The 115,343-nt window shown below is 31.3% G+C and carries 109 protein-coding genes, 2 tRNA genes and 8 pseudogenes (2 of these 119 running past the window's edge); 55 read left to right on the top strand and 64 right to left on the bottom strand.

From position 1 onward, the window contains the following. The 3 genes in view from MJ_RS04895 to MJ_RS04885 are tightly spaced (at most 4 nt apart) and all read left to right on the top strand, a layout consistent with a single transcriptional unit that may run on beyond the window. On the top strand, positions 1–144 hold the end of the coding sequence (locus MJ_RS04895) for a type II toxin-antitoxin system VapC family toxin (protein WP_010870428.1). It extends 267 nt beyond the left edge of the window; only the last 144 of its 411 coding nucleotides appear in the window; its start codon lies off the left edge, out of view; its stop codon occupies positions 142–144. 4 nt (positions 145–148) lie between these two features. Continuing rightward, positions 149–1,345, top strand: a complete 1,197-nt coding sequence (gene coaBC, locus MJ_RS04890) for a bifunctional phosphopantothenoylcysteine decarboxylase/phosphopantothenate--cysteine ligase CoaBC (RefSeq protein WP_064496663.1) — start codon at positions 149–151, stop codon at positions 1,343–1,345. Then, the gene (locus tag MJ_RS04885; protein WP_064496662.1) at positions 1,342–1,503 is read left to right on the top strand and encodes a preprotein translocase subunit Sec61beta; all 162 of its coding nucleotides are present in this window, start codon (positions 1,342–1,344) and stop codon (positions 1,501–1,503) included. The genes coaBC and MJ_RS04885 overlap by 4 nt, the downstream gene beginning before the upstream one ends. A 1-nt stretch (position 1,504) precedes the next feature. On the opposite strand, the gene MJ_RS04880 is transcribed toward MJ_RS04885, so the two are convergent. Then, on the bottom strand, positions 1,505–2,224 hold the full coding sequence (locus MJ_RS04880) for a metallophosphoesterase family protein (protein WP_064496661.1): 720 nt from the start codon (positions 2,222–2,224) through the stop codon (positions 1,505–1,507). 225 nt (positions 2,225–2,449) lie between these two features. Between MJ_RS04880 and MJ_RS04875 the strand changes: the two genes are divergently transcribed. Together MJ_RS04875 and MJ_RS09950 are read left to right on the top strand one after the other, a co-directional pair. Beyond that, positions 2,450–3,538, top strand: coding sequence for an ATP-binding protein (locus tag MJ_RS04875; RefSeq protein ID WP_064496660.1), 1,089 nt, complete (start codon positions 2,450–2,452; stop codon positions 3,536–3,538). A gap of 431 nt (positions 3,539–3,969) precedes the next feature. Continuing rightward, positions 3,970–4,494: a VWA domain-containing protein gene (locus tag MJ_RS09950; RefSeq protein ID WP_010870424.1), complete on the top strand. Its 525-nt coding sequence runs from the start codon at positions 3,970–3,972 to the stop codon at positions 4,492–4,494. 62 nt (positions 4,495–4,556) lie between these two features. On the opposite strand, the gene MJ_RS09335 is transcribed toward MJ_RS09950, so the two are convergent. Genes MJ_RS09335 through cobN form a run of 4 tightly spaced genes read right to left on the bottom strand, consistent with a single transcriptional unit; the run spans position 4,557 to position 8,893 of the window. Next, positions 4,557–4,679, bottom strand: coding sequence for an antitoxin family protein (locus MJ_RS09335; RefSeq protein ID WP_083774544.1), 123 nt, complete (start codon positions 4,677–4,679; stop codon positions 4,557–4,559). 21 nt (positions 4,680–4,700) lie between these two features. Continuing rightward, positions 4,701–4,976 (bottom strand): type II toxin-antitoxin system RelE family toxin, encoded by a 276-nt coding sequence (locus MJ_RS04860; RefSeq protein ID WP_010870423.1) that lies wholly within the window; start codon positions 4,974–4,976, stop codon positions 4,701–4,703. Continuing rightward, positions 4,973–5,158 (bottom strand): antitoxin, encoded by a 186-nt coding sequence (locus MJ_RS04855; RefSeq protein ID WP_064496658.1) that lies wholly within the window; start codon positions 5,156–5,158, stop codon positions 4,973–4,975. The genes MJ_RS04860 and MJ_RS04855 overlap by 4 nt, the downstream gene beginning before the upstream one ends. A 48-nt stretch (positions 5,159–5,206) precedes the next feature. Further along, positions 5,207–8,893: a cobaltochelatase subunit CobN gene (gene cobN, locus MJ_RS04850; RefSeq protein ID WP_064496657.1), complete on the bottom strand. Its 3,687-nt coding sequence runs from the start codon at positions 8,891–8,893 to the stop codon at positions 5,207–5,209. Positions 8,894–9,006: 113 nt separating this feature from the next. Here cobN and MJ_RS04845 point away from each other — a divergent pair, with 113 nt between their 5' ends. Further along, entirely contained in the window at positions 9,007–9,855 is an 849-nt protein-coding gene (locus MJ_RS04845; protein ID WP_064496656.1) for a radical SAM protein, read from the top strand. Positions 9,856–9,864: 9 nt separating this feature from the next. On the opposite strand, the gene MJ_RS04840 is transcribed toward MJ_RS04845, so the two are convergent. The 16 genes from MJ_RS04840 to MJ_RS04765 form a co-directional block, all read right to left on the bottom strand. Further along, the gene (locus tag MJ_RS04840) at positions 9,865–10,965 is read right to left on the bottom strand and encodes a class I SAM-dependent DNA methyltransferase (protein WP_010870420.1); all 1,101 of its coding nucleotides are present in this window, start codon (positions 10,963–10,965) and stop codon (positions 9,865–9,867) included. Position 10,966: 1 nt separating this feature from the next. Further along, the gene (locus tag MJ_RS04835; RefSeq protein ID WP_010870419.1) at positions 10,967–11,302 is read right to left on the bottom strand and encodes a helix-turn-helix domain-containing protein; all 336 of its coding nucleotides are present in this window, start codon (positions 11,300–11,302) and stop codon (positions 10,967–10,969) included. A gap of 71 nt (positions 11,303–11,373) precedes the next feature. Next, entirely contained in the window at positions 11,374–11,961 is a 588-nt protein-coding gene (locus tag MJ_RS04830) for a hypothetical protein (protein ID WP_010870418.1), read from the bottom strand. A gap of 104 nt (positions 11,962–12,065) precedes the next feature. Then, positions 12,066–13,982, bottom strand: a complete 1,917-nt coding sequence (locus MJ_RS04825) for a hypothetical protein (RefSeq protein WP_244409518.1) — start codon at positions 13,980–13,982, stop codon at positions 12,066–12,068. A 209-nt stretch (positions 13,983–14,191) separates the two neighbouring features. Next, on the bottom strand, positions 14,192–14,896 hold the full coding sequence (gene flaK / locus MJ_RS04820; RefSeq protein ID WP_064496655.1) for a preflagellin peptidase FlaK: 705 nt from the start codon (positions 14,894–14,896) through the stop codon (positions 14,192–14,194). A gap of 26 nt (positions 14,897–14,922) precedes the next feature. After that, on the bottom strand, positions 14,923–16,602 hold the full coding sequence (gene flaJ, locus MJ_RS04815) for an archaellar assembly protein FlaJ (RefSeq protein WP_064496654.1): 1,680 nt from the start codon (positions 16,600–16,602) through the stop codon (positions 14,923–14,925). Between the two features lie 10 nt (positions 16,603–16,612). Next, positions 16,613–18,256 (bottom strand): type II/IV secretion system ATPase subunit, encoded by a 1,644-nt coding sequence (locus MJ_RS04810; protein WP_064496653.1) that lies wholly within the window; start codon positions 18,254–18,256, stop codon positions 16,613–16,615. A gap of 21 nt (positions 18,257–18,277) precedes the next feature. After that, a complete protein-coding gene (locus MJ_RS04805) occupies positions 18,278–18,970 on the bottom strand; it encodes an ATPase domain-containing protein (RefSeq protein WP_064496652.1) in 693 nt (230 codons plus the stop codon). Positions 18,971–18,988: 18 nt separating this feature from the next. Then, a complete protein-coding gene (locus MJ_RS04800) occupies positions 18,989–19,444 on the bottom strand; it encodes a flagellar protein G (protein WP_064496651.1) in 456 nt (151 codons plus the stop codon). A gap of 114 nt (positions 19,445–19,558) precedes the next feature. Then, entirely contained in the window at positions 19,559–19,978 is a 420-nt protein-coding gene (locus MJ_RS04795) for a flagellar protein F (protein ID WP_010870411.1), read from the bottom strand. Then, a complete protein-coding gene (locus MJ_RS04790; protein ID WP_064496650.1) occupies positions 19,968–20,372 on the bottom strand; it encodes a FlaD/FlaE family flagellar protein in 405 nt (134 codons plus the stop codon). The genes MJ_RS04795 and MJ_RS04790 overlap by 11 nt, the downstream gene beginning before the upstream one ends. 56 nt (positions 20,373–20,428) lie before the next feature. Then, the gene (locus MJ_RS04785) at positions 20,429–21,457 is read right to left on the bottom strand and encodes a FlaD/FlaE family flagellar protein (RefSeq protein WP_010870409.1); all 1,029 of its coding nucleotides are present in this window, start codon (positions 21,455–21,457) and stop codon (positions 20,429–20,431) included. Next, positions 21,435–21,860: a flagella accessory protein C gene (locus tag MJ_RS04780; RefSeq protein ID WP_010870408.1), complete on the bottom strand. Its 426-nt coding sequence runs from the start codon at positions 21,858–21,860 to the stop codon at positions 21,435–21,437. Before MJ_RS04780 ends, MJ_RS04785 begins: the two co-directional genes overlap by 23 nt. Positions 21,861–22,075: 215 nt before the next feature. After that, positions 22,076–22,726 (bottom strand): flagellin, encoded by a 651-nt coding sequence (locus MJ_RS04775; protein WP_209320038.1) that lies wholly within the window; start codon positions 22,724–22,726, stop codon positions 22,076–22,078. A gap of 102 nt (positions 22,727–22,828) precedes the next feature. Beyond that, positions 22,829–23,482 carry a flagellin gene (locus MJ_RS04770; RefSeq protein WP_010870406.1) on the bottom strand — a complete coding sequence of 218 codons (654 nt, stop codon included), beginning with the start codon at positions 23,480–23,482 and terminating at the stop codon, positions 22,829–22,831. Positions 23,483–23,564: 82 nt separating this feature from the next. Continuing rightward, positions 23,565–24,218: a flagellin gene (locus MJ_RS04765; RefSeq protein ID WP_010870405.1), complete on the bottom strand. Its 654-nt coding sequence runs from the start codon at positions 24,216–24,218 to the stop codon at positions 23,565–23,567. 324 nt (positions 24,219–24,542) lie between these two features. On the opposite strand from MJ_RS04765, the gene MJ_RS04760 reads away from it, so the two are divergent. Continuing rightward, the gene (locus MJ_RS04760) at positions 24,543–24,908 is read left to right on the top strand and encodes an Sjogren's syndrome/scleroderma autoantigen 1 family protein (protein WP_064496649.1); all 366 of its coding nucleotides are present in this window, start codon (positions 24,543–24,545) and stop codon (positions 24,906–24,908) included. A 12-nt stretch (positions 24,909–24,920) separates the two neighbouring features. On the opposite strand, the gene MJ_RS04755 is transcribed toward MJ_RS04760, so the two are convergent. Further along, positions 24,921–26,318: a hypothetical protein gene (locus tag MJ_RS04755; protein WP_064496648.1), complete on the bottom strand. Its 1,398-nt coding sequence runs from the start codon at positions 26,316–26,318 to the stop codon at positions 24,921–24,923. 100 nt (positions 26,319–26,418) lie between these two features. Here MJ_RS04755 and MJ_RS04750 point away from each other — a divergent pair, with 100 nt between their 5' ends. The 4 genes from MJ_RS04750 to MJ_RS04735 are packed head-to-tail and all read left to right on the top strand — an operon-like array spanning position 26,419 to position 34,526. Beyond that, positions 26,419–27,039, top strand: coding sequence for an MBL fold metallo-hydrolase (locus MJ_RS04750; RefSeq protein ID WP_010870402.1), 621 nt, complete (start codon positions 26,419–26,421; stop codon positions 27,037–27,039). A 22-nt stretch (positions 27,040–27,061) separates the two neighbouring features. Continuing rightward, positions 27,062–27,718, top strand: a complete 657-nt coding sequence (cofC, locus tag MJ_RS04745; protein ID WP_064496647.1) for a 2-phospho-L-lactate guanylyltransferase — start codon at positions 27,062–27,064, stop codon at positions 27,716–27,718. A 2-nt stretch (positions 27,719–27,720) separates the two neighbouring features. Next, positions 27,721–29,583 (top strand): molybdopterin biosynthesis protein, encoded by a 1,863-nt coding sequence (locus MJ_RS04740; protein WP_010870400.1) that lies wholly within the window; start codon positions 27,721–27,723, stop codon positions 29,581–29,583. 50 nt (positions 29,584–29,633) lie between these two features. Continuing rightward, complete coding sequence (locus tag MJ_RS04735; protein WP_064496646.1) at positions 29,634–34,526, top strand: DNA polymerase domain-containing protein; 4,893 nt, start codon at positions 29,634–29,636, stop codon at positions 34,524–34,526. 2 nt (positions 34,527–34,528) lie between these two features. On the opposite strand, the gene MJ_RS04730 is transcribed toward MJ_RS04735, so the two are convergent. The 4 genes and pseudogenes from MJ_RS04730 to MJ_RS04715 form a co-directional block, all read right to left on the bottom strand. Next, positions 34,529–36,079, bottom strand: coding sequence for a replication factor C large subunit (locus MJ_RS04730; protein WP_010870398.1), 1,551 nt, complete (start codon positions 36,077–36,079; stop codon positions 34,529–34,531). A gap of 22 nt (positions 36,080–36,101) precedes the next feature. Further along, positions 36,102–36,483 (bottom strand): annotated as a pseudogene (locus tag MJ_RS04725) (hypothetical protein). Between the two features lie 33 nt (positions 36,484–36,516). Further along, entirely contained in the window at positions 36,517–37,527 is a 1,011-nt protein-coding gene (gene trm5b / locus MJ_RS04720) for a tRNA (guanine(37)-N1)-methyltransferase Trm5b (RefSeq protein ID WP_010870397.1), read from the bottom strand. Positions 37,528–37,551: 24 nt separating this feature from the next. Then, positions 37,552–38,145: a class I SAM-dependent methyltransferase gene (locus MJ_RS04715; protein WP_010870396.1), complete on the bottom strand. Its 594-nt coding sequence runs from the start codon at positions 38,143–38,145 to the stop codon at positions 37,552–37,554. A 348-nt stretch (positions 38,146–38,493) separates the two neighbouring features. Between MJ_RS04715 and argF the strand changes: the two genes are divergently transcribed. Next, positions 38,494–39,411, top strand: coding sequence for an ornithine carbamoyltransferase (argF, locus tag MJ_RS04710; protein WP_010870395.1), 918 nt, complete (start codon positions 38,494–38,496; stop codon positions 39,409–39,411). Between the two features lie 184 nt (positions 39,412–39,595). Here the strand turns inward: argF and MJ_RS04705 are convergent, their stop codons facing one another. The 3 genes from MJ_RS04705 to MJ_RS04695 all read right to left on the bottom strand — a co-directional run bounded on the left by MJ_RS04705 (position 39,596) and on the right by MJ_RS04695 (position 42,777). Next, on the bottom strand, positions 39,596–40,522 hold the full coding sequence (locus tag MJ_RS04705; protein WP_010870394.1) for a nucleoside recognition domain-containing protein: 927 nt from the start codon (positions 40,520–40,522) through the stop codon (positions 39,596–39,598). Between the two features lie 21 nt (positions 40,523–40,543). Next, positions 40,544–41,383: a nitrogenase iron protein gene (gene nifH / locus MJ_RS04700; RefSeq protein WP_010870393.1), complete on the bottom strand. Its 840-nt coding sequence runs from the start codon at positions 41,381–41,383 to the stop codon at positions 40,544–40,546. A gap of 149 nt (positions 41,384–41,532) precedes the next feature. Further along, complete coding sequence (locus MJ_RS04695; protein ID WP_010870392.1) at positions 41,533–42,777, bottom strand: ABC transporter substrate-binding protein; 1,245 nt, start codon at positions 42,775–42,777, stop codon at positions 41,533–41,535. A 183-nt stretch (positions 42,778–42,960) separates the two neighbouring features. Between MJ_RS04695 and MJ_RS04690 the strand changes: the two are divergent. Both MJ_RS04690 and MJ_RS04685 read left to right on the top strand, forming a co-directional pair. Continuing rightward, a pseudogene (locus tag MJ_RS04690) lies at positions 42,961–44,008 on the top strand (FecCD family ABC transporter permease). After that, positions 44,009–45,064 (top strand): FecCD family ABC transporter permease, encoded by a 1,056-nt coding sequence (locus MJ_RS04685; protein ID WP_010870391.1) that lies wholly within the window; start codon positions 44,009–44,011, stop codon positions 45,062–45,064. Between the two features lie 2 nt (positions 45,065–45,066). On the opposite strand, the gene MJ_RS04680 is transcribed toward MJ_RS04685, so the two are convergent. Both MJ_RS04680 and MJ_RS04675 read right to left on the bottom strand, forming a co-directional pair. Next, positions 45,067–47,313, bottom strand: a complete 2,247-nt coding sequence (locus tag MJ_RS04680; protein ID WP_010870390.1) for a tetratricopeptide repeat protein — start codon at positions 47,311–47,313, stop codon at positions 45,067–45,069. A gap of 116 nt (positions 47,314–47,429) precedes the next feature. Beyond that, positions 47,430–48,555, bottom strand: a pseudogene (locus tag MJ_RS04675) (ABC transporter ATP-binding protein). A 174-nt stretch (positions 48,556–48,729) separates the two neighbouring features. Here MJ_RS04675 and MJ_RS04670 point away from each other — a divergent pair. After that, on the top strand, positions 48,730–49,905 hold the full coding sequence (locus tag MJ_RS04670) for an ABC transporter substrate-binding protein (protein ID WP_064496645.1): 1,176 nt from the start codon (positions 48,730–48,732) through the stop codon (positions 49,903–49,905). 40 nt (positions 49,906–49,945) lie between these two features. Here the strand turns inward: MJ_RS04670 and MJ_RS04665 are convergent, their stop codons facing one another. Next, positions 49,946–50,869 carry a nucleoside recognition domain-containing protein gene (locus MJ_RS04665; protein WP_162484778.1) on the bottom strand — a complete coding sequence of 308 codons (924 nt, stop codon included), beginning with the start codon at positions 50,867–50,869 and terminating at the stop codon, positions 49,946–49,948. A 206-nt stretch (positions 50,870–51,075) separates the two neighbouring features. On the opposite strand from MJ_RS04665, the gene fsr reads away from it, so the two are divergent. Continuing rightward, positions 51,076–52,938, top strand: a complete 1,863-nt coding sequence (gene fsr, locus MJ_RS04660; protein WP_010870385.1) for a coenzyme F420-dependent sulfite reductase — start codon at positions 51,076–51,078, stop codon at positions 52,936–52,938. Between the two features lie 66 nt (positions 52,939–53,004). On the opposite strand, the gene radA is transcribed toward fsr, so the two are convergent. Continuing rightward, entirely contained in the window at positions 53,005–53,970 is a 966-nt protein-coding gene (radA, locus tag MJ_RS04655; protein ID WP_209320042.1) for a DNA repair and recombination protein RadA, read from the bottom strand. Positions 53,971–54,182: 212 nt separating this feature from the next. Here radA and MJ_RS04650 point away from each other — a divergent pair, with 212 nt between their 5' ends. Together MJ_RS04650 and MJ_RS04645 are read left to right on the top strand one after the other, a co-directional pair. Continuing rightward, positions 54,183–54,566, top strand: a complete 384-nt coding sequence (locus tag MJ_RS04650) for a CBS domain-containing protein (RefSeq protein WP_010870383.1) — start codon at positions 54,183–54,185, stop codon at positions 54,564–54,566. A gap of 120 nt (positions 54,567–54,686) precedes the next feature. Next, positions 54,687–55,937: a tRNA (N(6)-L-threonylcarbamoyladenosine(37)-C(2))-methylthiotransferase gene (locus tag MJ_RS04645; RefSeq protein WP_064496643.1), complete on the top strand. Its 1,251-nt coding sequence runs from the start codon at positions 54,687–54,689 to the stop codon at positions 55,935–55,937. On the opposite strand, the gene MJ_RS04640 is transcribed toward MJ_RS04645, so the two are convergent. Both MJ_RS04640 and MJ_RS04635 read right to left on the bottom strand, forming a co-directional pair. Continuing rightward, positions 55,927–56,316 (bottom strand): HIT family protein, encoded by a 390-nt coding sequence (locus MJ_RS04640; RefSeq protein ID WP_010870381.1) that lies wholly within the window; start codon positions 56,314–56,316, stop codon positions 55,927–55,929. The two genes, MJ_RS04645 and MJ_RS04640, sit on opposite strands and share 11 nt — an antisense overlap. Positions 56,317–56,335: 19 nt before the next feature. Further along, complete coding sequence (locus MJ_RS04635) at positions 56,336–57,658, bottom strand: methyl-coenzyme M reductase glutamine C-methyltransferase (protein ID WP_064496936.1); 1,323 nt, start codon at positions 57,656–57,658, stop codon at positions 56,336–56,338. A gap of 187 nt (positions 57,659–57,845) precedes the next feature. Between MJ_RS04635 and hdrC the strand changes: the two genes are divergently transcribed. The 10 genes from hdrC (at position 57,846) to MJ_RS04590 (ending at position 65,931) form a co-directional block, all read left to right on the top strand. Then, positions 57,846–58,406 carry a CoB--CoM heterodisulfide reductase subunit C gene (hdrC, locus tag MJ_RS04630; RefSeq protein WP_010870379.1) on the top strand — a complete coding sequence of 187 codons (561 nt, stop codon included), beginning with the start codon at positions 57,846–57,848 and terminating at the stop codon, positions 58,404–58,406. A 70-nt stretch (positions 58,407–58,476) separates the two neighbouring features. After that, on the top strand, positions 58,477–59,364 hold the full coding sequence (hdrB, locus tag MJ_RS04625; RefSeq protein WP_010870378.1) for a CoB--CoM heterodisulfide reductase subunit B: 888 nt from the start codon (positions 58,477–58,479) through the stop codon (positions 59,362–59,364). A gap of 176 nt (positions 59,365–59,540) precedes the next feature. Next, positions 59,541–60,620, top strand: coding sequence for a type 2 isopentenyl-diphosphate Delta-isomerase (gene fni, locus MJ_RS04620; RefSeq protein ID WP_010870377.1), 1,080 nt, complete (start codon positions 59,541–59,543; stop codon positions 60,618–60,620). A 131-nt stretch (positions 60,621–60,751) separates the two neighbouring features. Beyond that, positions 60,752–62,098 carry an RNase J family beta-CASP ribonuclease gene (locus MJ_RS04615; RefSeq protein ID WP_010870376.1) on the top strand — a complete coding sequence of 449 codons (1,347 nt, stop codon included), beginning with the start codon at positions 60,752–60,754 and terminating at the stop codon, positions 62,096–62,098. A gap of 13 nt (positions 62,099–62,111) precedes the next feature. Continuing rightward, the gene (locus tag MJ_RS04610; RefSeq protein WP_064496935.1) at positions 62,112–63,065 is read left to right on the top strand and encodes a polyprenyl synthetase family protein; all 954 of its coding nucleotides are present in this window, start codon (positions 62,112–62,114) and stop codon (positions 63,063–63,065) included. Positions 63,066–63,086: 21 nt separating this feature from the next. Next, positions 63,087–63,572, top strand: a complete 486-nt coding sequence (locus tag MJ_RS04605; RefSeq protein WP_064496642.1) for a DUF2118 family protein — start codon at positions 63,087–63,089, stop codon at positions 63,570–63,572. A 33-nt stretch (positions 63,573–63,605) separates the two neighbouring features. Continuing rightward, a complete protein-coding gene (locus tag MJ_RS04600) occupies positions 63,606–63,947 on the top strand; it encodes a DUF749 domain-containing protein (RefSeq protein WP_010870373.1) in 342 nt (113 codons plus the stop codon). Positions 63,948–64,003: 56 nt separating this feature from the next. Beyond that, a complete protein-coding gene (locus tag MJ_RS04595) occupies positions 64,004–64,828 on the top strand; it encodes a hypothetical protein (protein ID WP_010870372.1) in 825 nt (274 codons plus the stop codon). Further along, entirely contained in the window at positions 64,795–65,307 is a 513-nt protein-coding gene (locus MJ_RS09735; protein WP_341871964.1) for an IS200/IS605 family accessory protein TnpB-related protein, read from the top strand. The genes MJ_RS04595 and MJ_RS09735 overlap by 34 nt, the downstream gene beginning before the upstream one ends. Positions 65,308–65,403: 96 nt before the next feature. After that, positions 65,404–65,931, top strand: coding sequence for a DUF2096 domain-containing protein (locus MJ_RS04590; RefSeq protein WP_064496641.1), 528 nt, complete (start codon positions 65,404–65,406; stop codon positions 65,929–65,931). Positions 65,932–66,045: 114 nt separating this feature from the next. Here the strand turns inward: MJ_RS04590 and MJ_RS04585 are convergent, their stop codons facing one another. The 14 genes from MJ_RS04585 to mcrB all read right to left on the bottom strand — a co-directional run bounded on the left by MJ_RS04585 (position 66,046) and on the right by mcrB (position 77,470). Beyond that, a complete protein-coding gene (locus tag MJ_RS04585) occupies positions 66,046–66,732 on the bottom strand; it encodes a V4R domain-containing protein (protein WP_010870369.1) in 687 nt (228 codons plus the stop codon). A 478-nt stretch (positions 66,733–67,210) separates the two neighbouring features. Then, positions 67,211–68,170, bottom strand: coding sequence for a tetrahydromethanopterin S-methyltransferase subunit H (gene mtrH, locus MJ_RS04580; protein WP_010870368.1), 960 nt, complete (start codon positions 68,168–68,170; stop codon positions 67,211–67,213). Positions 68,171–68,198: 28 nt separating this feature from the next. Next, complete coding sequence (mtrG, locus tag MJ_RS04575; RefSeq protein ID WP_010870367.1) at positions 68,199–68,453, bottom strand: tetrahydromethanopterin S-methyltransferase subunit MtrG; 255 nt, start codon at positions 68,451–68,453, stop codon at positions 68,199–68,201. A 20-nt stretch (positions 68,454–68,473) separates the two neighbouring features. Then, a complete protein-coding gene (locus tag MJ_RS04570) occupies positions 68,474–68,680 on the bottom strand; it encodes a tetrahydromethanopterin S-methyltransferase subunit F (RefSeq protein ID WP_010870366.1) in 207 nt (68 codons plus the stop codon). A 17-nt stretch (positions 68,681–68,697) separates the two neighbouring features. Continuing rightward, positions 68,698–69,423, bottom strand: coding sequence for a tetrahydromethanopterin S-methyltransferase subunit A (mtrA, locus tag MJ_RS04565; protein ID WP_064496640.1), 726 nt, complete (start codon positions 69,421–69,423; stop codon positions 68,698–68,700). Between the two features lie 31 nt (positions 69,424–69,454). Further along, a complete protein-coding gene (locus MJ_RS04560) occupies positions 69,455–69,766 on the bottom strand; it encodes a tetrahydromethanopterin S-methyltransferase subunit B (protein ID WP_010870364.1) in 312 nt (103 codons plus the stop codon). A gap of 9 nt (positions 69,767–69,775) precedes the next feature. After that, positions 69,776–70,573, bottom strand: coding sequence for a tetrahydromethanopterin S-methyltransferase subunit MtrC (gene mtrC / locus MJ_RS04555; protein WP_010870363.1), 798 nt, complete (start codon positions 70,571–70,573; stop codon positions 69,776–69,778). Positions 70,574–70,602: 29 nt separating this feature from the next. Further along, a complete protein-coding gene (gene mtrD, locus MJ_RS04550; protein ID WP_010870362.1) occupies positions 70,603–71,295 on the bottom strand; it encodes a tetrahydromethanopterin S-methyltransferase subunit D in 693 nt (230 codons plus the stop codon). A gap of 13 nt (positions 71,296–71,308) precedes the next feature. Further along, complete coding sequence (mtrE, locus tag MJ_RS04545; protein ID WP_010870361.1) at positions 71,309–72,220, bottom strand: tetrahydromethanopterin S-methyltransferase subunit E; 912 nt, start codon at positions 72,218–72,220, stop codon at positions 71,309–71,311. Between the two features lie 219 nt (positions 72,221–72,439). Continuing rightward, on the bottom strand, positions 72,440–74,101 hold the full coding sequence (gene mcrA / locus MJ_RS04540; RefSeq protein ID WP_010870360.1) for a coenzyme-B sulfoethylthiotransferase subunit alpha: 1,662 nt from the start codon (positions 74,099–74,101) through the stop codon (positions 72,440–72,442). A gap of 131 nt (positions 74,102–74,232) precedes the next feature. Then, positions 74,233–75,015 (bottom strand): coenzyme-B sulfoethylthiotransferase subunit gamma, encoded by a 783-nt coding sequence (gene mcrG / locus MJ_RS04535; protein ID WP_010870359.1) that lies wholly within the window; start codon positions 75,013–75,015, stop codon positions 74,233–74,235. Positions 75,016–75,024: 9 nt separating this feature from the next. Beyond that, complete coding sequence (gene mcrC, locus MJ_RS04530; protein ID WP_010870358.1) at positions 75,025–75,627, bottom strand: methyl-coenzyme M reductase I operon protein C; 603 nt, start codon at positions 75,625–75,627, stop codon at positions 75,025–75,027. 1 nt (position 75,628) lies between these two features. Continuing rightward, entirely contained in the window at positions 75,629–76,117 is a 489-nt protein-coding gene (gene mcrD / locus MJ_RS04525; RefSeq protein WP_209320037.1) for a methyl-coenzyme M reductase operon protein D, read from the bottom strand. 18 nt (positions 76,118–76,135) lie between these two features. Next, positions 76,136–77,470, bottom strand: a complete 1,335-nt coding sequence (gene mcrB / locus MJ_RS04520) for a coenzyme-B sulfoethylthiotransferase subunit beta (protein ID WP_064496639.1) — start codon at positions 77,468–77,470, stop codon at positions 76,136–76,138. A 228-nt stretch (positions 77,471–77,698) separates the two neighbouring features. On the opposite strand from mcrB, the gene mmp10 reads away from it, so the two are divergent. Then, the gene (gene mmp10 / locus MJ_RS04515; protein ID WP_010870355.1) at positions 77,699–78,946 is read left to right on the top strand and encodes a methyl coenzyme M reductase-arginine methyltransferase Mmp10; all 1,248 of its coding nucleotides are present in this window, start codon (positions 77,699–77,701) and stop codon (positions 78,944–78,946) included. 2 nt (positions 78,947–78,948) lie between these two features. Here the strand turns inward: mmp10 and mfnF are convergent, their stop codons facing one another. Continuing rightward, on the bottom strand, positions 78,949–79,932 hold the full coding sequence (mfnF, locus tag MJ_RS04510) for a (4-{4-[2-(gamma-L-glutamylamino)ethyl]phenoxymethyl}furan-2-yl)methanamine synthase (protein ID WP_209320036.1): 984 nt from the start codon (positions 79,930–79,932) through the stop codon (positions 78,949–78,951). A gap of 85 nt (positions 79,933–80,017) precedes the next feature. On the opposite strand from mfnF, the gene priS reads away from it, so the two are divergent. Next, complete coding sequence (gene priS, locus MJ_RS04505; protein WP_010870353.1) at positions 80,018–81,070, top strand: DNA primase catalytic subunit PriS; 1,053 nt, start codon at positions 80,018–80,020, stop codon at positions 81,068–81,070. Between the two features lie 34 nt (positions 81,071–81,104). On the opposite strand, the gene MJ_RS04500 is transcribed toward priS, so the two are convergent. Both MJ_RS04500 and MJ_RS04495 read right to left on the bottom strand, forming a co-directional pair. Next, a complete protein-coding gene (locus MJ_RS04500; RefSeq protein WP_010870352.1) occupies positions 81,105–81,776 on the bottom strand; it encodes a DUF166 domain-containing protein in 672 nt (223 codons plus the stop codon). A gap of 50 nt (positions 81,777–81,826) precedes the next feature. Beyond that, positions 81,827–81,902: transfer RNA gene (locus MJ_RS04495), tRNA-Gln, on the bottom strand. A 178-nt stretch (positions 81,903–82,080) separates the two neighbouring features. Between MJ_RS04495 and MJ_RS04490 the strand changes: the two genes are divergently transcribed. Then, positions 82,081–82,157 (top strand) — tRNA-Thr (locus tag MJ_RS04490). Between the two features lie 157 nt (positions 82,158–82,314). Here MJ_RS04490 and mptB read toward each other — a convergent pair. After that, complete coding sequence (gene mptB / locus MJ_RS04485; RefSeq protein WP_010870351.1) at positions 82,315–83,064, bottom strand: dihydroneopterin 2',3'-cyclic phosphate phosphodiesterase; 750 nt, start codon at positions 83,062–83,064, stop codon at positions 82,315–82,317. A gap of 73 nt (positions 83,065–83,137) precedes the next feature. On the opposite strand from mptB, the gene MJ_RS04480 reads away from it, so the two are divergent. From MJ_RS04480 to MJ_RS04450, 7 genes are read left to right on the top strand one after another with little or no spacing between them, the layout of a single operon-like run. Next, a complete protein-coding gene (locus MJ_RS04480) occupies positions 83,138–83,497 on the top strand; it encodes a cysteine-rich small domain-containing protein (protein ID WP_010870350.1) in 360 nt (119 codons plus the stop codon). Between the two features lie 4 nt (positions 83,498–83,501). Further along, positions 83,502–84,521, top strand: coding sequence for an A24 family peptidase C-terminal domain-containing protein (locus MJ_RS04475; protein WP_010870349.1), 1,020 nt, complete (start codon positions 83,502–83,504; stop codon positions 84,519–84,521). Between the two features lie 12 nt (positions 84,522–84,533). After that, a complete protein-coding gene (locus MJ_RS04470; protein WP_064496638.1) occupies positions 84,534–84,917 on the top strand; it encodes a class III signal peptide-containing protein in 384 nt (127 codons plus the stop codon). 54 nt (positions 84,918–84,971) lie between these two features. Further along, entirely contained in the window at positions 84,972–86,105 is a 1,134-nt protein-coding gene (locus tag MJ_RS04465; protein WP_010870347.1) for a DUF515 domain-containing protein, read from the top strand. A 28-nt stretch (positions 86,106–86,133) separates the two neighbouring features. Then, positions 86,134–86,844: a hypothetical protein gene (locus MJ_RS04460; protein ID WP_244409517.1), complete on the top strand. Its 711-nt coding sequence runs from the start codon at positions 86,134–86,136 to the stop codon at positions 86,842–86,844. Positions 86,845–86,860: 16 nt separating this feature from the next. After that, entirely contained in the window at positions 86,861–87,688 is an 828-nt protein-coding gene (locus MJ_RS04455) for a hypothetical protein (protein WP_244409516.1), read from the top strand. 15 nt (positions 87,689–87,703) lie between these two features. Continuing rightward, positions 87,704–88,132: a class III signal peptide-containing protein gene (locus tag MJ_RS04450; protein ID WP_010870344.1), complete on the top strand. Its 429-nt coding sequence runs from the start codon at positions 87,704–87,706 to the stop codon at positions 88,130–88,132. Positions 88,133–88,163: 31 nt separating this feature from the next. On the opposite strand, the gene nrdD is transcribed toward MJ_RS04450, so the two are convergent. After that, complete coding sequence (nrdD, locus tag MJ_RS09730; protein ID WP_010870343.1) at positions 88,164–93,416, bottom strand: anaerobic ribonucleoside-triphosphate reductase; 5,253 nt, start codon at positions 93,414–93,416, stop codon at positions 88,164–88,166. 259 nt (positions 93,417–93,675) lie between these two features. Next, entirely contained in the window at positions 93,676–94,974 is a 1,299-nt protein-coding gene (locus MJ_RS04435; protein ID WP_010870342.1) for a single-stranded-DNA-specific exonuclease RecJ, read from the bottom strand. Between the two features lie 93 nt (positions 94,975–95,067). Between MJ_RS04435 and larE the strand changes: the two genes are divergently transcribed. Next, positions 95,068–95,826, top strand: coding sequence for an ATP-dependent sacrificial sulfur transferase LarE (larE, locus tag MJ_RS04430; protein WP_010870341.1), 759 nt, complete (start codon positions 95,068–95,070; stop codon positions 95,824–95,826). Here larE and prf1 read toward each other — a convergent pair. The 3 genes and pseudogenes from prf1 to MJ_RS04415 all read right to left on the bottom strand — a co-directional run bounded on the left by prf1 (position 95,820) and on the right by MJ_RS04415 (position 98,462). Further along, positions 95,820–97,085 (bottom strand): peptide chain release factor aRF-1, encoded by a 1,266-nt coding sequence (gene prf1, locus MJ_RS04425; protein ID WP_244409515.1) that lies wholly within the window; start codon positions 97,083–97,085, stop codon positions 95,820–95,822. The two genes, larE and prf1, sit on opposite strands and share 7 nt — an antisense overlap. Before the next feature lie 142 nt (positions 97,086–97,227). Continuing rightward, a pseudogene (locus MJ_RS04420) lies at positions 97,228–98,044 on the bottom strand (SPFH domain-containing protein). A 1-nt stretch (position 98,045) separates the two neighbouring features. Then, on the bottom strand, positions 98,046–98,462 hold the full coding sequence (locus tag MJ_RS04415; RefSeq protein WP_010870337.1) for an NfeD family protein: 417 nt from the start codon (positions 98,460–98,462) through the stop codon (positions 98,046–98,048). 173 nt (positions 98,463–98,635) lie between these two features. Here MJ_RS04415 and MJ_RS04410 point away from each other — a divergent pair, with 173 nt between their 5' ends. Together MJ_RS04410 and moaA are read left to right on the top strand one after the other, a co-directional pair. After that, the gene (locus MJ_RS04410; protein WP_010870336.1) at positions 98,636–99,331 is read left to right on the top strand and encodes a peptidylprolyl isomerase; all 696 of its coding nucleotides are present in this window, start codon (positions 98,636–98,638) and stop codon (positions 99,329–99,331) included. Between the two features lie 100 nt (positions 99,332–99,431). Next, complete coding sequence (gene moaA / locus MJ_RS04405) at positions 99,432–100,328, top strand: GTP 3',8-cyclase MoaA (RefSeq protein WP_010870335.1); 897 nt, start codon at positions 99,432–99,434, stop codon at positions 100,326–100,328. On the opposite strand, the gene MJ_RS04400 is transcribed toward moaA, so the two are convergent. Next, a complete protein-coding gene (locus tag MJ_RS04400; protein ID WP_010870334.1) occupies positions 100,321–101,094 on the bottom strand; it encodes an ATP-binding protein in 774 nt (257 codons plus the stop codon). The two genes, moaA and MJ_RS04400, sit on opposite strands and share 8 nt — an antisense overlap. A gap of 317 nt (positions 101,095–101,411) precedes the next feature. On the opposite strand from MJ_RS04400, the gene sla reads away from it, so the two are divergent. Both sla and MJ_RS09945 read left to right on the top strand, forming a co-directional pair. Then, positions 101,412–103,088 carry an S-layer protein Sla gene (sla, locus tag MJ_RS04395; protein ID WP_010870333.1) on the top strand — a complete coding sequence of 559 codons (1,677 nt, stop codon included), beginning with the start codon at positions 101,412–101,414 and terminating at the stop codon, positions 103,086–103,088. A 70-nt stretch (positions 103,089–103,158) separates the two neighbouring features. After that, positions 103,159–103,272: pseudogene (locus MJ_RS09945) on the top strand (ATP-binding protein); the annotation flags it as partial. Here the strand turns inward: MJ_RS09945 and MJ_RS09940 are convergent. After that, positions 103,248–103,472: pseudogene (locus tag MJ_RS09940) on the bottom strand (radical SAM protein); the annotation flags it as partial. The pseudogenes MJ_RS09945 and MJ_RS09940 overlap by 25 nt on opposite strands. On the opposite strand from MJ_RS09940, the pseudogene MJ_RS09325 reads away from it, so the two are divergent. From MJ_RS09325 to MJ_RS04345, 10 genes and pseudogenes are all read left to right on the top strand, one after another. Beyond that, positions 103,467–104,028: pseudogene (locus MJ_RS09325) on the top strand (ATP-binding protein); the annotation flags it as partial. The pseudogenes MJ_RS09940 and MJ_RS09325 sit on opposite strands and share 6 nt — an antisense overlap. Positions 104,029–104,071: 43 nt before the next feature. Continuing rightward, positions 104,072–104,125, top strand: a pseudogene (locus tag MJ_RS09935) (hypothetical protein); the annotation flags it as partial. A 65-nt stretch (positions 104,126–104,190) separates the two neighbouring features. Further along, the gene (locus MJ_RS04380; RefSeq protein ID WP_010870329.1) at positions 104,191–104,802 is read left to right on the top strand and encodes an OB-fold nucleic acid binding domain-containing protein; all 612 of its coding nucleotides are present in this window, start codon (positions 104,191–104,193) and stop codon (positions 104,800–104,802) included. A 2-nt stretch (positions 104,803–104,804) separates the two neighbouring features. Then, positions 104,805–105,425 (top strand): archaetidylserine decarboxylase, encoded by a 621-nt coding sequence (locus MJ_RS04375; protein WP_010870328.1) that lies wholly within the window; start codon positions 104,805–104,807, stop codon positions 105,423–105,425. Further along, a complete protein-coding gene (locus tag MJ_RS04370; RefSeq protein WP_010870327.1) occupies positions 105,382–106,275 on the top strand; it encodes a hypothetical protein in 894 nt (297 codons plus the stop codon). The genes MJ_RS04375 and MJ_RS04370 overlap by 44 nt, the downstream gene beginning before the upstream one ends. A 76-nt stretch (positions 106,276–106,351) precedes the next feature. Continuing rightward, the gene (gene mfnD / locus MJ_RS04365; protein WP_064496636.1) at positions 106,352–107,230 is read left to right on the top strand and encodes a tyramine--L-glutamate ligase; all 879 of its coding nucleotides are present in this window, start codon (positions 106,352–106,354) and stop codon (positions 107,228–107,230) included. Between the two features lie 73 nt (positions 107,231–107,303). Beyond that, a complete protein-coding gene (locus tag MJ_RS04360; protein ID WP_064496932.1) occupies positions 107,304–108,359 on the top strand; it encodes a deoxyhypusine synthase in 1,056 nt (351 codons plus the stop codon). A 4-nt stretch (positions 108,360–108,363) separates the two neighbouring features. Next, on the top strand, positions 108,364–109,113 hold the full coding sequence (cobJ, locus tag MJ_RS04355) for a precorrin-3B C(17)-methyltransferase (protein WP_010870324.1): 750 nt from the start codon (positions 108,364–108,366) through the stop codon (positions 109,111–109,113). 10 nt (positions 109,114–109,123) lie between these two features. Further along, positions 109,124–110,245, top strand: a complete 1,122-nt coding sequence (locus MJ_RS04350; RefSeq protein WP_010870323.1) for an AAA family ATPase — start codon at positions 109,124–109,126, stop codon at positions 110,243–110,245. 3 nt (positions 110,246–110,248) lie between these two features. Further along, positions 110,249–111,568, top strand: coding sequence for a vWA domain-containing protein (locus MJ_RS04345; RefSeq protein ID WP_010870322.1), 1,320 nt, complete (start codon positions 110,249–110,251; stop codon positions 111,566–111,568). A gap of 97 nt (positions 111,569–111,665) precedes the next feature. Here the strand turns inward: MJ_RS04345 and MJ_RS04340 are convergent, their stop codons facing one another. After that, positions 111,666–112,271: a TIGR00296 family protein gene (locus MJ_RS04340; RefSeq protein ID WP_064496635.1), complete on the bottom strand. Its 606-nt coding sequence runs from the start codon at positions 112,269–112,271 to the stop codon at positions 111,666–111,668. Positions 112,272–112,395: 124 nt separating this feature from the next. Then, positions 112,396–112,887: an acylphosphatase gene (locus MJ_RS04335; RefSeq protein ID WP_064496634.1), complete on the bottom strand. Its 492-nt coding sequence runs from the start codon at positions 112,885–112,887 to the stop codon at positions 112,396–112,398. Between the two features lie 219 nt (positions 112,888–113,106). Here MJ_RS04335 and MJ_RS04330 point away from each other — a divergent pair, with 219 nt between their 5' ends. Together MJ_RS04330 and MJ_RS04325 are read left to right on the top strand one after the other, a co-directional pair. After that, positions 113,107–113,364 carry a hypothetical protein gene (locus MJ_RS04330; RefSeq protein WP_064496633.1) on the top strand — a complete coding sequence of 86 codons (258 nt, stop codon included), beginning with the start codon at positions 113,107–113,109 and terminating at the stop codon, positions 113,362–113,364. A gap of 204 nt (positions 113,365–113,568) precedes the next feature. Further along, positions 113,569–113,985, top strand: coding sequence for a hypothetical protein (locus MJ_RS04325; RefSeq protein ID WP_010870319.1), 417 nt, complete (start codon positions 113,569–113,571; stop codon positions 113,983–113,985). Between the two features lie 131 nt (positions 113,986–114,116). Here MJ_RS04325 and amrS read toward each other — a convergent pair whose 3' ends face one another. Both amrS and MJ_RS04315 read right to left on the bottom strand, forming a co-directional pair. After that, positions 114,117–115,118 carry an AmmeMemoRadiSam system radical SAM enzyme gene (amrS, locus tag MJ_RS04320; RefSeq protein ID WP_010870318.1) on the bottom strand — a complete coding sequence of 334 codons (1,002 nt, stop codon included), beginning with the start codon at positions 115,116–115,118 and terminating at the stop codon, positions 114,117–114,119. Between the two features lie 132 nt (positions 115,119–115,250). Next, on the bottom strand, positions 115,251–115,343 hold the 3' end of the coding sequence (locus MJ_RS04315; RefSeq protein ID WP_064496632.1) for a chorismate--pyruvate lyase family protein. 432 nt of this gene lie beyond the right edge of the window; only the last 93 of its 525 coding nucleotides appear in the window; its start codon lies off the right edge, out of view; its stop codon occupies positions 115,251–115,253.

Raw genomic sequence — 115,343 nt, 5'->3', positions numbered from 1 at the left:
TTAAAAAAGAGAGGTATGCTAATAGACGATGCTGACTTATATATTGCATGCACCGCAATAATCAAAAATTATCCATTATGGACTAAAAACAAAAAACATTTTGAGAGATTAAAAGAATTTGGTTTAAAAATATATGATAAGTGAAATCATGCACCCAACTAAATTATTAAAAGGAACTAAATCAAAGCTCTTAGAGAATAAAAAAATCTTAGTTGCTGTAACTTCATCAATAGCGGCTATTGAAACACCAAAGTTAATGAGAGAATTGATAAGGCATGGAGCAGAGGTTTATTGCATCATTACAGAAGAGACAAAGAAGATTATAGGCAAAGAGGCATTAAAATTTGGTTGTGGAAATGAGGTTTATGAAGAGATAACTGGAGATATTGAGCATATCCTTTTATACAATGAATGTGATTGCCTTTTAATATATCCAGCAACAGCCAATATAATCTCAAAAATAAATTTAGGAATTGCAGATAATATTGTAAATACAACTGCCTTAATGTTTTTTGGAAATAAACCGATATTTATTGTCCCAGCAATGCATGAAAATATGTTCAATGCAATTAAAAGACATATAGATAAGCTTAAAGAGAAAGATAAAATTTATATCATATCTCCAAAGTTTGAAGAAGGGAAGGCAAAAGTAGCAAATATTGAGGATGTTGTTAAAGCAGTTATTGAAAAAATCGGAAATAACTTAAAAAAAGAAGGAAATAGAGTTTTAATATTAAACGGAGGGACTGTTGAGTTTATAGACAAAGTTAGAGTTATATCTAATTTATCATCTGGAAAAATGGGTGTTGCTTTAGCTGAAGCTTTTTGCAAAGAAGGATTTTATGTTGAGGTTATAACCGCTATGGGTTTAGAGCCACCTTATTATATAAAAAATCATAAGGTTTTAACAGCTAAGGAGATGTTAAATAAAGCTATTGAGTTGGCTAAGGACTTTGATATAATTATTTCATCGGCAGCAATATCTGATTTTACTGTTGAGAGTTTTGAAGGTAAGCTAAGTTCTGAAGAAGAGCTAATATTAAAGTTAAAGAGAAATCCTAAAGTTTTAGAAGAGTTAAGAAGGATTTATAAGGATAAGGTAATTATTGGATTTAAAGCAGAATACAATTTAGATGAAAAGGAACTTATAAATAGGGCTAAGGAGCGACTAAATAAATACAATTTAAATATGATTATAGCCAATGATTTAAGTAAGCACTATTTTGGAGATGATTATATCGAGGTTTATATTATAACAAAATATGAAGTTGAGAAAATCTCTGGATCTAAAAAGGAAATTTCCGAAAGAATTGTTGAAAAAGTTAAAAAATTGGTGAAATCATGAGCAAAAGAGAAGAAACTGGATTAGCAACAAGTGCTGGGCTAATAAGATACATGGATGAGACATTTTCAAAAATTAGAGTTAAGCCAGAACATGTAATTGGAGTTACTGTGGCGTTTGTTATTATTGAAGCAATTTTAACATACGGAAGATTTCTTTAAATTATCTTCCTAAAAATAACCTCTCACCAAGCCATTCAGGTAATCTATTTTTAACAATCTTCTCATAAGCTTTTTTAATGTCATATTCTACCCTAACAATCTCTATTTTGAAATCTTTTTCATCAAATATACAGTAGCTTGCCTTATTTATCCCATCCCTTGGCTGTCCTACACTACCCGGATTTATCAGATACTTTTTATCCTCATCTAAGTATATTTTTCCTTCATGAAGCAATAAATTGCCTTCTTCAGAATTTACAAATGGTATGTGGGAATGTCCAACAAATATCAAATCTCCATAATTAAATACATCATCAACATAATCAGGAAATAGATATTCCCAAATCTCTGGATGCTTAGGATTTGCATGTGAGAAGATAACTTTTTTGCCCTTTATATTCTCTTCAATAATTAAAGGTAGAGAATCCAAGAATTTTAGATTTTCATTTTTTATTACCTTCTTAGTCCATAGTATTGCTATAGCCCCATATTTATTAAAGTAATCTAAGCTCTCCTTTCCTAAAACTCCATAATCATGATTTCCAACTACACTTAAACAGTTGAGGTCTCTTATTAATTCTACGCATTCGTTTGGATTAGCTCCATAACCAACAATATCTCCCAAACAAAAGATTTTTTTAATACCTCTATTTTTTATATCATTCAAAACTGCATTTAATGCCTCTAAATTTGAATGTATATCACTAATTACAGCAATCATTGATTTCACCATAAAATTGACATATTAATTTTATTAACAAACTTTTTTTATCTTTCCATCTCAGCCATTATTAAAATTAATTTTATCTCAGCAACATTAACGTTTAAATATAAGTTAATGCCTACCTAAAATAACGTAAAAAGTATTATAATACTCATAAAAATAAAAAATTAATATTAAATATTATTAAAATCTTCTATTAAAACCATTAAAAGTGTGATGATTATGCAGTATATTTACCCATTTACAGCAATAGTTGGACAGGAAAAGATGAAAAAAGCATTGATCTTAAATGCAATAAATCCAAAGATTGGTGGTGTCTTAATTAGAGGAGAGAAAGGGACAGCGAAATCTACAGCAGTTAGGGCTTTGGCTGATTTACTCCCAGAGATTGAAATTGTTGAAGGATGTCCATTCAACTGCGACCCAAATGGAAACCTATGTGATATTTGCAAAGAAAAGAAAAAGAGAGGAGAGTTAAAAACTACAAAAAAGAAGATGAAAGTAGTTAATCTCCCAATTGGAGCTACTGAAGATAGGGTTATCGGAACATTGGATATAGAGAAGGCAATAAAAGAAGGAATTAAAGCATTAGAGCCAGGAATTTTAGCAGAGGCAAATAGAAATATCCTATACATTGATGAAGTTAATTTACTGGATGACCATATAATTGATGTTTTGTTGGATGCTGCAGCAATGGGTTGGAATATCATTGAGAGAGAAGGAGTTAAGATAAAGCATCCTTCAAGATTTATATTAGTAGGGACTATGAACCCAGAGGAGGGAGAGTTGAGACCTCAAATCTTAGATAGATTTGGTTTAATGGTTGATGTTGAAGGATTAAATGATGTTAAAGATAGGGTAGAGGTTATAAAGAGAGTTGAGGAATTCAACGAAAATCCAGAGGCATTTTATAAGAAATTTGAGGAAGAGCAGAACAAATTAAGAGAGAGGATAATTAAAGCAAGAGAGCTTTTAAATAAAGTTGAGATAAGTGATGACCTCTTAGAATTTATATCTAAAGTTTGTATTGAGTTAGGAATTCAGACAAATAGAGCAGATATAACCGTTGTTAGAACAGCTAAGGCGTTAGCTGCTTACAATGGACGAACTTATGTAACTATAGATGATGTTAAAGAGGCTATGGAGTTGGCTCTACCACATAGAATGAGAAGAAAGCCATTTGAACCTCCACAACTAAATAAAGAGAAGTTGGAGCAGATGATTAATGAATTTAAACAGCAAAATAATAAAGATAATGAAGAGAAAGAAGAGCATAAAGATGATGACGTAAAAAAAAACATGATGAAATAAAGAATGAGTTTGAGGAAGAAACCAGTAACGATGAAAGAGATAATAATGACAACTCTAATAATCAAAATAACCAAAATGAAGATACTACTGGAGATTTTGAACAAACCTTTGGCATAGATGAGAGTGTTAAGGTAAATCCTAAGCTTATACAATTCAAACTTAAAGATAATATCCATAGATATGGTTCTGGAAGGCATATTAAAAGCTACAGCAGAAGAGGGAGGTATATTAAATTTAAACTTGCTAATGATAAAATTATAGATATTGCCTTCGATGCAACATTTAGAAGAGCGGCAATACATCAAAAAAAGAGAAGAGAAAAAGCCAACAAAAAATTAGCCATCTACTTAGAAAAAGAGGATATTGTTGAGAAAGTTAGACAGAGGAAGATATCCTCCCATATATTATTTGTTGTTGATGCAAGTGGCTCAATGGGAGCAATGAGAAGAATGGAAGCTGCTAAGGGGGCTATAATCTCTCTACTTTTAGATGCATATCAAAAGAGGAATAAAATTGGAATGATTGCATTTAGAAAGGATAAAGCTGAGTTAATCTTGCCATTCACATCTTCAGTAGAGTTGGGAGAGAAACTATTAAAAGATTTACCAACTGGAGGAAAAACACCTTTAGCTGATGCCTTTATTAAGAGTTATGAGGTCTTTGATAGAGAGATTAGAAAAAATCCAAATATTATCCCAATAATGATTGTAATTAGCGATTTCAAACCAAATGTAGCTGTTAAGGAGGATTATGTTAAAGAGGTTTTTGATGCATGTGAGAAGATAGCTGAAAAGGGCATTAACGTTATATTAATTGATACAGAACCACAATCATTTATAAAGATTGGGATTGGAAAGGAGATCGCTAATAGATTTGGATTTAAGTATTACAAAATAGAAGAGTTAAGCAAAGATAAAATCTTAGATATTTGTAAGAGTTTAGAAATTAACTTCTAATGTAGCATGCCTCTTTTGATTTTTTATATCAATACCCTTACACTTTTTTATTATCATGGATTTTAAAATTCTTCAACATCATCATCAACAATTTTAATTTTTAATCTCTTTTTATCCTTTATTTTTAATGGTTTTAATGGCTTTAAAACACCATCCTCATAAATAACCTCAATAATCTCTGACATTTAAACCACCAAAAATTTCATTTATGGAAATCTTTTATAAATTTGTTTTCTATGTAGAACTCTATAAAACACAATTTTTCCATTTTCATATTTAAAACCAATTCTATAATCTCCAACTCTAATTCGATAATAACTATCTGCACCTTTTAGCTTTTTTACATTGGGAATTTCAGGTGGATTATTTTTATTTGGAATCTCTTCAAAAACTAATTTTTTAATCTTTTCTTGAATATTTTTAGGTAACTCCTTTAAATCTTTAATAAAAGATTTTTTTAAAAGATACTTCCATTGTTTCACTGCTCTAACAACTTTTTAGCAGTTTCTAAATCAATTTCTTCCTCATTCTCAACTTCCTCCATAGCCTTTAAAAGCCCATAATCCAATAACAACTCTTCAATTTTCTTAAATGTCTTATAATCTAAAATAACTCCTTTGATATTTCCTTTTTCATCAGTAATATAAGATTGAACGATGCTCATTTAAAATCGCCCAAATTACTTTTTGTAACTTTTAAGATATAAAAAGTTTTATAGTTTTTCCTCAATCATTCCCTCTATTTCTAAATACTTCTTCCTTAACTTCTCTTTCATCTCCTCATCTGCCTTCCACATTCCTCTCTCTATTGCCTCCAACAACCTTTCAGTTATATTTAGCAGAGCATAAGGATTATTTTCTTTAAAAAACTCTTCCATATCTTTATCAAACACATACTTCTCAGCAATCTTCTCATACATCCAATCGTCTATTATGCCAGAGGTTGCATCCCATGCAAACATATGATCAACATACTTTGAAAAGTCAGCGGCTCCTTTATATCCATGCCTCTTCATTCCCTCAATCCACTTTGGATTCATGATTTTTGTTCTGAATATTTCTTTTCCTTCTTCTTTTAGATGTTTTGTTCTTATATCATTTGGATTTGATGTATCTCCAACATAACTCACTGGCTTTTTGCCAGAGTAATAGGTTACAGAGGCAATTAAACCACCATGATAGCTGTTGAAGTCATCCCCCTCAAATATATCCCATTCTTGGCTATCTTCATTTTTAACTGTTAATTCAATCTTTGATAGACGATTTATAAACTCTTCTTTTGCCTCTACTCCATAATAGCCCTTTCCATAAGCATAGCCTCCCCATTCAACATAAACCTTTGCAAAGTCCTCTATTGATTCCCAGTTTTTCTCATCTATTAAATGAGAGACACCAGCTCCATAACAACCCGGTTTATCACTGAATATCCTATATAATGAGGTTTCTTTGGCTGTTTTTTCATCAATACCCTTCTTTATCTTCTCTTCAACCTCCTCCCTATAATGCTTCTTTACATAGTTCATCTCGTCTGGCTCATCTAAATTAGCAACCATTTTTATTGCTTCATCTATAAGCTCAACAACGTTTGGAAAAGTGTCTCTAAACAACCCAGAGATTCTCAAAGTTACATCGATCCTTGGTCTCCCTAACTCTTCCAATGGGATAACTTCTAAACCAACAACTCTTCCCATCTTATTCCAAACTGGCTTAACTCCCAATAAATATAAAATCTCTCCAATATCATCTCCTTTTGTTCTCATAGTTGGAGATCCCCAGACGATAACGCCTATATATTCAGGATATTTCCCTTCTTCTTTTAGATACTTGTTAATTAAGTCCTCAGCCAATTTTTTACCCATCTCATATGCAGATTTTGTTGGAATCTCTTGCGGATTACATGAATAAAAGTTCCTTCCAGTTGGAAGGCAGTTTATATCTTTCGTAGGAGCTCCTGCAACTCTTGGAGGGATGTAAAAACCCTCTAAGGCATTTACTGCATTTATAATCTCTTCATCAACTTTCATTAGATTTTTATAGATTGTCGAGACGGTTTTTAAGACATCCCTTAATTTAGAGTTTATTTTAACTGTTTTTAGCTCATCAATCTTATTTTCATCGAAGTTGTATTGCATATACTCTTTTAGTAGATTTAATCCTATTTCATTTATTTCATCTAAGATTTTGTGATACTTTCCTTTATTTTCATTTAACTCTTCCCAACTGTAATCTAAAATCTCTGCCAAAATCTCCAAATAGTTGAATTGATACCTAATAATCATGAATAACATATTAACTAACTTATCTCCTTCCAATGGGACTCCCATTATATGCAATCCATCATTTATCTGCCTATTCTTTAAAGTTTCTAAGTAATCGTGGATTTTATTTAGGAGTTTTTCAAAATTCTCATCATTTATCTCTTCATCTATAACTTTTCCATCCAACAAATCTTCATCTAATTTTAGCTCTTTAATCTTCTTTAAAATCTCTTTCTTTAAAAATTCTTTTTTCTCTTTATTCTCTGTTTCATAATAGTCATCAATACTCTTTTCTAACTCTACTAAATCACCATACAAATCAGATATTGTCATTGGTGGGATTAAATGGCTTATAATTGTTGCATAACTCCTCCTCTTTGCTTGAGTTCCTTCTCCAGGATTATTTACAATAAATGGATAAATATTTGGCAATTCCATGCAGATGTCTGGATAGCATTCATTAGATAAGCCAACACACTTCCCAGGAAGCCATTCTAAGTTTCCATGCTTTCCTATATGCATAATTGCATCTGCTTTGAAAACATCCTTAATCCATTTATAAAATGCTATATAGTAATGAGTTGGTGGCAAATCTGGAGAGTGGTATATGGCAGAGGGATTCTCTCCAAATCCTCTTGGTGGCTGAACTGAGATAAAGACATTTCCATTAATTATTCCTGGGATTATTAGCTCTCCATCGAAGTTCATAACATCTCCAGGAATGGCTCCCCAATTTTTTATTAGCTCTTGCTTAACCTTTTCAGACAGAGAGTTAAACCACTTCTCGTAATCTTCTTTTTTTACTTTTCCAACTGCTTTTTTTATCATCTCTTCAGTTAGAAATCTCTTATCATTTGTGGCATAGTTTAACATCTTTTTTATTAACTCAGTTCCATTCTTTGGAATCTCATCAACTATAAATCCTCTTTTCTTCATCTCCTTCAAAATATTAACAACACTCTCTGGGCTATCTAAACCAAAGGCACTTGCTATCTTGTCATTCCTTGGTGGATAATTGTGGAAAATTATGGCTATTTTTTTATCTTTATTTGACTTTAATTTTAAATTTGCATATCTTAGGGCTAAATCAACTATCTTCTCAGCTCTATCTCTTATAGCTCTATACTTAATAATTGGAACTCCAACTTCTCCATCTTTTATCTTCTCCTTCCCACCAATTGGGAAATGTATTATTGCCCCATCAAACTCTGGCATTGCCATTCCTATAATTAAATCAATTGGATTTAATCCAGATACTGACTTTTTCCAATCCTCAATAAATCCAGTTGATATAATCCCCTGCAGTATTGGAACATTAAGCTCTTTCAAAAACTCCGGCTCATCTTTTAACAACTCTGCCTTAACACCCATTGAAAGAGTGAACATGGTAGTGTTAATTAAGGCATGAACTATTGGCTTCCCATCTTTGTAGAAAAATCTTTTGAATGTTTCTAAAGTTCCTATAGAGCCGAGTTCGTTCTTTAAATGAGAGCTAAAAACAGCTATTGGAATAGCTCCTTTATTCTCAATAATATCAATCAAATCATTAACATAATCAATGTTATTAGCTACAAACCAATTTCTATAAAATAAAACTCCTATAATTGGTTTATCTAAATCTCTGCCCAATTCTTTTAGATAGTTTAGATAATCATCTAATGTTTCAAAGTATTTTCCTTTATAGTAAATTCCTTGCCATGGCATTGGTCTTGGTTCTTCATACTCAACATTTAAATTTCCAAACCTATTTGCCAAATATAAAAGAAGATTTTTGTAATTATAAACCCCTTCATATCCCAAATATTTGACAACTTTATTCTTTACGTCATCATCTACTGTCCTATCCTTCTCTAAATCTGGATGAATTTCTGAGATTGTTGGTAGAGGGAGAAATGGGATGTTATGCCTTTTACAAAACTCAGCCAATTCATCGTAATACTTGAAGGCATTTTTCCCTCCCATGAGTTTTGTAAAAACAATATTAGCTTCTTTAATAAACTCTAAAAATTCTTCAAACTCCTTTCTGCTACATTTATAATCCAATATTTTAAATTCAATGCCATATTTTTTAATCTCTTTATATGCTTCTTCAAAAACTAAATCATCACTATCTATTGTTGAAACAAAGCCAATCTTTATCATAAGTATCACCAATTATATTAAATAAAATCTTAATTAACTTAACAATATCTTTAGTTTATTATTTAATTTATCATCTTTTTATCACTTTTTATAATAAAAATTTGGTGGATGGTATGAAACATTTAATATTAAAGGTAACAAACAGATGCAATCTAAATTGTATTTACTGCTATGCAAACAACAAAAATAATAAAGATATGGATTTTAAAACAGCTAAAAATGCTATAGATTATTTACTAAACTTAGATAATCAGATAAAAATACAATTCACAGGTGGAGAACCACTTTTAAATTTTAATTTAATTGAAAAGATTGTTGATTACTGTAATGATAATTATAGCAACTGCAATATTCAATATGCCATACAAACTAATGCAACCCTTATAAACGAAAAAATAGCTGAAAAAATTAAAGAACTTGACATAAAAGTTGGTATTAGCATAGATGGATTGGAAATAAATGATATCCTAAGACCTTATAAAAATGGAAAGCCATCAACATTAGATACTTTAAAGGGTATGTATATCTTAAAATCTTATAATATCCCTTTTGGAATAACAACTGTTGTTACAAATAAAAATCTTCCTTATTTAGAAGAATTTGTTAAATATCTAATTGCCTTTGGTGTAAAGAGCATAAGTTTTGATTTATTGAAACCAAAGAAAAAAGAACATTTAACATTAATGCCAAATATTGAAGAATTTAATAAATTGTTAAATAAATTGGGAAGATATCCCATCTACATAAAGAATCTACAAAAAAGGCCAAAAGATAAATATTGCTATTTAAACTCTGGGGATTTACTATTTGTTAATGAATTTGGGGATATTTATTTATGCCCTACATTGGAAGGACTTTCCTGTTTAGGAAATATAAACGATAAAAATAAAATAAAATTACCAAAGGTAAAAAGTAAAGGATGTTATGCGAGAGAGTTCTTGATAAAAACATTTAAAAAATAATGAAGTTATTTAAATCTTTTCAATAACTAAAATTCCATTTCCTAAGCTTTCAATTTTGAAATCATATCCTAATGATTCAAGAATATCGACTATATCCTTTTCTGAATAATACCCCCTAAACCTTTTATTCAACCTATTATAGAACTCAAATACTTCTTTGCAGATATTTTCATTCTTATCCAGTATAAATTCTTCTGAAATGAATATTTTTCCCCCACTATGTATAGAAGACATCATCTTATTTAGAAACTGCTTTAATGATGGAGCATATATCATTGTATGTGAGCATATAATATAATCATACTTTTCTTTAGGAATTATTTTAGTAAAATCTATATTTTTAAGTTCATAGGAGTCACAATACAATCTTTTAATCCTACATTCTGCAATCTGTAAAAGTCCCTTAGATATATCCACTCCCATGTAATGTCCTTCTGGATATATCATATCTATAAAGTATTTTGGAGACCTTGAACCACAACCAACATCTAATATATAATCTCCTTTATCAATCTTTAGATAGTCACTGGCAATCTCTCTGCATAATGAATAGTATGGACTACTTAATATCATATCCCAGATGTCAGGGTCTTTCTTAAAGCTTATAGCAATCTTTGGATGGCTATAACTTATTAGAGCGTATCTTGATACATGCGTTATAAAGTTATATTTCATCACATAATCACTAATAATCTTATCAAATTTTGGCATTTTTATATTTAGTTCAAAATCTTCGTTTATCTTAATTTTTTCATCTTCATATTTTAAAATTTCCAATTTCAAAGCTGTTTTTATATAGTCAAGGATAAACTGCTTATTTGGATATTTCACCAATAATGGAATATCATCTATTTTTGGTGAATATTTAGCAATAATTGGGAAAATCCCAAACTCAACACCATGCTTTATAAATGTAACGAGCAATTCATAACTTAAATACTCTATAGTGTTATCAATCATTTCTATTTTCTTTTTTAGTTTTATTTCAGATGGCATTATATCGTTTATAACTTCACTAATAATCTCATCCAATATTTTTGAGTCATCATCTCCTATCTCAAATGACCCTCCCCCAACCACATTCTCAATTTTTGCTGAATCAAATTTCATATTACCACCTTAAAGATTCTATAAAGTCACTATCCTGGTCTTTTAATACCTCAACTATTTTCTTTCCATAATCGGTTAGTTTATATATTTTTACTCCCCCTCTCTCCACACATTCAACTAATCCTAATTCTATAAGCGAGAAATGGCCGTTATACCTTCCATTCATACCTTTTAGACATCCAAGCACATTACTTGGGTCTGACCTTACCCTTCTCGAGATTTCAGATAGATAAATGCCATGAGGATACATTTTATACAGCAAATACAATATCTTCTTTCTTAATTTACTTTTATTTAGCGACCTAATAATCATTGGGTCAATAAACGCCAAGCTCATATTACTCCCTCCCCCACTGTAGTATTATTTTATAAAAACTTTTTTAGTGTTGTAGAGACTTGCATTATACTTTATCCGAACAGACTAAAAATCGTAGAAACAATACTTCCAAAAAACCCAGATATTTTACCTAATATTGAGTTATTATCAGCGCTTTTTTTAGTTTCTATGTTACTTTTAACATTTTTGGCAGTGGATTCCTCAATATTTGATTTGTTATCTTTATTATTGGAGAGATTTTTAATATCTATTGTCATGTTTTTGTGGGTTTCTGATGTTTCATTTATTATTTCATCACTCTCCTTGTTGGATTTCTGTTGCATCACCCCTTTACTTCCATTTATTTCTATAGATATTGATTTTTTTAAGATTACCGGAACTTTTTGATAATTAAAGAGTGCAAAGTTATTAACCCTCACATATAGAGTTATATTATAAATCCCACTCTCTAAATCCCCCAACGTCAAAGGAACTATCAATTCCTTCTCAGATTTTGGATAAATCTCTGTTTGGAAAATGGAGCTTTTATAGTAGATATTTGAACCTCTACTAACATCAACCCAATACTGAACTGTTAAATTCACTGGGAACTTATCATTTTTAATTTTTGCTTTTAATACATCACTACTACTGTTGTACGCTAAATTCTCAATATTCACTGGGGAAATAACCTCTGTAACTACATGTGTTCCTGTAGGTATTTTATTTCCTAATACATCAACTGCTGAATATCTCCCAACCCTGTAATAATCTGATATTTTAACTAAGTGGATTCCATAACTTCGGTATATATAATATCAACATTCTCTACAGATTTTGGAATTATATGAGCTACAGTATATCCTTCAAATCCTTCCTCGAAAAATATTGGAAATGCCACTTTAGCTTCTGAATAGTTATCTAATTTAACTGTTTTAATACCACTTTTTGCTCTAACCTTTCCATCTTTGTCAATAACTTCAATCCAAACGTCACAATCAACTTTAGAGTTCAAATTATTTCTTAATATAACTACACATGTGTTGTTAAATCCTGCAATAGGTTTGGCTGAGTATATTCCACTATTTTCCTTTATTACATTTATTTTTCCCAATAATAGTGTGTTATTGTAATATATTCTAACAATACCTATTGGAGATATTGCATAGAAATGAGCAAGGGATGTATAATCTTTAGCCCCTCCCTTAACTGAAACTGTGATTTTTAAGTCACCATTTACTTCCTTGTAAAAGATTATTGGAACATTTATCTCTTTAATTTGATGAGGTTCTATAGTAAATGGAATTTCCTTAGAATAATTTGCTATTCCATCTTTAAAATTATCATCTATGGTAATCTTTCCTGATAACGTTTTATTATAAATATTTTTTATAAATATCGTCATATTATATCTTTTTCCAATTATTACATATCCACTAATATTTGTTTCCTCACCTATTTCTTCATCTTTTGGCAAAATAATCTTTTCAATAATTACTGGTGGTATAGGTTTTGGGTCTATGTTAATACTGTATGACCTATTAAAGATTAAAGTATCTGCATCTATGGGGTTTATTGTTACCACTATATTCTTACTGCCTTTCTTTGTATATATTGGAATAAATACATCCTTCTTCTCTTTTTTATCAATATTAATTATCTTGGTAAATATTACATTATCATATTTAACAGTCAGTTTGGCCTTAACATCCCTATCATATTTATTTTCCACAGTAATTTTTAAAATAGCCAGTGTTGGGTCATCTATAACATAATATCTTGGTAATACATCATCCTTCTGTAAATACTTATCTGACAATATGTCTCTTATTTCATCATCTAATATATTTGCAGAGTCATAAAAATTCTTTACAAACTCTGAAGTGTTTTCATCAATCTTTCTATAAAGTTCTACATTCTTTATAACAACTGGAAAGTAATAATATTTTGTTACACTCTTATAGTCATAGTATATTCCAGAATCATCCCTCCTCTGAATAGTTTCTTCAACACCATCAATGGTATGGGTAACATTCATTATCTCTACATTTGTTTCAACTGTAAATTTCTCTTTATCAAGAACAATCTTAGGAACTTTAAAAGATACCGTTACTTCCTCTCCAAGAGGAATATATACTGTCTTAAAATCGTTTTTACCATTATAAATTATATTATCTCCATCTTTTACATTTATCCAAACTTTAGCAATATAATCGCTCTTTGCTGTAGGATTACTTTTTAGAGTTATATCAAACCAGTTAGAATAGCAAACTTCAGTATTTCCAATTTTGTATGAGTCCTCACATGTTACATTCTTAACATCCACTGGAAAATACGGTCTCACTTTAACTGTTGTTGAAGCTATAGTTTTTCCATTTTCAATTAACGATATTTTAGCATCATGTTCTTTGTCATCACTAATCGGAACTCTAACCTCCACAATTTTTTCTATATGACTATTTGGTGGCAAAGGTATTAAACCAGATCCCCATGTCTTTCCATTACACTCCACTTTAACTATAACATCATGCTCATATTCATCCTTATTTACAACACCCAAATATAGAACTTGCTCACTAATATCTACATGCAATATTGGTGAATTTGGTGGGTCATACGGTGACCATACCTTATATACACTAACATCCCCACAAACTACTGGCAATAACAATAATAAAAGAGCCAATACTATTTTTTTCATACCCCCTCCCCCCAATAAGACTATTTTCTAAGACTATTTTAATTGACACTAAATTCATTATAATTTGTATTTTCATTTTTTCATTTTTATAGAACTATAACAATAAACTTTGATTAACACCATATAAATCATTTAGCACAAATCAATTTCTACATTTATCGAAACCTGAATACTTAGTTATTGTTAAATATGGCTAAATATGCTCCAAATTACAATCCAAAGACTGATAAAAAGATACCTATGATTTTATCACCTATAATTGATGTTAGCAAATAAGATAGAAATATCGGAACAACAAATGGTATAGCAGGAGTTACCCAAATTTCTTCATTTTTATCAAACTTTGAAAAATCACAATCTTTCTCAGCACTTGGTAGTAATTTTAAATTTTCATGATTTCCAAGGATTAACCTTTCTTTTTTTATAGCTTCAGAAACTTTCATTTTTTCACCAAGAAACATACATAAGACCTCTTTTTTTGTCTTTGGTTTTACTCCTCTAATTACATTTCTTAAAAATATAATTATCGGAAGTGTTATTGAGAAAAACATTGCGTTAATTACTACCATTATTGGAAAGGAAGGAAGATAAAGATAATTTAATATTGCCCCTAATGGAGTGTGTATTGGCATGTTATATTTTGGAATTAAAGCTCCAAGTCCCATTATCAGTTTTCCATCACCTCCTCCAACACCCAATAAGAACATAAAAAACCCTAAGAAGAAACAGACTATAAATCCAACAATCGATTGAATGACATATAACATATCATGTGAAATGAATGATAAATAGCCATTATATATCAATCCAAAAATAACCATCGATACCCAAACATAATCTTCAATTTCCCTACTTTTTAAATCGTAGATTGAAGCTATTAACAGCCCTATTGCCCCAACAATAAAATTTATCATTTTTTCCCCCAAATTTTAATAATTTTTTAATAGAGAGGAACTGAAACTCCTAAAACCTGTGAAACTATTAGCTTTGTTATATAAGCTACTATAGCACATATCCAAAGTATAGCAACAAAGTGTAGTAGGGAGACAAACTTATGCCCTCCATCCATAATTTTGATTAATATAGCCGAAATTATAGAATAAACAATAAGAGAGCCAAAAATAATGTATTCTACTACATCAACATTAGATATTGGAGCAATATTAAGAATATGAATGACAGTTTCAGGAATACTTAATGATGAATACAAATCATTAATCATCTTAGCTACTCCTAATGAAGCAAATAATGCTAAAGCTAAACCTCCTCCAAGACCATAAACAACCCCAACAAATTGCTGTATATTTTGATATTTAGATTTTCTTAATTGCACTATTTTACGGAAATTCTTACTAATTATCTCAGCAGCTGTTTTTGGGTCACCTCCAAAGTATATACATCGTGAAAATATGTCAGAAAATAGCTGTATTAAATAACTACAAGAGTCAAAACCAAACAACCTCCAAGATTTATTTGAATCAATACCCAAAGCTAATCTTTTATATAATCTCTTGATATCATGAGTTAATGGTCCAAAATCATGGTTTGAGAGATATTCTAAAGAACTAACCATTCCTCCTCCCTTAGCACTTACTGAATCTCCTAAAGACCTCAAAAAGTCAGGAAATACAAATTCCTTTCTTTTTACTTTTTCTTCCTCTTTTAATGCAACAAACCCTCCAATAGCTAATGGTGTAAATCCCAAAGCTACCAATATCATATAAGGCATTTGGGAAAATGGAGATAACCCCACTATATACTTAGCCCATAAAAGAAATGGTAAAAGTATTACAACCAATATAACGGATATTATTAACCATTTTCTAAGTTTTATATCAGTTTCAGTAGGTTTCTCCCCTGTATGCCATAACCTATCAAATGGGAGTCTATTTCTTATCACAACAACGATAAGTAACTCAACAGCAAAAAATGCAAATAACGCTATAGTAGCCATAAAGACAAAATTATAAGGCAATAAGAATGGAACTAAAATTGAAAAAGCTAAGAAAAATGCTATTGAAGTCATTGCACTAACATATAATTCCTTATACATATCAAGCGAATATAACATTCTTTTGTAAAATGCAGCATAGTCATCCATAACAATATCCTGTTCTTTTATTAAAAACTCTTTAAGCTCCTCCCCACTGTCCAATGCATAAGCCAATCTATCCAAAAAATCTGCAAATTCACTACTTGGTGTTCTCTGAGCTAAAAATCTACAAGCTTCAGCTAATGAACGCCCCCACTTATCTGTCAAAACATACAATTTTTCAGATTCTTTTGCTAATTCTCCAAGTTCTTCTCTTTCTTCTGAAAGTATCTTTAATAAATCTTTTCTATTTAAGTCAGTTATAGATAATGTTCCAAATTTTGTAATAAAAATGTGTAACCTCTCATTTATCTTGTTTTTTTGAGAATCTAAAGCAATATATGGGTAACCAATTGCACTAACAAGTATTATAATTGGTAAAAGTAAATATATATACAAAATAATGCCACTAAATAACATAAAACCCAATAGGATTAAAACAATGGAAGTTATAAGTGCGGGCAATACAATTCTTAATAAATAATCTCTGGGCTTAAGCCCAACTCTTGGCAGTAAATCAAATACCACAATAACCACCTCAGATTGGGAATGGAAGTCCCTCCAATCCTTTTTCGTAAAATGCCCATATTATATCTCTAACTTGGTAGTAATCGAAAATTTCTCTTGCAATCATTTCCTCTAAGATTCTTGCTCTTAATTCTAACTCATTGTAAATATCTCTTGGGTCTTCATATCCCGCTGCCTTAGCTATCTTCTCCTCTAAGACATAACTGTTATTTCTTCCAGTAAATACATGCCTGTCTTTATCTGGCTCCCATTGGAACACCGCCCTTGTAACGACTCCATCTACCTCTTTATAATACCCCTCAATTTCTTCAATAGAAACTACTCTTCTCAAAACCTTACCTCTCTGATAGACGGCAAGCTGGAAGAGTGCAACGTTTAAGTTATCCATAAATGTTAATGGGACATTGATTGGGTCTCCATTCAACCTCTGTATCATCTTTCTAACATTAGCTGCGTGGAAAGTTGAGAGAACAGGGTGTCCAGTCTGCATAGCCTGGAAAGCAACTGCTGCCTCGACACTTCTAATCTCTCCAACAATAATATAGTTAGGTCTTGACCTCAATGCAGCCCTCAACAAATCAAAGAGTGTAACTCTACTCTCCTCTGGCCCTCTCTCTCTTGTAACTAACTGCTGCCATACTGGATGAGGTGGTTTAACTTCTGGAGTGTCTTCACAAGAGAATATCTTTGAATTTGGTTTTATAAATGGTAAGATTGCGTTTAATGTTGTTGTTTTACCTGATGCTGTCTCCCCACAAATAAAGATACTCATACCATACTCTAAACATAGCCATAAATATGCTGCAACTTCAGTTGAGAATGTCCCCCAGCTAATAAGTTGTGTAACACTGATAGGAACATCTGTGAATTTCCTAATTGTAAATGATGGACCCTTTGGAGAGACATCTGTAGAGTAGATAATGTTAATCCTTGAACCATCTGGTAGTGTTCCATCAACTATTGGGTTAGCATCTGAAACTGGCCTACCCATTCGTTCTCCTAAATTTTTTAAATAATCTGCAAGTTCAATCTCATCTTCCCATGTAATATTTGTAGGTAACATTCCAAAAATTTTGTGAACAACATGACAATTTTTTGGACCGATAACGTGAATATCCTCTAAGTATGGGTCTCTACCAATGGGCTCAAGATTACCTAAACCTATTAAATCCCTCTTTAATATGTAAAGGAATTTATCTCTCTCCTCTGGTGTGATTTTAATTTTATTGTCTGCAAACCTAAATATTCTTTGAAAAAACCCCTCCTCCCCAACTGCCTCAGTAACCTTTGTACAGGCATTAAATAATCTCGTTAAAACCTCTTCAAACTCTTCTACACTCTTAGGAGTTTCTTCATAAGGGGCGAGCTCTAAAATTTTGTTTAATATCATTTTATACTTTAATTTTTCTTCGGCAGTTTCTAATGTTGGTTCAATAACGATATATTTTGTCTTTGTTTCTGGAGTTCCAAATATATGAATAAAGATTGGGTCTCCAACGGGATAGATAATATTTGGATATTTTAGCTCCTTTAATTCTCTTGAGAGTGAGACCATAAAGTCTGGGATTCGCATATAGGTTCTTTTAAAGTTCTCGATGTATCTTCGTAAATGCGGATTTCGTTTCATTGCTTCTTTTAATTCCGCTTCACTCATTATTATCACCAAAATCTACAATTATGCAACAGATGCAATTTCAACAGCGATACCAATCTTAGGCTCAACTCTAAACACAATATTTTTCTGATATGACCCAGGAGCCATATTGTATTTTAATATCTTGGCTAAGTTCTTTAAATCCCCCCCAAATGTAAATAACTCAGTTCTTATTAACATTGTTGCTGATGTTCTTATAATAGTTAAAACCGATTCTGGCAATTCTTTTGGATTTACTGTGCAAATTATTATTTTCTTTAAAGCTGTAATTCTCTTAAAAAAAGCCATTAAATCATCAACATTAACTTCACTGGCATCGTTTGCAATTAATGCAGATATTGAATCAAATATGATAACATCTTTTTCATAAAATGCTCTTGTTTCCATAACTTTTTTTAAAAATCCATCCTTTTTTTTATTATCAGCAATTAGCGGATAAACTGGAATATATAATAAAGCTCCTGATAACAACTTTTTATTGATTGAATAATTCAAAGAATTCATCTGTTTTATAAATTCTAAAGTTGTGAGTTGAGTAGAAACGTATGTTACTGAGTATCTATTCTGTAAAAATCCATATGCCAACCTCTGGCATAAGACAGATTTACCTGTACTCTCCTCTCCCTCAATTATTATCAAGCTACCATGTGGAATACCACCCCCAATTCTTTTATCCAAATCATCTCTACTTAAATCAATTCTTGCTAATTCCATAATCCCCACCTAAAGAATTTAGGAAATATAACCCCTAATTATCCTTGAAATCCCACATTCAGAAATAACTTTTATCCTATGGTATCCAGTTTCGTTATAATTTACAACAATCTCCCCCACATCTCCAGGAGATAATATATTACTCCCAGGAGATGTTAACTGATTAGTAGTATTTATTTCTACAATACTTCCATCAATAATTACTGTAAATGAATCATTCGTAAATATAATTGGGTCTTTACCAGTATTTTTAATGTAAAGGGCAATAGTACCTGCTGAAGAATTTCTAACAATATCTCCTGGATCATTTATAATCTCAAAATCTTGAGATAGCTTTGTAGCTAATGCATCACCCTTTTTATTAATATTTAAAGAAATCTTATAGGTAGAGGTCGTTAAAATCCCTGCTACAAATGCAGCGATTAACAACACAGCAACGAACATAACTATTTCAGACATTGCACTTGATGCCAAATAAATCACCCTAAACCCACCAAGTCAGATTTATCTTTAATTTTTTAATAAAGAAGTAAATGTGATGAAGTAATTAATATGAAATAATAATAAATCATGCAGGGGTCGCCAAGTTTATGTTAATGAATAGAAATACTTATTACCATTATCTGAAACTATACATATCCTACTCGGCTGTGTCCAATTTACTACAATCGTTATACTATCCAATGGGACGAGATACTTTTTCAGTTTAGGATAATAAGAAATATTTTCTTCTGGCACTACAGTGCCATCAAACAGTATGGTAAATTTGTCCGGTTCTACTACAACTGAACCGTTATTATAGATGGTTATATTTGTTTGGGATGTACTGCTTTTAACATCAGTAATTACTAACTTTTCATTTAATTTGGCATGTACATGGCTGTAATACGTTGTATAAGCCTCATCAACATTTTCATAATAACTGTCCATTGTCACATAAAGATATGCTCCACATACAAGCAATGCAATAATCATTACTGTTGCCCCTACTACTGAACTAAATCCCATAGAACTGTTCAGCCCCCTTCTTTATTTTTCTTAATTCCCATTCAATTTTATCTAATAGTTCAGCAGATATCTTTTTTCCATTTAATCTTTCAATGAATAGAAGTGATATTATATGGTCAGTAATATTTAATTTCCCTGACCCTTCCACTACATTTTCTTCATCAACTTTTATTCCCTTTAAGAATTTTAATAGTTTTGCTAATGCTTTATCTCCCAGCCATCCTAACATGTAGTAGAAATCTAATATATCAGACACATTTTCAACGCCTGCTCTCTCACATAAATACTCCAACCATTTTAATGCTAATATAATCGCAATTGGGTCCTCATCAGGAATGTCCTCTAATTTAGCAGGTTTATGAACTTCCAATATTGTTGAAGCTAATCCATCCATTTTAAACACCTCCCCCACAATTTTTTAGATAAGCTTATAATCTTAATAGCATATTTTTAGATTGATTGTAATTCTATAGCCCATTTTTTTATTCTCCTAATTTCTATCTCCAACATCTCAAGAATCTCGGAATCTATTGGTCTTCCTGCAAGCTTTTCTATATATAGGAGAGACACTATATGGTCGCTTGGTGATAGCTTATCCCTTGGTCTTAATTCTTCCTCATCAAATGTTATTTTCATATTCTTAGCAAATCTTAATAGCTTTAATATAACTCTGTTGGATATCCATCCAATCTTATTGTAATAGTCTAAAATGTCTGGTAAATATGTCATACCGCCCCTACTAATCAAAAATTCCAGCCATTTAAATACCAGTGTCATGGAAACAGCATCTTCAGGAATGTCATTCAATCTATATTCTTTCTCTTCTTCAATAGGTGTCATAAAGCTTCCCCCCATAGGTGATTCTTTAGGTAGCTCATATTTTTTTAATTTAACTTCTTTTTTGACTTCTTTCTTAATCTCCCCCTTAGTCTTAGTTTCTTCAACTTTTTCATGGGTTTTTTCTACAGGTTTAGGAACCTCAATCTCTTTAACTTTCTCTTCAGTTTCAGTTTTTTTACCAGTATCCATAGTCTCTTTTTTCTTACTTACTTCAATTTCTACCGGCTTTTCAGGTTTTTCTTCACTTTTAATTTTAATAGGAGCATTTTCTATTTCTATTTTCTCATTAGTTTTAATTTTTTCAATTTCTTCTGAAGTTTTTGTTGAAACAGCCATTGTAGTAAGTTTCATTATAGCATCAAGCTTCTGTTCAAGAGTTTGAAGCTTTTTATTGAGCTCTTCTGTTTTATCATCCCTTCTTCCTTTTGATAGAACCTCTGTAATCCTCTCAACAATCTTATCCAGCTGTTTTTTTGTAACCCTCTTACCTCTTAAATTGTTTTTTAATAGGATGATAACAAAAGATGGCAATTTTGATTTTAAATTATCCAAATATTCCTCAATTTCATCCTCTGTAAGAATCTCCTCATCAGAGAACATAGGAGGGGGTGATGTTTCACTTATTGTCTTTTGTATCATGAGTATCCTCCCCGGACATTGACTTTATAATCTCCTCCTCCAAAACCTCTTCAATAATTTCATCAAGATTAATATCAAGTTGGTGCAAATAGAGAGAACCAAGAATTATTAAATCATTTGTAAGCTCTTCAACAGTTTTTTTAAGTCTTTTATATTCTGTTTCTAATCTCTCAAGTTTTTCTAAGCTTGTTGCAGTAATTTTTGAGACCCCAATAAAGGGATTTATTTGATTTGATACAACTTCATAGAGAGCCATTATATCCTGCAAATTTTCATTAATCTTATTAAGTTCAACTCTTAGCATTTCATTTTCTTTTCTTAAGTTGTTTATTGAAGATTCTAACTTTGGTAGTTTGGATTCAATATCATTAACTTTCGCTAACAAACCTTCTGTGGTTTCCATTAAGTCTTTAACTGTTTGTTCAAGTTCCTCGTATTTTTCAGTTTCTAATGGGTCTTCCAGTAAATTTTCCTCCTCTTCAGGAGGTCCTTCATCTAATTTTTTTTCTTTTTTTTTAATTTTGGAATCTTATTTTTTATTGAGGCGATTATATCTTTTAACCCCATAAGGATTCACCTTAAAAAGTTTAAGTGTAAAACACTTAAATTAAATAGAATTTATTGAAGTGTAACTACATGCTCACTAAATGTTGATGGTGCTCTAAACTCGATAATTCCAGAAGCTCCAAATTCTGGAATAACTTCTCCATATATTCTCTCTCTTGGCATAATACCTCCAAACACATCTCCAACATTTATAGCAATTATGGCTTTATCTCCAAAGTTCATTGTTGGATGCTCGGTATTGTTCATAGAACCATCAGCATCTTGTAAGACAATTACTCCAAATTCTGTTGTTGGATTGGCAATATTTGGCCAAGATTCATTAAATATGTCCCTAGTTCCATTAGTATTTACATAAGTAATTTGTCCTCCATAAACTAATGAAGCTTTATAATCCCCATTTGATATGGTAACTATTGTAGATGATAAATCAATTTCATCCCCAACATTTGGGGACACAAGTATTGCAAGCTTTGTTATATTTTTTGTATTTACCGCATAACCAGTAATCTTTAATACTTGTATTCCACTCGCTACCTGTCTTGTACTTTCCTCACCAACCCTCGCAGCTTTGTGCTGAAGGTTGGCTGCCGTGTTTATTATAACTGCCGCTGCTACTGCAGCGACTAATACTAAAGCGATGAAAATGATAAGCGTACCTATACCAATTGCCCCTCGGCGACTTTTAATATAGTCTAACAACATATTTGGCCACCTCAATCTCAAAAAATATTTATATTATATCACTAAATTATATAATGGAATTTCACAATCCAAACATCCAATAAAAAAAATTAAATTAGGGGCTTATTGTAATTGTATTACTTCTTGTGTGCTTAAGTATGCAGCTGGTGTTGTGAATTCAATAACTGCTGGAGCACCAAATTCTGGAATTACTGAACCAGTTACTGTTGTTCTTGGGACTAAGTTAAGTCCAACTGCTGAAGCATTTATTGTTAAAGCAACTATATCTCCTTTGTTAATTACTGGGGTTGTACTCTTACATGAACCATCAGCATCTTGCAAGACAATTATTCCAAATTCTCCACCACTTAAATTCCATGCAGCAAGAGAAGTATTAGTAACTTCTCCTCCAGTTGTTAAATCTGCATATGCATTTGAATTATATCTTAATACAGCTTTCTTTTCACCGTCAGTAATTAATATCTTAGTTTGATTTAAGTCTATTGCTGCACTTCCTGCATTTGGAGTTATATAGATAGCTAAATAATTGATAGCTTTGTTATCATGTATTCCAATTACTTGAAGTGTTGAAAGCCCACTTGCAACTTGTTCGGTGCTTTCTTTACCTGTAGCCATTGCTTTTTGTTGGAGGAATCCACTTGTGTTAATTAAGACTGCTGCTGCTACTGCAGCGACTAAGACCATGGCTATGAAGATTATCAAAGTTCCTATACCCATGGCCCCCCTCTTACCCTTTAAAAACTCAAAGACCTTCATCTCATATCACCTGAAAGTTGTTATTTAAGATATTTAAGTTAATTACACTTTTTAGGATGTGGAGTCAATTTTGATTAGGAATTTATTGTAACTCAATTACAGTTTGTGTATATGCAGCTGGTGTTGTAAATTGGATAACTGCTGGAGCACCAAATTCTGGCTGGAACTGTCCTGAGACTTCTGATCTTGTAGGTATTGCCTTATTAAATACTGCATTTGCATTAACTAATAAAACTGCAATATCTCCTTTGTTAATAACGCCATTTGATAATGAACCATCAGCATCTTGGATAACCCCCACAACATATGATGAGCTATCTGCTAATGACCAGTCAGTTATTGCTGATGAGTTAAATATATCATCAGCCCCTAAAGTTGCAGTTGTAACTGTACTGTAGTTTAAAACATGTGATTCCCCATCATATATCAAGAACAACTTAGCATTCTTTAAGTCAATTGGAGCACTTCCTGCATTTGGAGTTATATAGATAGCTAATTTGTCAATACCTCCTAAAGTTTTGTCATAGTGTCCTGTAACTCCAATACACATTAAACCACTTGCAACTTGTTCGGTGCTTTCTTTACCTGTAGCCATTGCTTTTTGTTGGAGGAATCCACTTGTGTTAATTAAGACTGCTGCTGCTACTGCAGCGACTAAGACCATGGCTATGAAGATTATCAAAGTTCCTATACCCATGGCCCCCCTCTTACCCTTTAAAAACTCAAAGACCTTCATCTCATATCACCTGAGTATATTAATCCCTCAATTGCTTGTAGTATTTTCCTCCCCCACACAATTCCCCCACACTTTCCTCAATCCACCTCACTATAAACTGTAATTTTCTTAAAATATATTCTTTTTGCGTAATTTATTGCGTAGTCAATTTTATCGGTGTTTATGTAGAGGTTTGTGTAGGTAAAACGATAGTCGAATCTTAAATAGCAAATTAACGTAATGATTATGCCAAATAAATTTAAACAAATCCAAATTTATATAAACTAATGGATAAACATGATAAAAACTGTTATTGACAACTTATGTTATAATTTTGGTGAAAACATGAAAAATGATGATGCAATAAAAGTTTTATCTAATGAATTGTTAAAAGGAGCAAAGATGCTTTCTACTCACTGTTCAAAGTGTGGATGTCCATTATTTGAAAAGGATGGAAAGATATATTGCCCCATATGTGAAAAATTGAAAAATAAAGAGACAATTGAAAAAGGTGAAAATGAAAAAGAAATTAAAAATGAAATTGAGAGGAAAAAATCTGAAATTAATGAGATATTGGATTTAAACAAGGTAGTAATGGATAAAATAAACTATTTAGTAATGAAACTAAAAGAAGAGGATGAAGTTAGTAGAATACGGGAGATAGCAGAGGCTATTTATGTATTAATCAAACTCAAAAAGAAGATTGAATAATAATTAACTACTTTACTTTATTATCTTTATTTCAAAGATTGAAATATTAATCCCCTTTTCTGAAGGTATCTCAGAACCGTTATACTCAACTATTAAGTTGTAGGTTTTTTCTTTTCCATCAATTTTTTCAAACAGTTCAATTAAGGTAGTGTTTTTATATACAACCTCTCCATTCTCTACATCAATCAGTTTTAAGTTACTATTTTCTGATTTTATTGAGATATAGTAATATCCTTGTTCTGGGAACATTATAGAGATTGGCAATTTCTTTATATCTTTTGAAATTTCACCCACTTGAAACTTTACTAATATTTTTAAACTATCTTTGTTTTTAGATTTAGTGATTGTATTATTCAAATCCAAATTATTTAGAGAAGAAACTGTCTTAACAGTTTGTATTGGATTTAGCGAAATATTTGTTGATTTATTTTCATTATTTACAGTTATTATTGAAATTTTTGAAGTATTTACTTGATATGATGAGTTATTGACAATATCACTATTATTTCCTCCATTTAAATTGTTATGACTTAACATTACAAACAGTCCAAATATAAGAATTAAAATTAAAATAAACGCCAATACCATATTTTTAATTATTTTTGGTTCAATATGCGGAGATGTTTCCTCTTTCTTTTTTGATAATATGGGAGTACATCCTCTTACTTTTAATTTTGGCTTTCCTACTTTAACAAGTTCATCATTTATTGGTTTTTCATCAAAAGATGCAACAAAAAGAGGAGTATTATCTTTTAAATTTAAATCAGTTTTTAGCTCTTCCTTTATTTTATCGATATTTTCTCTATTGGATATTATACTATTTATTAACTGTATAATCCTATATTTAAATGGTTCAGCAATTAGTTTGTTATTCTCATTTTTAAATTTAAACACCTTTCCATCGAGTTTGTTACTGCAAGCGACAACACTTTTCGGATTTTCTATTACTTCGCTGAATTTTATGAATTTCTTCCAATCTTTTAGATTGTAGTTTTTATTTAAATCAAATGGGCAATATAAGTAATAATCTTTATCAACAACAAATACTGGTGAATTTCCTAAAGAAAATAGCATTAATTTACCATTTCTATATACGCCTCCAGCAATAGATACATTTAAATCATTATAATCAAGACCTTTTTGTTTCAAAAATTTATCCATATTTTCAAGAGCCTCATAAATACCAACTTCTATAAGATTTTTTAAGTTGGTTATGTATCTGTTGTTATAAACTGCATTGCAAAAAACTCTTGAAAATATTTCAGATATTCTAAATCCACATTTTAATGTATTTGGCTCATCGCATATAACAAAGACAAGAAAGTCCTCATCATTATCCAATATATAGTAGGAATACTCACTATAATTATTATCGAGCAAATAACCACTTGAAACAGAGAGGGCAATCATAAACCCCACCACAATAAATTTGAAAATTTAATTAACTTAAGTTTTTAACAATATTTATACTTTATTTATTTATAATTTATACTTTTTAGTTGGTGAGAGAATGATTCTAAAACTTAATGGATACGGTTACAGCTCAAACTCTTACTTAATAATTGGAAAGAAAAATATTCTCATAGACCCAGGAACTTCTGGGACATTTAATATATTAATGGAGGAATTAGAAAGGAATGGAATAAAAGATATTGACTTAATAATAAACACACATTGCCACTTTGACCACACATCAGCAGATTATTTAATTGAGGAATATTTTAACTGTCCAACTATAATAGAAGATAAAGAAGTTAAGCATTTAAAAAATGGAGATGAAGTTACTGTATCATCCCTATTTGGAGCTAAGTTAAATCCTCCAAAAGAAATAATCCCCTTATCTGAAATTGAAGAGGAGTTAAAAAGTTATGGTTTAGAGATTATAAGAACTCCTGGACATACCTATGGTTCTATCTCAATAATCTATGAAAATAGTTTAATAACTGGAGACACAATCTTTGCCTATGGAGTTGGAAGATGGGACTTACCTACTGGAGATGTCATTCAGCTGAGAAACTCCATAAATTTATTGGAAAGAATAGCAAATGAAAGGAATATAGATAAATTATACCCCGGACATGGAGAAATTGGAGATAGGATGGCTTTTAGCTATGCAAAACTTTTTATATAAATAAATGAATTGTGGGATAAAAATGAAAGTTATAATCCCTGTATCACCAATAAACTCACTAAAAACCAGATTATCAGAATTTTTAAGTGGTGAGGAGAGGAAAAACCTATTATTAAATATGCTTAAAGATATTATTAAAGCTTTAGATGGTTTAGATATTGTTATAGTTAGCAGAGATGAGGAAATTTTGGATTTTGCTAAAAATGAATTAAAGGCAGAAACTATTAAAGAAAAATATAAAGGATTAAACAATGCAATAAAACAGGCATTTGAGGAAATTGAAGATAAAGAAGTTATCATTATTCCAGCAGACATCCCATTAATTAAGAAAAAGCATATTGAGGATATCTTAAAACTTTCTAAGAATTATGATTTAATTATAGCTCCATCAAGAGGAGGGGGAACTAACTTATTATATTTAAAATCTAAAGATTTAATTGAGATAAAATACGAGGGCTTTAGTTTTTTAAAACATTTAGAAGAGGCAAAAAAGAGAAATTTAAGATATTACATTTACGATTCCTTTTTAATCTCTGTTGATATAAACACACCAGAAGATTTGGGAGAGATATTCATCCATGGAAATGATACATATACAAAAAATTATCTAAAAAGCTTAGGAATTGATGTAGAGCCAAAGCATTCATCAGCTGGAAGATTTGTGGTAAAGAGGAGATAAATATGACAAGATATTTAACATTACACAGCATTGAAGAAGCAAAATCCATAATAAATGAGAGTTTAAAAAAATTAAAAAATGAAGTTGAAGAGGTTGATTTATTTAACGCCATTGGAAGAGTTTTGGCTGAAGATGTATTTTCTAATATAGATATCCCACCTTATGATAGGGCAAAGATGGATGGTTATGCAGTTAAAGCAGAAGATACCTATGAAGCAGATGAAGACAATCCAGTAGAGTTAAAGGTTATTGGTTCTTTAAAAGCTGGGGAGATTAAAGACTTAGAAATAAATAATGGAGAATGTGTAGAGATAGCTACGGGAGCAATAATTCCAAAAGGAGCTAATGCCGTTGTTATGGTTGAATACACTGAAAGAGATAATGATAGAGTTAAGATATACAGGGCAGTCCCCCCAATGGAAAACATCCAATTCACTGGTTCAGATATAATGGCTGGAGAGCTTGTTTTAAGAAAAAATACTAAATTAACCCCAAGAGATATTGGGGTTTTAGCTGCTATTGGTAAAAGCAAAGTTAAAGTTTATAAAAAACTAAAATTTGGAATAATATCAACTGGAAATGAGATTATAAGCCCAAATGAGCAGTTAGAGTTTGGAAAAATCTACGATATAAATTCTTATACATTAGTATCTTACATAAAAACTCTTGGCTATGATTTTGAATTCTTTGGAATAGCCAAAGATGATAAAGAAGAATTAAAAGAAAAGATTAAAAAAGCTCTAAAATGTGATATAATCTTATTAAGTGGGGGAACTTCTGCAGGTGTCGGGGATTTAACTGAAACAGCTATAAAAGAGCTTGGTGGGAAAATTTTAGTTCATGGAATAAAGATAAAGCCAGGAAAACCAACTATAATTGGGAAAATTGATAATAAGTTAATTGTCGGATTGCCTGGCTATCCGACCTCATGCCTAACTATATTCGATGTCCTATTTGGAGACGAAAAGAATGTTGTAAAGGCAAAATTCCCAGTGAGATATATTTCAGCAAAGGGGAGGGTGGAATATCTACCAGTTATATTAGTTAAGCATAAGAATGGATTCTCAGCTTATCCAATAACTAAAGGAAGCGGAGCTATAACCTCTTTATCAGAGGCAGATGGGTATATAATTATTGATGAAAATAAAGAGATTTTAGAGAATGAAGATGTAGAAGTTCATCTATTTGGAGATGTTAAAGTTGGATTAAATATTATTGGCAGTCATTGTATTGGTGTAGATATAATCTTAAAAGAGGCAAAGTTATTAGCAAAAACTATAAATGTTGGTTCTTTAGGTGGAGTATTATCAATAAAAAGAGGAGAGGCAGATATTGCCGGAATTCATTTGTTGGATGAAAAAACCAACACCTACAACATCCCTTTCTTAGAGAAGTATAAAGTTAAAGATGCTGTATTAGTTAGAGGATATATTAGGGAGCAAGGATTTATGTTTAGGAAAGAATTAGGCTTTAAATCTATAGAGGAGATTATAGAACATATTTATAAATTAGAGTTTATAAATAGAAATAAAGGTTCTGGAACAAGAATATTGTTTGATAAGTTTTTGAAAGATTATAATATAAATCCAAAAGAGATTAAAGGCTACAACATAGAGGCAAAGACACATTCAGCAGTTGCTACAGCTATAGCAATGAAAAAGGCAGATATTGGTTTAGGCATAAGGACAGTTGCAGAACAATATAATTTAGCTTTTATTCCATTGGCTAATGAACATTATGACTTCTTAATTAGAAAGGAGAGATTTAACGATGAGGATGTTCAAAACTTTATTAAAGCTTTAAAAACTGCCAAATTACCATTTAAAAAGCCAGATAACTGTGGAGAAATTATATGGGGAGGATAAAAATAAATTATTTAAACTATTGTCCCCAAAATTAACTATTGGGGATGAGTATGGGAAAAATAAAAATTGATGCTCTAATAGACAACACATACAAAACTATTGAGGATAAAGCAGTTATTTATCTTTATTTAATCAACTCTATTCTAAAAGATAGAGATTTTAAACCGTATTTCTACGTTGAACTACATAAAGAGAAAGTTGAAAATGAAGATATTGAGAAAATAAAGGAATTCCTTTTAAAAAATGACTTATTAAAGTTTGTTGAAAATATTGAGGTTGTTAAAAAAATAATTCTTAGAAAGGAAAAGGAAGTAATTAAAATCATAGCAACTCACCCACAGAAAGTTCCAAAACTTAGGAAAATTAAAGAGTGTGAAATAGTTAAAGAGATTTATGAACATGATATTCCATTTGCTAAAAGATACCTAATAGATAATGAAATAATCCCAATGACATACTGGGATTTTGAAAATAAAAAGCCAGTTAGCATAGAAATTCCTAAATTAAAATCAGTAGCTTTTGATATGGAGGTTTATAATAGAGATACTGAGCCAAACCCAGAGAGAGACCCTATTTTAATGGCAAGCTTTTGGGATGAGAACGGAGGAAAGGTTATAACTTACAAAGAATTTAATCACCCAAATATAGAAGTTGTTAAAAATGAAAAAGAACTAATCAAAAAAATTATTGAAACTCTAAAGGAGTATGATGTCATCTACACCTACAACGGAGATAACTTCGATTTTCCTTATTTAAAGGCAAGGGCTAAAATATATGGGATAGATATCAATTTAGGAAAGGATGGAGAGGAGCTAAAGATAAAAAGAGGAGGTATGGAGTATAGAAGCTACATTCCAGGGAGGGTGCATATTGATTTATATCCAATATCAAGAAGATTGCTAAAATTAACAAAATACACTTTGGAAGATGTTGTCTATAATTTATTTGGAATTGAAAAGCTAAAAATCCCACATACAAAGATTGTAGATTATTGGGCAAATAATGATAAAACTCTTATTGAATATTCCCTGCAAGATGCCAAATACACATACAAAATTGGAAAATACTTCTTCCCATTGGAAGTGATGTTCTCAAGGATTGTTAATCAAACACCTTTTGAGATTACAAGGATGAGTTCTGGACAGATGGTTGAATATCTATTGATGAAGCGAGCTTTTAAAGAAAATATGATTGTTCCAAACAAACCAGATGAAGAGGAGTATAGACGGAGGGTATTAACAACCTATGAGGGGGGATATGTTAAAGAACCAGAAAAGGGGATGTTTGAGGACATCATTTCAATGGATTTCAGATGTCATCCAAAAGGAACAAAGGTTGTTGTTAAAGGAAAAGGTATAGTTAATATTGAAGACGTTAAAGAGGGAAATTACGTTTTAGGAATAGATGGCTGGCAGAAAGTAAAGAAGGTTTGGAAGTATGAGTATGAAGGCGAATTAATAAATGTGAATGGATTAAAATGCACTCCAAACCATAAAATTCCACTGAGATATAAAATTAAACATAAAAAAATAAATAAAAATGATTATTTAGTTAGAGATATTTATGCAAAATCATTATTAACAAAATTCAAGGGAGAGGGGAAGCTAATTTTGTGTAAGGACTTTGAAACGATTGGAAACTACGAAAAATATATTAATGATATGGATGAGGACTTTATCTTAAAAAGTGAGCTTATTGGTATTTTATTGGCAGAAGGGCATTTGTTAAGGAGAGATATTGAATACTTCGACTCTTCAAGAGGCAAAAAAAGAATTTCTCATCAATACAGAGTTGAAATTACTGTCAATGAAGATGAAAAGGATTTTATTGAAAAAATAAAATATATATTTAAAAAACTGTTTAATTATGAGCTATATGTAAGAAGAAAAAAAGGAACTAAGGCAATAACACTTGGTTGTGCTAAAAAAGATATTTATTTGAAGATTGAAGAAATCTTAAAAAATAAAGAAAAATATCTTCCAAATGCGATATTAAGGGGATTCTTTGAAGGAGATGGTTATGTAAATACAGTGAGAAGGGCAGTAGTTGTAAATCAGGGAACAAATAATTATGATAAAATTAAATTTATTGCCTCACTTCTTGATAGATTAGGGATAAAATACAGTTTCTATACCTATTCTTATGAAGAAAGAGGGAAAAAATTAAAAAGATACGTTATTGAGATTTTCTCAAAAGGAGATTTAATAAAGTTTTCTATCTTAATTAGTTTTATCAGTAGGAGAAAAAACAATCTACTTAATGAAATTATAAGACAAAAAACATTATACAAAATTGGAGATTATGGATTCTATGATTTAGATGATGTTTGTGTTTCTTTGGAGAGTTATAAAGGGGAAGTTTATGATTTAACCCTTGAAGGAAGACCATACTATTTTGCAAATGGAATTTTAACCCATAACTCTTTGTATCCATCAATAATCATATCCTACAATATAAGTCCAGATACGTTGGATTGTGAGTGTTGTAAAGATGTTAGTGAAAAAATATTGGGACATTGGTTCTGTAAAAAGAAAGAAGGATTGATTCCAAAAACCCTAAGAAATTTGATTGAAAGAAGGATAAATATTAAGAGGAGGATGAAAAAGATGGCTGAGATTGGAGAAATTAATGAAGAATATAACCTCTTAGATTATGAGCAGAAATCATTGAAGATTTTAGCTAACAGCATTCTACCAGACGAATATTTAACAATAATTGAGGAAGATGGTATAAAAGTAGTAAAAATTGGAGAGTATATTGATGATTTAATGAGAAAACATAAGGATAAAATTAAATTTAGTGGCATCAGCGAAATATTGGAAACTAAAAATTTAAAAACATTCTCATTTGATAAAATAACTAAAAAATGTGAGATAAAAAAAGTTAAGGCATTGATTAGACATCCATATTTTGGGAAAGCTTATAAAATAAAATTGAGGTCAGGAAGAACAATAAAGGTAACAAGAGGACATAGTTTATTTAAATATGAAAATGGGAAAATTGTAGAGGTTAAAGGAGATGATGTAAGGTTTGGTGACTTGATAGTTGTCCCAAAGAAACTTACTTGTGTGGATAAAGAGGTTGTTATAAATATTCCAAAGAGATTAATTAATGCTGATGAAGAGGAAATAAAAGACCTTGTAATCACAAAACATAAAGATAAAGCGTTTTTCGTTAAATTGAAAAAGACACTTGAGGATATAGAAAACAACAAATTAAAAGTTATTTTTGATGATTGCATTTTGTATTTAAAAGAACTTGGGCTAATAGACTATAACATCATTAAAAAGATAAACAAGGTAGATATAAAGATATTAGATGAGGAAAAATTCAAAGCATACAAAAAATATTTCGACACGGTTATAGAACACGGTAATTTCAAAAAAGGCAGATGTAACATCCAATACATAAAAATTAAGGATTATATAGCAAATATTCCCGATAAAGAGTTTGAGGATTGTGAGATAGGAGCATATAGTGGAAAAATAAATGCCCTTTTAAAATTAGATGAAAAGTTGGCTAAATTTTTAGGATTCTTTGTAACAAGGGGAAGGTTGAAAAAACAGAAATTAAAAGGAGAAACAGTTTATGAAATTTCTGTCTATAAGTCATTACCAGAATATCAGAAAGAAATTGCTGAAACATTTAAGGAAGTGTTTGGGGCAGGTTCTATGGTCAAAGATAAGGTTACAATGGACAACAAAATTGTGTATTTAGTTCTAAAGTATATCTTTAAATGTGGGGATAAAGACAAAAAACACATTCCTGAAGAGCTGTTTTTAGCAAGTGAAAGTGTTATAAAAAGCTTTTTAGACGGATTTTTAAAGGCAAAGAAAAACTCTCACAAAGGAACTTCAACATTTATGGCTAAAGATGAGAAATATTTAAACCAGTTGATGATATTATTTAATTTAGTAGGAATTCCAACGAGATTCACACCAGTTAAAAATAAAGGATACAAATTAACCTTAAATCCAAAGTATGGAACAGTTAAAGATTTAATGCTTGATGAAGTTAAAGAAATTGAAGCATTTGAATATAGCGGCTATGTTTATGATTTAAGCGTTGAAGATAACGAAAACTTTTTAGTTAATAATATCTACGCTCATAACAGCGTCTATGGCTATTTAGCTTTTCCAAGGGCGAGATTTTACAGCAGAGAATGTGCTGAAATTGTAACTTATTTAGGAAGAAAATATATCTTAGAGACAGTTAAAGAGGCAGAAAAGTTTGGATTTAAAGTTTTATATATTGACACTGATGGATTTTATGCCATTTGGAAAGAAAAAATTAGCAAAGAGGAATTAATAAAGAAAGCTATGGAATTTGTTGAATACATAAACTCAAAACTACCTGGAACTATGGAGTTGGAGTTTGAGGGCTACTTTAAGAGAGGTATCTTTGTTACCAAAAAGAGATATGCATTAATCGATGAGAATGGAAGAGTTACAGTTAAAGGGTTGGAGTTCGTTAGAAGAGATTGGTCTAACATTGCAAAGATAACACAAAGGAGGGTTTTAGAAGCTTTATTGGTTGAAGGTAGTATAGAGAAAGCTAAAAAGATAATCCAAGATGTTATTAAAGATTTGAGAGAGAAGAAAATAAAAAAAGAGGACTTAATTATTTACACTCAACTAACAAAAGACCCTAAGGAGTATAAAACCACAGCCCCACACGTTGAGATAGCTAAAAAATTGATGAGAGAAGGAAAGAGGATAAAAGTTGGGGATATAATTGGTTATATAATAGTTAAAGGAACAAAATCTATAAGTGAGAGAGCAAAACTTCCAGAAGAGGTTGATATCGATGATATTGATGTAAATTACTATATAGATAATCAGATTCTTCCTCCAGTTTTGAGAATTATGGAAGCCGTAGGAGTTTCAAAAAATGAGTTGAAGAAAGAAGGAGCTCAATTAACATTAGATAAGTTTTTTAAATAAATTTATTTGAAGAAAGCATCTAAAGTTAGTTGCTTTCCTTTATCTTCTTTCTTTTTCTTTCCCTTCTTTTTATCTTTTTTAGTTTCTTTTTCTTCTGTTTTTGATTTTTCTTTTACTTCTTCAGCTTTTGGTTTTTCTACTATCTTTTCTTTAACTTCTTCTTTTTTCTCTACTTCAGCTTTTACCTCTTCTTTAATTTCTTTAGGTTGTATAATCAGATTTGACTGTTTTTCCTTAGCTTTTTCTTCTTTCTTCTTTTCTTTCTCTAACTTCTCTTTCTCTTTTTTCTTCTTTCTTTCCAATTTTTTCTTTTCTTTTAATATCTTCAATATCTCAGAAGCTAACTTATCTCCAACTAAAACTTTTAGCTCATCCTCCTTTATCTCAAAGTAATCAACTAAATCAGCAGCTACAGAAGGATTTTCTTTAGCTAAGAGTTTAAGCATCTGCAAATCAAACCTTGCTCTCTTTGAGGATGTATGGGTTTTTTCACCAATTTTCTTTAATATTTTATTTAATATCTCCCTCTCTGCCTTTGTTTTTGTTAATAATCTAAAAATCTTAGGATAACTGTAAGGTGTCCATTTCCTATACTTCTCATCCTTTGAGAGAGCAACACCAGCAGTCATTAACGTTGTAGCATACTTCCAAAAACTATAGTTTTGTCTTCTCATCACTCTACCTAAATATCGATCTGCCTTTGATAAATATTCAAAAGCCCTTGCAACTTCTTCTGGCTTTTCATACTCTTTTGGAACGTTTTCAGCTATCCATTCAATTACAACGTCTGGCGTTTCATCAACATTCATTAAGGCAGTTGTAGCTATTCCATAGTGAGTAGTTTTTAAAATAACTCTTAAAGCATCGAAGATATTTGCCTCTCTCTTTCTATCTGGCAATTTTTGAGCTGCTTCATAACTTAAATCTCCAGATAAAGCTAAAGCCTCTAAGTCATTTATTGCACTCCTCAAATCTCCAGCTGAATGTTGAGCAATCATCTTTAGCGTTTTATCATCCACATCAAGCCCCTCTTTCTCAGCTATCTTTTTTAGAACTTTATAGACTGAGTTTGTATGCACTGGATTTAATTGAATTACCTCAACATAAGGTAGAAGACTCCTTATTGATGGAGCGTAAGCATCGTTTGCAGTTAAAATTATTGGGTTCTTTGCCTTTTTTATAACCTTTATAAGCTCAGAGACCCCTCCAGCATCTTCCTTTCCAGAGATTCCATCAACCTCATCTAATACAATTAAAAATTTTTTTCCAAAGATGGATGAGGAAGTAGCAGCATGCCCTACAACCTTTTTTATTGCAGAAGAATTTCTTTTATCACTTGCATTGAGTTCAATAACCTCAAATCCGTAATCGTTTGCTAATGCATAAGCCAATGTTGTTTTTCCACATCCCGGAGGGCCTACAAGCAAAATCGGTTTTGGAGTTTCCCCTTTTAAATAACTTTCAATCCATGTTTTTAGTTTCTCTTTAACCTTTTCATGCCCAGCAACATCTTTCAATGATTTTGGCCTATACTTCTCTACCCAACTTAACATAGATTATCCCTTTTATAGCTAATTATTTTAATCCAAATAATAGTTTTATTAACTCAACTACGTTTGATTTGTTATTTGTATTGCAAATAAAACAATAATTATCAATATTTTTATTTGGTTGAATTTATTATCAACACCTCTTAATATTTCTTCTTTTGTAGCTCTAATTTCCCCTTTTAATCTCTCTTCAACCAATAAAACATCCTCCTTTGTAGCCAATTCTTTTTTTAGTTCATCCTTTAATTCATTTTTAATAATAATCTTCTCATTCTTAAATTTATTTTCAATCTTCTGTTCATTTTCTTTTATAAATTCTTCAACTATTTTATACAACTCTTCCGCCTTTTTTCATTCTTAACATTTTTATATATCAACTCATATAATTTAGCATAGGCAATAGCCATGGAACCACCTTATTATTAAGACAATTAGTATTATTATTTTTTATTAATTTTAAAGTCCAAAGCTAATATATATTCTCTTGGGGCATAACTCTTAACTATTCTTTTTTCCAAAACCTCACAATCACATTTCTTCTCAAACAATTTTATTGCTTTATCAAAGTCCTTTCCAATTGTGTAATAGTGTATAACTCCTCCCTCTTCTACAATATCCAATGCCTTATCTATAAATTTATGAGCAAATTTTGGCAAATTCATTATAACCCTATTCCCTTTAACATCAACCTCTCTAACATCACTCAATATAGGAATTATCTTATGTTCTAATTTATTTAACTTTATATTCTTTTTTAAAAGCTCTATTGCATGTGGATTTATATCTATGGCATAGATTTTTTTGGCATTTTTGCAAGCTATTGAGAAAGGCCCCACTCCAGCAAACATATCAACAACCACATCATTCAAAGAGACCTTTTTCATAATCCTTGCTCTCTCCCCTCCCAATCTTGGAGAGAAATAAACCTTCGCTATATCAACCCACAAACGATAACCATTCTCTTTATGGATTGTTAGAGTTCTATTCTCTCCTGCTAAATGCTCTAACTCCCTAACTCTAAACTCTCCTTTAACCTCACTCTTTCTTCTAAAAACCCCTTTGCATGGGATTAGTTTGTAAGCCAATTCCCCAATCTCCTTTCTTATTTTTTCATCAACCTCATCTGAAATCTGCAAAATTACCAAATCACCAACTACATCATAAGAGAGGGATATTAAGCCCTCATCAATTTCCTTTCTATATTTTTTTGATATTATTTCTCTAAAACTTGGTTTTTTAATTATTTTTTTCTCTTCAAGCTCTTTATCAACTAACTCAAACTCAATATTTAAAATACTTTTTAAAATATCTTCATCAACATCTTTTATTGGTAAATAGAGATAATTTCCCTCAGAAGTTATTTTATAATCCTTGTTTAATAAGTTATTCTCTATCAATATTCTTCTTGTTTGCTCACCATGTTTTTTGTTTATTTTTAGGCATAACGGCATAGAATCACCAAATTATTATAATTTTTATAATTTCTTACTTTTTAAGACCCTATAACCTCCTTTTATTGTAACTGTCTCAACATTTCCAAAGACATCTTTCATATATTTAGCTAATGACTTAGCCCCTTGCTTTGTTTGAATAACTACCCAAATCTCGCCATTATCTTTTAAAAGTTCTTTACCTTCCTCAATAATTCTATGTAAAACTTCCTTTCCAGCTCTTATTGGTGGATTTGTTATAATCTTATTATACTTTCTGTCTTTAACATTTTCATATAAATCGCTATGAACTACCCTAATATCATAATTATCTAAATTATTTAGTTTTATATTCTCTTTGGCTAATTTTATTGCCCTCCTGTTTATGTCAGCCATTGTAGTTGATTTAACTTCATCAGCTAAGGCAATGCCAATAACACCATAACCACAGCCCAAATCCAAGATGTCGTCATCTTTATCAACAACTACGTTTTCAACTAAAATTTTTGTTCCTTTATCAACCTTTCCATAAGAGAAAACCCCACTATCTGTTTTAAATTTTAATTTTTTTCCTCTTAAAATGTCTTCAACAATTTTTACATCTGATTTAGTTGTTGGCTTTTCAGAGAAATAGTGCATTCTATCACCGTGCTCTTATTTCAGTATTTGTTAATATTTTATGACAAATTCTTAAACAGTTAATTTATTATAAAAAATACAATAATAAAACAGTTCTTAAAAAACTTATAGCACTGAAAAATATAACACAAAGTTAATAAATAAAAAGAATTACAAAAACATCAAATATTATTAATAGTTAATTGTTAATTCCCATAAATATTGCCCTTATTTATTTAATTTCATTCAATAACCACATAAACGTGTAATTTTGCAAATATCGTCTATCATTACGTAAGAAACTACAACAATATAAATAATGGCTCATGATAATATAAAATAGTTTTTAATAGTATAAAAGGTGATAAAATGCATCTCTTAGATTTGGATGTGTTGAGTAGAGAAGATGTACTAAAAATTATTGAATATGGAATATACTTCAAAAAAAATAGAAGAAAACATGAAAAAATCTTAGAAGGGAAGAGTGTAGCGATTTTATTTGAAAAACCCTCAACAAGAACAAGAATGAGTTTTGATATTGCAGTTTATGAGTTGGGAGGGCATCCACTAATAATGAACCAGAATGAGATACATTTAGGAAAGAAAGAGTCAATAAAAGATACTGCAAAGGTTATGGGCAGATATGTTGATACTATAGTGGCAAGGGTCTATAAGCATAGACATTTAGAGGAGATGGCTAAATATTCCTCAGTTCCTGTTATAAATGCTTTAAGCGATTTAGCTCACCCATGCCAAATATTGGCTGATTTGATGACTATAAAAGAGTATAAAGGCAAATTCAAAGGTTTAAAAATAGCTTATTTAGGAGATGGAAATAACGTCTGTAATTCTTTAATTTTAGGCTCTGCTTTAGTAGGAATGGATACTTATGTGGGAACACCAAAAGGTTATGAACCTAATGCTAAAGTTGTCTTAAAAGCTAAGGAGATTATTAATAATTATGGAGAAGGTTCTTTAACATTAACCAACGACCCAATAGAGGCAGCTGAAGATGCTGATGTATTATACACCGACGTATGGATTAGTATGGGTGATGATAAAGACAAAGAAGAGGTTTTAAAAATCTTTCCACCATTCCAAATTAATAGCAAGCTCTTAGAGTATGCTAAAGATGATGTTATAGTTATGCACTGCCTCCCAGCAAATAGAGGATATGAGATAACAGACGATGTTATTGACGGAGAGCATTCAGTTGTCTATGATGAGGCTGAGAATAGGTTACATGTTCAGAAGGGAGTATTTAAGTTTATATTTGAGAGAAAGTAATCTAAGAGGCACTGCCGAGCGTAGCGAGGCAGTGTATCCTGTTTTGATGAAACCGAAGCGTTAGCTTCGGGCTACAAAAACTTTTCGGGTTTTTGTTTAACTTTTACTAAAAGTTTCACAGAGAATAGATTGCACGTTCAGAAAGGAGTGTTTAAGTTTATATTTGAAGAATAATTTTAAAATATTAAAAAAAGGCGATAAGCAATAAAATCAGCAATATCTTAATCATAACACTTATTGTATAATTTATTACCGCCAACTTTAAACCAAACCTTCCAAATAAAGATATGTATGTTCCAATAGAATGCTTTAAATAAATCATGGTAACACTGATAATATTTCCAATCAATAAAACTATTAATGCCTGTTTCTCATTTAAAACACCATTTTTTATCAAAATATCAACTGTGGTATATCCAGCAGAAAAATGGGCAAGATTTGCTATCAAAACAGTTATTGCCTCACCTGGCAAATCAAGAATTCTAAATATCGGGCTAAACAGTCCTTTAACAACATCCATTAAACCAAGTTTTATCAAGAAGTTTATTAATAGGGTAAAGATAACAATCATTGGAATAACTTTTTTTAAGATTTTTAATGATTTTTTAAAGCCTTTAATTATAACTTCTCTATTAAATACGATTTTTTCATTGTTGTTGTTATCAATATTTATCTGCCTTCGTTCAAAAAATATATTTGCATACAAAATTCCAATTAAAGCCTGTAAAAATCCAGAGATAACGTTAAGAGAGACATAGATAAGTCCCAACTTATAGCCTAAAATAACAACAGCTAATGGCAATTGAACTCTAAAAACACTCTCTCCTAAAATTGTGGGTAAAGGGCTAATTATAGTTGTTACTATAACTTCTTTTTCATTAACCTTATTTTCTTTATAAAAACCGGATAACATTGACTTTCCAACAGTTGGATTTATAAAATTTCCTAATAAAGACACTACACACTCTTCTGGAAGGTTAGAAATTAAACAAATTGGCTTTGTTATTTTTTTAATTTTGCTTATTAGATTGGTTTCCACTATAATACTTGCAATAGTAATTCCAATAGATGAAAGAAGTATTATTTTAGTTAAATATGGTAAGATATCCATACTATCCCAAAAAAATAAGAATTATCCTTTAACACTCTCTTTTAAAAGAACATCGATTTTTTCTGTAATCTCATCCAATTCCTCCTCTGATAACGGATTTGGAATAACTCTATTTTCATTTTCATAAATTGCCTTTGCAATCTCTCTGAATGTATTTGCTATCTCACTGTCTGGAGCATATTCAATAACTGTCTTTTTGTAAATCTCTGCTCTTGTAATAATGTTGCTCATTGGGATTTTTCCAATAACTTGAGTTCCAATTTTTTTGGCAAAATCTTTTACAATTTCTGGAGCATCTATAACACTCCTCCCATTGTAAATAATCCCCCCTAATGCAATCTTTCCCCTACTTGCATACCTCTTTATCCCTTTACATATATTGTTTGCCGCATAGATTGCCATTGGGTCGCAGGTTGTTACAATATAAACATCATCTGCTAAGTGTTTTTGTAAAGGCATTGCAAAACCACCACAAACAACATCCCCTAAAATATCATAAATAACAACATCTGGCTTTAGTTCTTCAAAAGCCCCTAATCTGTTTAGCATATCAACCGCTGTAATAACTCCCCTCCCAGCACATCCAACCCCTGGCTCAGGTCCTCCAGACTCAACACAATAAACTCCTCCAAAACCCTCAAAAACTATATCCTCCAATTTCATATTTTCTGCTCCCTTTTTTCTAAAAACATCTAAAACTGTTGGAATCTTTCTTCCAACTAAATTTCTTGTCGTATCTGCTTTTGGGTCACAACCAACAACTAAAACCTTCTTTCCATCTTCTGCCAAAGCTGCTGCAATATTTGAGACAGTTGTAGATTTTCCAATTCCTCCCTTTCCATAGACACAAAATTTTCTCATAATTATTCACCAAAATTTTTATTATAAAATATTATATAGTGTTAATAAATAAACTGCTAATATTATTAATGTATTATTTAATGATTTAATAACTTTTTAATTATAAAAGAAATAAAAAAGAAACAAGTGTTATTTTTATTTTGTTATTTTTATTTAGCAATGAATGGTGTCGCAGTGTTATTTTCTATGTTATATTTTAGGAAGAAGTGTGTTTTTCTTCCTTTAAATGCTTCTGGATGCAAAATAGTCGCTAAATCCATTATAACCTCATCAGTTTTTAGCAATCCAAGTTGCCAGTAATCATCACTCTCACAAAATACTCTTCCATTTTTAACTGCTTTAAATGTTTCATATCCTGGATTATCTTCTTTAAATGTTGATAACCATGCTGTACTTGAAGGAACAACCCAAACATCAGCATCTTTTGCCCTCTCAGCAAACGTCTCATAGTTGATTTTTGCACTGCCTGTTCCATTGAGGTCTTTGAAAATATAATCTCCATTGCAGTAGAACATTATTTCCTTAGCAACATAAGAATTATTTTCTGGAACATAGCATCCCCATTGAGAGTTGTAACCCCATGCAACTGTAACTTTTGGACAGTTTTTAGTTTTATTTATAACTTTTAAACAATTGTCCTCAACTTTTTCAAAATATCTTTTTGCTTCAGGTTCTTTGTTGTAAAAGGCAGCAAACATCTTAACCCATTCACACCTACCAAGCGGGTCGTTTTCTAAATACTCCGCATCAGCAACATAGGTTATTCCTAACTCTTTACATTTTGCTATAATCTTATCTCCATCATAGCCAGGATATACAAATATAACCTGTGGGTTGATTTCAATAATTTTATCCCAATTTGGATTACTTGATGAACCAACATCAATTATTTTTCCTTCTGCTAAACTTTTGTTTATATCTTTAAAATACCACTTATAGGATTTTCCCCACATTATTCCTTTAACTGACCCTATAACTGAACCATCATCATTTATTGCCTCCATTAACGCAATCTCTGTAGAACTCATAACAATAACCCTTGTTAAAGGCACATTTATAACTTTGAAGTTATCTCCCAACTTCTCTTTTGCCCAACTTGGAACTGGGTCATCTTTGTTCTTCAATAAAAACTTCTGTCCCGTTGCATCAATAAAAACCTTATATTTCCACTTATCCCCATTGTAGGGATTCACAATATTTCCATTTTCATCATAATATATTAGGTTCATATTTTTAGCGTATTTTAAAATTTTTGTAATATTTTTTTCAGATACTGGCATGTTAGTGGTGATTTTATTGGAATTATTTATGTTTATCTCTTTCTCACTTACGCATCCAGACATTACAGCTGTTACCATTATACACAATATACCAATAGCCAAAAGCTTTTTCATAATAAAACCTCCTTACCTTATTAAAAGAAGTTTTATAAATTATTCAGTAATCTTTATTTTTGGCATGTATATAAATCTTATTATCCAAGCCATATTAAAAAATATATTACATTATTACCTCTTACTCATATACGTAGTAAGTAATCATAATAACGTAATTAAATAGTAAATGAGTGTGTTATTATGAAACTTAAAAGATTTTTAACCTTATCAATAATCCTAAGTATTTTGTTAGTGATTTCTTCAATCTATAGCATAAAATTAGGAACCATTTCTATAAAAAATAAAGAATTAGCTGATTATCTACTAAAAGGCACAACTGGAAACAAAATAAAGGATAAAATTATCTTTAAGTTGAGATTGCCAAGAACTATTGGAGCAATTGTTGCTGGAATTGCCATTGCATTAGCAGGGATTTTAATGCAGGGCTATTTTAGAAACCCATTAGCAGACCCCTACCTAATGGGAGTTGCAAGTGGGGCATCGTTAGGAGTTGTTTTATACCTCTTTACCTACATGCTCTTCAAATTAGGAATTCCACACAACATTTATGGATTTATAATATCTGCATACATTGGAGCATTTATAACGATGTTTATAGTAATAAATATTGCAAGGGTTGTTAAGCAAGTTTCAACTTTGTTAATTTGCGGTTTAATGATTGGAGCAATCGCTTCTGGATTTTCTACTATTGTTATTTATTTGGGAGATTATATTGGAGAGGAAAATAGCAATCTTTCAAGCTTTTTGATGTGGGAAATGGGTTCAGTAAATAATCTAACATGGGACATGGTTGTTATAATGGCTTTAATTAATTATCCCACTCTCAATTTTAACCCACATCTTTCTATCAAAAAAATTGGATGCAAATTTGTTAGGGGAGAAGTATGCAATCAGTGTAGGAGTTGATATAAAATCTTTAAGGATGTGGCTTATTATTCTCTCTTGCGTTTTAACTGCAACAGTTGTAGCATTTACTGGACCGATAGCGTTTGTTGGAATAACCTGCCCAATACTTGCACGAATGATTTGTGGAACTTCCAAACATATCTATGTAATTCCAGTAACCATGCTCTTAGGAGCTGTATTTTTAGTTGTTGCAGACATATTAACAAGACCGGGAGTTTTAATATCATCAACGAATGTCCTTCCTCTACTCTGCCCTCTATCAATAATTGGGGCACCAATAGCAATTATAATCTACCTAAAAATAAGAAAAATGGGGATTTAAATGAATAAAGTTGGGATTTTGTTAATTTTATTTATCCTCTCTTTAATATTGCCCTTTACTGCCCTATATTTGGCTGGAGATACCCATTTAATAACTGTAAAAGACATAATTAATTTCCTATTAAAGGGAACTACTGGAAATGAGTTTAAAGATATAATAATAAAAGATGTTAGACTGCCTCCAATAATTGGAGCGGTTCTTATTGGATTAACCATATCTGTAGCTGGATTAATGCTTCAAACTCTATTTAGGAATTTATTAGCCTCTCCATACACAACTGGAATATCGTCTGGAGTTTTAATGGTTGTTGCACTGGTTATATTTATTGATTCTCTCTCACATTTATTTGAGATTTTTGGAGAAAAGAGCATTTTAGTTGCTGGCTGGTGTGGAGGAATATTTTCAATGATTTTGCTAATTATTATTGCTTTGAGAGTTAGAGAGGCAAATGGGGTTATAATTGTTGCTTTATTGCTGAGTTATTTCTTTATGGGTTTAAGAGCCTATTTAATTGCAAATGCTGAAGAGTTGAAGATTCAAGAGTATTGGGGATTTACAATTGGTTCTTTATCTAAGATAACATTAGGAGATGTAATTCCAATGACAATCTGCTCAATTATATTTATTATTGGAGTTATGTTTTTAATAAAATCTTTAAACGCCCTACTGTTTGGAGAGCAGTATGCGAAAAGTTTTGGATTGGATATAAAAAAGACACGACTGTTAGTTTTATTCTTCGCTTCGTTTATAACTGGAGCTATAATTCCTTATGTAGGTTTAATTGCGTTTATTGGAATTATTGCTCCATACTTAGCAAGACCATTAATAAAAACCTCTGACCATAGATACTTAGTTCCAGCAACAATGTTTTTGGGAGTTATTTTGATGGTTTCATGTCATATCCTTTCATTGAAATACTATCTTCCAATCCACTACCTCTATGGAATAAATAGGCCCGCCTCCCCTCTTCCTATTGGAGCAGTTTTGGATATATTGGGAGGGATGTTGGTTGTATATTTGGTTTATAAGGGTGAAAAGAAAATAAAGATTGATTAATTTTAATTTTTATTTGGATAAACAATATCTTTTGATACTTCAATTGGTATTATGATTTTTGGATGCATTTTGTTTTTATCTAAAATATTTGAATATGGCTCGATATAGTATAAACATCCTTTTTTCAGTTCAGTATTTGAGTATAATGACATTTTTTTAGGTAATTGATTCCATATAACCTCAACACCATACCAAGGTTTCTTTTTATCGTGTGTTACCTTTACACATATCGGAAATGCATTTAACGTGCTATAGATTATTTTGAGAGTATCTCCCTTTATATCAATATCTTCAGGAGCTTTTGCATTGAAATCATGAGATAAATTATTTCTAATTTTAACATGTTTGTCCAATAAATCAAAAATCTCGTCATCGATATTTTTACAATATTCACAACCTTCATTTTTAAGTAACCTTAGAGATTGAGCAAAATCTCCAAAGGTAAATATTTCGAAAGGTTTTTTTCTGTTAGATATTTTTTCTTCTAATATTTGTTTCCAAGTATCCCCCCATAATGCCATAGCATTAAATTCAACAATAATTTTTAGGTAATTTTCCAACAATCTATAAAACTCCCTATATGCAGCATGTTTAAACTCATCTAAAACTTCTTCTAAGAAGTATATGCAATTATCAAAATTTTCAACAAGTGCTGGTGGTAATCTCAATAACCAATCATTTCTTTCTATTGCCATTTGGATTTTTATTCTATTTTCTAAATCTTTTGAAACATCTTCGGTTGTAATTTGTTTAATAATCTTTAATTTTATTTTTTCAAGTATTTCTTTATCTCTTATCTTGTTTTTCCATAATGAAACATAAGCATAAGTTAAAGAGCATATTTTATATAAATTAAGGCTAATTTTTTCATTTCTTACCTCTAAGATAACATCTTCTAATAAGAACAAATCATCTTTTGTAAATGACTCTTTACTTAAGATTTCTACGCAAGGTTTTAAATATTCATAGAACTTATATTTTCTTGTATTTTTCCAATCGGATAATATTTTTAATGATATTTCTAAGTATTCATCCAATAATTCCACAGACTTTTTAAACTCTCCTTGTGAAATACTTAAATAAAATCTACAAATAAGTTCATCGCACTCCAGAGTATATTTTGAAAAGATTATATTTGATATTTTCACATTTTTTAAAGATTTTTTAGCTTTTTGTAAGAAATTTAAAGCTTTTTCATAATTTCCATTGAGTAATTCATACTTAAATTGATAATAATACTCTAAATATTCCATATATTTAGCGAATTCGAAGCTTTTAGACCTGTAATAATATTCTTTTGATTTTTTGATATAATCGATTTTTTCTTCCAAATCATTAGCAAATCTTACTAAATGGTCATATTTTAATCCCAAATAATAGTATTCCTGTAGTTTATCTCCTCTTTTTTCTGAAAATTCTATAGCTTTGTTAATATACTCCTCAAATTTTTCTTTGTTGTATTTGTTCTCAATAGCCAACCATTTGTAGCTATTTGCATATTCATCATAAGCAATTTTTTCATCAATTTCTTTTATTGTGTCTCCAGATTTTTTATAATATTCTGCAGCTTCTTTAAATTTCCTTTCACTCTCAAATTTTTGAGCCATCAAATTGTAGTAGAAATGTTTATTAAAAATTTCTGCTTTTTTGTAGTTTTTGTCATTAAATTTATTGTATGATTCCTCCGCTAACTTATAACACTTCTCTGTTAATTCTATGGCTTTATCGAGGTTTCCTTCGAATTTCCTATGTTTTATTGATAGTTTCTTATAATAGTATATTTTTATATCAAAATACATCCAAATATCTGAAAACTCTTTATACTTCTCTAAAAATTGTTCAGCTTCAATTATATATTTGTTTAAAAGTTCTAAATATTTATCGTTGTCTTTTTTCTCTACTTTTTCTTTTTCTTCATATATGTAGGTCTTTAAATAATAATAAAAACAATACATAGCGGATTTCTTTATCCCTAGTTCTAAAAATAATTCTTCAGCTTTTTTATAAAATTCCCTCGCTTTATCAAATTCATTAGAAAACGAATATTCTTTCGCCATAATAGAATAATAATTAGCAAGTGTCCATTTTTTGTTTTTCTCATCCCTAATTTTATTATAAATTTCTGATGCTTTTAAAAATAATTCTGCAGATTTCTTATAATTTCCATTCTGTTTTTCTTTTTTTGCTTCTTTCTCTAAGTTAACAGCCTGTTTTCTAAGTTCTCTAATATTTAAGATATTAGAGTCCATACAAACCCCCTATTCAAATTTAAATTACTATATTTGATATTATACTTCCTACTACATATAAACTTTTATGAATATACCTAAAAAAGAGATATTATTCACCAAGCTAATTCTAAAAGTTAAATCTCTTTCAAAACTGAAATATCATCTTCGTAAAAAATCATCCTCTTTTTTAAATTTTTTGCCTCTTCAATAAGCTTTAAATTTAGCTCATTCATCTCTCCTATAGGGAAATCTGTATAAACAACAACATCCGAATTTTTTAATTCTTTTAATGCCTCTTCAAATGTTTCTTTTGATATCTTTTTATATGCCTCTTCCTCAATTATCTTAACTCCCATTGCCTCTGCTATAAAGTAATCAGCATCATTTTTATGCAAGATGGCCAACAACAACATCATATCTATTCTTAACCAAATATCTCAAAACATTAGCCCCAGTTCCTCCTCCACATATAACAAATATTTTTTTATTTTTTATTGGATTGTTCTTTAATTCAAAATAACCAATAACCTCACTATAATTGGCATTCTTTAAATCATAGAGTTCATTAACTATCTCCCTTTTCATAACATTTTCAGGATATCCATAAGCAATAACTTTATGATTCTTTATCAAAGCCATCTTATCAGCAATTCTTAAAGCAAGTTCAATATCGTGTAAAGTAACAACTATGGCTAAATTTTTCTCATCTGCTAACTTTCTCAATAATAAAGTTAATTCAATTTTATGCTTGGCATCTAAGAATGATGTTGGTTCATCCAAGATTAAAACCTTTGGTTCTTGAGCTAATGCCCTTGCTATCATTATTTTTTGCCTTTCTCCATCACTCATCTCAAAGAAATTTTTCTCCAACAAATATTCTGCATTAACTGCCCTTGCCGATTCGATTATAATCTTTTTATCCCTCTCTGTCAATCTACCAAATAAATCAGTATATGGGTGTCTTCCAATTGCTACAACATCAAAACCTGTCATGTTTCCTGGATTAACCCTCTCTGTTAGAACAACAGCCATTTCCTTTGCTAAATCCTTTGGCTTTAAATCATGAATCTTTTTTCCATTTAAATAAACCACTCCCTTCTTTGGTTTTAAATAAGTTGCTATTGTTTTTAAGAGTGTTGATTTCCCTGCTCCATTAGGGCCTATAATACACAAAATTTCTCCTCTGTTTATTTCCAAATTTATGCCTTCAACTACTACATAGTTTCCATATCCAACAGATAAGTTTTCTGTTTTCAACATAAGCATCACTCAAATGATTTTTAAATAAAATAAGGTTTTTTATAATTTATGATATGAAATACTTAATAACTCCTAACAATTAATAACAATAATAATAGTAAAATTTATATTAGATAATCTTTATAGTCCTAAATGTTATTAATTTTTTTTAAAAAATATGAACAGAGTGATATTATGAGAAAATTATTCTTACTATCAATTTTAATGATTGGGGTTATAGTTGCATTTGCAGGATGTGTGGAAGAGAGTAAAACTACAACTCAGCTTCAACAAACTACCCAATCTGAATCACAAAAAGCTGAAACTCAGCCAAAATTAGGAGTTAATGTGGTTAGATACGCAGAAACGTTCAAACTCTATCCTCACTGGGATGAGGGTTATTGTGTAGTTGCTGATTCTGTGGGTAACAAGTTTGTTTTGGTTGAAGGAAATGCTAAGGCTCCTAACATTTCAGATGGGAAGATAATAAAAGTTCCTGTAAAAAGAATCGTTACAGACTTTTATTGCCCAATTATATCAGCAGCAGACATATTGAATGCCTATCATCATACTATAGTTGGGGCTCCAAAGTATGCTGTAGAAAAGTCGCCAAAACTTAAAGAATTGTTTGATGAAGGAAAAGTGGTAGATATAGGAAGTCCAAGTAAAGGAGTAAATTATGAGTTAATAGTAAATTTGACTCCAGATATTGTTTTTTTAGGTGACTGGAAGAGTGAAGATGTGGTTGAAGAGAAACTAAAAGAATTGGGAGTAACTGTTTCAAGATTCTACACCTATCAAGAACCAACATACATGGGAAGAGTAGAGTGGATAAAATTTGCCGCGGCATTCTGGGGATCCAACGCATATAAAAAAGCAGATAAATGGTTTGAAAATGTAGTTAAAGTAAGAGAAAATATATTGAAAAAGGTTCAAAATGTAACAAATGAACCAACGGTTGTTATCTTCAGCTGGTCAAAAACCAAAAATATGCCAGGAATCTATGGAAATGATAGTTATTACAGCAAAATGATTGCTGAGTTTAAAGGTAAAAATGTATTTGATGATTATAATAGAGGCTATCAATATGTAGATAAAGAAACGTTTTATGAAAGGGCTATGAACGCAGATGTTGTTATATTAATATGGTTCTATGGAGATGTTAAGACAAAAGAAGATTTATTAAAAATAAATCCAAACTTTGCTGAATTTAAAGCATTTAAAACTGGAAGGTTCTATGTGTCTCATCCAGATTATTATGTTTGGGAGGCAAGAGACCCAGCTGGTTATATGATGGACTTTGCAAAGATGATTCACCCAGAGTTGTTTGGAGGAGACGATGATTTAAAATACTATTACAAAATCAAATAAAATTAATTAAATCTTTTGGTTTATTTTTATTTAAAATACATTAAATTAATAAAAGCCCCGCTATTATAAAGATATCCAACAACAAAGTGATTGCTGCATTAACCATAACTATTTTAGTCCCTAACTTAGCTCCAAATAGAGAAACATGCAAAGGTAAGGAATGCTTAACATATCTTGTTGAGAATGTCAAAACATTCCCAATAATCAAACCAATTAAAACCTCTTTTGAGCTCAAAATTCCCTCATTTAAAAATCCACCAGCCATAACTATAGCTGCCTGCACATTCATAATCTCTGTCAATGCCAAAATGCCAACGTTGGGATTTAAATTTAGCAAGTTTGTTATTGGTTGAACAAATTTCTCAACATAATCAAAAAATCCAATTTTAGACAAATAGAGAACCAATGTCATCATAAAAAACATTATTGGTATTAATCTCTTGGCAAATCTAATAGTGCTTTTAAATGATTTCTTTGCATTCTCCTTTTTGTTTAATTTATTTATCTCTGGCATCTCAAAGGAATAATCCTCTGATATAATTGATAAATATAAAAATCCAATTATTGTCTTTGCTAAAGCTACCCCCAACCTTATCAAGACATATAAAACTCCTGTATGTCCTAAAATTGGAACAACAACTGGAATAAAAAATGTGAATGTATGGGACAAAACTGAAGGGAATGAATTTGCTAAAGAAGCTCCTATAACCTCTCTTTCATTTACTTTATTCTCCTTCAATCCCTCTGCTAAAATTGAGTATCCTACTGTTGGGCTGAAAAAGCATGCTAAAGTAGAGGATATTGAAAGAGGATTAACTTTAAGCCTTCTTAAAATTGGAGATAACATATTACTTAGCTTCTTCATGATGCCAGTACTCATAATGTAATTAACAATAAACACCGTTGTTAAAACAATAATAGATATTCTTATGGTATAATAAGCAGAGATTTTCATACTCTCCATTAATGGAGTTATGTAATCCACAACTATCACCTAATATTATTAAAATAACATTCAATTCTCAATTCAAAAAATATCAAAAAATATAAATACACATTTGGGGGAAATTTATATGTGTGTAATTCATGAACACATTAGTAAGTTTTATATAGTTTTATTAAATAGCATTAAAGTGTGAATAAATCAATCACACATTTAGTGGTGAAAAAATGTATGAGTGGAAGTTAAATGAAATAGTCGATAGTGGAGTATGTGCAAGATGTGGGACCTGCACTATAGTATGTCCTAATGGTATATTAACCTTTGATGAAAGACCAAAGTTAATCGATGAATGTTTAAGAAAAGGTCATGGAATGTGTTTTGAAGTATGTCCAAGAGTTTCTTCTGCAAAGTATCAGATAAAGATTAGAGAGAAGTTTTATGAAAAATACTATTATGCAAAAAGTGATATTGAAGGACAAGATGGGGGAGTTGTTACAGCATTTCTAAAATACCTATTAGAAAACGGAAAGATAGATGGAGCTATAGTCGTTGGAGATGAATGCTGGAAACCAGTTTCATTGGTTGTTCAAAATGCAGAGGATTTATTAAAAACTGCAAAATCAAAATATGCAATCTCAACCTTAGATGCATTAAGAAAGGCTGGAGAGATGGGTTTAGAGAAAGTTGCTGTTGTTGGATTGCCTTGCCAAATTAACGGATTGAGAAAACTGCAGTATTTCCCATACCATGCTAAGCACGACCTTGAATTAGGAAGAAATGGAAAGCCAGTAAAACTGCCAAAAATAGAGTATTTAATTGGCTTATTCTGCACTGAGAAGTTTAGATACGACAACATGAAGGAAGTTCTATCAAAACATGGAATAGATATTGAAAAAGTTGAGAAATTTGACATTAAGAAAGGAAAACTCCTCGTTTATGTAAATGGAGAGAAGAAGGAATTTGACCTAAAAGAGTTTGAAATCTGCTCTGGCTGTAAGATGTGTAGGGATTTTGATGCAGAGATGGCGGATGTTTCAGTTGGGTGTGTTGGAAGTCCAGATGGTTATTCAACAATCATAATAAGAACTGAAAAGGGAGAGGAAATTAAAAATGCTGTAGAATTAAAAGAAGGAGTTAATTTAGAAGAAATTGAGAAATTAAGACAGCTAAAATTAAAGAGATTTAAGAAAGAAGTTGAGAGAAGGAGAGAAAATAATGAGTATGTTTCATTCTACTGGACTGCAGATTACGGAGGAATTGGAAAGAGAGCAGATGGAACATACTTTATAAGAGTTAGAGCTAAGCCAGGAGGATGGTATAAGCCAGAGGAGATAAAAGAAATTTTAGATATTGCAGAAGAATACAATGCAAAGATAAAAGTAACTGATAGAGCTGGCTATGAACTTCACGGTATTAGTGGATTTGATGTTGAAGATATTGTTTTAAGGTTGAGAGAAAAAGGTCTTCTAACAGGTTCAGAGGGGCCTTTAGTCAGAGCAACATTGGCTTGTCCTGGAGGAGGAAACTGTAGCAGTGGTTTAGTAGATACAACAGAACTTGCAAGAATCATTGAAGATAACTTCAAAGAGAGACCTGCTCCATATAAGTTTAAAATTGCAATTAGCGGTTGCCCAAACGGATGTGTAAGACCACAAGTTCATGATATTGGAATAGCTGGAGTAAAATATCCAAAGGTAAATGAAGAAAAATGTAACGGTTGCGGAAGATGTGCTGAGGTTTGTAAGGTTGAGGCAATTGATATTAGAGGAGAAACATCTTACACAAATTACAACGTATGTGTTGGCTGCGGAAAATGTATTAAAAACTGTCCAAATGAGGCAAGGGAAGTTAAAGAAGAGGGTTATTTAGTTTATGTTGGTGGAAAAACTGGAAGAGAGGTTGTTGAAGGAGTTAAAATGAAGTTGATGAGTGTTGATGAAATTATAAACTTTATTGATAAGGTGTTGGTTGTTTATGGCAAATATGCTGAAAAACCACAAAGAGAAAGATTAGCTGCAGTTATGAAAAGAGTTGGGTATGGAAAGTTCTTAGAAGAAGTAAAAGAGTTGATGAAAAAAGAAATCTGCTAATTAATTTTTTAGATGTTTTATTTCTTTTATTTTTTAAAGATATATTTTAAAAATTAATTTAAAGAATTAATCATGAATTCCCTTTTCGGTTATCCTAAACATTGCTTCAGCATCTGGTAAGTGTGGAGAATCATAAAGCTTAGCAACCCTCTTATCTCCTTTTGCCTTTCTTAGGAATATTCTAAATGTTGCTGCATGCCCAACAATATGCCCTCCAATTGCCTGCTCTGAAGGTCCAAATAAAGCATCTGGTCTTGCAGCTACTTGGTTAGTTACTATAACAACACAGTTGTATATATCAGCTAATTTGTTGAGAGTAGCCATGTGCCTTCCTAATTTTTGTTGTCTCTCTGCTAATTTACCTCTTCCTATATACTCAGTTCTGAATGTTGATGTTAATGAATCAACTATAACCAACTTTATATTATGCCCTTCTCTTATTAAATTCTCAACATTTTCAGCATACAACATTTGCATATCTGAGTTGTAGGCTCTTGCTACAAAGATGTTATTTAAAACTTCATTTCCATCTAAACCCAAAGCTTCTGCCATTTGGACAATTCTTTCTGGTCTGAATGTTCCTTCTGTGTCAATATAAACTGCCTTTGGTTCATTTAAAATCTCATCCTTTATTGCGTCATCTGCTACTATTCTCTCTGGGCACTGCAAATTAACACATGCCTGATGAGCTATCTGGGTTTTACCAGAACCAAACATTCCAGCAAATTCAGTAACTGACTGACTCTCCAAGCCTCCTCCTAAAATCTCATCTAAGTTCTTACTTCCAGTTGAGAGCTTCCATATATTTTTTCTTTGGGATAAAACCTCAGTTCCACTTTTAAACCCTAAATTGCAGAGTTCTCTTGCAGCTTCTATAATCCTGGCTGCAGCTTTCTCACTAATTCCATCTATTTCTGTTAGCTCACCGATGGATGCAGTTGCAATTTTCATAAAATCAGTGTAACCAGCTTCTTTTAACTTCTCAGCTGTTGTAGGACCTACACCAGGTAGTTGAGTTAAATCATCCATTATTATCACCATAAGCATAAATTTGTAATTGTTAATATATGAATAAATTGGGAGGTAATAGATGATATTGCCAAAGAAATATATGAAGGTTATCATACATCAATTGTCATATTTGACTATATAAAGATTTTGGTTTATAACTACAGTATGTTTCAAAAAGAAGAGAATTTATAAAAACCTAAGAATAGTAAATATATAATTGAGGAGGTGTAAGCATGATATCAAAGTATTTGGTTAGAGATGTTATGAAAAAGGGAGTTGTTGAAGTAACCTTAGATACAAAATTAAGCGATGTTATTAAAACAATGGCAAAGTATGATATATCATCTGTCGTAGTTTCTGATGGAGAGACATTCTGGGGAATTATAACAGATACAGATGTATTAAAACACTATAATGATTTAGATAAAACAGCGGAGGAGATAATGACAACAAATCCAATAACTGTTAGCCCAGAAGCTCCATTAGAAAAAGCCGTTGAGATTATGGCTGAAAAAGGGATTCATCATTTATATGTGAAATCACCATGTGAAGATAAAATTGTTGGTGTTTTAAGCTCAAAGGATATCATAAAGCTATTTTCTGATTTGATTGAGTAAGTTTATAAACTCTAACTTGCTATTGCTATTTTATTTTCTATTTCTTATTTGGTTATTATTAAATAATGCACAACATAAAATTTAAATATGTGGTTATATTATTTACAAGTGGTGATGGATATGAGAGTATATGTTGAGGGCTATGGATGCGTTTTAAACACCGCTGATACAGAAATTATAAAGAATTCTCTAAAAAAACATGGATTTGAAGTAGTTAATAACTTAGAAGAGGCAGATATTGCAATAATAAACACATGTGTTGTTAGATTAGAAACAGAGAATAGAATGATTTACAGAATAAACGAACTTAAAAATTTAGGAAAGGAGGTTGTTGTTGCTGGATGTTTGCCAAAGGCTTTAAAGAATAAGGTTAAAGGATTCCTACATATATATCCAAGAGAAGCTCACAAAGCTGGAGAGATATTGAAAAATTACGTTGAAAAACACTACAGAATGCCATATATTGAAGAGGACATCAACAAAACACTCTATAAGAAGTTAGATTACTTAAAACCATCATTAATTACTCCATTGCCAATATGTGAAGGTTGTATAGGAAACTGCAGTTACTGCATTGTGAAAATAGCAAGAGGTGGGCTAATATCTTATCCAAGAGAAAAAATCGTTAATAAAGCCAAAGAGTTAATAAATAAAGGAGCTAAATGCTTGTTGATAACTGCACAAGATACTGCATGCTATGGATTTGATATTGGAGATAACTTAGCTAACCTATTGAATGAGCTAACTCAAATAAAGGGAGAGTTTATAATGAGAGTTGGAATGATGCATGCTAAAAATGCTGAACTAATCTTAGATGAACTTATAGAAGTCTATCAAAATGAGAAAGTTGGAAAATTTCTACATTTGCCTTTACAAAGTGGAGACGATGAGATTTTAAAGAGAATGAAGAGAGGTTATACAGTAGATGAATTTAAAGACATTGTAAATGAATTCAGAAGGAAAATTAAAAATCTCTGCTTTACAACAGATATAATCGTTGGATTCCCCGGAGAGACAGAGGAGCAGTTTCAAAATACCTTAGAGGTTTTGAGGGAGTTAAAGCCAGACTATATTCACGGAGCTAAATACTCTCAAAGAAAAGGAACTGAGGCAGCAAAGATGAAGCAGATAGATACAAAAATTAGAAAGAGAAGAAGTGAAATTTTAGATAAATTGAGGAGGGAGTTGAGCTATCTAAATAACAAAAAGTATATTGGAAAGGCTATGAAAGTTTTAGTTTTAGATGAGGGAAAAGGTTATACTGACAACTTTAAAGTTGTTAAATTTGAAGGAGGGGAGGTAGGAGAGTTTAGAAAAGTGAAAATTACTGATGCTAAGACGTTTGGATTGAAAGGGGAGCTTATCCTTTAATTTCCTTTAAAACCTCATCTAAATCAACGTTTTTAACCTCTCCAAATTTAACAACCTCTCCGTCTCCTTCATACCTTGGAATGATATGGAAATGAACATGATTAACTTCTTGCCCCGCAACTCTGCCGTTGTTATTGACTATATTGTAGCCATCAAATCCAAGCTTTTTTAGAACTTCAACAGTCTTTTTAACTCCTTTTATAAAGTTGCAGAGCTCATCATCAGGCATTTCATCAAATCTTTCATAGTGCTTTTTAGGAACAACCAAAGTATGCCCTTTATTTCTTGGATTTATATCTAAAAAAGCTAAAACATGCTCATCTTCATAAACAACCTTTGCTGGAATCTCTCCATTGATTATTTTGCAGAAGATACACATTCTCCCACCAAATTATTTTTTATTTTTTTAGTAATAAATCTCTATACTTAAACAATAAATCCGTTATAGCTCTTATATCTTTCCCTTGTATCCTCGCCTCATTTAAATATAAGTTATAGAGTTGAGGAGTTAAAGGTTTTGGCATACTCTTCCACATTTCAGCGTGAATCAGCAAATCAAAGCATCTTGCCTCTGCCTCACTTAATCCAAGTTTTCTATATTCTCCCTCATGCATCTTATATAGCAAATTCTCTTCCTTAGGCATAGATAGAACTAAATCGCACAACTCCGTGGTTGGAATTGGCTCAGCAATAGATACAAAAACATCATCCAACTCAGCATCTACAATAAAATCTTTTGTTAATAGATAATCCATCTCCGTCTCTGTTGGATATGCAACTATAAAACTTCCAGCTACTTTAACTCCACAATCCTTAGCCAATTTTATTGCATCTAAGTTCTTTTCCCTATTAGTTCCTTTCTTCATATCTTTTAAAATTTTATCGCTCCCACTCTCTATTCCATAAAACACCCATCCAATTGTATAGTTTTTTATTGCCTCTAATATTTCTTCATCAACATAATCAACCCTCATATCTGGAACAGATAAATTATTTTTCCCAATAACTTCAGAAACCTTTTCCAAAAGCTCAAAAAACTTATCTCTGTTTATCGATTTTTTAAAGGCATATAAACTTCCAGTACCTCCACTTATTGCAATTCTCTTAGCTCCAGCCCTTTTAAATGCTTTAACCTCCTCAACAACATCCTCAACATCCCTACTTCTAATGGTTTTTCCAAAAAACTTTGGAACTTGACAAAAAGTGCAATTACCCAAACAACCTCTATGTGTCTCTATATAAACATTAGCTCCTCTAATCGACTGCTGTTCAATATCCTTTGGTATTAGTGGGAGAGGATGATTCAAATCTGGCTTTTCCTTTGGATAGTTTATAACTATCTCATCTCCCTCTTTATAAGCCAATCCCTCTTTATCTCCCTCAATAATTTTTGGTGTTGTTATCTCACCCTCTCCAACTATAACCCCATCTACATTTAGCTCATTTAAAATAATCTCTGGATACGTTGAAACACAACCTGCAACATAAACTTTGGTTTTGTTTTTCCTAACTTTTTTTATAAAGTCTATAGCCTCTCTGATATTTTTATCCAATATGTGCAGAGTTGAATATAGGCTGAAAATAATAACATCTGACTTTAAAAATAGTGTTTTATCAATCTTTCTAACTAAATGAACGTTATAGCCCTTATGTTTTAAAATACCACCAATGAGCATGGCACCATAAGTATAAACTTCTGGACTGTAAATTGTAATCCTCACATTAGCCCCCTCTTTAATTTTATTCAAAAGAAGTTAAATAAAATAACCCCCTCATGTTTTTAATTTCTCTTTAAATTAAATTTTAAAATTTATTTATAATGAGGTATTTTACAAGTGTCTAATACTAACATTCGAAGTTTCTAACTATATATATAACCAAAACCCTACCTTAATGTGAGGTGATACTATGGCAGTAATAAAGTTAGATGAAGTAAATAAAAACTTCGTAAATGAGGTTATTGAGGCTGGAAAGTTAGTTTTAGGTGAAGATATCGTAAAATCAATAAAAGCTTGTTACCAATGTGGAACCTGCACTGGAAGCTGTCCAAGTGGAAGAAGAACAGCTTATAGAACAAGAAAAGTTTTAAGAAAGGTTTTATTAGGTTTAGATGATGTTTTAGATAGTGATGATATCTGGTATTGTACAACTTGTTATACATGTTATGAAAGATGTCCAAGAGATGTTAAAATTACAGAAATCATAAAAACTTTAAGAAATATTGCCGCTCAAAAAGGAAATATGGCATTAGCACATAGAAAAACAGCTTCTTATGTTTTAAGATTTGGACATGCTGTTCCTGCAAATAACCAGATTGTTGAGTTGAGAGGAAAACTCGGATTGCCTGCAAAGTCACCAACAGCTCAATTCAGTGAGAAGGATTTGGAAGAAGTTAGAACATTAATTAAAGAGTTAAAATTTGATAAATTAATAGCATTTGACTGGGAAAAGATGGATTTAAAGGAGTAAATCCAATAAAATTAGAATTAAAATTAAACAATAAAAAATTAAAGGAAATAATAAGATTTTTGGTGATAAGATGAAGTATGCGTTTTTCTTAGGATGTATTATGCCACACAGATACCCAGGAGTTGAGAAAGCTACAAAAATAGTTATGGAAGAGTTAGGAGTAGAATTGGAATATATGCCAGGAGCTTCTTGCTGTCCAGCTCCAGGAGTCTTTGGTTCATTCGACCAAAAAACATGGCTCACATTAGCAGCAAGAAACTTATGTATTGCTGAAGAAATGGGATTAGATATTGTAACTGTCTGTAACGGTTGTTACGGTTCATTGTTTGAGGCAGCACACATATTACATGAGAATAAAGAGGCATTGGACTTTGTAAATGAAAAGTTGGATAAGATTGGCAAGCAATACAAAGGAACTATTAAAGTTAGACACTTTGCTGAGTTGATTTATAAAGACATTGGAGTAGATAAAATAAAAGAGAAAGTTGTTAAGCCATTAGATGTTTTAAATGTTGCTATCCACTACGGTTGTCACTTCTTAAAACCAAGTGATGTTAAACACTTAGATTCTCCAGAAAGACCTAAATTGTTAGAGGAGATTGTTGCAGCAACTGGAGCTAAACCAGTTATGTATAGGGATTATTTAATGTGCTGTGGAGCTGGAGGAGGAGTTAGAGCGAGATTCTTACCAACTGCATTAGATATGACAAAAGAAAAAATAAGAAATATGCTTGAAGCAGGAGCTGATTGCACCGTCAATGTCTGTCCATTCTGCCACTTACAGTTTGATAGGGGGCAAGTAGAGATAAAAGAGAAGTTTGGTGAAGAATATAAACTTCCTGTTTTACACTTAAGTCAGTTGTTAGGTTTGGCATTTGGAATGAAGCCAGAGGACTTAGCTGTTAGCGTCCATGCAATCCCAGTTGACCCAGTTTTAAAGAAATTGGGAATAGAATAAACCATTAGCATTTTATATTTAAATATTTTTTATTATTCATAATTTTTATTTTATTTCTTTTTTTAATATTTTTGATAAAGTCAATACTAACTTTTTTATAATGTGTCTATTTTTAATTTGTTATTAAAATTTCACAAAGTTATATAGCAAATATTTATATAGTATTTGGTGAAATTATGGTTAATAATAGAAATGAGATAGAAGTTAGAAAATTAGAACATATATTTCTATGTAGTTATTGTAATGTTGAATATGAAAAAACAACATTATTAGAAGATATTGAACTAATACACAAAGGAACCTGCGGAATTAATTTTAATGATATAGAAACAGAAATAGAATTGTTTGGAAAAAAACTATCTGCTCCAATTATTGTTTCTGGTATGACTGGGGGGCATAGTAAGGCAAAGGAGATAAACAAGAATATAGCCAAGGCAGTTGAAGAACTCGGCTTAGGTATGGGTGTTGGCTCTCAGAGGGCAGCTATTGTTAATGATGAGCTGATAGATACCTATAGCATTGTTAGAGACTACACAAACAATTTAGTTATAGGTAACTTAGGAGCAGTTAATTTCATTGTTGATGATTGGGATGAGGAGATTATAGATAAGGCAATTGAAATGATAGATGCCGATGCTATAGCTATACATTTCAATCCATTACAAGAGATTATACAGCCAGAAGGTGATTTAAACTTTAAAAACCTATATAAACTCAAAGAAATTATTTCAAATTACAAAAAAAGCTATAAAAATATTCCATTTATTGCTAAACAAGTAGGAGAAGGTTTTTCAAAGGAAGATGCATTAATTTTAAAAGATATTGGCTTTGATGCAATAGATGTTCAAGGAAGTGGAGGCACTTCATGGGCAAAGGTTGAGATTTATAGAGTTAAGGAGGAGGAAATTAAAAGATTGGCTGAAAAATTTGCTAATTGGGGCATTCCAACTGCCGCTTCAATATTTGAAGTAAAAAGCGTTTATGATGGTATAGTTATTGGTTCTGGAGGCATAAGAGGAGGTTTAGATATAGCTAAATGTATAGCAATTGGTTGTGATTGCTGTTCAGTTGCTTTGCCTATATTAAAAGCAAGTTTAAAGGGCTGGGAAGAGGTTGTTAAAGTTTTAGAGAGCTATATAAAAGAGTTAAAAATAGCGATGTTTTTAGTTGGAGCTGAAAATATTGAAGAACTTAAAAAAACATCTTATATAGTTAAAGGAACTTTAAAAGAATGGATTTCCCAGAGATTAAAATAAAACAGTATTGTTAATACTGTTATCCCATTTATGATTTTTATTTTTATCTTAGATGTTAGGCTGTAAATTTATTTAAAATAATTAAATATTTATAAACATTAAAATTATAAAAAATTAAAGGATGTGAGAGAGTGAAATTGGAAATTATTGCTATTGGAGGTTATGAAGAAGTTGGTAGAAATATGACAGCAGTTAATGTAGATGGAGAGATTATAATATTGGATATGGGAATAAGATTAGATAGAGTTTTGATTCATGAAGATACTGACATATCAAAGCTTCATAGCTTAGAGTTAATTGAAAAGGGAATAATTCCAAACGATACAGTTATGAAAAATATTGAGGGAGAAGTTAAAGCAATTGTCTTATCTCACGGGCATTTAGACCATATTGGAGCTGTGCCAAAATTAGCCCATAGATACAACGCTCCAATTATTGGAACACCTTATACAATTGAACTGGTTAAAAGAGAGATATTAAGTGAGAAAAAATTTGATGTAAGAAACCCATTAATTGTTTTAAACGCTGGAGAATCTATAGATTTAACTCCAAACATAACCTTAGAGTTTATTAGAATAACCCATAGTATTCCAGACTCTGTATTGCCAGTTTTACACACCCCTTATGGTTCAATTGTCTATGGAAACGACTTTAAATTTGACAACTTCCCAGTTGTTGGTGAAAGACCAGATTATAGAGCAATAAAAAAAGTTGGTAAAAATGGGGTGTTATGCTTTATATCAGAAACTACAAGAATAAATCACGAAGGTAAAACACCACCTGAAATTATCGCTTCTGGTTTATTGAAAAATGACTTATTAGCAGCTGACAATGACAAACACGGTATTATTGTAACAACATTCTCCTCCCATATTGCAAGGATAAAATCAATTACAGATATAGCAGAAAAAATGGGCAGAACTCCTGTTTTATTAGGAAGAAGTATGATGAGATTCTGTGGAATAGCCCAAGATATTGGGTTGGTTAAATTCCCTGAAGATTTAAGGATTTATGGAGACCCAAGTTCAATAGAGATGGCTTTAAAGAATATAGTTAAAGAGGGTAAGGAGAAATATCTAATAATAGCCACAGGACATCAGGGAGAGGAAGGGGCTGTATTGTCAAGAATGGCTACAAACAAAACCCCATACAAGTTTGAAAAATATGACTGTGTTGTGTTCTCAGCAGACCCAATTCCAAATCCAATGAATGCAGCTCAAAGATACATGTTAGAATCAAGATTAAAGTTGTTGGGAGTTAGAATATTTAAAGGAGCTCATGTTTCAGGACATGCTGCAAAAGAAGACCATAGGGACATGCTAAGGTGGTTAAATCCAGAGCATATAATTCCTTCACATGGGGACTTTAACTTAACAGCTGAATATACAAAATTAGCTGAGGAAGAAGGTTATAGATTGGGAGAGGATGTTCATTTATTAAGAAATGGGCAGTGTTTGAGCTTTGAAAGAATTATTTAAAAGAGGTGGAATTATGCTCTTTGATAAAAATATTTTACAAAAAATTGATGAAGAATTAAAGACTTATGTAGATAAAGATGATAAACTATATAACGCGTCAAAACATCTTCTATTTGCTGGAGGAAAGAGAATTAGGCCATATTTAACTGTAGTAACTTATATGTTGAAGAAAGACGATATTGAGGAGGTTTTGCCAGCCGCTGCTGCAGTAGAGTTAATTCACAACTACACCTTAATACATGATGACATTATGGACAATGATGATGAGAGGAGAGGAAAACCAACAGTTCATGTTGTCTATGGAGAGCCAATGGCTATCTTAGCTGGAGATTTATTATATGCTAAAGCTTTTGAAGCAGTTTCAAGAATAAAAGATAATAAAAAAGCTCATGAAGTTTTAAAAATCCTATCAAAAGCATGTGTTGAGGTTTGTGAAGGGCAGGCAATGGACATGGAATTTGAAAACTACTATCCTACAATGGAAGAATACTTAGATATGATTAGAAAAAAGACAGGAGCTTTATTAGAGGCTTCTGTGGGAATTGGGGCTGTTATGGCTGATTGTAATGAAGAAGAAAGGGAAGCATTAAAAGAGTATGCAAAAAGAATTGGATTAACTTTTCAAATACAGGATGATGTTTTAGATTTAATTGGGGACCAGAAAAAGTTAGGTAAGCCAGTTGGAAGTGATATAAGAGAAGGTAAAAAGACAATAATTGTTATCCACGCCCTAAAAACATTGGATGAAGATAAAAAGAAAAGATTATTGGAAATTTTAGGAAATAAAAATGTTAAGGATGAAGAAATTAAAGAAGCAATTGAGATATTAAAGCCTTCAATTGAATATGCAAAAGAACTTATGAAACAAAAAACTGAAGAAGCAAAAGAATATTTAAAGATATTCAATAAAGACAGAAGGAAAGTTTTAGAGGATTTGGCTGATTTTATAATGAGTAGAATTTATTAAATTTTATTTGGGGTGAATATTATGAGAATTCCAAGGTTGTATGTTGAAAACGCTGAGAAACATGAGGGAAGAAAGGTAGTTATTGAAAATGGCGGAAAAGTAATAAAATTTTTAGATAAAGATGAAGAATATGAAGGAGATGGAAAGGTTTTATATCAAGTTATATACGATGATTTTGATAACTATGTATTAATGGGAACTGTTACTAAAGATATGATTATAGAGTATGAAGTTGGTGGAGTTAGACAGATAACATACATTAAAAAAGGAACTAAATTATTAGAGATTCCTGCTGAGGGTTATAAAGTCTATCCAATTGTAGATTTTGGTTGTAGAATTTTGGGTGGGCATAGAATAGCCGCTTTACAAAGTAGAAAGGGAGATATAAGATTTGTTAATACCCCAGTTAATGGGATTGTGTTATTCTTAAAAGAAGTTCCAGCAAAGAGAGAGAACTATGTATTTTATATACTTCCAGAGGAAGAAATTAAATTTGAAGAGGAATAAAATAAGAATAATTAACATTAATTAAGGGATACTATGAACGATAAAAATGTAGAGTTTGTTGCTACCCTAATATCCATATTAACTGTTAAAGAGGCATTAAATAGCGAAATGGAAAATTTCGTTAAAGTTAGAGCTGCCATTGATAAAAGAGAGCTAAAGGATGATGATAAAGTTGCCATCTTTAATATAAACTCAACAACAAGTTATCAAGTATTTTTTATAGATAAAGACACAAATATAGAGGAGTTGAAGGAAGAGTTTAAGAAGATGAATGTTAGAATTAATTATGATAGTGAGCAGGTCCTAAAAAGATATATTGAGAGGTTAAGGATTCAAAACAATTCTAAGCCCATATCAAATAATAACAAACAATAGCAAAATTATAGCATAGAAAGAAAAATATAGAAATAGAATCCTACAAAATACTTATCATGCCCAAAACAATCAAACTAACTAAAACTATTGCATTGAAAAGCAAACCATTAACAAAAACAAAAATAAAAATCATAGAGAATACTATCGAATCTTATAAAGAAGTTTTATCTATTGCTTTAGATTTCGGTTTAAAAAATAATAGAAAGAGCCATAGAAAGATTAGAGAGGGAATTTATGAAGAAATAAAATCCAAACTCCCAAAGTTACCGACTCATTATATTTATACAGCCTCTCAAGATGCATCCACGAGAATAAAAAGCTTTATAGCAATGAAAAAGAGAGATAAAGCTTACACTTCAAAACCAAAAATTAAAAACATTTCCTTATGGTTAGATGACGTTTTAACAAACTATAGAGATTTTAAAAACAATATAGAAAAACTATTTTTGATAGACAAAGAAGGAAAGAAAACTTTGCATTTAAGATTATCTACACCGAATGGTAGAATAGTTATTCCCCTAAAGCCTCATAAACAGTTTTTTAAACTGCTAAATGAAGGCTGGGGAATAAAAGCTGGATTTAAATTGAGATTGAATAAAGAAGATGGAACGATAACTGTTTTAATTCCATTAGAGAAGGAGATAACAATTAATGATAGTTATAAAACCGTTTATGCCTTAGATTTTAACTTAGACAATATAACCTATGGTAATTTCGAAAATATAGAGTTAATAAAAACAGATTTAGGAAAATTAACCGAAAAATACTCCAACATAATGACTAACATTCAAGAGAAATTTTCTTTTAAAGGAATTCATAAGCAGGATAAACCGTTGAAGAGGAAAGGATTTATTTTGCTAAAAAATTCGGTAGGAGGTTAAAAAATATCAGAGAAGATATACTAAAAAAGTTAGCCAACAAAATAGCCAAAAAACTTAAAGAAAATAATGCAGTTTTAGTTATTGAAGACTTATCCCCTTATTTTAACCAAAATATTGCTAAAAAATCATTTAAAAAACTAAAACATAAATTGCATAACATCTCAGCTAAAAAATTCTTAGGTTATTTAAAAAATAAATGCTTAGAATTTGGCGTTAAAGTTATTGAAGGAAATCCGGCTTACACTTCGATAAAATGTCCTAATTGTGGGAGTAGATTATCTCAACTGTATAAATTAGCCGATGAGAGGGCTCTGCCTTCGAGGCTAATGTATTGCTTTGATTGCGGATTTTATGCTGATAGGGATACTGTAGCTGTATTTAATTTGATAAAGAGATTTACGGGGCTGTATCCGTTCAGCCCTAAGTCCAATGAACCCATAGCAGAGGGAACGGTGTTTCCCGATGAAGCTATGGGTTGAGGACAACCCGTTTCCATAGCTTACCGATTAGATACGATAAGTTATTATATGATAAGTTATTAAATGCTATGGTAAGCTATGGAAATGGGGAACGGAATGAAGGATGCAAGAAACTTAGATAAACAGTGGGTTGTATTATCTGAGTTATCAGCTGAGTTGGTTAATAGGGGGATTAAAGTTCCTGAAATTGTTTTTGAGAAGCTTAGATTAGCCAACGCTCTCCTTTCTTATTACATTTTAGACCCTCATGCATCCATAAATATATTGGCAAATGTTGAAAGAGAACTGAATTATGTTCAATCACAACTCTTTAGCTTATGTGATACTGAACTGACTGAAAAATACTTAGATAGGATGATAAAAGCTATTAGAGGAGAGATTAATGCTAAATTCCCAGTGAGTAAAAGCAACTACAATAGGGAAGTTAAAAAAAGAGGAAAAGTAGAAGCAATAAGGGTAAAGTTACAAAAAGAGATGCAGATTGAGAGATTGAGTGACTTAGGAGAATGGCATGGGGTTATATTTGAATACAGTGATGAGAAAGATAAAGTAATCATTGAAGGAAATATAGATAGGGTAAAAAGAGCATTAAAAGATTTTGCTTTTATGTGGAAAGAAGATTAATATATTAGTTTTACATGAATATAAGTGCATTCAGTTAATTAATGATATCTAAAGCATCTAAATTCCTTATTAATCCCAAACTGCGAAAAGTCTCATAAATATTACAAAAAAGAATTAGTCCAATCTTATTGATTTTTTTGCAACAAATGTACAATAAGGGTCTCCAACAGCTTGACATTTTTCCTCTGTAACTTCCACAATATATGTTTTGTTAGTCATATTTTCTAAACAGCCAGCTATAAACCCTGCTGTTAGATAACATATCGGTTCCGACGCTTTACAGTTTTTACACTCTTTATTATCTTTAACTACAACTGTTAAAGGTTCCGATTTTTCAATAACCACTTCTCCAAAATCTTTTTTCATGAATGTAATCATATCATCATAGGTGTTAATTCCTAATTTAATCGCGTAATCTTTACCAATATCATAAAAAATTCTTTTTACATTATTTCCTAAATAATATTTCCTCAAATATTCTTTTATATATGCGATGAGAGATACAGGACCTTCAAAAGTACAGAATTCTTTTTTCTCTTCTCCCCCACTTTCAGAAGTAATTTTAATCTTATGCTCTTCCTCCCTAATTTCTTTTTTTAATTCCTCTAAAGGTGGATATGCCTCCAATATAAGTTCATGTAGCCGTGTCCCTTCTGTTAATTTCAAAACTTCTTTTAGCAATTCCTTATTATCTTTGTATTTTTCTAATAAATTTTTCATCATAGTTAGTTTAATACCCATAAATTTTGCTCTGTTGTCAATAATCCTCAACATTTCAATAATCTTCATCGCATTTGTCATTTAAACCACACATACCTCTATTCTCTACAATCTACCCACAAGTAAAATAAAAAAATTAATTAATATTTACAAAAATAAATACCCCATATTTTGTATATATTATATTTTACCATAATTCCAACTACGTTTAACAATGATTCTAAATATTATAGAACTCCACAGGAATAAATCTTTAAAGGGATTGATACCTCTTAATATAATCTAAATTCCAACAGTTAATATATAGACTACGAAGTCCTGTATTGTATATACTATTCAAAACTTAGTTTGTTGGAAGCCTTATAAATAATTTTTCAATTTTCTATAAAAAAAGTAATATTATAAGTCACATGTTTAAAATTGATAATAGCATTTTTAATTCACTTTCAAGGAAAATAACTATCACTAATTATATACTATTACTCTAAAAAGAATCAAAATTACAAAACTATAAAAAGTAATAAAATAGAATAATAGAGACTATTTATTTTTTATTTTATTAGACCAATTTCTTGAATGGATGTGTATCTATTGGTTCAATTCCTAATTCTTTTGCTGCCTCTGCAATAATTGCATCAACCATAGCTACTGCTGGGAATGTCATATATGCATTGTCAATTGGGCCATAAAGGACAAAGTCTCCTGACGCCATAACTTGGACTAAGTTTGCTCCAACATCACAAACGTGGTGAATATCTTTTGCTTTTTCTCTTTCTCCAGCTTCTCTTAACTGTTTTCTAAACTCTCTTAACCAGTCCCATGCTGATGGAATGTTGTGAATACCACTCCCTACTGGATATCCAAATAGTGCTTTAACAGCAAATGATGCTCTAACAGCAGCTCCTGCTCCGTTACCTAATGGTGTAACTGCTGTATCGATTAAAGGATACTTAATACCTGCTTTTTCAGCGAGTTCTAACATCCCCTTATCTGCTGTTTTCCCACCATTTGTTAAGACATTTATCTTTCCTTCAACAGTTGGGTCCATTGGGTCGAAACATAAAACAATTGATGCTTCCAAATCACTTTCAACTAAAACCTGATATTCTTGCTCATCAATAGAAACGTTAATAGAGTTATAAATACACTGCTTAGCATATCCAGCTTCAGTAGCTCTCTTTGCAGCAGCCATTCTTGCTTCTCCTGATGTAGAGTCCAATAACATTGGACCATCCCAAACCTCAGCAACAAAGTCAATATAATTAACTAACGCCTCTGGGGTTCCTCCAAATACCTGAACTAACGCTGGGTTTCCAGTAATGTCTTCCATCTCTGCCTGTTTGTTAATTAAATCCTCTGCCGCTGCTTTGTCAAAGATACCTTTTCTCTCATCTTCAACAATTTTGTGTCTTGCATAGAATATAGTCCCTGCTAAAGCTGTAGGATACTCTCCTGGCTGACCTCCAATTTTTCTCCCCGCAATTTCAACGACCATTTGCTCTCTGTCAAACTTAAACATAATTTCCCACCTCATAATTTTTATATATTTATTGTTGAACAAGTACTTTTAAACTCAATATTTGTATGATTTTGATTAATGCTGGCAGTATGTAGGAAAGTATTATCCCTATAACTAAACCATATAATATTCCAATATCCCTCCCAACTTTTTTTCCAGCCAGTTGGAAGAGTTCAGCATTTGTGTTTTCTACCTTTTTTTCTAATTCATCTAACCTCTTTTTTAATGCCTCATAATCTGCAGGGTCCATTATTACTTGTGGCAACTTTTCGTCTTCGGACATTTAATTCACCCCAAAAAATCTTATTTCATTAAGAAATACAGCGCCAAAGGAATACCCATTAACACTATGGCTGAAACTACTCCAATTATTAATCCTTTTGTTCCAGCAGATTCGGTTCCACTCTCTAAACCTCTATTTCTCGTTATTAATCCAACTTTATATTCTAAATCCTCTACATAACTCTGTATTGATGAAACATTAGGTTTGTTTGAAACTTCAACACCCATTTTCTCACCTTATACAATTAGAACATTAAGATTCCCATAATTAGTAGCATTAAGAACAAACCAGTGGCAATTCCTTGAATCTTACCATTATAATATCCTGCCTGCCACTTTGCTAACAATCCATTATAGCACATTTCATTTCCAATTAATCTCATTCTACTCTCAATTATTGCCATTTCTGGTGTTATTGGTTTTATAACACCCTCTTCCTCTTCTCCTCCTCCTTTTCCTCCTTCTAACTCAATTATAAATGGGTCTTCGTCAATAGCTCCTGGGTCTTTACTTAAACACTCTTTTATTGCTTGTGTTATTTTACCAATATCTTCACAGTCAATTAAATCAACAACTTCAACTATCTGCCTTCTAAATCTTTCAACTGCTTCTTTATTCACGTTCTCTAAGAATGGTATGGCCCCTTTAGCTCCAATAATACCTCCATCGTCTCCAATGCCATTTTCCCATAATGCTTTAAAACACTGTCCAGTTATATGCCCTTGGACTTCTGAACCACAGAGAATCATAAACCTAATGTTTGGGTTTGATATATAGTTTGCTACAACCTTTTCAATACCCAAGTTTTCTGTGTGGCAAGGTCCTGCTATAGCAGCCCCTGCATCGATACATGCTTGCTCCAAACCGTGAGAACCTAAAGTTACAACTCCAACACAACTTTCCGGATTTCCAACAACATATTCACCAGAGACAATTGGCCATCCTGGTGCTGGTTCTCTTTTATTTGCCATAGACATCACCATAAAAATTTTTAAGAGATTTTTAGAATTTCACTCCCAATATTATCGCCAACAGTGCCATTATCCCAAGACCTATCCAAAATCCAAAGAATGCACTCTTAAAGTATCCTGATATTGCATAGACGCCATCTCTATTTGGGAATGAGTTTAATGGTGGATACCTTGGATCTAAAGAATGCTCATATGCATCTACCAATGTTTCCAATTTTTTAATTTGTTCTTCTATTGGAGAAACATCAACAAATAACAAATCTCCAAATCCTTTTGTAATTACTCCTGTTTCAACAGTATATACTAAAGGAATATTCTGGTCTATAAATACATAAGTTGCCATATTATCACCTTATTCCTCCTTCTTAGGAATCTCTGGAACGTGAAGAACTGCACAGGCATCTTTAAATGACATCTTAACAAACTTCACATAGACAATTGCCCATAATATTATTGAAACAATTATAGATACTATATCTAATTTAACTACTGAGAATACAAACCATGTTATAAAACCACAAGCAACTGCTAATGTTAATGTTCTCTTATGGCTTTCATTTGGACCCAAACATGCGTTAAATGGATGTAATATTGCCATACCCGCAGCAATAAATGCCAAGGCCATCATACCATTATTTAATGCATAATCAATGTATTTTTGTGGTTCTAAACTACCCACATAGGCAACAGTAAATCCTAATAAAGCCATGGCTCCTGCAATTGATAAAAATGTCATACTTCTAACCATAATTGGAATCTTCATACCTACTGGATTTACTGTTAATCTTCCAACGATATATCCAATAACTGCTGAAACTATCAATGTTATAATTGGAGCTACCAAATAAGGAAGATTGAAGTAATCAGGAATTAAAACACCTGCAACTGCCGCCAATGTTCCCATACCTAAACTTACCATACCAATGGACGGAACTCCTGTTCCAAGACCGTAAGCAGCTACTTTCCTAACAGTATTTGCTCCAGCAACACATGCTGCAGATGCCAATAAACCGCCAATTAACATTCCCAATCCATAAGGTGACAAAAAGTTTGCTAAATAGCATCCAACCAATGATAAAGCAATACCTACAGCAAATATTTGCTCTTCAGGATAAAGTTCAGCTGCATGACCTCCTCCACCATGTGACATAATTAATCACCCATTCTATATTGTTAAATTTATAAAACCATCAATACTGAAATTATACCAAACAATAATGAAGCTACTGTTGATGCAATAACTCCATTAGGCATTTTCTTGAATTTTGGGTCGTGGAATCCTTCAATAGTCCCTCCAATGTTATATGATGCTAAAACCGCATTGATAAAGAAGAAACCAACTGCTAACATCCCTGCAACTCCTGGATCTAAACCGAGTTTTCTTAAAGCAATGTATGCTAAAGCTCCACCAATTCCTCCTAAAGCCGCTCCTATTAAACCACTAACAAAACAAACAGTTGGAACTCCATGTCCTGTAGTCCCTGGAGTAACATAAGGTTTTTGTGGATCTTTAGTTATAGGATCAATTTCACACTTATCTGCAGCTGGAACAACCCCAACTCCAAATACATAAATTAATTGCCCAATTAACATCGTTACTCCGAGCATAATCATTGAACTTACAGCTCCAGAGATCATAATCAATGCCATTCCAATAGGTGATAAACCTACATTTGATGCCATTACTGCAGCACCCATCAATCCAGTAAAACCTGCCCCTGCTGCCAACTGTGTTGTTCCTGTTCCAACCCCTGTTGAGGTCGCCATAGCCGCTGGAGCCCCTCCAACAGGGATAAAATGAACACTTGCATTAATTATTGCCCCTGCAATAGTCATCTCAATTAATGGAACAATTGCGCTAACAATATCCATACATTATCACCTTTTATTTTGTGTATGGTCCATACTTATTTCTTGCAAAGACCTCAACCTTTCTATTTATTATTGCCAATATAGCTACGATTATCAAACCAATAACAATTGATATTATTGAAGCAGTTATTACACTTCCTCCCTGACCTCCTTTTAATATATCTCCCAAAACACCTCTCCAACCATCTAAAAATACAATTAAACCAAAGCATAAACCAGTTAAAACTCCTCCTAATCTTGAACAGAAGTATGAGGAGTCCATACCGTTTCTTAAACCATATTCTGCTTTAATGTCAATATCTCCATGGTTAGCAACTGGAACTCCTCCTCCAAATGGATATTTTTGATATTCTCTTTCAGCACCATAATGAACGTCTCCAGTTGATGAACCAATTGCACCAACAGTAATCCCAAATATCAATGCAATCAATGGCAGTGGGAATGGGTTTCCTAATATAGTGTTAGCTAAATAAGCCATTAAAACCATACAAAAGACTGCAATAAAACCATGTCCAACAATTGGGCCAAGATGGCTCATTACAACATCCCAATAAACTGGCTGACCAAAGTTCTTTGATTGACCCACAATTCTACCTAAATATGCTGAAATAGCATAAGCCCCATGAACAAAAGCAGCTACTCCTGCTCCTAAAATTAACGCTAAAATTGGGTTTAATCCCATTTGCATAATAGCATAAGCAACTGTCCCCGCAACTGCAACATACAAACCATAAGAAACTGGCTCCCCAGATATAGCCTTGTTAAAGTATCTGTGTATATTCCCCATCTGTGGAGCTAACTGAACCTGTGAGTTTGGGTTTGACTGAGACCCTACATCAGATTCCAAATCTTCTGCACATCCAGCAACTGTTGCCAATGCACCACTCAACGCTAAAGCCCCAAGGGCTATCAGTGTTGCATCCATCCTATCACCTCATTTTACATAAGACTTAGTTTTATTAGGTTAATATATAAGGTTTTCTATTTGATTCTGTTAAAATTCACTTAATTTTTATTTAACTTTTTTTTAGTTATAGGAATCCATCCAGAATATTAAAAACAATGTCAGAATTTAAGTTTTTGTATTTTACGTTTTAATATGCTTAACAATATCAACATAATAAAAAATTAAAAAATTTAGAATTTAGTGAGCTGGGATGATTGGATCTCTTTCTCCAGCTGGCTCGAATTCTCTTAAAGCACCTCTTGCAAACTCTTTTCTTGGATGTGTGAAGTCAAAGACTAATGATGGGTCTGCAAATGCAACCTTAATTAATGGGTTCAATGCAAATGCGTCTCCTCTTGCTGAGTGTGCAGCCTGTGTAATTCCAGCATATTCTCCTTGGTGACCAACGTTCATTGCGTAGTTTGGATAGTTAGGCCCTCTCAATTCTAATGGGGAACCTTCATCGTTTCTGAATGATAATGAGTTGGCTGCTCCACACTGGTCTTGTAAGTCATAACCATAGAATCCTAATCTGCTGTGGTATTCTTTGTGCAATATCTGGCTTAGATACCATCCGTTAACTCCAGCGTTTGAGTTTCCTGTAGCTAATGCAGTTGTAATACCTGCTGCAGCAGCTGTAACCCCTGCTCTTTGGGAACCTCCGAAGTGGTCTTCTAACAATGCTGGGAAGGTGTCATACTGCTCTAAACCATATAAAGTTACTTCAGTAGCAATATCTTCAACAACATCCATTGTTGGTTTTACGCTGTTGCATCCTCCATATTTCTTGGTTATGTAGTCATATCCGTAGTATGAGAAGTCATCCAAGATGTCATCTGTATAGGTTGCTGTAGCATACTGTGTAAATCCGACTCCTCCAGACATGTATCCTCCTAACCAGATTTGGTCATACAACATAGCCCCAGCAGCAACAACCTCTAATGACTGTTCAACTGGGTCATCTGAAACTCTTGATGTTTGAACAATATCTGCCAAGACTCCGAAGAAGATACCTCCTGGTTCATTTGGCCCTCTTGCTCTTCTTGCTGGCAAGAATGAAGCCATCTGAATGACATCAGCGTGCTTTGCAGCGTATGAGAAGTCAGCAATTGCTGCCTCCCCAGCACAGAGCTTGTAAGCTGTAATGAATGACATTCCAATCTGCATAGCACTCCATCTTGCTATTGTTCCCCCATCACAAACTCTACCGACTAATGTTGGAACTCTTGAAACTTGGTATGTTCTCTTACCGATTGCCTTCTTGATTTGTTCTGCCTGCTCTTCTGGGAACAACTTGTTAATGTCAATTAAGAACCTCTTGTCAATCTCATCTGCTAATTCGTCATCTCCAGTGAATATCTTAGCGTAACAGTCCCAGACTAATGCTGGGTGGACCTCAACCATGTGCTCCTGAACAACTGCTCCTCCTGGGAGAGCGTGGTTAATAGTTTCCATGTATTCATTAATTGTTTCTGGAGTAACCTCTACCCCCAATCTCTTTTCAAGAACAGCGTGAGCTGTATCCATCCCAACGATAACTGTTCTTCTTATGTCATCCCAGAACTGCTGCATTGCAGCGTTGTTCATGAAGTGTAAGTCATCCCCTTCAACAATTGCATCTGTATTTGAAACTTTGTAAGGCATTAATTTTCTCTGCCCCAATGGAACTCCAATATCTGGGTTGTAAAATGGAATTCCTCCTCTCTTCTCAATTAATTTTTGTGCTGCCTCAACGAATTCTCTTTTTCTTGCTGACTGTCTCCATCCGCCAAAGACATAGAACTTAGTGTATTTTTCTCTTGGGTCTTCTTCAAACTTTTCCTTTAATGCCTTTAAGAACAATCTTTTTTCAGCATCCATCGGGCTCACCTCTGTGAGGAATTTTGATTTTTATTTTTTATTTTTCTAAGTTATATTTTTGAGATTTATAATTTATTTTTGTAGTTTTAGTGGGAGAAAGTTATAAAGGTTAAATGGGCAAAGCCCAAATCTTAGAGTTTCTCGAAAACATCTTCTACTGGTAAGAACCCTCCTAAGGTTCTTGCTCTGTGGATTCTCTTAACAACTGTTAATAATTCTTCATCTTCTCTCATTGGGACTCCATCAATTCTGTAGATGGTTGTAATCTCTTTCAATTTCTCTTCTGGTAAAGGTTCTCCAACATCTACAGGCTCATCTAATGGTCTTCCAACCTGGTCTTTAACGTATAAAACGTGTCCTGTTTTCTCATCATAAACATATCTCTGGAGAGCATCGAACATTAAACCGTTTTCATCCAATCTTAATGAGTGTCCGTGGACAGTAGCTCCTCTAATACCAATTCTTGCAGGGTCAAAGAATGCTGTATCAATTAAGAAGTTCTTTGATAATGCTTCTAAGTCACTCTCTCTCATCTCAATAACTTGTCTTCCGGATAATGTTCCAGTATCTACTCCTCTAAATCTCCACATGTAAGTTCTTGCTCTGTCATATGGCTGAGCTGGAGCGAAGTACATTGAATCGGTAAATTGTATGTATCTAATTCTGTGACCTTCTTTAGCTCCATTTAATGGCTCAACTAAATCTCTTACATAGTCTTCTGGTAAATCCATCTCCTCTAATGGTGGGTGAACTGTTTTGTAATCCTCTCCTGGCTGTCTGTGACCCATTATCTTAACAACATCATCATCTGGAATGTCTCTCAACTTTTCTAACTGAACATCTGGATTCATGTGGTCTCTTCTATTTTGAGCAATTTTTGTTTGACCTGGGTAGAACTGTGGCTTGTATGCCATACAATCACCTCAATTTAGGTTTAAATGAAGTTTTATTTTTCTTATTACCTCATCAATTTTAGTTTGGGGACAAGATTCTCCCCTAATTACTCCAGTTACGATATCTACAACTGTCCCTTTGGTCTTAGGTTCTAAGGGCATGACATCCCTTGTCTTTATTCCATATTTAGCAAGGTCTTCCATATCCACAGGAGCTTGACAGACAATAATCGTTGGAATTTCAACGTATTTTAGGAGGAGACCCGCTTTATAGACGATATGGCTGATAACGTTTCCGAAATGAACAACACAGAGCTTATGTCTATTTATTTGCTCTGCCTCTTCTGGTTTGATACCAAAGGTTGAACCCAGAGCTCCTCTCGGAGCATCATGTGGTATTCCTGAACCAGCATTTAAAACCAGAACGCTTGTTTGAATCCCTGCTTCCCTTATTCCATAAGTTATCTCACAGACAGGTTTTGTTATATGCCTCCTTCCTGGTGACATCGCTACAACTACCACATCATTTTTTAATGCCTCTGCAAATGTCCCTCTCTGTGCTAATCCTCCCCCTTCTCCTAAACCCATCACTGACCTACAATCCACAATTTGTTCCCTTCTCCCTACTGGCATACTATTCCTCTTTTTCTTCTTTTTCTACAACTGTAACAGAGTTTGCCATTCTACTTCTTGGATCAACCATTCCTATCAATCTTCTGTCCATCTCATTTATTAGGAAGACCCCATCTTCACCATATTTTATATAGTCGGTAACTGTTGGTCTGTCTTTTAAGAATTTCCCGACTCTTAAGTTGTAGCCAAATGGGAACATTTCTTTGCAGATTTCATCTAATTTATCCAACTCACTGTCATCACTGAGAGTTATCCAGAATCTCCCTGCCATCACTGTTAGCTCTACTGGAACTCCTTTAACATGTATTATCTTCCTCTCTGTGTGATTCACTGGCAAACCTCTTGCAGGCCCATAAGTGATAACTTTAGGGAGGGGCTGACCGTGGATTACAACTCTCTCCACGGTCTTCAAGTCATAAATTTTATTGAGAAATTTTTCAGTTGTGGAGGCTTTCAAATACCTATGTGGGAAGATTTCAACTTCAATCATAAACAATCACTTAAAGTTTTAGATTTTGTCCTTAACTTCTAATGCTCCTTTTATGACATACTTCAATGGCTCTCTGAATTCATCAATTGCACTGAAGACAGTTCCAACTAATGCTGATGTTCTCTCTGGTGAGAACATCTGTGTTCCAGCGTCTAAACACATTGCAGCTGCAACTGGCGGGATAGCAAATCCTTTTGAGTGTCTTGTAACGATGTGGTTTCCGTTGAAGATACCTGGCCCTCCTCCTCCGTAAATTGAGTGACTGAAGAATGAGAATCCAACTGCTGTACCTTCTGCTCTACCGAAGTCAACTCCTGGTAATCCTGTTTCGTATTCTAAGATGTCGTTGTAGTATAAGATTGTTGATGCAATGTTCTGTGCTGCTCTTGCAGCCCCACAGTTTACTATAGCAGCTGCAACTAAACCAGCTGCAGCGTAAGCGTTCCACTTAGCAACATCAACTGGTTTGTATAACTTAAATCCTGATGGTAATGTTTTGTCTTCTTTAATGACTCCATCCTCTAAAGCTCTTTCAACAACGGAAGCAACTACTGTACCAACAGTTCCGTTCTTACCGTTTGCTTTAACTAAGTCAATTACTAAGTTGTCTGCGTTTAATCCTTGGTATGCTAAACCTAATAAGTGTAATCTTTCAAATAATCCAACAGCGTCTCCCATTTCAAACATTGCTGTTTGCTCCATAATTGCAGCGAATGCAACTGCGTTCATGACATTTTTCTTTGTACATGCAACGAAGTGGTTTGCCATGATGTTTCTTAACGCATAACCTGGCCCTTCTAATGATAATGGGCTACCTAATAATGCAGCGATGTTTGAACCTTTCATTGTAACTTCGTGTGGGTAGCCACCTAAAACAGCTGCATGAACCATTGGAGCATCGAAGATATCAACATCAAATGTTCTAATAATAGCTTCTTTTAATGCTTGAGCTGTAACTAAAACAGAGACTGAATATTCTGCTGCAACATCTAACCTCTTTGATGGAATTTGAACAGCCATCTGTTTTCCATCGTTAATTAATTTAATTGATGTGTCGTCATCTTCTGAAACTCTAACAACTTTTTCAACGTATTCAGCAATTGTTTCAGCATTTTCAACAATTGGTAAATCTAACTCTCTACCTTTAATCATACAACCTTTTCCACCAACTTGACCAGTTCTCAAAGCGTTCTCAATACCTGCTAAGTTAACTGCCACTGTTCTCTTAACATCTTTAACTAACTTCTGAATTGTTGGGTTGTGCAATGGGCTGATTGCTTCTAAAGGAACGTTTTCTTCTACTAATTTACCTTTTTCATCATACAAGTTTATTGTGTCTTTGTACTTTACCATAGGAATCACTCCCACATATTGGTTCGATATTAGTTATCGCAGTTTATATATATCCAGTTTTTCATTTGAACAAAATCGTAACATTTATATAGTGGATGGATTTGGAATTTACAGGCAAAGTTTTAAAATTAAAATAACATAAAATCCAATAATTTTTGGTGAAAAAATCCCTTATAAAATTTTCTATCTGAAATTTTTTATTAAAAATAACAGTTATAGTGTGAAATTATGAAAGAAGCTAATCTACTAATAGATTTGAGAGGAGAACCAGGAATTAACTGTAATGGATTTTGTAAGTTCTGTTATTTTAGAAAAGTCAATAAAAATAATCCGCAACCATTTGGATGTAGATACTGTCAATTTACAGTTGGTTGTGACTATTGTATGTACTCAGTTAGGGAGATAAATGGTGATTTCATTCCATTACCATTTGCATTAATGGAATTACAAAGTAGTTTATTATTTAAAAGATACAGCAAAGTTAATTTAACTGCTGGAGGAGACGTTAGCTGTTATCCTCAATTAGAGGAGTTATGTAAAGCTATAAACAATATAGGATTAAAGATTCATCTTGGCTATACTTCAGGAAAAGGATTTGATAATGTAGAGATTGCAAAAAATTTAGTTGATTATGGTGTTGATGAAGTCACATTTTCAGTTTTTTCAACAAATCCAAAGCTTAGAAAGGAATGGATGAATGACAAAAATGCTGAAACTGCATTAAAATGCCTAAGATATTTTTGTGAAAATTGTGAGGTTCATTGTGCAATAATTGTTATTCCAGGAGTTAATGATGGAGAAGAATTAAAGAAGACAGTTTCTGATTTAGTTGATTGGGGAGCTAATGCAGTTATATTGATGAGGTTTGCAAATAGTGAAGAACAGGGATTAATTTTAGGAAACGCTCCTCTAATTGAAGGTATAAAGCCACATTCAGTTGAAGAATTTAAAAATATAGTTGATGAAATCCATAATGAGTTTGGGGATTATATTAGAGTTACTGGAACTCCTTTGCATGACCCAGTTGCTGGAACCCCATTTGCATTAGCTAAAGAAGAAAACAGCCACATTTTGGAGAGATTAAAAGACAAAATAAATGGAGAAGCTACAATAATTACTGGAAATGTAGCATATCCATTTTTAAAAAAGATTTTTGATGAAACATCTGTAAATGTTGTTAAAGTTAATAAAGATATCGCCGATTTAATAACAGCTAAAGATTTAGAAAAATTAGATTTAAAAGATGTTAAAGAGACTGTTTTTATTCCTCCAAAGGCTTTTGTGCATGATAGGGTTGCTGAAGAGATTTTAAGAAGGGATGGGGTAGATAGGATAGTTGTTAGAGGAGTGGAGCAATTAACCTTAGACGGAGAAGTTAGTGGAATCTATACAAGAGAAGAAGCATTAAAATTTGAAATTGAAGCATTTGAAGAATTAATTGGTATGATTAATTTCTTTGGAATGAAAAAACAATAAAATTATTTATCTAATTGCTTTTGCAATAATTTAGCTACAGCAAAACTTGGAGTTGCTAAAGAAACATCTTTTCCATAGGTTTCTTTTATTGATATTATATTATACTCATCTAAGGCATCTTTTAAAATCTCCTCTCCCAAACCAGTTATAACAACATCATTTAAATTGTATCTTTTTGCAATAGTATCAACATTCTCCCTAATTAATTCTAACAGCTTATTATAAAGCTTATTGGCGAAATCTATTAGTTCATCATCTTTAACCATTTCTCTATCAGCACATAAAACTCTCACTAACCTTGTTAAGCAACTTTCAAAATCCTTTCCAGCTCCATCTGGAGTGTCACAGGTGTAATCCTCTTCTGTAATTTTATTTAATATTAGAGATATATCAGCCGTTATAGCAAAATACTCTGAAGATAGATTAGTTAATTTTCCTCTAAACTCTATTTTGTTGGCTAAGAAGCTAACAGGAGTTCTTAAAGTTCCAACATAAACTAACTGATTATTCATCAATCTATCTAAATCTGTCTTTTCAGCTAAAACTTCTTTATCTTTTATTGGAATTATATCTGTGGTTGTAGAGCCCATATCAACTAAGATACAGCTATCTTTTATAAACTCTGCCACAAATTTAGCTGTTGCATTCCAATTTGACGCTGAAACATCTAAATAATTTTTCTTAGCCTCTTCTGAAGTTAAAAAATTCCCATTAACATCAAACACATATACTGGGCAGTTAAAAGCTTTTTCAACTTTATCTATTATATCCTCAACTCCTTCTTTTTTTGTTTTGTAGCAGTCAGCTAATTCAGCAGTCATAACTAAGGCAACATAATCAACATTATCATTATAGTTTTTTAATAAATCTTCTAATTCATCCTTTTTCTTCCACATAGGGAAATAGATGTGATGAATCTTATAATTATCTCCTTCAATCTCTGTAATTTTTGTATTAGCTCCACCAATATCTATTCCCAAAATCATAATTTTCACCGTGAAAAATTTTATAACTCTCTAAAATAATTATTGTTAATTCCTAAGTCAATACTAAAAGTTGAGGGATAAGTATATGAATACTTTTGCTGAGGTTCAAAAATTGTATAGGGAATATTACAACTTCGCAATAAAAAACAATATCCTTGAAATCCCTGAAGGTATTGAATATAGGGAATTTGGATATGGTTATTTAAAAAAAGTTGATAATAGAAACCTATCTTTTAAAAATGAAAGAGAATATAAAGATTGGGTGTTAAAAAACGCTCCAATGCACTTTTATAAATCTTTAGCTTATATGCTCTACCCAAATAAATCAGGTGGAGCTTCTAAAAAAGGTATATTTAGAAGAGAATTAGCGTTTGATATAGATGTCCATAAAACAAAAAAATGTAAGCATGAAGATGATTGGATTTGCAAGCATTGTTTAGAAGAGGCAAAAAATCAAGCTATCTACTTAATTGAAGAATTTTTAATTCCTGACTTTGGTTTAAATGAAGAAGATTTAAAGATTGTATTTAGTGGAAACAGGGGTTATCACATATATATAAAACCAAGAGATGAAAAAATTAGGGATATTATTGAAAGCTATTCAAAAGAAGATAGAAGATTTTTAATGGATTATATATTAGGAAAAAATTTAAACTTAAATTCAGTAGGTAGTGGTTGGAGAAGAAGATTAATAAAGGCAATCAAAGAAAGAGATAAAAGAATATCCACAAAAAAACTTGAAAATGAAAAAAATTGGAAAAAGGTTATTGAGAATTTAAAGAGCAAAAATAAAATATATAATATTATTGAAGAAACCAAAAATAAAATTGAATTGGATGAAAAAGTTATGGATGATGACATAAGGCTTTTGAGGGTTATAAATTCTCTACATGGCTATACTGGCTTTATTGTTAAGCCATTAAGTGGTTTAGATGAATTAAGGAGATTTAACCCATTAGAAGATGCCATATTTAAAGATTTTGAAAATAAAGTGTATGAGGTTAATATATTTGATGATAGAAAATTCGAAATTGAAATATGTGGAAAGAAATACAACAATAAAAGTAAAAAAATTACTGCTTCAGCTTTACTATATTTATTTGGTCATAATATTAAATTTGAATTACTTAAATCCTAAGGACTTAACGCACTATCAAATATGGAATTTGAATTTATGGAATTTGAATTACTTGGATACCACTAACTAATATTTTACCAGCTTTTGTTTTCTTTCCTTCTTTCTCTACAAACAGCCTTATTTTTCCAGCTCTACAAAAGTGTTGAACTCTCAAACCAATATCTATTAAAGTTTTGTCATTAAATTCTCTCCCAACGAATTCTTTTAGTGTTTCAGAAGTTGAACCACAGGGAGCCTCTCTCAAAACATCAATTTTTTCAATTTTATTATTTTTAATGTATAATTTTACTTTTGGTTTTCCAAAATATTTTAGAAATTCTTTTAAGTGAGGATAGTTATCTAAATAATCTTTATAATCTTTTAGTTCATCCTCATCAATATCACACATTAAATAGGGGCAGAAAGCGTTTCCAAAACTCTCTATCTGCTTTTTAAATCCCTCTCCTTTCCAAGCCCCAACAAGAACAAAAGCTTTATTGTTGAGTTCTTTTATCTTTCTAACAAGCTCGTAGGTTAAATCTGGATTTAAAGTATAAGTTATAAATAAATCATAATCTTTTAATTTTTCAATTGTATTTTCACTTATTGTTATTTCATCAAAATCTCCATAATATTTAACAGTTATAAAATCACATGGAAATTTTGATTTAATTGTATTATATGCTCTGTCTCCATAAACTCCATCGGTTAAAATAGCAACCTTCACACTTTCACCATGTATTTAAATTAATAAATATAAAATAGTAAAAATAAAAATGGTAGCCCGGCGCGGATTCGAACCGCGGTCCCGGGGTCCAAAGCCCCGGATGATAGGCCACTACACCACCGGGCTACATCAAACGTAAGCAATTTAATAAATACTAAGAAGGGGTATATATACTTTTCTTTCTATACTTCTTAAGTCTGATTTTATCAGATGAGGGCATACTATTCATAAATAAAGTTCCCATATATATACTTTTCGGCGTAATGTTTATATATAAGATATAGTAATTTAACTATGCTAAGGTGCCTCGGTAGCTCAGCCTGGCGGAGCGCCTGCTTGGTAAGCAGGAGGTCGCGGGTTCAAACCCCGCCCGAGGCTCCATTTGAAACTTTAAGAAAGTTTCATCAAAACTAACACCTCCTCGCTTACGCTCGGAGGTGTAAATTAATACGCAATTTTATTTAATCACAAAACAAAAGTTTCATTTTTTATTTTATGACATTATATTAATAAAACCAAATATATAAATTGATTAGATTTAATTGGATTCTTTATTTTCTAAACTTTCATTATTTTCATCTTTTTTCTCATCTTCAGAAATTATACCTATTGATTTTAAAATGTCTTTTAAAAATTCTATAGTTTTTAGCTTTCCTTCTCTACTTCTAACTTCATAAACCTTCAAAGGATTTACTGCTTTATATATCTCCTGTTCAGAGATTCCTAAATCCCTACTTCTTGCTTGACAAACTCTAACAGCTACATCATTAATCTTTGAATCTGCTTCATCAGCATAATGGACAATATATGCCTCTATAGAGTTTGGCCTTGTTGGAGAATGGTCTCCATGATGGGAAGCAACTATTTTAATAACCTCAATTGGAAAATCTCTTTTGTAGAGCTCCGCAACAGCTAATGTTAAGTGGTCTAAATTGAACATATCGTAGTGGTCAAAAGTGCCATCTTCTTTTCTTATATAGTTGTATGGCTTCATAATATCATGTAATAAAGCTCCAGCGATTATATAATCTCTATTAACTTCAACACCGTAAACTTCTTCCAAAACATCAGCCATTTTTAGAGCTATTTTTGTTACTGATATTGTATGTTCTATTAACCCACCTTCATATCTATGATGCCAATTTATACTTGCTGGAGCTTCTTCGACACTTATTCCAGTATCTACAATTCCTGGATGTGTTGCTTTAGGATTTTTTAAAAATTCAATAACCTTTTTTCTTAATTCTTCATCCTTTATTTGTTCCGCCAATTTTATTAACCTCTCCATTAAAATCCCTCCCTAAATTTTAAATACATCTAAAAGTAAAAATAATATTTAATCTATTTAAAGGTGTTGTATAATGATAGAATTAGCTAAAAATCATCTAAAGAAAGTTTTAGAAGTTTGTGGAGCTAACAGAAATTGTGAATATTACCCATGCCACTTTGATGGACAGGTTTGCTTATGGTGTTACTGCCCTTTCTATCCATGTGAAGATGAAGAATTAGGAGAGTATGTTGAAAAAAAAGATGGAACAAAGATTTGGAGTTGTATGAAGTGTTTTTGGGTTCATAGGGAAGATGTTGCCACTGAAATCTTAAGAGAAATTTTAAATTTAACCAAAGATAAAGATATAGATGAGGCTTTAAAGCTCTTAGATAACCATGAGTTGATGTTAAAAATAAAAGATAGGGTTAAAGCCAAATATCCAAATAGGTGAAATTGTGGATTTGCTAAATGTAGTTTATATTATTAACTTTATTTTACTCCTTTTAGCAGCAATAACTGATATTAAAGAAAGAATTATTCCTCATAAATACACAATTGCCATGATTATAATAAACTTAGTTGTTGGTTATTACTATTTTGGATTTAATGCTATTATTGCGTTTTTCTCTACTCTAATATTATGTTTAATATTAAGTATTGGAATGGGAGGAGGAGATGTTAAGCTATTCACCGCTTTAGCTCCAATTTTTGCGTATCCAAACTCGTTTGTATTTTATATTCCAAAATATATTCTCTACTTAATAGCAATTAGTATGTTTATCGCCGCAGTTTTTCCGATGTATAAAATTTTAATGAGATATTGGAAAGATATTATTCCTTCAGCTTGTTATTTAACTATGATGCTTGGTATATTATATTATTTTATAAATATCTACGAAATTCCATACGCTTCAATAATTATATGGGCTTATATTGTCCTATCTATCTTTGTCTCAAGAAAAGTTCCAAAATACAAAGAATATACGAAAAAATTAGGATATTTATTCCCTGCTTATTTGTTATTCTTATATATTATTGATACAACTTATTTTATTAAATATAATGTGCTATTAACATCCATAATATACCTTTGTGAAATAATACTAATATCTATCGTTATTTATGCACTCACGGGTGTAGAAACTTCTGACAAAAAACATATTGAAGAATTAAAAGAAGGAGATATTTTGAGGGATGTTATAATAATAGACAAAGATGGTGTTGAGGTAAAAAACTTAAATATAATGAAAAGAATAAAATTTCTATTAGAACATGAAATCAAAGAAAATGAAAAGGAAATAATATTAACCGATGGAGAAGGGTTATCCAATGAAGACATTCGAAAAATAAAAAAACTCTATATGGAGGGAAAAATCCCTGACAAACTAAATGTTATAAAAACCTACCCATTTGTTCCGTTTGTTGTCATTGGTTATGTTATAGTTTTAATGTTGATGAAGTTAGCAATAATCTAAAGTGTGAATACCATGGAAAATAAAATAATAAAATCAAAAAAAGCCCAGGTATCTCTTGAATTCTCATTTTTATTCCTTGCTATATTGTTGGCATCTATTATAACAATAAGCCATTTTCTATCACAGAATTTCACAAAGGATGATAAGGTTATAAGTGATGTTGAAAATGCAGCAAAAACTGCTGTAATATTGGCAAATTCAGGATATAATGGAATTAACCCAAATGTCACTTTAATCTATGGGGGAATTTCATGGTCAGGGAATAAGAAAAATATATACATTTATATCTCACCTAAATCATATATTACTCCAGAAATAAAGAATTTTATTGTAAGCTATATTTATAATGTCACAAAAATAAACCAAAGTGAATATAATATAACCGTAAATCCATAATAGGCCATGATAACAAACCATATAATTTTGTAATATTAAAGTTAGGGTGATTGTATGGTAGATACTTCAAAAATTAAAGCATTAAAAGAGAAAAGTAGAAGAACGGTGAAATCTGGTTCATTAAAATTTATATTGATAATACTGGTTGTTGTAATTGTTGGGTTATTAGCATTTATCGCATATAATGAAATCAGTAACCTACAGTTTCAAGAAAAAATAACGCTTGAAAACCAGAAAAAAGCAGCTATTGAATCAATAAATCAGATGTTTGCCAAATACCCTAACGACCCACAAAAACTAATATATATAAACAAAATCCAAATGGCGAATAATATTGAAGAAATTAACGAAGTGTTGGAAGAAGCTAAAAAGTACATTAGCTTTAAAAATTATAAAATTGAGGCTATTAACCAAATAAAAAGTATGTATGGGGAATATTATTCTCTAAGTTTATCTGCTCAGGAATTAGTGCATAAAATAAGCTTGGCACAATCTACTGAAGAGATTGAAAATCTATTAAAGTCTGTTGATATAGAAAAAGACATTAGGAGCATCATAGAAAAGCAGATTGATTATGTTTTAGCCTCAGGAGATAAATATTATTATGTAGAAATTAATGGAAAATCCATGTTTATGACAAGAGATGAAATTCTTAAATATAAAAAATTCTGGACATTATCCGAACTCAAATCTCTAAAAATAACTCCAGTATCACAATTAAATAAAGTAGCAATTGAAATATCTGCAAAACAGTGTGGTAAGTTACCACATAAAGGAGATATAATTTCAATATACAGTAAAGACGGTTCGTTCATAACATATGGTATCATAGATTCATCCTATGTAATTTTATCCTCTATAAGTTACAGTGAAAGTAAATCAACATCAAGTAATATAAATGAGCTTGGAGAATCTTACTCCTCATCTTCCTCTTCAAGTATATCTTACTCATTAAATAACCTTCCAGGCATATTACATGCAACAGTCATAGACAGACTCGATTACGATAAAATAAAAAAGATGTTTGGAGAATATGGAAAAAAATTAAATGAAATTGAAGATGATACTCAAATATTCGATGAAAATGTTAATTATTTCTTAATTATCTCAATTCCTGATGATAAAATTCCTGACATAATACAAATAGACCCTAAAGATATAGTTATTGTAATAAAGTCCAAAGAATAAGTCCAGGGATTTGAGTTAAGGGATGTTTATGGATTATAAATATTTTTTTATAACCATTATCCTAATTTCCATATTTTGTGGATGTTACGAAAAATCATATAGTTTTGTCGAATATAACAGACATTATGAACTAAATGAACCAAATAACACAAAAAATCCAAATTATGACCAGAATATATTTTTAAATCATGATTTACCAAAAACTTATCCAAAAATGTATAAATTTCCGAAAAATTATTATGAACTCTCTGATAAAATGTTTCCTGATGTTAAAAAAAGAGATTTAGACACATTAAGTTATATTCTAAAAACTATTAAATTGCCAGCGTATAAAAAGAATTATTACGACTGTTCAGAGGCATCATGTCAGTTAGAATGGATATTAGAGGGATATGGGTTCAAAACATATTTAGTATATGGAATATTGGACACCTATGGAAATAGCGGAAGTCATATGTGGGTTGCAGTTCAGTTAGATAATGGTAAAATGGTGTTAGTTGAAAGTACATATTTATGTGAAAACTATTACTGTCCCGACTATGCAATAATTTATAAAAATTATAATCTAAATAACATTGTTATAGTTAGAGATATGAAATATATTCCCAAATTTTATGCTGATACCCCTGACATGTTTTTAATTCCTCACAATAATAGACGATTTTTAATAACACAGTTGGATTGGTGGAATCATCCAAAAAACGCTGAAATCAAAAAAGAAATGTTTAATCTAAAATAAATTTTGGTGATTGTTTATGAAATCACTCATAAAACTGATAGTATTTATTGTGCTATGCTCGTTGTTTTTACATTCAATTTGTGGAGAAAGAACAATTGCAGAGATGAGTATAACATATAAGCTAACTGGAGAAATAACCAATACTAACCCATATTCAATATTTGTCGCAGTACCTTCAAATATAACATTTGAAGAGAAAACATTGCCAAAACCAGAAGATTTTTTAGATGTTAGTACTTCCGTTACACAAACTTCTGGAATTGTTTTTTATAAAACGATATTTAATGGAAAGGAAGGATTTTGGATTCCTCCATATACTACAGTAAAGATTAACATCTACCACTATACTCCAATAACCTATGATATAAAAATTGATGAGTCACAAGAAAATTATGATGTTGTTGGACCTGCTGTAGTTAATAAAGTAAATGTCATTGATTTAAATAAGCTCTTTCCAGATGCAAAATATGAAGGGATAAAAATTGGGAAATTCAAACTTTATGTTAGTGGATATATTGTAAAAGGAAATGACACAGAATCATTAAGTATTATTGTGCCTGCTCCTCTAGTCATAGACAATTATGATGAGTTTCATAAATTTGGAGATGATAACGTCGATATTTGGATTTCCTCATATAACGAATGGTATAAAAATCAGATGGAAAGAGAAAATATCCATATAGATAACAATGACCCGCTAATTCCAAAAATGGATAATGATGTGTTGGGTGATGATACACACTTTAAATTTAAAATATTCGATGTTCCTGCCATGGCTTTCACAACTTCATCAAATCAACCAATAAGGTTTTATTACATAATTTATTATAAATATAATAATTAACTTACGGGGATTTTTATGCTCAAATTTAGAAAAAGAGGTCAGATATCCTTAGAATTTTCTTTATTATTTTTGGGGGTTTTACTTGCAATTGTTATTGCCGTTGGATATCCTGGAATGTTTGGGTTTAATAAAACAGTTAGTATCTCTTCCATGAGTTTAGCTCATGCCGCTGTGTCTAAAATGAAGCAAAACATAGAATTAGTATCTTCTGCAGATGAAGGCACTATGAAGATTGTTTATATAAAATGTCCCCCAGGAACTTGGGGAGCTAATAATAATATTTTATATTTTTATCGTGATGGAAATATTAAATTTAACATAACGGCAAAATGTGATATTAACATAATTTTAAACGGAAATAAAACAGTTTCTACCCCTAAAATAATAATTGCAAATATAACTAAAATAGATGAGACACATGTAATTGTTACTCTATACCAATAAAAAACAAAAATAGAAAAATAGAAAAGAATAATTAAATCCTTGGTAATTTCCTATCTTCTAACTCTTTTTGCTTAGCTCTATTCCAGTTTGAAATATTTTGTAGATATCCTGTTATTCTACTGAACTTAGCTACATCCTCAGAACCACAATTTATACACCTATCTCTCAAACCTCCCATACTTATTCCACATCTATTACAAACGCTTAGATTTTTTGTGTATGTCCAGAAACCGATATGTGTTTTTGTTATCTTTTTTGTTATATCCATCAATACCTCAGGGTCTGCAGCACTCTCAATATTCCAAATATGCATTATATGCCCACCGTTACACAAAGGATGGAACTTCTCTTCAATCCTAACTTTCTCTCCTAAAGTTATAGGGGCATCAACTCTAACATGAGAAGAATTTGTATAGTAGAGACTATCCACATCATTTAAGTCTCCTCTAACAACACTTATGGTTTCTTCTTTGTAGTATTTGTAATCCAACCTTGCAAATCTTCCTGCTGTGTTATGTAGGCAAATAAACCCTTCTCCACCAATAAAGTTCTCAGTACCTTCAACTGAGATATCATATACATATTCTGGAATTTCATCCAATACTCTTATTGATTTTATTCTTTCAAAGAGTAAGTCATTATCTATCAACTGCCCTATTTTATCCAACAACCTACCATATTTTTCTTCAATTTCTTTAACATTCTTCATTATATTCAAAACTTTTTTAGCTCTATATCTACTCATGTATCCCTTCTTTAAGTCTTCCCATATATGCAGATTATTAACATCAATACCAAATCTTTCTTTCCACTCTCTTTGTGAATATTGATTTATTATTTCTTTAAACTTCTCTGCTATTTTTGGAATTACATCCTTTCCTCCGTTGTTCTTAATTTCAACATCCAATAGCTTTTCAATATTTTCTTTTCCAGTAATTTTTATAACATAACAATCTCTCCAATTTTCATTTACTTTTGATTTTTTATCTATGCTTAGTCTATAGTTAATTCCAAGGATTTTCAAAGCTAAACATAAGGTATCCCTTAATGTTTCAGATGTTGTGTATAACCTTATGCTATAATCTCTTTTTGATTCATCCACATATATACTTCCGTCTCCATCTATATAGCCTTTAATTAAACCTTTTAAGAATGTTTCATTTGACAATAATATGGATGGAATCTCTTTATTTGAGCTTAGTTTATTTAATCCCAAACTCTCAAATATCATGGCTACTGTTTTATTTAGTCCAATTACATACAAATCTTTATACCTTCTCTTATCACCTTTAACAGTAATGTAATATGCATCTTTTCCTAATATTTCTTCAATAATCTCTACTAAGTTTTCAATAAACTCTTTATTGGTGCTCGATATTTCAACACATTTGTCATTCCAATGACCCTCTGACAAGAATGCTCCAATTAGATAACCAAATTTCTCATCAAGTTTTATCTTATTGTTAATGTAATTTGCATGTCCATAGCTTATTTTTTCAATTTTCTCTTTATCGACTAAATCTTCAATTAAATCTAATCTGAAGGCATTTTTCTTCTTTAATACTGGTTTTAAATCTTTCCATTTAGTTTTATATTCTTTATAGCTCTCCTTTAGAATTTCTTCATGCTCTTCAATGAATTTGATATGGTCTTTTATTTTTACATAGTATTTGTCTTTATTTTTAACGATTTCACTTAAGTAAATCTTATCTTTACTTATGCTTGGAATAATCTTTGGAGTTATTATAAAGTCTCCAACCTTTAAATCAGATGCCTTTACTTCTACAACATCTAAATTGTCATTTATAGTGAATACACTATGGTCTCCAGTAACTCTAACTTTTTTACCACTCTCCAATTCTATCTCATAGATTTCTTTACCCCTATGTCTGATAGCATGAGTAATTGGTTTTAAGACAATTTTTCCATCTTTATCAAATGAAGGAGCATAGATGTTTTCATCTTTAATATAAACCTCAATATTGTTATCTCCATAAGTTATTGCTCTATCTTTATATCTGTTCAGATATTTCTCAACAAATTCACCAATTTTAACTAATTTGTATTCATTATTTTCAAATATCAATATCTTCTCATCGTAAGGTAACGAACTTTCAGCCGGTGTTTGTGTTACAGTCCATCTTAAACCAGTCTCTTCCTTTAACTTATCAGCATACTCCCTAATATATTCAATAACCTTTTCACCAAACTTAACTGCATCTTTTGACTCATGTAATTCTTCTCCCAAATGATATTTAAGCATCTCATTCAATCCAACAAATCCAAATGTTTTTGTTGTGTTCTCATACCTATAATATGATTCTCCATCAAACTCCTGAGTTAGGAAAGGCATTAAGTTATCAACATACAACCTCTCTTTTGTAACTTCATGTTTTATTAATAATGCTTCTTTCAAAATCTCTAACCTTTCATGCAATATCTCAAATAACTTAGTATCATCTCCATTTGCCTCATAAGCTATTCTCGGTAAGTTTAGAGAGTACCACTGCATGTTTCCAGTTCTTAAAGTGTCTATCTCAGCGTCTCCTGTCCAATTTCCACTCAACCTTGTTCTACAACCCATTGCATTTGTATTAGTTACCTGCCAATCTGGAAGCATGTTTATAAAGTAAGGAATCCCAAACTTAGCAGACAATTGGTGGATTTTATACATAAGTTCTTTATTTTCATCTTTAAAGGCATTCTCTCTCAACTTAATTATAAAGTTTGGGAATAAGAATGGTTTTCCCATTGCATCTCCTTCCATCATCACATCAACTAATGCCTCTAAGATTAACTTCGCCTCCTCCTCATAATCTCCATAAGTTCCTCTTGTAGTTCCAGCTATCACTGCTGGCTTATCCTTTAAAAACTCTGGGATTTCCAATTCTAAGTTAATGGAGCTGAATATTGTATTGTGGCATAAGATACCAGTAGCTGTTATAAAGTTCTCATTATCCTCAACGCTCAAATCATAGACATATCCATTATAGTCAATCTCTTTAATCTCTTTTATTTCAAATGGGATATTTAGCTTAAATTTATTTATTTCTTCTCTTAAATGTGGATTAAGTTGCTCAATTTTTTCTAATGTGTTGAGTTTTAATTTTCTATTATTTGATTTCCATGCATAATCGTTGTATGGTTTTTTATCTGTTATTTTTCTTAGATGTTCTTTTATTATTCTATAGTCATAAGGTAATTGGTCATAGTTAGCTGGCTTTATTCTCTCTTTTTTGTATTTTGGAATTACATAAGGTTTTAAATCTTCTGTGCAATTTTTAGCAATTTCAATGACGTATAGTTTGTAATTTCTTACTATTTCATTTCTTTTAATCTCAATCTTTTCCCCTTCCTCTTTTATTTTGGTTATTGAATAAATCATTCCTAAGTCAGATAGCAACAAATGTAATTGTCCTAATAGTTGTTCAGATGTTGTATATATCTGCACTCTTCCATCTTTACTAACATACCCATCTCCACTTATTAATCCTCCCAAGAATGCTAATTTCATTTCTTTGTCTCCTTTTAGTATGAACTCTGGGCTGTTTTTGTTTATTGCCTTTCCATTTATATGTTCCTTTAAGAACCTATAGAATCCTTTATTTACAAATCTTACAGAGTCCTCATATCTTTTAACTGCAATATTTTCATTTATCTGCTCCTTCACAAATCTCTCAATAAATTTAGCTATGTCATCATCTTTTGTAGTTATTGAAATGCCGTTTGTAATATAACTTCCCTCAGCAACAAACAAACCTAAGAATTGACAAAGTTCTTTTGTTATTTTTAATTTTTCTGGGATATCATTTTGTCTGCTATTATATTTTGAATCAGTTCTTTGGTAGTTAGTTTCTATATAATCTCCAATTCTATACTCAACATCATACGGATTGTTAAAGTTTCTGATAATATGCTTCATTTGTCGTGGCTTAACACAGACTAAATTACCGTTTTCATCATAGTTAAATAATGAATGGTCTTCTGTTACTATTATAGAAGTCCCATCCTTACCAATAACTTTATAAACCTTCCCTCTTGGTTTGTGTCTTGATATCGCATAAACTCTCTTAAACTCTGCCTTTCCAGTCTTAACATTAACTGATATTGTATAAACTTCAGCAATGCCATCCAAGTAGAGGATTTCCGTGTCTCCATCTACTATTATTTTATCTTTATATTTCTCCATAAATTCATCAATCGCTTCTCCAATTTTGCAAACTTTTAATTTATCTCCCTCTTTTATGAAGATTAATTCATCTCTACCTAAGCTCTGTCCTCCTCTTGCTACGTACATTTGATTTAGTTCATAAATAAACATCTGCATTAACTGCTTTATTTTTTCATAGCTAAGCCCTCTAACATAAGGAGCTAACCAAACATTAAACTCATCTATACTTTGTCCTCCACTCATATTTGTCTGGGCGGCCATCATAACCTTAGCCGCATGCTGTATAGCTACTTCAGGATGCTTTGCAGGTTTTGAAACAGAAGTATGCAATCCAGTTCCATCAACTTTTAAACCATATTTAAAGAATGGTCTTAAATCATGTTGCAAACAAACAGGTCTTGTTGCTGCATATTCCAAATCGTGTAAGTGTATATCCCCTTTTATATGAGCATCAGCTATGTGTTTTGGGAAGATGGCTAATAAAGCATATTGCTTCATTGTTTCATCAGCAACCCATTTATGGATTGATTCTGGGTTATACATTAAGTTGGCATTCTCTCTTGAACCACTCTTTATCAATTTGGTTATATCATAGACTGGCATTCCTAATCTTGTGTGCTTATGTCTTAGTTCTTCAAATCCATACTCTATTAACTTGTAATTGACTATTTCCCTAATCATCGGTGCTGTTAAGTATTTGACTTTAAGTTTTTTTAGTTCTCTCTCAACCTCATCAGCTATCTTTCTAGCTGTTTCTTCATCTGCCCCTGTCTCTCTAATCAATGCTTTTGCAATCTTTTCTTTGTCAAATGACTCAAACTCTTTTTCAGATGTTCTAACCTTCAATATAATCCCATTTCTATAATTCTCAGCTACATCCTTATCAATCTTCTTTAAAACATTATAAACAATGTCTTTTAACTCATCGGTTGTTATTCCATTATAAACTTTAGCACAAACTTCGGATATTATTGTGTCTAAATCGCCATAATTTACCCCACTGTTTATTAAAGATTTAGCTAATTTATTTACATTGAATTTCTCCTTTCTTTTGTCTCTCTTTATTACATAGAATTCCATAACTTTCTCTGCAAAATCTTTAGCACTTATCATTTAATCACCCAAAAAATAGTAAAAAATAAAATTATTTGTAGATTTTAATGGATGACTTTATTACTTATCTTAGGAATGTGTATTTAGTTTTTCAGTAATAACATATAAACCTAACGGAATGGATTTCCGCTTAAATATTTTAAATAAGTGCGATAATCTTTTAAAATAGTATATAAATGGAAGAATCCCTTTATTTAACTAAAGAGCAATTTATATTGATTTATTATGTTGAAATATTGATAAGGATTAATTTATATTTTTATCTCCTTAACTGCTCCCCAATAATCTCATCAACTCTCTTTAAAAATTCTTGCACTTTATCTTTTGAAACTACTGCTCCAGAGGCAACATCATGCCCCCCTCCATTACCACCAAACTCCTTAGCAACAGCCATAGCAACACTTAAATTTAAACCTCTATTTACTAAATCCCTATTCCCTCTTGCAGAGAATTTAGCTATATCTCCCTCAATGTGGTAACCAATAACTGGCTTATCATCAACCAATATAGAGGCAATAATCCCAATCATCCCCTTCTTACCCTCAAAGTAATAGATGTTGTTTAATTTTTTTAGTTTAACACTTTTAAGTTCATTGATTAAGTTCTTTTTATACTCCCATAGGATTTGATTACCTATCTTTATGCATTCATCATCTTCTAAGCAGATTCCAATACCTACAGCAAATAAGCCATTTCTACCAACGGCATTTAGCATTTCTGACAACAAAAAGGCATCTCTAACCTTATGCTCAATTAAATATCTATCAATCAGTAAGTTCTCAATCTTTGGGTATTTGAAGATTATAGCTGATAAGAGTTTTTTCTTGTCTGTGTCATCCAATTGTTTTTTATTTGGGTCTATACCAATATCTTTTAAAAACTTAAATGCCTTTCCTTCAGAGGCTAAATCTGGGATATATGGTTTTGTGCAATAAGCAATTGCTTTGTATATTTCAACATCGTAGATATTATAGACAATATCGTTCATTATCTTAACGTATCTATACTCCCTTGCCTCATTTACAATAAATTTATTTAAACCTAAGAGAGGGTTGTATTGCATATCTCCAATAATTCCTACTATTGCCAAGACACTCAAATCATAGTAGCCAAATTCTCTTGCCACTAAATAACAAACTCCACTTGCAGTTATCTCCCTTGATCCATCTACCCCAAAGATGTGTGGGTTTAGCTGGATGATGTTTTCGTTGATAAAGCTATCTTTTATAACTGGAGGATGATGGTCTAATATAATTGCATTAAAGTTGTGTTTTATTATTTCCTCTATTTGCCCACTACCCATGTCTGCAAATATAAAAAGTGGTTTATTTACCTCATTTTCCTTAGCTAATTTTTCAATAACCTCTTTTGATAGGTGTTCAACAACAGTTAAATGGAATAATTTGTTTGTTCTCATTAACATTTTAGCTAAGATTCCTCCACTACTCAATCCATCTGTATCGTGATGGGTTATGACTCTAATATATCCATAATGGTTTAAAATCTTCTCTTTAATAGCTTTAGTCACTTTTTCTATTTCTTTAAGTTTTTCCATCATAATCTTCCCCCTATTTCTTTATCTTTAACTTTTTATTAAGATGGAATAATATATTTAATAATTTCTAAAATTGATTTCTAAAATTACTTAACGGTGGTATTTTTGAAAAAACTAATTAAATTAAAAAATAACCTTAAAGAAAAATTTAAAAATAAAAAAATTATTATTGCCTATTCTGGTGGGATTGATAGCTTACTTCTATCTATATTATTGTCAGAAATTACTGAAACTCTATGTATTTTTATAAAAACCCCCTACATCTCAGAATGGTCTTTAAATAATGCAATTATAAATGCAAAAAAGTATAACTTAAATTTAAAAGTTATTAAAATTGATAAAATTATTAAAAATGTCCCAGAGAGATGTTATTTGTGCAAAAAAATGTTTTTTGAAATCTTAACTAAAGAGAAGGAAAAATATAATTACGATGTTGTTGTTGATGGAACTAACTATGATGATTTATTTGAAGATAGACCCGGTTTAAGAGCTAAAGAAGAATTTAATATAGGCTCTCCATTTGCAGATTTTAAGATTGGTAAAAAAGATATCTTAGAGATAGCTAAAGAGCTAAATATAAATATCCCTCCAAAAGAAACGTGTCTATTAACAAGATTTGAGTTTAATAGGGAAATTTCAATAGAAGATTTAAAAAAGATAGAAGAATTAGAAGAATTTTTAAGAAATTATGTAAAAGGAGCTATAAGAGTTAGAGATTATAAAAATTTGGCTGTTATTGAAATTGAAGATGATTTAAGTAAGATAATTAATGAAAAAGAAGAAATTATTAAAAAATTTAAGGATTATGGATTTAAAAAAGTATGCATAAATTTAGAGATATACAGGAGTTATTGATGAATCTTATATCTCAATATAGCGGCTATTCCCTTAAATGCATTTAAAATCATAGCCCCTTCTTCTGTTTCTGATGAAACTGTTACAAGTTTAGCCCCGCTCTGCTCACATAGTTCTGAGAGGTATTCAATATAGTCTTTTTCCTCAACGATACTTAAAGCTCCTCCACATTTTGGGCATTGGGCATTTTTAAGCTCTTCTTCCAATTTAATAAGCTCAAGCTTATTGACAGTTTTTTCCTCTAAGTAATCGCAATTGTTACATGCTATCTTTACCTTATATTTCTCCAATTCTTCAGAAACAATTAAAGTATCAACAGCTCCCATCATTAAAGCCTCTAAAACCTCTTTCTCTCCATAGCAAGCTAATCCTCCATCCTCTTTAATTAATTCCTTTAAAAATCTCTGAACAGCTTCTCTCTCTTTCATCAACTCAACATCCTTTAATAATGGAGCTGCTTTCTCTAAGAGCTCTCTTATACCAAACTCCTCTGTATAGCATAAATCAAATGTATCCAATACAATCTTTTTAAGTTCATGGTGTAAGTAATCTCCTTCAACAAACTCATTCTTTGTATGTCCTGGCCCTCCAACTAAGATTCCTCTAAGTTTTTTCTCTTGCAATAATGGAAGGAATTGCTCATTTGCCTTCTGCCCAACTCTCTGCAAGAACTCATGAGCGGCTAAATCTATAAGCCTTTCTAATCTTCTTGCTGACTGCCCTCCTGCTTTAAACTTTCCAGGAACTCCACTTGTTAGTTTTTTTAAGATATTTATGTTTCTACCTTTAACTAACGCTATTGTAGCTTCGTTTCTATCAACCAATATAACTCCATACGCATCTTTATCCTCTAAGAATTCCTCTAACGGCTCTAAATAAAATTCTGAATCACATCTATAGATGTATGTTTTTATTGGTTCTGGTGGCTCTATAACGTAGGTTTCCATCTTTTCTGTTCCAGGCCCACTTCTTGGAACCATTCCAGCGAATATAACAACTCCTTTCTCTAATGGCTCTTTTAATAACTTTAATCTCTGCAAAATTGCCTCTATTGCTGATTGAACATTTTTCCTTGTGCTTTTACTTTTAATGTTTGATGCCTGTGACATCTCCTCCCTTAAATGCTGAGCTACATCAGATATCCTTCTACCTGCTGGAATATAAAGGCTGATAAGCTCAGTCCCCTTACCTTTCTTAGATTTTAATTCTTTCAACATCTTTTTAAATAAATATAATTGTTTTGAATCAGTTGATGCCATAACTATCACCATGAGACTTTTATTTTAAATTTATTTTTGGTATCTAATTTTTAAAATCGTAAAAATGATTAGTGTGTTTTTAAAATGAGACATGAATATTGAGTGTAAAATATTATTAAAAAAAGATTTATATATAATTTTGCTAAGCTGATTTATCCTTTTTAATAAAGTTTCTAACAACATCCAATATATTTTCTGAGATAACATATTTTGCATTATCTTTTAACACATTATTAGCCACTTCCAAAGCCTTATACAATTGAGCTTCATCTTTAAAGTATTGTCTTGCTGCCTCTGCTACTATTTGTATTGCCTTTGCCTGCCCTTCAGCTTCAATCCTCAAACTCTCAGCAATACCCTCTGCCCTTAAAATTCTACTCTGGCTTCTCTCCCTCTGCCTCTAATATTGCTGCTCTCTTCAATCTCTCTGCCTTCATTTGTTGAGCCATGGCATTTTTAATGTCCTCTGGTGGGTCTATTTCTTTAACTTCAACCTTTTCAATCCTAACTCCCCATGCATCTGTCTCTCTATCCAAAATTTCCAATAACTTTGAGTTTATATACTCCCTTTTATTTAAAACCTCATCTAACTCCATACTACCAATTATTGCCCTCAATGTGGTTTGAGCTAAGTTTATTATAGCATATTCGTAATCCTCAACTTCTAAAATTGCCTTTTCAACATCTATAACCCTATAATAAACAACCGCATCCACTTTTACAACTGCATTATCCTTTGTAATCATCTCTTGAGGAGGGATATCGGTAACTCTCGTCCTCATATCAACCTTAACAGGCACATCTAAGAATGGAATTATTATATTTATCCCTGGCTTTAATTTTCCAATAACCCTCCCCAATCTAAAGATTAATCCTCCCTCATATTGATTGACTATAACTATTGCTTTAACAATTATAAATAATGCTATAATTCCTAATATTAGCCAAAACCAAAACATATCATTCACCTTCAACTTTTTTAACTATTAGTGAGACTCCTTCAACTCCTACAATCTCAACTTTATCTCCATTCTTTATTTTATCTTTAGACTTTGCTAACCATATTTGGTTCTCTATCTTAATCCTTCCATAACCATTTTCTTCAAAATCTTCTATTGCTATTCCAATCATTCCAACAAATCTCTCAGCCCCCACTTTTATCTCTTTTCCAACGCCATAAACAAATTTATGTAAGATAATTATCGTCAAAACTCCAGCAATTATTGCAGAAATAAATGCATATTGTGGGATTATTAATAAAACTACTCCATATATCAAAAGTGCTATCCCCCAGGCAGGAAAATATAATCCTGGCACTATAGCTTCCAATGCTATCACTAAAAAGCCTGCCAATATAAAGATATAGCCAATCTCCATCTATATCACACATTACAATCTCCCAGTTGCTTAATTAATTATGATTTATTATAATATTTAAAATTTTTCGTTTTTGTTCAGTTATGTTTATATAGGGTTTATATTAAAATTATGAAAGATTTTTTAAACTCATTAATCATTGAACTTTGGCTAAATTAATAGAGGTGGAAGATATGGTAGAAAAGGGTAAAATGGTAAAGATTAGCTATGACGGATACGTTGATGGAAAACTATTTGATACAACTAACGAAGAATTGGCTAAAAAAGAGGGGATTTACAACCCTGCAATGATTTATGGTCCTGTTGCTATCTTTGCTGGAGAAGGACAAGTATTACCTGGATTAGACGAAGCCATATTAGAAATGGATGTTGGTGAGGAAAGAGAAGTTGTTTTACCTCCAGAGAAAGCTTTTGGTAAGAGAGACCCATCAAAGATAAAATTAATCCCATTATCAGAATTTACAAAAAGAGGAATTAAGCCAATAAAAGGATTAACCATAACTATTGATGGAATTCCTGGAAAAATTGTTAGCATAAACAGTGGAAGAGTTTTAGTCGATTTTAACCATGAATTAGCTGGAAAAGAGGTAAAATATAGGATAAAAATTGAAGAAGTTGTTGATGATAAAAAGAATATTGTAAAAGAAATTGTAAAAATGTATGTTCCAAGATTGAGTGATGTAAAAGTAACTATCAGAAATGGAACAGTTAAGATAGAATTGCCTGAATTTGCTCCATTTATTCCAAACATTCAAACAGCTAAGATGGCTATTGCTAACGAAATATTGAAGAGATTAGAAGATGCTGAAAAAGTTAGCTTTGTTGAGACATTTGAAAGAAAAAAGGAAACTAAAGAAGAGAACAAATAAATTTATATACTTTAATTAATCTAAAATCATTACGTAGCTTTTTTATAATTAATTTCCCAATTCTATTTTTAAAACCTTAATTTTTTAGTAGTGAGTAAGTATGAAAGATAAATTTGGTAGGGAAATTAGGTCTCTTAGAATTTCTATAACAAATAAATGCAATTTACAGTGCTTTTATTGCCATAGAGAGGGGCATGATTCAAATAACGATAGATATATGACTCCAGAAGAAATTGGGATTATAGCAAAGACATCAACAAAATTTGGAGTTAAAAAAATAAAAATCTCTGGTGGGGAGCCATTACTGAGGAAAGATGTTTGTGAAATTATTGAAAATATCAAAGATGAAAGAATAAAAGACATTTCTTTAACAACCAATGGAATCCTTTTAGAAAATTTAGCTGAAAAACTTAAAGATGCTGGGCTAAATAGAGTTAATGTGAGCTTAGACACATTAAATCCCGAATTATATAAAAAAATTACAAAATTTGGAGATGTTGAGAGAGTAATAAATGGGATAAAGAAAGCAATAGATGTTAGCTTAACCCCTTTAAAGGTCAATTTTTTAGCAATGAGTATAAATATTAAAGATTTACCAGATATTATGGAATTTTGTAGGGATATTGGGGCTATTTTACAAATTATTGAATTCATCCCTTTGAAAGAAGAGCTTAAGGGCTATTATTATAACATCTCTCCAATAGAAAATGAAATTAAAGAAAAAGCTGATAAAGTTATTACAAGAAACTTCATGCAGAATAGGAAAAAATATATCGTTGATGGATTGGAAATAGAGTTCGTAAGGCCTATGGATAATAGTGAGTTTTGCATGCACTGCACAAGGATAAGATTAACTTATGATGGCTATTTAAAACCATGTTTGTTGAGGGATGATAACTTAGTTGATGTATTAACTCCATTAAGAAAAGGAGAGAATTTAGAACCATATTTTATTGAATGTATAAATAGAAGAGAGCCATACTTCAAGATTAAGTAGTATTTTTTAATTTTATGATATAGTTGAATATTTTTTCAATCTCTTTTGCAGCTTTTGAATCTAAGTTAATAGGTTTTCCTAAGAATTCACTTTTTATAACTTCTTCATCATAAGGAACAAATCCTAAAACTTCTAAACCAAGTTCCTCTTTAATAATATCTTTTAGTAACTCTTTATCTTCATTCCTTACTTTATTAACAATAACTCCTAAGTTTTTTATTCCTAAATCATTAGCTAATTTTTTCATTCTCTTTGCAGTTATTAGAGATTTTTTTGTTGGTTCTATAACAATTAACATTAAATCAACAGTATCTATTGTTTTTCTTCCGAAATGTTCAATTCCTGCTTCCATATCTAAGATAACAACTTCATCTCTCTTTAAAATTAAGTGCCTTAACAATCTTCTCAATAAAACAGAGGCTGGACAAACACAACCCTCCCCCCCTTCTTCAATAGTTCCCATAACCAAGAGAGTTATGTTTCCTATTTTATAGCCAACTTTATCTATTAAATCATCAACTTTTGGATTTATTTTAAAAATATTTCCATAAGTCCCTGGTTTAGCTCCAGTTCTTTCCTCTATTATGTCATGTCTTTTTGATAATGGAACTATCTCTTCCTCAACTCCAAAAGCTAATGCCAATGTAGGGTTTGGATCACAGTCAACTCCAATAACTTTAAATCCATTTTTTTCAAATAATCTCATTAATGTTGAAGCAATAAATGTTTTTCCTACTCCTCCTTTTCCAGTTATTGCTATTTTCATTTTATCCCTTAAGATTTTTTAAAGAAAAAATTTCTAATTCATTATAAACCCCCACATATTTTTATAAGTTTCTACTAAATATTTGGATATATCAAAATTAATTTTTATCCATTTAAAAAAGTTGCAAACATTTGTAACTTTTTTTATTTTTTAATAGAGCGATATTATAAATTAAATTTTGTATAACAAAGATATAATAAAATTTTTCATTCAGAAACTATTGTTATAACCGTTTCATATCGTAAGATTTATATAGTAGTTTGTCGAAGGTATATACCGTCAATCAAATAACAATACAAAAACTTAGGTGATAAAGTATGGCAATGAGCTTAAAGAAAATCGGTGCTATTGCAGTTGGAGGGGCAATGGTTGCTACAGCTTTAGCAAGTGGAGTTGCTGCTGAAGTAACAACATCAGGATTCAGTGACTACAAAGAGTTAAAAGATATATTAGTTAAAGATGGACAGCCAAACTGCTATGTTGTTGTAGGTGCTGATGCTCCATCAACAATGGACGTTGTTTCAGCTGCTGATATTGCTGCTAAAATAGGAAGCTTATGCTACAAAGAAGGAACAGTTGAAGATGGAAGTGCTGACATAACCGTTCATGCAGAAGCTAATTCCGATGACTTCGACTTAAAGAAAGATTGGAACAATAGTGCAATGCCTGCAAATGCATACGCATTATTCGTTGCTGCATCAGATGGAGACTATTCAGAAAAATTCGAAAATGATACTGGAAAACCATCATTTATGGACAATGGTGTTTTAGGCGATGCTGACAAAATAAACAAAACTGTTGATTTAGGAGATATTGCAACAATGATGAAAGTTGATGATGTTGACCCATCAGACTGGTATGACAGTGATGATGATGCAGGAGAAATTGTAATGGTCGAATTAAAGAACGATACTAGTGATGGATTCACTGTCTATAAAAAGAACATGTTATATGAAACATTAGTTTATAAAGATGATGAAGAGAACTTTGCTAACACAACAAAAATGGAAGAAGGTATGAGAATTCCATTCTTAGGAAAAGAGATGGTTGTTGTTGATATTGACAAAGATGATGATGCAATATACTTAGGTACTCCAGTATATGATGGAATCATAAAAGAAGGAGAAACTTACGATTTAGGAAATGGATACCAAGTCAAAATAAAAGCAATATTAAAAACTACTGTAAATAACACTGATGTCTATAAAGTAGATGTCCAAATATTAAAAGATGGAAAAGTTGTAGCAGAAAAATATGATAAGGCTCCATTAGAATTAGAATACAAAGATGACGTTGGTGTAACAGTCCATAAAGCTTGGGAAAATGTTGGTGGAGATTACGGATATGCAGAATTAGTTATTTCAAAAGACCTTAAAAAATTAGAACTTGACGAAGAATACGTAACTGATTGGAAAGCATACGCTGTATTAAACGATAATGGAACAATGAAATTAGAAGATGACTTAAATGATAACAATGTAGATAAAGTTGTAGGTATTGCTTTAAGATACGATGGAGATAAATTAGACGACTTAGATAGTGGAGACGAAGTAGATATTTTAGACTATGTTAAGTTTAAATTAGATGACGAAGATTCAAATGACAAATTAAAAGTATACTTCTCAATGGACAAAGATGTTGATGCTACATTAAACATTGGAGAGAAAGTAAAAGCACTCAACGCAGAAGTTAAATTAAAAGATATAAAAGCTAATGCAGTTGAACCAGTTTCATTAACAGCACCAATCGCTAAGTTAGATACAGAAGTTAGCTTAGACACAGCTGACAAAAACTTGGTCTTAGTTGGAGGACCGGTTGCAAACAAATTAACAAAAGAGTTAGTTGATGCTGGAAAATTAGCATTAGACAACAACAGCCCAGCAACAATCGCACTCATTCCAGATGCTGCAAACGGACATGATGTAATTGTTGTTGCTGGTGGAGACAGAGAGAAGACAAGAGAAGCTGCTTTAGAGTTAATCAAAAACCTCTAAATTCCTTAACTTTTTCTTTTTTATTTTTTTAGATGATTTAATTCATAAATTTAAATTAATTGGTGAAATTATGAAATTTTTTAACAGAGAGAAAGAGATTAACAAAATCTTATCAATTATAGAAGGAGAGCCAAATTTAATTTATTTTATCTATGGTTCTTTAAACAGTGGGAAATTCAACCTAACAGAAGAAACCCAGTTCATATACTCTATTGTAGTTACTGATGGTTTGTTTTCATAAATAGTTCCTTTTTGTGGATTTAGAGAGTAGAAGGTAATTCTATTTAAATCCAACTCCTCAATTAAATTTAATAACTTCTCAATATCTTCCTCTTTTTCTCCTAATCCTAATATTATTGTTATCCCTGTCTTTAAACCCAATTCTTAGTTGCTTTAACTAAAGTCCAACATTTATGCCATGTTTTTTGTTTATCGTCGGATAGTTTATTTATTGAATATGTTTATAAGACTGGAGAGTTAGAAGGAAGAGCTGATTATATTTTAGTGGATGACTTTGATAAAGAGACCGCAATAAAATTTATGGATTTTTTAGCTGAAGAGATTCTAAATAAAAAATTATCTGAGGATGAGAAAGAATTAATTTATTCCTATGTTGGTGGGAAGCCAATTAATAGAAATTGTTATTGATAGTTTAAGATATGAAAACTTAAAAGAAATTTTAGATGAAATGTTTAGAGATGAAGTTCAAAAATTAAAATATTTCTTAGAGGATGTTAAAGAAGAGGATGAGGAACTTTATAATAAAATAGTTGATGCATTAAAACTGTTTAAAGAAAATTATGAAATTGAGGATATAAAAATACCTAAAAAAATTAGAGTGTTCTTAGTTAAGAATAACATCTTATTCTTAAATCCACAAAAAGGGAGTTTAAAACCGCAGAGTTATCTTGTCTGGAACGCTATAAAGATGTTATTATAGTAAGATATATATTCAATTTTGATGAAACTTTTTCTAAAAGTTTCTTTTAAAACCTCAAAGCTTTTTAATTTGGAACGCTATAAAAAGATTACTATAATTTATTAGGATAATCCTGCCTTATTAAAAAATAGCAAGTTACTAAAGAATTTCTAAAGTGATATAATGAAACTAACTGAAAAAAACATTACTTTATTTGCTCTAACTTGTTTTGTAATTATATCTACTACGTGGCTATTTTTAAACCCAATTCAACCAAAAGAAAAGCATATAGCTGAAATAAAAGAAGGAGATTATGTCGTTATAAAAGGATATATCCAAGAGATGTATGTTAAAAGAGATAAATATAGACACGTTATTAATATTTCAAGAATTGTTATAAATGATGGCACTGGAAATTTGGATGTTGTTGCTTTTGGTAAGACAAGAGAAGAACTTTTAACCTACATACTAAGCTATAATCCTATGATTAAAGAAGGAGATTATATCGAAGTTAAAGGAAGGGTAACCTTATATAAGGGGAAGTATGAAATAATTTTAAATAATATTAAGGATTTCAAACTTCTAAAAAAGAATAACTTTGAGAGAGATATTTATCTATCTCCAACACCAACAGGTATCTACGCTTCAAAGTATGGAAAAAAATACCACACTTCAAAAAACTGTCCTTATGGAAAAAGATTAAAAGAGGAAAATATAATATATTTTTATTCTGAAGATGATGCAAAGGCACTTGGTTATGAAAAATGTAAGTGGTGTGAAGAACATGGTGGTTAATTATGGGAAAATATAAAAAATTCTTCGCCATAGCTGTTTGTTCTCTACTGTTATTTACTGTTTATTTTTATAGAGACCCAGATAGAGTAATAACAAAAGGAAATAACATAATTTTATCTCCAGCTGATGGGACTGTTGAATATATAAAATTCTACGAAAATGGAAATCCAGAGGTTTTTAAAGATGGGAATTGTTATGTTTTAAATGTTTCAAGATACTTCCCAAACGGATGCTATGTTGTTGGTATCTTCATGTCTCCGTTGGATGTGCATGTTAATAGAGCTCCGATAGGTGGGAGGATAGTATATATAAAACATATTGATGGTAGTTTTTACCCTGCATTCTTAGAAGGTGTGGAGAAGATAAATGAGAGAAATATAGTGATTATAAAAAATGGTTCTGAATATGTTGGAGTGGTTCAAATAGCCGGATTTGTTGCAAGGAGATGCTGGTTAAGCATAAAAGAGGGAGAATGTATTAATATGGGGCAAAAAATAGGAATGATAAAACTTGGTTCTCAAACAGCAGTAATAATCCCAGCCAACTACAATATAACAGTTAAAGTAGGAGAGAGGGTGTATGCAGGACAAACAATTATTGCAGTTAAAAGAACAGATAATTAATGATATTAAAAAAAGAGTTTTAAAGATTAGAGAAGATTTAGGACTGAAGAAGGTAGAGTTTGATATTGTAGATATTGAGATAGAAGGGAAAGTTTTAATTATTTACACAAAAAACAGAACTGACAAATCAACAATTATTGGACCTGGCGGCTGGGTAGTTGGAAAATTAAGGGAGGAGATGAAAAATAGATTTGAGATTATAAGGGTTGAGGATTATACTGACAAAGTTTTATTTGAAGAAATTGTAAAGGCAATTAAATCTTTATTTGATGATGAAGTTATCCAAGACATCTGTAACTATTTTTTATACAGAAAGATTCCTAAAGAGAAAAAGAATATTATATGCTTAATTCACTGCCAATATGATTTATATGCCTTAGATATTTTATCAAATATTTTTAATGTTAAAGCAATAACTTATGATTTCCCAGCATTAATCCCAAATAAAACCAAGAAGAAGATTGCTAATTTTTTAAATAATAAAGATATAGGCCATAAATTTTTAAAATTAGACATTACAAAGGATAAGATAAAAAATCTTATTGATTCCTTTCCCTACGGATTTTTAAAAGATAAGATTATAGAAGATTTAGAGGGCTACGTATTTACAAGCTGTTTAGATACTGCAGTTTTTAAATATAATAAAGGAACGATTATAAACTTTTTTGAACTCTTTCCAATAAAAATTAAAAAGGATGAGAATTATTTAAATTACTGTCCTCTATGCATTCAAAGTTGTAAAATTGATAAAAATAAAGAGAAGTTTATAAAAAAGGTAGTTAAAGAGGTTTATAAAGGCTTTAAAGAACCAACAGATGCATCTGAAGAAATTTTATCAATGATAAAATAAAATATTTGCCTATACTTAAAATTAATAATTGCTGTTACTCCAATCTATCTTAATAACAAAAATTATGGTGATACAGTTGATATTATTTTTCGAATATGCCCTTGCGTCTGGTTTTGAGGATAAAAACATTTTAAAAGAAGGGAAAATGATGTTTGATACACTATTAAAGCAATTTTTGGAGATTGATAAAGTTATATCTTTACTCTATAAAGATTTTGTTGATAATTATATAGATTTTAAAAACCTTGAAATAGTTAAGATTAAAAAAGAAAATGAAATTGAAAATAAGCTAAAATCTCTCTTAAAATCTGAAAATATTGATTATGCATTAGTTGTAGCTCCAGAAGATGAAGACATTTTATATAATTTAACAAAAATCATTGAAAGTTATCCAGTAAAAAATCTTGGATGTTCTTCTGAAGCAATAAAAATAGCTGGAAACAAATATTTAACTTACTTAGCAATAAAAGATGCCGTAAAGACACCAAAAACATTTCCACCAAAAAAATATGTAGTAAAAAAGATAGATAGCTGTGGAGGGAAATTTAATTTATTTGATGAGAATTTTTTAATTCAGGAATTTATTGATGGAGAAAATCTATCTGTCTCTTTGATTGTTGGTAAAAAAATCCATCCATTATCTTTAAATAGGCAGTATATTGATAAGAGGGGCTTTGTTGGTGGAGAGGTGAATATTAATCATAAATTAAAAGATAAAATATTTAACGAAGCAATTAAAGCAGTTAAATGCATAAATGGCTTAAATGGATATGTTGGTGTTGATGTAATAGTAAATAATGACGGTATATACATTATAGAAATAAATCCAAGAATCACAACAACAATTTATGGGCTAAAAACAAACCCAAGTTTGGCAGAGTTATTAATTAAAAATGCAAACAATGAAGAACTAAAATTTAAAGTAAAGGGAGAAAAATTTACAATAGACAAATAAATCCGGTGATGATTGTATGAGAGACATAAAGGATAATCCAATAAGAAGAGGCATTGCCGAGCAAAGCGAGGCAATGCATCCCGGGTATACCAATAGGGCGAAGCCCTATGGTTGTAAGAGAGATCCAAAGGATATCGTGCTTAAGGAGAGTGAAGATATTGAAGGGATAGCAATTGAAGGTCCTTGGTTAGAGGATGATATAAGCTTAGAAGAAATAATTAAGAAATACTACCTAAAAATTGGGTTTCAAGCATCACATATTGGAAAAGCAATAAAAATCTGGAAACATATTGAAGAGAAAAGAAAAAAAGGAGATGAAATAACGGTATTTTTTGGATATACATCAAATATTGTATCTTCTGGATTGAGAGAGATTATAGCATACCTTGTAAAACATAAAAAGATTGATATTATCGTTACAACAGCTGGAGGAGTTGAAGAAGATTTTATAAAATGCTTAAAGCCTTTTATATTGGGAGATTGGGAAGTAGATGGAAAAATGTTAAGAGAGAAGGGAATAAATAGAATTGGAAACATCTTTGTCCCAAATGACAGATATATAGCGTTTGAAGAATATATGATGGAATTTTTTGAAGAAATTTTAAATTTACAGAGAGAGACTGGAAAAATCATTACAGCAAGTGAATTTTGCTATAAATTAGGAGAATTTATGGATAAAAAATTAAAAAGTAAAGAAAAGGAAAAATCAATATTATATTGGGCATATAAAAACAACATCCCAATATTCTGCCCAGCAATAACAGATGGTTCAATTGGAGACATGCTATATTTCTTTAAAAAGTATAATAAAGATGAAGAGTTGAAAATAGATGTTGCCAACGATATTGTAAAGCTAAATGATATAGCCATAAACTCTAAGGAGACAGCATGTATTGTTTTAGGTGGTTCTCTGCCAAAGCATAGCATTATAAATGCAAATCTATTTAGAGAAGGAACAGATTATGCAATATATGTCACCACTGCCTTGCCTTGGGATGGTTCTTTAAGCGGAGCTCCACCTGAAGAAGGTGTATCGTGGGGAAAAATTGGGGCTAAGGCGGATTATGTTGAAATTTGGGGAGATGCAACAATAATATTCCCATTATTGGTTTATTGTGTGATGAAGTGATAGTATGCTGTATGTTGTAGGTATAGGAAGCGGTAATGAGAGGCATTTTACAAAAGAGGCTGAGGAGATTTTAAATAAAGTGGATTTAATAGTGTGTTATAAAAATTACAAAAAGTTTGTTGAGAGGCTTAACAAGCCAATATATACAACTGGAATGACAAGGGAAATTGATAGAGTTGATTATGCCTTAAAAGAGGCTAAAGATAAAGATGTTGCATTAGTTTCAAGTGGTGATGCAACAATTTATGGCTTAGCTTCGTTAGCTTATGAGATAAACGCAGTTAAAGGTTATAACGTAGATATAAAGGTTGTTCCAGGGATAACCGCATGTTCATTAGCTTCAGCAATCTTAGGAAGTCCGTTAAATCATGATTTTGTTGTTATAAGCTTTAGTGATTTATTAACCCCTTTAGAGACAATATTAAAGAGGTTTAGATGTGCGTTAGAGGGAGATTTTGTTATATGCATATACAATCCACTAAGTAAAAGGAGGAAAGAACCATTCTTAAAAGCTATGGAAATATTGGCTGAGTTTGCAAAGGATAAAGATTATATAATTGGGATAGTTAAAAATGCTGGTAGAAATAAAGAAGAAGTTGTAATTACAAACTTCAAAGATCTTTATAAAAACTTAGAAAAATACTTGGAGTTTATAGACATGAATACAATATTAATCATTGGTAATTCTTCAACAAAGATTATCAATGGCAAGATGATTACACCAAGAGGCTATTTAGATAAATATAAAATTTAGGTGAAAAATTATGCTTGAAAAAATCAGAGAGGAGTTAAACTCATATTTTTTAGAAAGGAGGGAGGAGATTGATATTGCTTTAACTTCAATCTTGGCTAATGAACATACTGTATTTTTAGGAAATCCAGGAGTAGCTAAATCACAATTAATTAGGGCTATAGCTTCCCATATAAACGCCAACTACTTTGAAAAACTTATAACAAGATTCACAACCGAAGATGAGTTATTCGGCCCTTTAAGCATTAAAGAGTTAAAGGATAATGACAGATTCGTTAGAAAAACATCTGGTTATCTACCAACTGCAGAAATAGCATTCTTAGATGAAGTTTTTAAGGCTAACAGTTCAATATTAAACGCTTTATTATCAATAATCAATGAGAGGATTTATCACAATGGAGATAGGATTGAGAAAGTTCCTTTGATAAGTTTATTCGGTGCTTCAAACGAACTACCAGAAGAGAATGAGTTATTAGCATTTTATGATAGATTTTTGTTTAGAAAAGTGGTTAGGGGAATAAGAAGCTATGAAAATCTCTCAAAGTTGATTGATTTAGAGGAAGAATATAAGCCAAAAACTATAATTGATGTTGAAGATGTTAAAAAAATGCAGAATGAAGCGTTAAAGGTTGATATTTCAAATATAAAAGATGATTTAATTAAAATAAAATTGTCTCTTGAAAGTGAGGGAATAAGAATCTCTGACAGGAGATTTAAGAAGTCAGTTAAAGCAGTTAAGTGCTTTGCCTATCTAAACGGCAAAGAAAAAGCTGATGAAAATGATTTAGACATTTTGAGGCATATCTATTGGAATGAGCCAGATGAGTTCTATAAGGTTTCAGTAGAAATTTTTAAAATATCAAATCACTTTGCTGGATTTGCATTAGAACAGAGGGAAATTTTAGACAGCTTAATGAATGAGATAAAGAAAATCAACAAAGATAGAATTAAATTGGGAGGAATAGAATATAGAAAATGCCTTGAGATTTTAGGGAAGTTGAATAGCATGTCCATAACTTTAAAAGATGTTAAAAATAAAGCAATTGAGGCTAACAAACCTTATGAACTTGTTGAAGATGTTTTAAAAGAGGTAGAGGGCTTTAAAAAGTATGTTGAAGGGTTATTGAAGGGATAAGTTATGAAAAACATTATAAAGCACGATGCTTATGATAAAAAGGCTTATGAGAGATTTTTAAAGAACAGCAAATATTTGCAAAAACTCATTAGTTATTATTCTCAATATCATCCAATTCATGAAAAATTGGCTGAAGACACATTTTATGCATTCTTTAAATATGTTGTTGAATTCAATGAGTATGTTGAAGAAAAATTTAAGATAAACAAGGCTATATTAGAGGGAGCTATAAAAAATATTGAGTATGAGAAGAGTAAGCTATTAACTGAACTGGATGAGGTAAATGCTGGAACTGCCACAATAATGTTCTGTGAGAAATTCTTTGAAAACTTAAAACTTGCAAAACTAAATAAAGAGTTAAAGAAATTTGCATCTGAAGGAAAAGGAGAGGGGTTAGAGGATAAATTAAAAGAAATAGCCAAAAATACTATGAAAGATATAGCAGAGGAGGTTTCTGAAGTTATACAAGGATTCAATGCCGTTGAAAACTTTGGGAAAGGGGAGGGAGATAAAAAGCTACTATCGCCAGAGGATAGGATAAAGTTGGCAGATAAAATCTTGCAAAACAAAAAGATTAGAGAGATTGTTAAAAAACTTGGTAAGTTGAGATTGTTGGCTATAAATGAATATAAATCAAAGATTAAGCACTACTCTGGAGAAATTTATTCAACAAAAATTGGGAGGGATTTAAAGCATCTACTTCCAAAAGAAATCGTCAATCTTTCAGATGAGATTCTATATTATGACTTTTTAAGAAGATTCGTTGATAAAAAGCTCTTAATCTATGATATTCAGAATAAGTTGGAGAAGCAGAAAGGACCTATAATTATTTTATTAGACCACAGTGGTTCAATGTATGGAGATAGGGAGATTTGGGGGAAGGCCGTTGCTTTATCCATAATAGAGATTGCCAAGAGGGAAAATAGAGATATCTACTACATTGCCTTTGATGATGGAGTTAGATTTGAGAAGAAGATAAATCCAAAAACTATAACATTTGATGAAATAATTGAAATAGCATCATTATATTTTGGTGGAGGAACAAACTTTATAATGCCGTTGAATAGGGCTATGAGTATAATAAAAGAGCATGAGACATTTAAAAATGCTGACATCTTGCTTATAACTGACGGTTATGCTGAAGTGAATGATGTATTTTTAAAAGAGTTTGATAAGTTTAAAAATGAGTATAATGCTAAATTAATCTCTGTGTTTGTTGAAACATTCCCAACTGAAACTTTAAAGGCTATTTCTGATGAGGTAATAAAGGTTTATGATTTGGCAGATGAAGAGGCAAGGAAGATTTATAAATCTATATCTTAAATCTTAAATCACAATAATAAAATGTTTAAGGGAAAGTTGATGCCCAAAAGGGAATCTAAATACCCTATTCAATATATAAACTGTAATAAATCCTATTCTAAAGCAATTTTTTCTCAATAACTTCTCCTCTTGGCTCAACCTCTTCAAATATTTGAGCTTCAAACCTATAAATCTTAACTCCCTCAGCCAGCCACATATCTGGTGGTAGTCCAGCTTTTAAGCAGAGATGAGCTAAATACTCTTCAACATCCCATCCATACTCTACTGGCACTTGTGGCAATAAAAGCCCTCTATAAAAGCCATATTCAATAATTAAGCCATCTCTACCAATTTTTATTTTTTCCAAATACTCTTTTGGATGATTAACTTTAATAAGTTCTGGAGGAGTTAATATACTTACCTCAACCACGATGCTATCCATCTCTTCCAATGTTACTGGAGGAAACCTTGGGTCTTTTGTTGCCGCACTTATTGCTGCCTCCTCTAAAGCCTCAATTAATGGCATTATTGGTTCTGGAATCCCTATACAACCTCTAAGTTCTTTATCTGGATAAGTATGTAATGTGCAAAAACATCCCCTTTTTTCATTAAATACCTCTGGATAACTCTCTATAACTATTTTTTTACCAGCCAAATAATTTTCTATAACTGCTCTTGCATATCTTACAGCAAAAGTTCCTTCTTCTAAGGTTAATAGTCTCATAATTCCCACCAATAAAAATTGATAAAAATAACTAAAGAAATAGTAACGCTCAGCTGTCCCAGGTTTCATCACAGTTCAGTGAAGTCGGCACTCATCATCGCGTTAATATTTTTAAAGAATATTTTTAAAGTTTATCTTTTATATCCTTTAGAGTGTCTTTAATTTCATTTAGTATTCTTGTATGCTCACTTAATATTTCAACTGTTTTTACATGCATATCCTTAATTTCCAATAACACTTTTTTATGCTCTTCTAATTCAGCAAATATTAGCTTTATGTATTTAACTCCTTCATCTAATTTTTTGTTTAATTCCAATATATCATCAGAGGACAATCTACTAATACCTTCTGGAAACTCAATGTAAGTATTTAATCTTTTTTCTTCTATTTTTTCAATTTCAATTAATTTATCTTTCTTTTCTAACCTCTCAATGTATTTTTTAAATAATTCTTTATCTTCCTCATCATCAAAGTTTGCTAAGATTCTAACAGTCCCATCCTTATAGTTATAAATAATCCCATTAATGCCTAAACCTTTTCCAATATTTTCAATTCTATCTCTAAATCCTACGTGTTGAACTTTTCCGTAAATTTTTAACTCATAAGTTGTTGGCATAATTATCACCATAATAAGTTATTTTGTGTTGATTATAGTTATAGTTTTTGGTTGATTTACACCTTTAAAATTCTTTAATTGTGGAAAAGTGTGGCAAAAAAAAAACAATTTAGTAATATATTTATATAATTTGATATAGAATTTTTATTGATTTTTATAAGCATAATTGTTCAAAAATTGATGTTTGATACCTACTAAAATCAAAAAGAGAGGGGAATTATGGTTGTAATGCAATCTATAACCTTTGTAGTCAAAAAAATAAGCCCAATAAAATATGTTTCAAAAGGTGCATATATCGAATGTGAAACTGATAAAGGAAAAATTGCTATTTGGGGGAGTAGCAATAATATGACAAATATTCAAAAAGTGCAGAATGCTAATACACCATTCACACTTACTTCTGATAGATATGTCAATCCGTCATGGATTCAACATAAATATTGGATACCCGAGTCAGCAAATATCGTAATTAAATAAAAAAGAAGAATATAATTTAAGATAACATGCCATCAATGCATATCTTATGATGTTTCGCTTTTAGAACAGTACTTTTTTGTTGAGTATATAAACCATGTAATAAAAGCGGACAAGTCCTTGATTAAGTTAAAGTTATTGCACTACTTAGTTATTAAATCTAGGGAAAAGTGAATATGGATAATTAATTCCCTATGTGGTGATAAGATGCTTAAGGAGATTAAGAATGATTATGATAAAATTCGAGAGAAAATGACGCAAAAGATACAAGAACTAAATCAACAAATAACACAAATTAAGAAACAAATACAAATTATAGAGCAGAATAATTTATCAGATCAACAAAATCAGACGATTCAAAAAATAAAACGACAAATATATTCAATAGAATTTGATATACTAAGAGTAGAATCTAACAGAAGTAATATGATCTATAGTAAAACATTTGAAGACATGTGCGAATATCTTGATTCACATAGTGGCATTGGCAGGATCTTTGCAGAAAGTTTTATGAGAGAAATAGAAAAAAATATACAGCTAATGAAACAATTAGTAATGATGGAGGATCAAATAATAAAAATTAAGCAAGAAATACGAATGATAGAAAAAGATCTCAAAATTTAATATAATAGTAAATATTCTCATTTATCTTTGTCTAAAAACCTATCCAAAGTTATTTAGCTTCTTTCTTTTTCAACTCATTTTTTGAATCTCTAACTACCTTCATAATCCTCAAAATCATAAAAAATATTACATTATAAAACTATATCAATCTTCTCTCCACAAATCTTACATCTTTTAGTTTCTACATCTAAATTAATTATTTTGGCGTTGAATATATATCTTTCTATCAACAAAGCTCCACAGTTTGGGCAATAAGTGTTTTCTCCCTCATGCCCTGGAACATTTCCAATATAAACATACTTAAGCCCCTCTTCTATAGCCAAATTCCTTGCCATCTCTAAGGTTTCTATAGGCGTTGGAGGAACATCAGTTAGTTTATAATCTGGATGAAACCTTGAGAAGTGTAGAGGGGTTTCTCTCCCTAACTCATCCCTTACAAAGTGTATTATAAATAATAAATCATCTATGTTGTCATTGTAGTTAGGAACAATTAAATTCGTTACCTCTACCCAAATTCCTAATTTTTTTGCTAATTTGCAGGTTTCTAAGACAGGCTCTAACGTAGCTTTACACACTTTCTTATAAAAATCAGCATTCCCTTTAATATCTATATTCATTGCATCCACTGGAAGGGCTTTTAATGGCTCTTTCTCAATATAGCCGTTGGTTATCATTACATTGAACATTCCATTTTCCCTTGCTATAACTGAAGTGTCATACATGAACTCATAATATACTGTTGGTTCTGTATAGGTGTAAGATATTCCGGGGCAGTTGTATCTTATAGCAACTTCAACAATCTCTTCTGGTGTCATCTCTCTATAAGGAATTTCATCTGGCGGAAATTGAGAAATTGTCCAATTTTGGCAGTGCAAACATCTAAAGTTACATCCTCCAATTGCTAAAGAAACTACTTGAGTTGTTGGATAGAAGTGGAATAATGGCTTTTTTTCTATTGGGTCAATTGCTAAAGAACAAACTTTCCCATAACCAACAGCATATAAAACTCCATTGATATTTTCTCTATTCCAACAAAAACCCCTCTCCCCTTCTTTTATAATACAGTGTCTTGGACAGATATGGCATCTAACCTTATTGTCATCTAATTTTTCATAGAACATTGCTTCTCTCATAATTTCCCTCTAACGGCAAATATCTCTGTAAGAAACTTTAAGAAAGTTGAAAAACTACGGTTTTGTAGCTTGAAGCTTACGCTTCGATTTCATYAAAATGGATGCATTGCTTCCGTAAGGAAGCAATGCCTCTTAATCTATACTGTAAGTATTTTTTACTAACTTTCCTCTAACGGCAAATATCTCAGTAATTTCCATCAATACTTTATTTTTATATATTATATT

This window comes from Methanocaldococcus jannaschii DSM 2661 (assembly GCF_000091665.1).
GTDB lineage: Archaea > AGJL01 > Methanococci > Methanococcales > Methanocaldococcaceae > Methanocaldococcus > Methanocaldococcus jannaschii.
The sequence above is the reverse complement of the archived record's forward strand: the minus strand, read 5'-3'. Positions and strand labels throughout refer to the sequence as shown.

What these genes read in the sequence shown, in the direction of transcription:
- coaBC (WP_064496663.1), top strand. Translation starts at nt 149, where the DNA reads ATGCACCCAACTAAATTATTAAAAGGAACTAAATCAAAGCTCTTAGAG.
- MJ_RS04885 (WP_064496662.1), top strand. Translation starts at nt 1,342, where the DNA reads ATGAGCAAAAGAGAAGAAACTGGATTAGCAACAAGTGCTGGGCTAATA.
- MJ_RS04880 (WP_064496661.1), bottom strand. Translation starts at nt 2,224, where the DNA reads ATGATTGCTGTAATTAGTGATATACATTCAAATTTAGAGGCATTAAAT.
- MJ_RS04875 (WP_064496660.1), top strand. Translation starts at nt 2,450, where the DNA reads ATGCAGTATATTTACCCATTTACAGCAATAGTTGGACAGGAAAAGATG.
- MJ_RS09950 (WP_010870424.1), top strand. Translation starts at nt 3,970, where the DNA reads ATGGGAGCAATGAGAAGAATGGAAGCTGCTAAGGGGGCTATAATCTCT.
- MJ_RS09335 (WP_083774544.1), bottom strand. Translation starts at nt 4,679, where the DNA reads ATGTCAGAGATTATTGAGGTTATTTATGAGGATGGTGTTTTAAAGCCA.
- MJ_RS04855 (WP_064496658.1), bottom strand. Translation starts at nt 5,158, where the DNA reads ATGAGCATCGTTCAATCTTATATTACTGATGAAAAAGGAAATATCAAA.
- cobN (WP_064496657.1), bottom strand. Translation starts at nt 8,893, where the DNA reads ATGATAAAGATTGGCTTTGTTTCAACAATAGATAGTGATGATTTAGTT.
- MJ_RS04845 (WP_064496656.1), top strand. Translation starts at nt 9,007, where the DNA reads ATGAAACATTTAATATTAAAGGTAACAAACAGATGCAATCTAAATTGT.
- MJ_RS04840 (WP_010870420.1), bottom strand. Translation starts at nt 10,965, where the DNA reads ATGAAATTTGATTCAGCAAAAATTGAGAATGTGGTTGGGGGAGGGTCA.
- MJ_RS04835 (WP_010870419.1), bottom strand. Translation starts at nt 11,302, where the DNA reads ATGAGCTTGGCGTTTATTGACCCAATGATTATTAGGTCGCTAAATAAA.
- MJ_RS04825 (WP_244409518.1), bottom strand. Translation starts at nt 13,982, where the DNA reads ATGAAAAAAATAGTATTGGCTCTTTTATTATTGTTATTGCCAGTAGTT.
- flaK (WP_064496655.1), bottom strand. Translation starts at nt 14,896, where the DNA reads ATGATAAATTTTATTGTTGGGGCAATAGGGCTGTTAATAGCTTCAATC.
- MJ_RS04810 (WP_064496653.1), bottom strand. Translation starts at nt 18,256, where the DNA reads ATGAGTGAAGCGGAATTAAAAGAAGCAATGAAACGAAATCCGCATTTA.
- MJ_RS04805 (WP_064496652.1), bottom strand. Translation starts at nt 18,970, where the DNA reads ATGGAATTAGCAAGAATTGATTTAAGTAGAGATGATTTGGATAAAAGA.
- MJ_RS04795 (WP_010870411.1), bottom strand. Translation starts at nt 19,978, where the DNA reads ATGGGATTTAGTTCAGTAGTAGGGGCAACAGTAATGATTATTGCATTG.
- MJ_RS04790 (WP_064496650.1), bottom strand. Translation starts at nt 20,372, where the DNA reads ATGGATGGATTAGCTTCAACAATATTGGAAGTTCATAAACCTGCTAAA.
- MJ_RS04785 (WP_010870409.1), bottom strand. Translation starts at nt 21,457, where the DNA reads ATGATACAAAAGACAATAAGTGAAACATCACCCCCTCCTATGTTCTCT.
- MJ_RS04780 (WP_010870408.1), bottom strand. Translation starts at nt 21,860, where the DNA reads ATGGAAACCACAGAAGGTTTGTTAGCGAAAGTTAATGATATTGAATCC.
- MJ_RS04775 (WP_209320038.1), bottom strand. Translation starts at nt 22,726, where the DNA reads ATGTTGTTAGACTATATTAAAAGTCGCCGAGGGGCAATTGGTATAGGT.
- MJ_RS04770 (WP_010870406.1), bottom strand. Translation starts at nt 23,482, where the DNA reads ATGAAGGTCTTTGAGTTTTTAAAGGGTAAGAGGGGGGCCATGGGTATA.
- MJ_RS04765 (WP_010870405.1), bottom strand. Translation starts at nt 24,218, where the DNA reads ATGAAGGTCTTTGAGTTTTTAAAGGGTAAGAGGGGGGCCATGGGTATA.
- MJ_RS04760 (WP_064496649.1), top strand. Translation starts at nt 24,543, where the DNA reads ATGAAAAATGATGATGCAATAAAAGTTTTATCTAATGAATTGTTAAAA.
- MJ_RS04755 (WP_064496648.1), bottom strand. Translation starts at nt 26,318, where the DNA reads ATGATTGCCCTCTCTGTTTCAAGTGGTTATTTGCTCGATAATAATTAT.
- MJ_RS04750 (WP_010870402.1), top strand. Translation starts at nt 26,419, where the DNA reads ATGATTCTAAAACTTAATGGATACGGTTACAGCTCAAACTCTTACTTA.
- cofC (WP_064496647.1), top strand. Translation starts at nt 27,062, where the DNA reads ATGAAAGTTATAATCCCTGTATCACCAATAAACTCACTAAAAACCAGA.
- MJ_RS04740 (WP_010870400.1), top strand. Translation starts at nt 27,721, where the DNA reads ATGACAAGATATTTAACATTACACAGCATTGAAGAAGCAAAATCCATA.
- MJ_RS04735 (WP_064496646.1), top strand. Translation starts at nt 29,634, where the DNA reads ATGGGAAAAATAAAAATTGATGCTCTAATAGACAACACATACAAAACT.
- MJ_RS04730 (WP_010870398.1), bottom strand. Translation starts at nt 36,079, where the DNA reads ATGTTAAGTTGGGTAGAGAAGTATAGGCCAAAATCATTGAAAGATGTT.
- trm5b (WP_010870397.1), bottom strand. Translation starts at nt 37,527, where the DNA reads ATGCCGTTATGCCTAAAAATAAACAAAAAACATGGTGAGCAAACAAGA.
- MJ_RS04715 (WP_010870396.1), bottom strand. Translation starts at nt 38,145, where the DNA reads ATGCACTATTTCTCTGAAAAGCCAACAACTAAATCAGATGTAAAAATT.
- argF (WP_010870395.1), top strand. Translation starts at nt 38,494, where the DNA reads ATGCATCTCTTAGATTTGGATGTGTTGAGTAGAGAAGATGTACTAAAA.
- MJ_RS04705 (WP_010870394.1), bottom strand. Translation starts at nt 40,522, where the DNA reads ATGGATATCTTACCATATTTAACTAAAATAATACTTCTTTCATCTATT.
- nifH (WP_010870393.1), bottom strand. Translation starts at nt 41,383, where the DNA reads ATGAGAAAATTTTGTGTCTATGGAAAGGGAGGAATTGGAAAATCTACA.
- MJ_RS04695 (WP_010870392.1), bottom strand. Translation starts at nt 42,777, where the DNA reads ATGAAAAAGCTTTTGGCTATTGGTATATTGTGTATAATGGTAACAGCT.
- MJ_RS04685 (WP_010870391.1), top strand. Translation starts at nt 44,009, where the DNA reads ATGAATAAAGTTGGGATTTTGTTAATTTTATTTATCCTCTCTTTAATA.
- MJ_RS04680 (WP_010870390.1), bottom strand. Translation starts at nt 47,313, where the DNA reads ATGGACTCTAATATCTTAAATATTAGAGAACTTAGAAAACAGGCTGTT.
- MJ_RS04670 (WP_064496645.1), top strand. Translation starts at nt 48,730, where the DNA reads ATGAGAAAATTATTCTTACTATCAATTTTAATGATTGGGGTTATAGTT.
- MJ_RS04665 (WP_162484778.1), bottom strand. Translation starts at nt 50,869, where the DNA reads ATGGAGAGTATGAAAATCTCTGCTTATTATACCATAAGAATATCTATT.
- fsr (WP_010870385.1), top strand. Translation starts at nt 51,076, where the DNA reads ATGTATGAGTGGAAGTTAAATGAAATAGTCGATAGTGGAGTATGTGCA.
- MJ_RS04650 (WP_010870383.1), top strand. Translation starts at nt 54,183, where the DNA reads ATGATATCAAAGTATTTGGTTAGAGATGTTATGAAAAAGGGAGTTGTT.
- MJ_RS04645 (WP_064496643.1), top strand. Translation starts at nt 54,687, where the DNA reads ATGAGAGTATATGTTGAGGGCTATGGATGCGTTTTAAACACCGCTGAT.
- MJ_RS04640 (WP_010870381.1), bottom strand. Translation starts at nt 56,316, where the DNA reads ATGTGTATCTTCTGCAAAATAATCAATGGAGAGATTCCAGCAAAGGTT.
- hdrC (WP_010870379.1), top strand. Translation starts at nt 57,846, where the DNA reads ATGGCAGTAATAAAGTTAGATGAAGTAAATAAAAACTTCGTAAATGAG.
- hdrB (WP_010870378.1), top strand. Translation starts at nt 58,477, where the DNA reads ATGAAGTATGCGTTTTTCTTAGGATGTATTATGCCACACAGATACCCA.
- fni (WP_010870377.1), top strand. Translation starts at nt 59,541, where the DNA reads ATGGTTAATAATAGAAATGAGATAGAAGTTAGAAAATTAGAACATATA.
- MJ_RS04610 (WP_064496935.1), top strand. Translation starts at nt 62,112, where the DNA reads ATGCTCTTTGATAAAAATATTTTACAAAAAATTGATGAAGAATTAAAG.
- MJ_RS04605 (WP_064496642.1), top strand. Translation starts at nt 63,087, where the DNA reads ATGAGAATTCCAAGGTTGTATGTTGAAAACGCTGAGAAACATGAGGGA.
- MJ_RS04600 (WP_010870373.1), top strand. Translation starts at nt 63,606, where the DNA reads ATGAACGATAAAAATGTAGAGTTTGTTGCTACCCTAATATCCATATTA.
- MJ_RS04595 (WP_010870372.1), top strand. Translation starts at nt 64,004, where the DNA reads ATGCCCAAAACAATCAAACTAACTAAAACTATTGCATTGAAAAGCAAA.
- MJ_RS04590 (WP_064496641.1), top strand. Translation starts at nt 65,404, where the DNA reads ATGAAGGATGCAAGAAACTTAGATAAACAGTGGGTTGTATTATCTGAG.
- MJ_RS04585 (WP_010870369.1), bottom strand. Translation starts at nt 66,732, where the DNA reads ATGACAAATGCGATGAAGATTATTGAAATGTTGAGGATTATTGACAAC.
- mtrH (WP_010870368.1), bottom strand. Translation starts at nt 68,170, where the DNA reads ATGTTTAAGTTTGACAGAGAGCAAATGGTCGTTGAAATTGCGGGGAGA.
- mtrG (WP_010870367.1), bottom strand. Translation starts at nt 68,453, where the DNA reads ATGTCCGAAGACGAAAAGTTGCCACAAGTAATAATGGACCCTGCAGAT.
- MJ_RS04570 (WP_010870366.1), bottom strand. Translation starts at nt 68,680, where the DNA reads ATGGGTGTTGAAGTTTCAAACAAACCTAATGTTTCATCAATACAGAGT.
- mtrA (WP_064496640.1), bottom strand. Translation starts at nt 69,423, where the DNA reads ATGGCAAATAAAAGAGAACCAGCACCAGGATGGCCAATTGTCTCTGGT.
- MJ_RS04560 (WP_010870364.1), bottom strand. Translation starts at nt 69,766, where the DNA reads ATGGCAACTTATGTATTTATAGACCAGAATATTCCTTTAGTATATACT.
- mtrC (WP_010870363.1), bottom strand. Translation starts at nt 70,573, where the DNA reads ATGTCACATGGTGGAGGAGGTCATGCAGCTGAACTTTATCCTGAAGAG.
- mtrD (WP_010870362.1), bottom strand. Translation starts at nt 71,295, where the DNA reads ATGGATATTGTTAGCGCAATTGTTCCATTAATTGAGATGACTATTGCA.
- mtrE (WP_010870361.1), bottom strand. Translation starts at nt 72,220, where the DNA reads ATGGATGCAACACTGATAGCCCTTGGGGCTTTAGCGTTGAGTGGTGCA.
- mcrA (WP_010870360.1), bottom strand. Translation starts at nt 74,101, where the DNA reads ATGGATGCTGAAAAAAGATTGTTCTTAAAGGCATTAAAGGAAAAGTTT.
- mcrG (WP_010870359.1), bottom strand. Translation starts at nt 75,015, where the DNA reads ATGGCATACAAGCCACAGTTCTACCCAGGTCAAACAAAAATTGCTCAA.
- mcrC (WP_010870358.1), bottom strand. Translation starts at nt 75,627, where the DNA reads ATGCCAGTAGGGAGAAGGGAACAAATTGTGGATTGTAGGTCAGTGATG.
- mcrD (WP_209320037.1), bottom strand. Translation starts at nt 76,117, where the DNA reads ATGATTGAAGTTGAAATCTTCCCACATAGGTATTTGAAAGCCTCCACA.
- mcrB (WP_064496639.1), bottom strand. Translation starts at nt 77,470, where the DNA reads ATGGTAAAGTACAAAGACACAATAAACTTGTATGATGAAAAAGGTAAA.
- mmp10 (WP_010870355.1), top strand. Translation starts at nt 77,699, where the DNA reads ATGAAAGAAGCTAATCTACTAATAGATTTGAGAGGAGAACCAGGAATT.
- mfnF (WP_209320036.1), bottom strand. Translation starts at nt 79,932, where the DNA reads ATGATTTTGGGAATAGATATTGGTGGAGCTAATACAAAAATTACAGAG.
- priS (WP_010870353.1), top strand. Translation starts at nt 80,018, where the DNA reads ATGAATACTTTTGCTGAGGTTCAAAAATTGTATAGGGAATATTACAAC.
- mptB (WP_010870351.1), bottom strand. Translation starts at nt 83,064, where the DNA reads ATGGAGAGGTTAATAAAATTGGCGGAACAAATAAAGGATGAAGAATTA.
- MJ_RS04480 (WP_010870350.1), top strand. Translation starts at nt 83,138, where the DNA reads ATGATAGAATTAGCTAAAAATCATCTAAAGAAAGTTTTAGAAGTTTGT.
- MJ_RS04470 (WP_064496638.1), top strand. Translation starts at nt 84,534, where the DNA reads ATGGAAAATAAAATAATAAAATCAAAAAAAGCCCAGGTATCTCTTGAA.
- MJ_RS04465 (WP_010870347.1), top strand. Translation starts at nt 84,972, where the DNA reads ATGGTAGATACTTCAAAAATTAAAGCATTAAAAGAGAAAAGTAGAAGA.
- MJ_RS04460 (WP_244409517.1), top strand. Translation starts at nt 86,134, where the DNA reads ATGGATTATAAATATTTTTTTATAACCATTATCCTAATTTCCATATTT.
- MJ_RS04455 (WP_244409516.1), top strand. Translation starts at nt 86,861, where the DNA reads ATGAAATCACTCATAAAACTGATAGTATTTATTGTGCTATGCTCGTTG.
- MJ_RS04450 (WP_010870344.1), top strand. Translation starts at nt 87,704, where the DNA reads ATGCTCAAATTTAGAAAAAGAGGTCAGATATCCTTAGAATTTTCTTTA.
- nrdD (WP_010870343.1), bottom strand. Translation starts at nt 93,416, where the DNA reads ATGATAAGTGCTAAAGATTTTGCAGAGAAAGTTATGGAATTCTATGTA.
- MJ_RS04435 (WP_010870342.1), bottom strand. Translation starts at nt 94,974, where the DNA reads ATGATGGAAAAACTTAAAGAAATAGAAAAAGTGACTAAAGCTATTAAA.
- prf1 (WP_244409515.1), bottom strand. Translation starts at nt 97,085, where the DNA reads ATGGCATCAACTGATTCAAAACAATTATATTTATTTAAAAAGATGTTG.
- MJ_RS04415 (WP_010870337.1), bottom strand. Translation starts at nt 98,462, where the DNA reads ATGGAGATTGGCTATATCTTTATATTGGCAGGCTTTTTAGTGATAGCA.
- MJ_RS04410 (WP_010870336.1), top strand. Translation starts at nt 98,636, where the DNA reads ATGGTAGAAAAGGGTAAAATGGTAAAGATTAGCTATGACGGATACGTT.
- moaA (WP_010870335.1), top strand. Translation starts at nt 99,432, where the DNA reads ATGAAAGATAAATTTGGTAGGGAAATTAGGTCTCTTAGAATTTCTATA.
- MJ_RS04400 (WP_010870334.1), bottom strand. Translation starts at nt 101,094, where the DNA reads ATGAAAATAGCAATAACTGGAAAAGGAGGAGTAGGAAAAACATTTATT.
- sla (WP_010870333.1), top strand. Translation starts at nt 101,412, where the DNA reads ATGGCAATGAGCTTAAAGAAAATCGGTGCTATTGCAGTTGGAGGGGCA.
- MJ_RS04380 (WP_010870329.1), top strand. Translation starts at nt 104,191, where the DNA reads ATGAAACTAACTGAAAAAAACATTACTTTATTTGCTCTAACTTGTTTT.
- MJ_RS04375 (WP_010870328.1), top strand. Translation starts at nt 104,805, where the DNA reads ATGGGAAAATATAAAAAATTCTTCGCCATAGCTGTTTGTTCTCTACTG.
- MJ_RS04370 (WP_010870327.1), top strand. Translation starts at nt 105,382, where the DNA reads ATGCAGGACAAACAATTATTGCAGTTAAAAGAACAGATAATTAATGAT.
- MJ_RS04360 (WP_064496932.1), top strand. Translation starts at nt 107,304, where the DNA reads ATGCATCCCGGGTATACCAATAGGGCGAAGCCCTATGGTTGTAAGAGA.
- cobJ (WP_010870324.1), top strand. Translation starts at nt 108,364, where the DNA reads ATGCTGTATGTTGTAGGTATAGGAAGCGGTAATGAGAGGCATTTTACA.
- MJ_RS04350 (WP_010870323.1), top strand. Translation starts at nt 109,124, where the DNA reads ATGCTTGAAAAAATCAGAGAGGAGTTAAACTCATATTTTTTAGAAAGG.
- MJ_RS04345 (WP_010870322.1), top strand. Translation starts at nt 110,249, where the DNA reads ATGAAAAACATTATAAAGCACGATGCTTATGATAAAAAGGCTTATGAG.
- MJ_RS04340 (WP_064496635.1), bottom strand. Translation starts at nt 112,271, where the DNA reads ATGAGACTATTAACCTTAGAAGAAGGAACTTTTGCTGTAAGATATGCA.
- MJ_RS04335 (WP_064496634.1), bottom strand. Translation starts at nt 112,887, where the DNA reads ATGCCAACAACTTATGAGTTAAAAATTTACGGAAAAGTTCAACACGTA.
- MJ_RS04330 (WP_064496633.1), top strand. Translation starts at nt 113,107, where the DNA reads ATGGTTGTAATGCAATCTATAACCTTTGTAGTCAAAAAAATAAGCCCA.
- MJ_RS04325 (WP_010870319.1), top strand. Translation starts at nt 113,569, where the DNA reads ATGCTTAAGGAGATTAAGAATGATTATGATAAAATTCGAGAGAAAATG.
- amrS (WP_010870318.1), bottom strand. Translation starts at nt 115,118, where the DNA reads ATGAGAGAAGCAATGTTCTATGAAAAATTAGATGACAATAAGGTTAGA.